Below are 99,653 nucleotides of genomic sequence, written 5' to 3'. Positions count from 1 at the left end.
AGACGCGGGATAAGGTTTGTTAGCCGTCTAATATTAGCCAAAGTCATTGGTGTTACAGCAAGGCAGCAAACGAGCAAATCCCGATGAGCTGACTCAGGTCAGTGATCCGGGTGCGCGAGTGCCGCTAACACAGTTGTAGCGCCAGAGACGCGGGATAAGGTTTGTTAGCCGTCTAATATTAGCCAAAGTCATTGGTGTTACAGCAAGGCAGCAAACGAGCAAGTCCCGATGAGCTGACTCAGGTCAGTGATTCGGGTGCGCGAGTGCCGCTAACACAGCTGTAGCGCCAAGGACGCAGGCTAATTAGTAATAAGAGTGCTCGCCGCGCTGATGCTCGGTCAAATCTCTCACACCTTTCAATTCTGGGAATTTCTGCAACAGCTCTTTCTCGATGCCTTCTTTCAAGGTCACATCGACCATAGAACAACCGTTACAACCGCCACCGAATTGCAGGATAGCTAACCCATCTGGCGTGATTTCCATTAAGGTAACACGACCACCGTGACCGGCTAATTGCGGGTTAATCTGCGATTGCAGAACATACTCAACCCGCTCCATCAGCGGAGCGTTATCATCCACTTTACGCATTTTAGCGTTAGGCGCTTTCAGCGTTAGCTGTGAACCTAACTGGTCAGTGACGAAATCGATTTCAGCATCTTCCAGATAAGGTTTGCTCAGCTCATCAATATAGGCTGATAGCTGCTCGAATTTCAGTTCGGTATCTGTTGCTTCAACGGCATCCGGTGGGCAATAAGACACGCCGCATTCAGCGGTTGGTGTTCCGGGGTTGATAACAAATACGCGGATTTGGGTGCCTTCTTCTTGATTTGCCAACAATTTGGCGAAATGAGATTGTGCTGCGTCTGTTATTGTGATCATGGCATCTGCTCAATAGTTGACTACTCTTGTCGGTTATAATACGCCCATTGTTAGGGTGACTACAAGGTTCGACAGATACACCAGACCTGCAATGAGGCGATCCCCTCAGCCCATAATAGTTTGGCAATCTCATTCACGGTACTGCCAGTTGTCACGACATCATCCAGCAAAGCAATATGTTGGCCGCGAACAGACTCCATACAGCGAAATATTCCCTGCATGTTTTTGCGCCGTGCTGCGGCTTTTAATTGTTGTTGCGGGGGCGTCACGCGAATACGCCGTAAGGTGGAATTGCTGTAATGGCAGCCGAGCCAGCGTGCCAATGGCCGCGCTAATAAATCTGTTTGATTATACCCGCGCCGCCAACAGCGCCAGCGGTGCAGCGGTACACTGATAATTCTGTCTGGTTTGATGACTTTTCCGCGCCGTTTGGCATCGAGCCAATGTAGTAATAATAATCGGGCCAATACTGGTGCCAGTGAGGTCATCCCGTTAAATTTTAGCTTTTTTATCAGCCCATCCAGTGGCGGGGCATAATCGCTGACAAAGATGATCCCCTGCCAGCACGGTGGCTGTTTCAGACAGCGGCCGCAGGGCAAAACAGTATTGCTACAAGGTAAGCCACAGTAAAGACAGCAAGGCGGTAATGGGGGAAAGTGGCGGCGGCAGTAGCCACAAATACCGTGCTTTGGATGATATAGCGGTTGCTGGCATAGCCAACACGGGCTGACGATTGTTAGCATAGTTATCTTCCTTAATAAATGATGCTATACAGGGTTAAGGCGACAGGATACTAACGTATGAAACAACTTTATTGGAACATCTGTGGTGAAGGCGATCGCGATCTTGTGTTGCTGCACGGATGGGGGCTGAATGCAGGGGTATGGCATTGCATAATTGATCGACTCGCGCCGCATTTTCGCCTGCACTTGGTCGACCTCCCAGGATATGGGCGTAGCACTGAATTTGGCGCAATGTCACTGTCAGAAATGGCTGAAATAGTCTTACAGCAAGCGCCGCCGCAAGCAATCTGGCTTGGCTGGTCAATGGGCGGATTGGTTGCCAGCCAGATAGCCTTGACCCACCCTGAGCGCGTTCGCGGCTTGATCACGGTTTCGTCTTCTCCCTGTTTTACGGCCCATGATGAGTGGCCGGGGATTCGCCCGGAAGTATTGGCCGGTTTCCAGCAACAACTTAGTGAGGATTTCCAGCGTACTGTGGAGCGCTTTCTGGCATTACAAACACTGGGAACGGAAAGCGCACGGCAGGACGCCCGTTTGCTGAAAGCGGTTGTATTGCAACACCAAATGCCGGAAGTGGATGTATTGACCGGCGGGCTGGATATTTTGCGCACGGCAGATTTACGCGAAGAATTGGCAGACTGCTCGCTCCCTTTCTTGCGTATTTATGGTTATCTGGATGGCTTGGTGCCACGCAAAGTGGCGGCATTGCTAGATAGCCAGTGGCCGCATACTCAATCGGTGGTGATACCAGGTTCTGCACATGCACCTTTTGTCTCTCATCCTGAGGCGTTTTCTCAACTTATCGTGGATTTCGCCCAACAGAGCAGTACATAGCTAACTAAAATTTAATCAGTGATTTAATGGCTAAATATTAAATTTAATTAATAATTGTTACTGTCTTGGTATGAGATGTGTAAGCAGTAATCCTTCATTTGCGAGGTATTTGGCATGAATTTATTGAAAAATCTGGCTGTAGCTCTGGTGGTGACAGGAGTTTCTTTTGGCGCGATGGCGGCTAAAGAAATAACCAAAGAAGAAGCGAAGAATTACGAGAAGATTGGCACAATCACTACCTCGGGCCAGGCAACCTCACCCATGGATGTGAAGCAAGAGTTGTCAAAATTAGCAGATGAGAAAGGCGGTAAGTATTATGTGATTATTGCCGAGCGCGAGAAGAAGAAGTTTGATGCGGATGCAGAAGTCTATAAATAATATCATCAGGGATGCCCAAGTGGGCATCTCATAGATTGCTGATAAAGTTCAATGAAGGGGAAGCGTGCCGTTGGGGTCGTAGTCGCGTAAGCGACCGGGGTGCCCCGAGGTGCGGTAACCCCTTCACTCGCTGAGTTATCAATAGCTTTGTCATTCCCAAGTGGGCATCTCATTTAACTTAACGATGATTTTTTAACTGATAAATCACCGTGCTACATTGATTTTTCCCCTCAGGGCAACTCTTGCAACTGCCGGTCAGGCACCCGCTATTATCTTGCTCAATGCGTTCAATCTTGCCCATCGCCGTCAACTTTTCCAGCATGGCCTCGACCAGAGGTAAAGGCATCGCCAATTGATGACTTAACTGGTTCGCATCAGCACTGCCGCTCAGGGCGATGGCATCGCGTAATTGCACCAGGCTTGCCATTCTCTTCCTCCTTGTTAATGACAGTCATTACCGGAGCTTTGGCAACAACTGGCTGGCGCGCTGTTTTGTAGCCTCACCGTGACCCGGCTACGTGCACGGCGTAAACCAAACAGGATCAAAGCATTAATAATCATAACCAAAGCAATAATACTGAGGCTCTGCTGTGGGTGATCACTGAAGGTAGCGGCTTGATAGAACAAGGTCGCCAGTGAGTACGCCACATTCAGCCCCCACAGTATTGAGAAGGTCATCCAGCCCCGGCTGGTTTCCCGCGCAATGGCCCCCATCACCGAGACACAAGGCACATACAACAAGACAAAAATCAGGTAGCTGTAGGCAGAGATACTGGAGCCGAACTTGCTGCTCATCATCCCCATCGAACCGGCCGCCATTTCGCCGTCACCTTTGCTGGCCTCAATGGGGTTAGCTAACACACTGAGACTGAAGGTATCTTTTAATCCCTGCCAGGTGGTATCAACGGCTCCGGACAATTCACTCAATAAATTAAAGTTTTCAGCATCAAAAGGTTCATTGTTAATTTGCTCAGCGGTGTAAAGGGTATTCAGTGTCCCCACCACCACTTCTTTCGCCATCGCGCCAGTCACCAACCCAACGGTTGCCTGCCAGTTATCCTCATGAATTCCCATCGGGGCCAGTAACGGAGTCAATACTTTACTGACAGAAGCCAGTGCTGAATCATTGATGCTATCCACCGCTTGACCACTGAAAGAAAAGCTATTCAGGCCACCAATAAAAATACTGGCGATAACAATCACTTTACCGGCGCGCAATACAAAGCCTTTTAGCCGCTGCCAGGTTTGTAATAACAGGCTTTTGAGGTGTGGCACGTGGTAAACCGGTAACTCCATCACAAAGGGTGATGCTTCGCCGCGCATGATGGTGTATTTCAATACCAGTCCAGTCAGGATGGCGACGGCAATACCTAATAAATAGAGAGAAAAGACGACACTGGCTCCGTCCTGGCCGAAAAAGGCGGCGGCAAATACAGCAAATATAGCCAGCCGTGCGCCACAGGACATAAACGGCGCCATCATGATCGTTATCAAACGCTCACGTTGAGCATCCAAAGTGCGTGCGCCCATAATTGAGGGCACATTGCAGCCGAAGCCGACAATCAGTGGCACAAAAGATTTACCCGGTAACCCCAGCGCCTGCATCAGCCGGTCCATAACAAAGGCGGCGCGGGCCATATAACCGGAGTCTTCCAAAAAGGAGAGGAACAGGTACATCATGCCAATTTGTGGCACCAGTGGTAGCACGGTGTTGATACCGCCGCCGACACCTTGAGCCAGGAAGATGGTTAGCCACTGTGGGAAATGTAGTGTATAGCCAACCCACTGTATCCCTTGAATAAAGATGGCAGCAGAGCCGATATCAAATATCGGTTGTAGCGCCCCGCCGATATTAATGGCGAGGACGAACATTAAATACATGACAAACAAGAAGATAGGGACACCTAACCAGCGATTCAGAATCACTTTATCAAGCGCTTGGGTCAGGCGATTTGGTTCAGCTTGCTGTGAGTTGCCGACGATATCGCAGATACGGGCAATGCTTTGATAGCGGGCATCGGCGATCACTAGTTCCGGGTCTTCGTGCTGGTTTTGTCGCAGATTTTCACGGGCCAGTTCCACGATAGAAGGCGAGATGCCAGCGCGAGCCAGGCTATAGATATCACCCTCTAATATTTGCAGTGCCAGCCAGCGACGCTGCTGCACCGGCCAGGACTCAGGCATCGCCTGTACCAACTTATCCACTTCACTGAGTAGCACCGGCGGGTAGTTAACCAGCGCCTTGAAGGGAACAGGTTGAAGCTCATCAATACTGTTTTTTAATTCATTGATACCCTGCCCCCGCGTAGAAACCAGCGGAATAACCGGGCAGCCCAACTGCTGAGAAAGTGCTTCGATATCAATATCAATGTGCTGACTTTTGGCGATATCCAGCATATTGAGAGCCACGACACAGGGGATACCTAACTCTATCAGTTGCAGTGTCAGATAGAGATTGCGCTCCAGATTGGCGGCATCTACCACGTTAATCAACAAGTCCGCTTCGCCGCTCAGGATATAGTGGCAGGCAATCTGCTCATCCAGCGAGGTTTGTTCAGAAATGGTGGTGAGCGAGTATGTTCCCGGCAGGTCAACCAATGTCACCTGATGTTGTGCGGTGCTGAAGTGGCCCTCTTTGCGCTCGACAGTGACCCCAGCCCAGTTGCCTACCCGCTGACGAGCACCAGTTAACTGGTTGAAAAGGGTAGTTTTACCCGCATTGGGGTTGCCAATTAGGCCAATTGTGAGTGCTTTCATGATCCAACGTGATATCAGTAAATTAAAGTCAGCCTATGCAAGGTGGTTTTGATACATCACCTCACAGCCAGAATAAGAAGTTAATTTGAAATATTAGGGTTGCAGGTCTAGCGTCAGTAGGTCTAAATCTTTTTTACGCACCACCAAGCTGACTCTGCGGGTTTCTATCTGAATGGGATCACCTAATGGTGCCAGGCGGACAACATTAAATGAAGAGCCGGGAAGCATACCCAGTGATAATAATTTTTGTCGGTAAGCCGGGCTAATTTCAGGTGAGAAACCAACAATTTTGTAGGAGCGCTGTGGGATCAGATGCATGTAAGCCTCTCGTTATAACGCATTAGCAAACCAGAGTTCAGAAAAATTCCACCACTAATAAATAATGATTAAAATAATAATAGTAAGAATCGTTTTCATATTCAACTCAGGTTAAAGACTCAAAAGTAAATATTCATTACGATTTCATTTTTAAAATTAATGAGTCTGATTTCTATTTGCACTTGTTTTACCACCAAATTGGCCCGATCGCAAATGCGAGCGATGAGTTAAATCAGTTAACTGAATGTTTCTATAAGCTGCTGTCCACAATAAGAAATACCGATAATTAACATAATCATTTCACTATGATTTGAATCAAATAACATTCATATTTTAATTAATACATGAAATGTTATCGTAATTATTTATAAACTAAGTGTAATAACGGACTAAATTAAACTTCATGTTAAATATGATGTTAAATCAGTTAAGTCTACGTCTGATTTAGTGTAATAGATCACCGAAAAAAGAATTGCATGCTAATTAATTTAAAAGATAACGCTGCAATCTTATAGAAGAAAAAAATATGAGAAGTGGTGCTCAATATGGCGTTAAGGATGAGTTTGAACTTACCAATTCGATGAAATAAGAACAATGAAAAAGGGCCACAGAATCTGGCCCTTAACTTGAGATATCAGCGTTTTTTAAATGCTGCCGCCAACGCGTCACTCATGGCGCTGTTGTTGTTGCTGGAATGGTTGCTGCCGGAGTTGCTGCCAGCGCGCCCTTTAGCGGATGGGCGGCTATTGGATTCATTGCTATTACGCGGCCGACTGGCACCACGATTGTCATTATTGGCATTAGCGCGGTTCTCACCACCACCATTACCACGACGTGAACCACTTTCACCCGGCTGTTCATCAAGCCGCATGCTCAGAGCAATACGTTTGCGCTGTAAATCCACTTCCATGACTTTAACTTTGACGATATCACCAGCTTTCACCACTTTATGCGGATCATCGACAAACTTGTCTGCCAGTGAGGAGATATGCACCAAACCATCCTGATGGACACCGATATCGACAAATGCGCCAAAGTTGGTCACGTTAGTCACTGAGCCTTCGAGGATCATCCCCGGAGTCAGGTCATTCAGTGTTTCCACACCTTCGGCAAAGGTCGCGGTTTTAAACTCAGGGCGTGGATCTCGACCCGGTTTTTCCAGCTCGCGCAGGATATCTGTGACGGTCGGCACGCCAAATTTCTCGGTGGTGAAATCGCGGGCGTTGAGGCTACGTAATGCTGTGGCATTGCCCATTAAGTCCTGCAATGCTTGCTCGGTAGCGGCCAAAATGCGTTCGACCACCGGATAGGCTTCCGGATGCACCGTTGAAGCATCCAGCGGGTTATCCCCGTGGTTAATACGCAAGAAACCGGCACACTGTTCGAAAGCTTTTGGCCCTAAGCGGCTGACTTTCAGCAATTGCTCGCGGTTATGGAAGCGCCCATTCTCATCACGCCAGTTCACAATATTCTGCGCCATCATGCGAGTCAGGCCAGCCACACGGGTCAGTAATGGTACTGACGCGGTGTTCAAGTCCACGCCCACGGCGTTTACGCAGTCTTCTACTACCGCATCCAGCTTTTTCGCCAGTTGGCTTTGGCTGACGTCATGCTGATACTGACCAACCCCGATAGATTTCGGATCGATTTTAACCAGTTCAGCCAACGGGTCTTGTAACCGGCGGGCAATAGAAACCGCGCCACGGATGGACACATCCAGATCAGGGAATTCCTGCGCGGCCAGCTCTGAGGCCGAATACACCGAAGCGCCAGCCTCACTGACAATCACTTTCTGCGCCGTCACCGCCGGATACTGCTGTTGCAGCTCGGTAAAGAAGCGCTCGGTTTCCCGTGATGCGGTGCCGTTACCAATCGCCACCAGTTCAACCTGATGTTTGATGCATAGGGCAGCCACCACGGCCGCGGCTTTAGCCGCCTGCCCGGTGTGAGGGTAGATGGTATCGTAGGCAACCAGCTTACCGGTAGCATCAACCACTGCCACTTTCACCCCAGTACGTAGACCTGGATCGAGGCCCATCGTGGCGCGCATCCCCGCCGGAGCGGCCATCAGCAAATCTTGCATGTTACGGGCGAATACATTGATAGCTTCGTCTTCCGCTCGTTCACGCAGGGTGCTCATCAGCTCAGTTTCAAGATGCATCAGCACTTTAATACGCCATGTCCAGTTGACCACGGCTTTGCGCCAGCTATCCGCCGGTGCATTATTCAGGCGCAAATCCAGATGGTTGATAATGATCTGCTCGCCCTGACTTTCACGAGGCGGTTCATCAAACTGTGGATCGGGGTTCAGCGCCAGTTGCAACACCCCTTCATTACGGCCACGGAACATTGCCAGTGCGCGGTGAGAAGGGACTTGGGCGATAGGCTCGTGGTGATCGAAGTAATCGCGGAATTTGGCACCTTCCAGTTCTTTGCCTTCCACCACTTTTGCTACCAAATGGGCGTTTTTCCACAAATATTGGCGCACTTTCGCCAGCAAAGTGGCATCTTCTGCAAAACGCTCCATCAGGATATAGCGCGCCCCATCCAGTGCCGCTTTGGTGTCTGCCACGCCTTTATCGGCGTCGACATAAGCGAGGGCGGCCTGTTCCGGATCTTGCTGTGGGTCATTCCATAGGCTGTCTGCCAAGGGTTCCAGACCAGCTTCAATCGCAATCTGCCCGCGGGTGCGGCGCTTTGGCTTATAAGGAAGATATAAATCTTCCAGCTCAGTCTTACTCATCGTGCCGTTAATGGCACTGGCTAGCTGCTCGGTGAGCTTGCCCTGATCTTCGATTGATTTAAGAATGGTTTGGCGTCTGTCTTCAAGTTCGCGCAGATAACCCAAACGGCTTTCCAACTGGCGCAGCTGGGTATCATCCAACCCGCCGGTAACTTCCTTACGATACCGTGAAATAAAGGGCACGGTATTACCTTCATCCAGCAGGCTTATCGCAGCAATAACTTGCTCCGGTCGCGCCTGTATTTCGCTTGCAATAATGCTGCTCAGTTGTTCATTCATAAGTCTGATATCAATTTTGATAGTGAGTAGGAAAAACGGCAGAGGATAGTTATACGGATTGCCCGGATAAATTGCCAGTAGAGTGGTCGCCGAGCTTGAGCTAACGTGAACTTATCGGTAAAAGGTTAAGGTATAGTAGTGGCATTTCTGCCAAAGGAATAAGTGGATAACGGTATGGCGAAAAGTAACTATATAACCCGTGAAGGCTGGGAAGCACTGGATCGTGAGCTGCATTATCTATGGCGAGAAGAGCGGCCAGTAGTCACTCAGGCGGTGTCTGAAGCGGCGGCAATGGGTGATCGCTCGGAAAATGCTGAATATATCTACGGTAAGAAGCGCCTGCGGGAAATTGATCGGCGGGTGCGCTTTCTGACTAAACGCCTTGAAGTGTTGAAAGTTGTCGATCCAGACCCACGTCAGGAAGGGAAAGTCTATTTTGGTGCCTGGGTACGGGTCGAAAATGAATCGGGAGAACAGCGCATCTTCCGTTTGGTGGGGCCGGATGAGTTCGAACCGGCGAAAAAATGGATTTCGATCGATTCGCCGGTGGCCCGAGCCTTGATAGGCAAACAGGTCGATGATGAGGTGACGGTTCAAACGCCAAATGGCGAAGCGACCTACTACGTCCTGGAGATTCGCTACCGCCCATTTGATGAAAGTGTTGATAATTAAGCCCGACAATAATCTTTGTAACAATTTCGACTAGAATATATACCATAAATAGCTGTCTGTTAGAGTGAGTTTTTCTAACAATGTGCAGATTCGGGCAATACGGCCTTTGGGAGTAATAAAATGCAAGAGAATCACAAGATTCTGGTCGTTGATGACGATATGCGCCTACGCGCGCTATTGGAACGTTACCTGACAGAGCAAGGTTTCCAGGTGCGCAGTGTTGCCAATGCTGAACAAATGGATCGTTTGTTGACCCGTGAATCTTTTCACCTGATGGTGCTCGACCTGATGTTACCGGGGGAAGATGGCCTGTCTATCTGCCGTCGCCTGCGCAGTCAAAGTAACCCAATGCCGATCATTATGGTGACGGCCAAGGGTGAAGAAGTTGACCGTATCGTCGGGCTGGAAATCGGTGCTGATGACTATATTCCAAAACCATTCAACCCACGTGAACTGCTGGCCCGTATCCGCGCGGTGCTACGCCGTCAGGCCAACGAACTCCCAGGTGCGCCTTCACAAGAAGAAGCCATCATTGCGTTTGGCAAGTTCAAACTGAACCTGGGTACCCGCGAGATGTTCCGTGAAGACGAACCTATGCCACTGACCAGCGGCGAGTTTGCGGTGCTGAAAGCTTTAGTCAGTCACCCGCGTGAACCATTGTCTCGCGATAAACTGATGAATCTGGCTCGTGGCCGTGAATACAGTGCAATGGAGCGTTCTATTGACGTACAGATTTCACGTCTGCGCCGCATGGTAGAAGAAGATCCAGCACATCCACGCTATATCCAAACCGTATGGGGCTTGGGCTACGTATTTGTGCCGGACGGCAGTAAAGCATGAGGCGATGGCGCTTTTCTCCACGTAGCTCATTTGCCCGAACCTTATTACTGATTGTGACCTTGCTGTTTGTCAGCCTGGTCACGACGTATCTGGTGGTACTGAATTTCGCCATTTTGCCCAGTTTGCAGCAGTTTAATAAAGTATTGGCATATGAAGTCCGTATGCTGATGACTGATCGATTGCAACTGGAAGATGGCACGCTACTTGAAGTCCCGCCGGCGTTTCGGCGTGAGATTTACCGTGAATTGGGGATTTCGCTTTATACCAATGCTGCGGCAGAGGAAAGTGGCCTGCGTTGGGCACAGCATTACAAGTTTCTTAGTGATCAAATGGCCCAGCAATTAGGTGGGCCAACCGATGTTCGGGTCGAAGTGAATAAAAACTCGCCCGTTGTCTGGCTGAAAACGTGGTTATCGCCAGATATTTGGGTGAGGGTGCCATTAACCGAGATCCATCAGGGCGATTTCTCGCCGCTGTTCCGTTATACCTTGGCCATCATGTTACTGGCGGTTGGCGGTGCCTGGCTGTTTATCCGTATTCAGAATCGACCCTTGGTTGAACTGGAACATGCGGCTTTGCAGGTCGGTAAGGGCATCATTCCGCCACCGCTGCGCGAATATGGTGCTTCTGAGGTCCGTTCTGTCACCCGGGCATTTAACCAAATGGCGGCTGGTGTGAAGTTGCTGGCTGATGACCGCACCTTATTAATGGCGGGGGTCAGTCATGACTTGCGTACGCCATTGACTCGTATCCGTTTGGCGACGGAAATGATGAGTGAAGCCGACGGCTATTTGTCTGAGTCAATCAATAAGGACATTGAAGAGTGTAATGCCATTATTGAGCAGTTTATTGATTATCTGCGCACTGGGCAGGAGATGCCGACCGAACCGAGCGATCTTAATGCGGTGTTGGGTGAAGTGATTGCTGCTGAAAGTGGCTATGAACGAGTGATTGAAACAGATTTGTGTGAAGGCGAGGTGATGGTGGATATTCATCCATTATCGATCAAGCGCGCCTTGGCAAATATGGTGGTGAATGCCGCTCGTTACGGTAATGGCTGGATAAAAGTGAGCAGTGGCACAGAGCTACAGCGGGCTTGGTTCCAGGTGGAAGATGATGGACCTGGTATTAAGCCGGAAGATTTGAAGCATTTGTTCCAGCCTTTTGTCCGTGGCGATAGCGCCCGTAGTACCAGTGGCACCGGGTTAGGGCTGGCCATTGTGCAGCGAATTATTGATGCGCACGCCGGTTCGTTGGATATCGGTACCAGCGAACGAGGCGGATTACGGATTCGGGCCTATATCCCGTTACCGTTAGATGTTAAGCCTAAGCCACCAAACCAGATTTAATCCATTCTTGATGTGCGAAAAACAAAAAGGGACACACATGTGCCCCTTTTGTCATCTTACAAAACCAAATCTAAATCAGATCTTTGGCCCTGCGCTAACCAACGCAGCCCCTGCTGGGGTATCGGTATACTTATCGAAGTTCGTGGTAAAACGCTTCGCCAGGTCTTCGGCCTTCTCTTGCCACTGCGCAACATCCGCGTAAGTGTCGCGCGGGTCGAGGATTGCGGGGTCTACGCCTGGTAATGCCATCGGCACGGCCAGATCGAAGATTGGCAGGGTAAAGGTTTCAGCTTTATCAATTTCACCATTCAGAATGGCGTCAATGATGGCTCGGGTATCTTTGATGGAAATACGTTTGCCGGTGCCATTCCAGCCAGTGTTGACCAGATAAGCTTGAGCACCCACCGCTTGCATACGTTTAACCAATACTTCTGCATATTGTGTTGGATGCAGTGACAAGAATGCGGCACCAAAACAAGCAGAGAAGGTCGGTGTTGGCTCAGTGACACCGCGCTCAGTACCCGCCAGTTTGGCTGTAAAACCAGACAGGAAGTGATACTGGGTTTGATTTGCCGTCAGGCGAGATACCGGCGGCAATACGCCAAAGGCATCGGCAGTCAGGAAAATAACCTTGGTGGCATGACCTGCTTTAGAGACTGGCTTAACGATATTTTCAATGTGGTAGATAGGGTAAGAAACACGGGTGTTTTCAGTTTTGGAACCGTCATTGAAATCAACAGTACCATCTGGCAGCACCACCACATTCTCTAGCAATGCATCACGCTTAATTGCATGATAAATATCGGGTTCTGCTTCTTCGGATAACTTGATGGTTTTGGCGTAGCAACCGCCTTCAAAGTTAAATACACCGTCATCATCCCAGCCATGTTCGTCATCGCCGATCAACTTGCGTTTCGGGTCAGTAGACAGGGTGGTTTTACCGGTACCGGACAAGCCGAAGAAGATAGCCACATCGCCTTTTTCACCGACGTTAGCCGAGCAGTGCATGGAAGCAATGCCTTTCAGTGGCAGCAGGTAGTTCATCATTGAGAACATACCTTTCTTCATTTCACCGCCATACCATGTGCCGCCAATTAGCTGCATACGTTCTGTCAGGTTAAAGGCCACAAAGTTCTCTGAATTCAGACCTTGCTCTTTCCAATTCGGGTTAGTGCATTTAGCGCCATTCATGACGATAAAATCAGGCTCGAAATGGGCCAGTTCTTCATCAGTTGGGCGAATAAACATGTTTTTAACGAAATGCGCTTGCCAGGCCACTTCAGTAACAAAGCGAACTTGCAGACGGGTATCGGCATTAGCACCGCAGAATGTGTCAACAACAAACAGGCGCTTCCCAGACAGTTGATTAGTGACCAACCCTTTCAGGTGAGTCCAAGTCTCTTGGCTTAGCGGTTTATTATCATTCTTGCCTTTGCCCTGATCGGCCCACCACACGGTATCCTGAGTGATAGCATCACGGACAATATATTTATCTTTTGGTGAGCGGCCGGTAAAGATACCGGTATCTACCGCAATTGCTCCTGTGTTGGTGAGGGTTCCGCGCTCGTATCCTTCGAGTGTGGGTTTAGTCTCTTCCTGGAACAGTAAATCATAGCTTGGGTTGTAAACAATCTCGCTGACGTTATGGATGCCATAGGCGGCGAGCTCCTGCGGGGTAATTCCTTTAACACTCATGTCATAACTCCTGGATCGTCAATTTTCTACCAGCGATTGTAATTACTCATCCCCGATTAACAGCGATAGCGTTCAAATATTTCAATATATGACCTACTTTTCGCTAGGTTATGAGAGATAGGACACGGATTGTCGCAAGTATGAAACGGCAGAAGAAATGGCTGGGCACGAGTCAGCACCCAACCAAGTATTACGATAATTAATGAATTTGTTCTGATGAAGGGCTGTTACCGCTTTTTAATGTGGCAATATCGACCGCATCAAACAGGTAGTGAGTACCGCAATACTCGCAATTCATATCAATATTGCCATCTTGTTCCAGCATTTCTTTGACGTCATCTTCGGATAGCGTCACTAATGCATCGGCGCAACGTTCGCGAGAACAGGTACAGCGAAAACTGACATTTTGTGGTTCGTAAAGTGTCACTTCTTCCTGATGATATAAACGATACAGCACCTCATTGGCCGGCAGGGTGAATAGCTCCTCAGCTTTGATGGTGGTAGTAAGCTGTGCGAGATGATCAAATTCATCTTCATTACGCTCCTGTGCGGGTAGAACTTGCAACAGCATACCGCCTGCGGCAGGTTTACCTTCCACATGACCGGTGCGGATAAACAGGCGAGTAGGTAGCTGTTCTGACTGCATAAAGTAATTTTCCAGGCAGGCGGCGATAGTCTCACCTTCCAATGCCACTACACCTTGATAGCGCTCACCCTGTGCCGGTGTGATGGTTATGACCAGATAGCCACTGTTGCCCATCATCTCTTGCAGCGTACTTTCATCACTGATTTCACCTTTAAAGCGGGCGACACCGCGCATTTCTTGTTGGTTATTGCCGTTAATCACTGCCAGTGAGAGTGGGCCTTCCCCACCTTGCAATTGCACAGTGATATCACCGTCAAATTTGAGGGTCGCGGTCAGCAGACTGGTCGCGACCAACATTTCACCTAACAGTTTTTGTACCGCAGGAGGGTAGTCATGATTAGCGAGCATCTGTTGGTAGGTTTCATTGACTGAAACCAGTTCACCGCGCACAGCATGGTTAGCGAACAGGTAGCGTTGCAGTTGATCATGATTAGAGTGATCGTGATTAGATTGATCGTGATTAGACATAGGTTTCTCTCTTTCTGGCTGCAAGCAGTTTACTCTGGCTCGCCTTGTTTAAATTTGATTAGATTGCGACGCTCTTTTTTATCCGGTCGCCGATCCGGATGTGGCATGGTCAGAGCATTGAGCTTACGTGCTTGTGCCACTTTCTCGCGGTTAGCAATGCTGGCCTCAGTTTCTTCATACAATGCCTGCGCTTCACTTGCGCCTCTGCGTTGGTGGTGTAGCGCCAAGACCCGTACTGTGCGCTCATCGTTACCTTGGCGCAGACGAATTTCGGCATTGATTTCAACCAGCTTACTCGGTTTACCACGCTGCCCGTTGTAATGGACTTTGCCGCCATCCACCATTTCTCGCGCTATTGCTCTGGTTTTGTAAAACCGGGCGGCCCAAAGCCATTTATCTAGCCGAACCGATTCGTCCGAGACTGCTTTCTCTTTCATGAATACTCCCAGCCGTCATGCTCATTTATTCCGACATTACTTGCGTAACTCTAATGCAGGCAATAGCTTACGGTAGTCATTGATTGCAGGGTGGCTGTGAAATGCTTTATCAGCACAGCTGGAGTCAGGGTTTTCTATTCCCAGACAGTAGCGGATACCAAAGGTGCGCGCAGCATCCAGAATCTTCTCACTGTCATCGACAAATAAGGTTCTGGCAGGATTCAGCCCGGTATGCTGCGTGACAGCTTGCCACAGTCGTTGATCTTCCTTTGGATAACCAAATGTATGGGTGGAAAGTAATAAATCAAGGTGCTGGTCGAGAGCGGTGTGCTCAATTTTTACCGCCAGACTGTGCGGATGGGCATTGGTGAGTAAAATGGTTTGTAAGCCGCGCTCACGTAAACGGGCTAAAAAGGGCTGGGTATCCTGGCGCAACCGCACGCGATAGCCCGCTTGCGTGGTCATCGCGTAGATATCCAAATCCAGCCGCTCACTCCAGTAATCGAAGCAATACCAATTTAATGTGTGCTGAACGGCCAGATATTCATCATGAATAATTTTATGCGCCTGCTCCAGAGATATCCCCCGGCGTTGGCTGAGTGTTTCCGGTACCTGCTTGAGCCAGAAATGGCTGTCGAACTCTAAATCGAGCAGAGTGCCATCCATATCCAACAGCACGGTATCAATTTCTTGCCAATTCAATTCAGGGGGCATCGCGACTCCACATCACATTAACTGTATTCAATAAGACTAATGATAAACGAAAAAGGGCTAACGTAGGAAAGGCGCTGGAGCGAGGGGTTGGTTGAAGCAATTATCATAATAGCGTTGAATATTATCCATACGACTGCGGTTTTTCAGGACGCGGCGAATAAATAAGGTGGTATTCACCACTAAACACACAATCAGCACCAGCAGCAGCAGGCTGGTGCCTAAATAACGGCCGAGTGTCACGATATCCGGCTCGCTGTGCAATGCAATGTGGCGAGTACCATTGGCATCGATAGTGATATTGGTAATGATACCTTCTGCCTTAAATGGGGTATTGAGCAGCAACCCAGAGAGCCGCTGCAATTCCCGCCACTGCTCCAACGCACTGTAATCGAACAGAGGAACCGAGGGAGCAGGGTGATTGACTAACTGTTTACCCTCATCGCTGGTAATCAGGAATCCACCCGGCGGAGGGCTGTTCAAGGCTTCTGTCGCCAGATGTGTTTCACGGTAAACAAATGATGAAGTTGCCGTTTTAACCAGATTTTCCAGTGTGTCGGCACTGACCGGGCGTAACAGCACATTCATGCCTTTTAAGGTACCTGACTGTGCTCGTTTCACCAGCCCTGACCAATTTTTGGCATTACCCAAATTCACCAAAGCATTTTTCAGGCGAATACAATCAGTATCACCACCACATAATGCCTGTGTTTTTAAAACGATATCCGCAAAGTTATCCAGCAAAATCATACCGGACTTTTCAATCGCGGTTGCCAGTTGTGGGTTAACGTTAGCATCTGAGCCTTGTGGGTGTAGCTGTTGATTGACGGTAGCTACTAGCGAGGCCGCCTTTTCAATGACCTCAGATTCAGGCTGCGGTAATGGCGTTGCGTTATTCCAATAAATACCGGAACAGTCAAAAGGTGTAAAAACAAAACTGCGCGAGTTTTGAGTATTCGGCGGGACATAACACATCCCCATTCCCTGTGCTTTCAACATATCGCCAATGCGGAGCGGCATTTTTTCTAATGCTTCCACGCTGGTCACCTGCTGGCTTTGTGCGCCTTGCAACCAGGCGACACTTAATTTTAGCGGCAACCCCAGTGGCACATAAATCAGTAATAACGCCATCACCAACAGTGATCCGGCCATTAATATCAGGTTTTTCCCCCAGCGTTGTAGGGGAAAGTGCTTCATTTCATCGTGTAGGGACAAAAATGGCCCCTGACGTACAACCTGACGATTGAGGTAGATATCAATGTTGGTTTTTTTGCCCAAATCATGAGCAAAATAAGGCCCCCAATGTGCCGGATAGATCAGATCGACAATCCCGAGCGAGATATTATTCATCTGCCCCTGATTTGACTCACCGAACAGGCCCCAGCGCTTTGGTGTGCCACTTAAGCAATGAACTTCCCGCAAATCTTTTTCAGATAATGGGCGGAACATATTCCAGCATGCCCAGCCAGTCAGTGTTGCCGCCACAATAATAAGCCAGGGCAGCGTTACCGTAGGGCCAGTCAGTGCAAAGAATAGCAACAGCAATGCCAAACAAATGGCCCCAGCTTCTTTCAAGCCATTAGTGCCATGCAATGCATACTCTTCCGGGGTTTCCTTGCGGATATTCAGTAGCTCAATATGCTCACTATCCGCTTTGCGGATTGATGCGTTTTGCGCCACGGAAGATAAAATAGGCTGGTAAGTGTTCTCAGACTGATGATTTTTCAGCGTATGCCCGTTGAGGGATATAACCAAAGGAATCGTTTGGGTTTGGATAAGTTCGACGTCATTATCCTGAGTAATATATTGTTCCCATGAGGCTGGCAGGTGAACTTCAATAGAATCAAGGTAATAGCGCCATTTATTTGGTTCATCAGTTGCCACGCCATAGCGGGTAATCGCGCGGGTTACCGCATAAACATTGTCACTTTGGGGGGTTAAAATCAGTTTAGCGGGCGAAGGCGTGCTGTTTGTCAGTGTGCGGGTGTCAAACGTTGACTGGGGTTTAAACCCAATTTTATCTTGTTGGTTTAGCAGGTAGTTTTCAATGTTGACCCGCTCTTCCGGTGTCAGTTTTCGATGCGTGGGTTTCGCGAACGGCAGTGTAGCAGTTACGGGGATAGGTCGGCGGAATCGGAACCACCACAACACACCCACTGTGATCAGACTGGTCAACAGTAAGGCCAATATTAATACTATTGTGCTCATCCCATCCCCATCCGAGCGCCCCAATAATGCATTATCTTACGCATAAACACAGTACAGAGGCATATAACAGCGTTATTCATTAAATAACCTAATACAAGTGCTCTTAAACTGCCCGTAGGCTGATAAGGATAGCAAGGCTAAAACATCGGTAATATCAGCATAATCCTATTTTCAAACACAAGTTTTAACTGATGTTGCGCAGATATAGGGTGAAAAATAACCGGTTGAATCTTGACTAAACTCGCCGCCATGTTAAAAACAGGTAAATTATATCTAACTGACATTGCGATAAAGGTTCTCATTAACGCACAATGTGATCAAGTTCTAATAAAATCCAGTATAAAGAGTCGGGTTAATCCGCATGGGTAAAAAGTGGCTTATTAAGTAACCATATTATGGGCCTGACTATACCCCGATGCGCGTCCGACAGGCGGCGAGTTTTAATTTGGGGCCATTATGAAACACCTGCAAAAACCTAAAATACATAAAATAGAAACGATAGCCCGCTCCCGCTTATTTACTGTTGAAGCCGTGAGTCTGGAGTTCAGCAATGGCGTGCAGCGTGTTTACGAGCGCATGCGCCCATCGAATCGCGAAGCCGTGATGATTGTGCCAATCATTGGCAATGACTTACTGCTGATCCGCGAATATGCCGTGGGTATCGAAGAGTATGAGTTGGGCTTTCCTAAAGGGTTGATCGATCCCGGAGAGGGCGTATTAGAAGCGGCTAATCGTGAGTTGATGGAGGAAGTTGGATTTGGCGCTGAGCGCTTCGATTTCCTTAGTAAGCTGACGATGGCTCCGTCTTACTTTTCAAGCAAAATGAACATTGTTGTCGCGCAAAGTCTTTATCCACAAAGCCTGGAAGGTGATGAGCCGGAACCGTTGCCACAAGTGCGCTGGCCGATTGCGAATATGATGGCGCTGCTTGACGAACCGGGTTTTTGCGAAGCGAGAAATGTCAGCGCTCTGTTTTTAGCCCAGGCATTTTTGGCTAAAGCGGGTATTGCTTAATATTGAGCGCTCTAATAAAAAAACCGGGACAATCTTGCGATTTCCCGGTTTTTATTTTGAGACAACGGTTGCATTGATTGCTACGCAGCCATCAGCACTCACTTAACACATAATCAGAATAATTCGTGAGTCTGGCCATTATCCATCAGCGTCGTACCTGCTTCATGTACAGAATATTCGGTGGGTTGCGTCCCCTCGATAAAGTACTCTGAGCGGCTACCTGGCCCACCTGTAGATAACTTACCTGTTTGCTTATCAATCACCACACTGACAATACCTGGCGGTGGCGCGACTTGTTTTTCCGGCAAGCCTTCAAGGGCTGCTTTCATAAAGTCATTCCATGCTGGCTGAGCACTCTTCGCCCCGCCTTCAGCACCTGAAATCTGGTCAGGAATTGCACCAGATGCAGTGCTGCGGCCCAAGTCACGGCGATGATCGTCAAAGCCAATCCAGACTGATGTCACGGTATCCGGGCCATAGCCGGAGAACCAGGCATCTTTCGAATTGTTGGTGGTACCGGTTTTACCACCGATATCTTTGCGTTTTAAGTCGCGCCCAGCACGCCAGCCGGTCCCCATCCAACCCGGTTCACCGAAGATGTTGGAGTTCAATGCGTCGCGAATCAGGAACGCCAGCGGGGTGCTTATTACATGCGGTGCATATTGCTCATCACTATTGAGCTTAGCTTGCGCTGGAGTGACTTGTTCCAGCTCCGGCATTGGCACATTGTTGGCATTATTGGTTTGTGACGTCGCTACGTTTTCGATGTTATCGTCGGACAGCACCACAGAGCGTTGCGTGTCGCCGTAAATGACTGGCAAGTTACACTCTTCACAAACAATCTTCGGTTTCGCTTCAAACAAAACATTGCCGGTATCATCGGTGATTTTGGTAATGAAATACGGATCGACCAAATAGCCGCCGTTTGCCAACACCGCATAACCTCGGACTAACTGCAATGGCGTGAATGAAGCAGAACCCAGCGCCAATGATTCTGAATGCACGATGTTTTGTGCCGGGAAACCAAAGCGTTGCAGATATTCAGCTGCATAATCCACCCCCATGGCGCGCATGGCTCGCACCATCACCACGTTTTTCGATTGACCCAGACCCTGACGCAGGCGAATCGGGCCGTCATAAGTGGGTGGCGAGTTTTTTGGCCGCCAGTCGGTGCCCGCACCCGCATCCCAACGCGTAATCGGCAAGTCGTTGAGAATACTTGCCAAGGTCAGGCCTTTGTCCATCGCCGCGGTGTACAGGAAAGGTTTGATATTCGAACCAACCTGACGCAATGCCTGTGTAACACGGTTGAATTTACTTTGGTTAAAGTCAAAACCGCCTACCAGCGCTTTAATCGCACCATTATTCGGATCAATAGAAACCAAGGCAGAGTTGACGTCTGGCACTTGAGCGAGCCACCAATTGTCATCCACTTTTCTGACCCAAATCTGCTGACCTGGTTGAACAACATCGGTGACCTTTTTAGGTGTCGGCCCCTGAGCATTGTCAGATTTATACGGGCGCGCCCAGCGCATACCGGCCATCGGTAATGTCACGCTGCTACCATCAGCCAACATGGCTGTTGCCTGTTCCGCATTTGCCTCAGTGATAACCGCAGGCAACAGTGGGCCATAGACTGGCAGTGTTTTCAGTGAGTCAATAATTTGCTCACGACTCCACGCGCTTTCGCCCACTTTCCATAACACATTGGATGGGCCACGATAGCCGTGGCGCATGTCATAAGCCAACACATTTGCGCGCAAGGAATCCACCGCCGCGAGCTGAAGCTTTTTGGTGATGGTGGTATAGACCTGATAGCCGTCGGTATAGGCGTTTTCGCCATAGCGCTTAATCATTTCCTGACGCACCATTTCGGACAGATAAGGTGCTGAGAAAGCAATTTGCGGCGCATGGTAGTTAGCAACCAACTCTTCACTGCGAGCCTGATCGTACTGCGCTTGGGTGATGTATTTTTCATCCAACATGCGCGACAGCACCACATTACGACGTGCAACAGCGCGGTCATGTGAGTAAAGCGGGTTGAAAGTTGATGGCGCTTTTGGCAAACCGGCAATCATCGCCATCTGGCTGAGAGTCAACTCATTGACTTCTTTGCCGAAATAAACCTGAGCCGCCGCTCCGACACCATAGGCGCGGTAACCCAGATAGATCTTGTTCAGATACAACTCAAGAATTTCATCTTTGGTCAGTAGCTGTTCAATGCGAATGGCCAGAAAAGCCTCCTTGATTTTACGCATCAAGGTTCGTTCCGGGCTTAAGAAAAAGTTTCGCGCCAACTGCTGGGTGATGGTACTGGCCCCTTGAGAGGCGCGCCCCGACACCATAGCAATAGAAGCCGCACGTAGGATACCCACTGGGTCCACACCGTGATGCTCATAGAATCGGCTATCTTCCGTCGCAATAAATGCATGCACCATTTCTGGTGGAATTTGTTTTAATGTCAACGGGATACGGCGCTTTTCACCGTATTGGGCGATCAATTCGCCTTCGGCGCTATACACCAACATAGGTGTTTGCAGCCGGACATCTTTCAGTGTGGCAACGTCGGGTAGCTGAGGCTCAATATATTTGTACAGGCCAAATATCGAGGCTGCTCCCAGTAAAATGCAACACACCGCAAGGATCAAAAAATACTTTACGAACTTCACCTGAGATTTCCCATTCAATGTCAATTGGGCAGTTTATAAACAACCGCGCCGTAGTATAAAGGCAAGCCCGTTACATGGATACGTACTTTTATTCTGTCTCGACACGGAGGTCGACAAAGATGTACACACAATATTGGCAGGTTGGGCTAGATATTCAAATGGAGGCGATACGCGCCTTGGCAGTTGTCAGACGGCGCTATGGTTGGCAACTGCGGTACTGGTGGCATCAAACCTTACCTTATGGGGCTGTGCGGGAGGGTATTTTACAACAGCCAGATGTGGTTAGCGACAAACTCAAATTATTACGCAAACAATTACCACGACATATTTCATTACGCATTGCATTACCCGCACAGCGGATCTTGCAACAGACCATTCCCACGCCGGATCGGCGGCTACGCGAACCCGAACGCGAGGGCTTCATTCATGCAGTGGCAAGCAAGCTTTTCCCGGTAAGCCGTCAGGAGTTGGCGCTGGATTATCGGGCGGTGTCTGGGCGTGAATTATTAATCACTGCCGCTCGCCAGTCAGAAGTTCGCCAATGGCAAGCATGCTTGCAACAGGCAGAGCTACCATCACACATCATTGATATCACCCCCTGCGCGCTACGTTATATGGCGATGGCAGCCGGTTTAGTGGGGCCTTATTGGTTAGTTCACCGGTTGGCACACGAGTGGCTGTGGGTTTCCTCCAGTGACATGCCGTTTATCTTCGGTGTGGTGGCCATTGAAACTGACGATGTACCGGAGGGTGGCGCGAATATGCTCAACCCGTTGTCTATATTATTGACGCAACTTCATACCCAATATTCTGAATTGAGTGATAAAGCAGTCAAAGTGTATTACAGCAGTATCATGGATGAACCCGCACCGGACAATACTGCACTCTGGTCACCTTTTGCGGCATTTACTCAGTATCACCCCCCCTTACCGCCATCACCGACAGCGTTCACCTTAGCCGGAGGGCTGGCATTACGCCCAGTAGATTACTGATGTATCAAGTTAATTTTTCATCATGGCGCGCAGCGTGTCAGTTATCTCGTTACCGATTTTGGCGCAACATAGGCCTGTGCCAGGGAATACTTTTTGCCATCACTCTGGTGGTTATCCAGATGCAGTTACACTCACGACAAATCAGCCAACAAGGCAGTCTGGCGGCACTTTTGCAACAGCAGGCAGTATTGAGCCAACTGCATCAACAGGTGCAACAGCTCATGGCGCAAAAACAGCGTGCGGAGCAGCGAGCACAGATATATCGGCAAATGCAGCAATCTGCCCATCGTTATTCGGTGTTATTGCAGCAGTTATCCCAACAAATTCCTGATAACTGCTGGTTGATCAGCCTGATACCGCAAGGCGATAAGCTGGTTTTTGAGGCGGTCAGCCAAGATTATGCCGTGATCCATGATTTTTTAGCGCGATTGGACCGACAGCCTCTACTGGCAAATGTGCGCTTACAAAGAATTGCTCAGCGGGATGATGGGCATTTTCGGTTTATGGCGCAGGCGGATTGGCCTCTGGAGGGGATGAGTGATGAATAAACAGCTGCAACGTTGGCTGGATCGGCCTGGTTGGCAGCTCTGCTTATATCAATGGGGGCTACTGGGGCTGATTGGGTTAGGTGTTTATAGCATGCTGCTACGCCCTCAATGGCAACAGCAGCAGCTCAGCACCCAGGAAATTATCCAACACCAACAACAGGTTGAGCGCCAACAGTCAGAGTTGGCACGGTTGCCATCGCTATTTTCTCTTCAGCAGGAACTGACCGCGTTAAGTGTGGCAGAAGCATCGCGACAGCAACCCGGCGGCTCAATAGCACATTTAGTCGGCAAATGGATTGGGCCTTTGGGTGGGCAGGTTATAAGTTGGCAGCGGCAATCTGAACCGCTTGTAGAAGGCGGCGGAGCGGGTTTTGTCGAGCAACAACAATGGGCTGCAACCTTACGGATCAACTTCTATGGATTATTCCATTTACTTCGTCAGTTAGCCTCCACTCCGTCAGCGGCCCATATCCAAATCATTGACATTACGCGTGATAGCCATGTGTTGACCGTAAAACTAAACCTACAAGAGTATCTCGCCGGAGGTGAAAGTGAGTGATCACCGTAAGAGTGTATGGGTGCTCGGAGGGCTACTGGTCGCAGTATCACAGGTTGTTGGTGCAGGATCCTTATTGGCAGAGGTTGGGCGCAATCCTTTTGAGCGAATATCAACAGCGTCTTGCGATGATGACCGGAAAACGCTTGCCGGATGGCGATTGCAGGGCATTGTCCGCAGTGCAGATTATCATATTGGCTGGGTACAACGTTCAGAGGGTCAGTGGCAAAAGGTGGCGACAGAAACGCGCTTATTGCCTTATTGGCAGGTAACTCATATTGGTGAGCGACAGGTTAGCCTCCAGCATGTCAACACGGAACGGCCATGCTCAGGCTCATCGGGTTCTGTGGTGCTTTTAATGCGCTAACCCATTAATAATCAGTATTAAAAGGAATGAATCTGATGAGAATCTCGCTATTTAAAATCACAATCATATTTAAAATCAAAAACTGGTTTTGGACCGCATATTGTATGGTGCGAGAGCTATTATCCACTCTTCTGCTGTGCGGTGTCTTATTCACCACTTCTTTTGCCATTGATGCCAAAAGTGACGAGCCAGTTTCACTGGAGTTTCAAGATGCTCCCGCCTCCGTGGTGTTGCAAGCACTGGCTGACTATCAGCAATTGAATTTAGTCATTGCATCAGATATTGGCGCGAATCTCAGCCTCCGGCTAGTGGATGTCCCTTGGGATCAAGCGCTTGCTATTGTTTTGCGTATGGCGCACCTGAAAGTCGAGCGAGAAGGGGCGGTTATGCTGATTTTCAGCGAACAGGATAGCGAGGAAAGGCGACTGCGGGCGGAACAAAAAACCGCGCCGGAATCGCTGAGTAATTTGAGTCTCGCCTTACAATATGCCGATGCCGCAGAAGTTGCAGACAGTTTGAGTCTGGCTGATGGTGGTCTGCTTTCTCCGCTGGGTAGCGTGGTGGTAGATAAACGTACAAATACATTATTAATTCGCGATACTCCCGCATCATTAGCATTATTAAAAAATTGGCTGGCAGAGATGGATTTGCCTTTGCAGCAAGTCCAGTTGGCCGCGCATATCTTGACCATCAGCCGCGAAAATTTGCAGGAACTGGGCGTACGTTGGGGGATGGGCGATACCAAACCCACCTCCTCGCTTCGAATGAGTGATTTTAATGTAAATTTGCCTCTGCCAAATAGTGCCGTCAGCGCCGGTTTTAATGTTGCCCGCATCGGAGGGCGGCTGCTGGAACTGGAGTTGAGCGCACTGGAACAGGAAAATCAGGTCGATATCATTGCCAGCCCTCGGTTGGTGACCTCTCATCAACAAACCGCCAGTATCAAGCAAGGTTCCGATATTCCGTATACTGTTTCGCAGGGTAAAAAAGGGGCGACCACGATTGAGTTTAAAGAAGCAGTGCTAGGGATGGAGGTCACGCCGAAAATACTGCGGAATGGCAAAATCACTTTAAACTTAAAAATCAGCCAAAATATGCCCGGAATGGCGATGAAACGCGGTGATAGTGAAACTTTATTAATAGATAAGCAGGAAATTCAAACTCAAATTACGGTAAATGATGGCGAAACGATTGTGTTAGGCGGGATTTTCCAGCAAAAAAGCAGTCACGGGCTTAATAAAGTCCCTATATTGGCCGATATTCCTTGGTTGGGTGGGCTGTTTAAACAGGATACCCGGCAACAAAATCGTCGGGAGTTAGTTATTTTCATCACCCCAAGGTTAATCAGTGCTTGAGTATTAGGAGGTGCTGATTGATGAAAATAGGTCAATCTTGGTGACTTTCTGCAACTTTTTGTGTGATTGGGGGCTTCTAAATTTGACGCTGCCTCGGATTTAGCTTACAAGGGTTACCGAATTGAGCTCCGAGGTTTTTTAATAACGTTGATACGCCGATAAAAACGTATGGTTTCCCTCCCACGACGTGTACAACGATTTATTCGGTTGCCAAACTACCAGAAGTGCTGAGATAATTTTCCGTCTGATCTCGCACTATCGCTCATGAGGTTTCAGTTTAGGTCCCGTTGCTAATTTGATTGGCGGGGCGGGTTATCATTAACGAATAGTCTTAGTAATACCAAAAACATGGCAGAGAAACGCAATATCTTTCTGGTTGGGCCTATGGGTGCCGGCAAAAGCACTATTGGTCGTCAGTTAGCTCAGCAACTCAATATGGAGTTTTTCGACTCTGATCAAGAAATTGAGCGACGTACCGGAGCTGACGTGGGCTGGGTATTCGACGTGGAAGGCGAAGAAGGTTTCCGCGATCGTGAAGAAAAAGTTATTAATGAACTGACGGAAAAACAAGGCATTGTGCTGGCAACCGGTGGCGGCTCTGTTAAATCCAGAGAAACCCGTAACCGTTTGTCAGCCCGTGGCGTTGTGGTGTACTTGGAAACCACTATCGAAAAGCAGTTGGCTCGTACGCAGCGCGACAAAAAACGTCCGTTGTTGCAGGTTGATTCGCCTCCGCGTGAAGTGTTAGAAGCACTGGCAAAAGAACGTAATCCGTTGTACGAAGAAATTGCAGATGTCACCATCCGCACTGACGATCAAAGCGCGAAAGTTGTTGCTAACCAGATTATCAACATGCTGGAAAGTAACTAATTTTAGCATTTTACTAATGCCCGCGGGCGTAAGTTAAGAAGGTTACTGGGCGCGACATGGAGAAGATTACTGTCACGTTAGGGGAGCGTAGCTACCCGATTACGATCGCTGCTGGATTATTCAATGATCCAGCCTCTTTTAAGCCGCTGAAGGCGGGTGACCAGGTTATGCTGGTAACCAACCAAACGCTAGCGCCACTCTATCTGGATTCGCTCCGGGCAGTGCTGGAGCAAGGCGGCATTAAAGTCGATCAGGTGATTTTACCTGATGGCGAGCAGTACAAATCTCTGAGCGTTCTGGAGCAGGTATTTTCTGCCCTTCTGGAAAAACCGCACGGTCGTGATACTACACTTGTTGCCCTGGGTGGTGGTGTAGTAGGCGACCTGACCGGTTTTGCCGCCGCTTGCTATCAGCGCGGTGTTCGCTTTATTCAAGTTCCTACTACTTTACTTTCTCAAGTGGATTCTTCTGTCGGTGGTAAAACCGCAGTGAATCATCCATTGGGTAAGAACATGATTGGTGCTTTCTACCAGCCCGCATCGGTGGTGGTTGACCTTAATTGTCTTAAAACCCTTCCTTCACGTGAGCTTGCTTCCGGGCTGGCTGAAGTTATCAAATACGGCATCATTCTTGACGCAGCTTTCTTTGCGTGGCTGGAAACCAATATCGACTCACTTCTTGCACTGGATATGTCGGCATTAGCCTACTGCATCCGTCGTTGCTGTGAATTGAAAGCCGATGTTGTTGCAGCCGATGAACGGGAAGAGAGCGGGATGCGCGCTTTACTCAATTTGGGTCATACTTATGGTCATGCCATTGAGGCCGAAATGGGTTATGGCGTCTGGCTGCACGGGGAAGCTGTTGCCGCCGGTATGATGATGGCCGCGCACACCTCCCGTCGATTGGGCCAGTTCTCCGTTGAAGATGTTGAGCGTATCAAGCAACTCCTGTTACGTGCCGGTCTGCCAGTCAGCGGGCCGCAGGAAATGACGCCAGAGTCCTATCTACCACACATGATGCGAGATAAAAAAGTGCTGGCCGGAGAGCTTCGTCTGGTTCTGCCAACTGCGATAGGTCAGTCAGAAATTCGTAGCGGCATTGCGCATGACATGGTGCTGGCGTCTATCGTTGATTGCCAGTTATAGAAAATGGCATAAGTACGATATTATACGGTTATCATATTCCTTTGCTGCGGGCGGTTTGGCCTGTTAGCAGTCAGTAAAATCAATCAGCCGGGCTGCAATGATAAATGCGGTAGGCTTTTGCCTCTAGTTGGAGGGTTTAGATGGATGATTTAAAGCCGGAAGACGATCTGAAACCAGATAGTAGTGACCGTCGCCCTACACGCGCCCGTAAGTCCTCGACTGGGCCTAAGCTGGCTGTTTCACGCCAACATATGATGATTGGTATCGGCATTTTAGTGCTGTTATTGATTATTATTGCCATCGGTTCAGCCCTGAAAGCGCCGACAGAGCACGAAGCATCACAACAAAATCCAAATGTGGATGCGGTGCGAAACATCAATCTGTCTGATTCATCCTCACTGACCAGCGGCAATAATACCCAACCAGGTGTGGCAAATAACACCACCGATGGTCATGATGCCAACGGCGTGAAGAACAACGCTCAGCCACAAGATATCAATGTTCCGCCGATTTCTCCGACACCAACCGAGGCCGCGCCGCAGTCTTCTGCCAATGCCCCTACTCAACGTGTTGAATTGCCGGGTAACATGTCTGATGCACTCTCTCAGACTCAGGGGCAGGTTGATACTTTGTCTCAGAACATGAACGATGGCCAGACATCCACATTGCCGACAGCGCCAGCAACAGTTTCGGGCTCGAAAGGGGTCAAAGCGCCAGCAGCACGGGAAACCATTACCCATCCGACGCAGAAACAGGCCACTGCCGCGACTAAGCAACCTGCTGTTAGTCATAAAAATCCGACTACGGCGGTGTCTCCAGCCGCTTCCGCAGGGGTGAAATCAGGCTCAACTGGTAGCAGCAGCGCATTGAAAAATGCTCCTGGCAGCCACTTTACGTTGCAATTGAGCAGTGCATCGCGTTCAGATACCTTGAATGCTTATGCCAAGCAGCAAAAATTATCTGACTATCATGTGTATGAAACTAAACGTGATGGTAAGCCTTGGTACATCCTGGTGAGTGGTAATTACGCCTCTTCTGCTGATGCAAAAAGGGCAATAGCCACATTACCCGCTGATGTTCAGGCGAAAAAACCGTGGGTTAAACCTGTACAACAAGTACAGCAAGACCTTAGAAAATAAATCATTCTTATTTGTGCGCTGATGTGCTGTCTGAAACAGAGTACAATCTGCGGCTCTGAATTATTAAGTAGCTAACTGACGGCATGAAGAAAAACCGCGCTTTTTTAAAATGGGCTGGTGGGAAATATCCGCTGGTTGATGACATTCGACGCCATCTGCCAGCGGGAGACTGCTTGATAGAGCCATTCGTCGGTGCGGGTTCGGTGTTCCTTAACACCGAGTATGAATCTTACATACTGGCCGATATCAACAGTGATCTGATCAACCTCTACAATATCGTGAAGGACCGCACTGATGACTTCGTGCGGGATGCTCGTGTTTTATTCACTGGCGATTTCAATAATTCCGAACAGTTTTACCAACTGCGTCAAGAGTTTAACGCCAGCACCGATGCCTATCGCCGTGCATTATTGTTTCTCTACTTGAATCGCCATTGTTATAACGGTCTGTGCCGTTATAATTTGAGCGGTGAATTCAATGTACCTTTTGGTCGTTACAAAAGACCTTATTTCCCGGAAAATGAGCTGTATTGGTTTGCTGAAAAATCGCAAAATGCCATTTTTGTTTGTGAGCACTATCAGGAAACTTTGCTAAAAGCTGTGCACGGGGCGGTGGTTTACTGCGACCCTCCGTATGCGCCATTATCAGCGACGGCTAATTTTACGGCATATCACACCAGTAACTTTGGTCTGGCGGATCAACAGAATCTGGCGCGTCTGGCTTACCAGTTGTCAGCAGAAAACAAGATCCCGGTTCTGATTTCTAATCACGACACAGAACTGACGCGCGATTGGTATCATCAGGCGTCACTGCATGTGGTCAAAGCGCGCCGCACTATCAGCCGGAATATCCTTGGCCGTAGTAAAGTGAATGAGCTTTTGGCGCTGTATAGCTGAGCGGGCTACCGCTCGGTAAAGATTCAAACCCCATGGTTTGTGAGAGAGAAAGCTTGCCACGCTGACGCCTCATAACACAAAGAGACACGTTTGGAGAAGCGGATGAAAAAGTTTTTAATTGCCCCGTCTATTCTGTCAGCAGATTTTGCCCGCCTGGGTGAGGATACCGCCAAGGTGCTCGCCGCCGGTGCTGATGTTGTGCATTTTGATGTGATGGACAATCATTACGTTCCTAATCTGACTATCGGGCCGATGGTGTGCCAGGCTCTGCGTGATTACGGTATTACTGCCCCTATTGATGTTCATCTGATGGTAAAACCGGTCGACCGTATTGTCCCGGATTTTGCCAAAGCAGGCGCCACCTATATTTCATTCCATCCTGAAGCCTCAGAACATGTTGACCGCACCCTGCAGCTCATCAAAGAGAATGGCTGTAAGGCGGGCTTGGTATTCAACCCAGCCACTCCGCTGAGCTATCTTGACTATGTGATGGATAAGCTGGATGTCATTTTGTTGATGTCGGTGAACCCCGGCTTCGGCGGTCAGTCCTTTATTCCTGAAACGCTGAACAAATTACGCCAGGTGCGTAAGTTGATTGATGACAGCGGTTATGACATTCGTTTGGAAGTGGATGGTGGCGTTAAAGTGGATAATATCCGCGATATCGCGGCAGCAGGTGCAGATATGTTTGTTGCCGGTTCGGCTATTTTCAATCAGCCAGATTATGCCGCAGTCATTGATGCCATGCGCAGTGAACTGGCGATGTCTGCCAATGATTAAGTTCGACTCTATCCGCGGTGTGGCTTTCGATCTCGATGGCACATTGGTTGATAGCGCTCCGGGGCTTGCCAGCGCGATTGATATGGCGCTGTCACATCAAAACTTGCCGGTTGCCGGTAAAGATTTGGTATCAACCTGGATTGGCAATGGCGCTGATGTGTTAGTCGAGCGTGCATTGCGCTGGGCTGGCCGCGAGCCAGATGCACAATCTGTGGCGCATACCCGTGAATTGTTTGATCACTATTACGCCCAGACGGTCGAGCAGGGAAGTCAGCTATTCCCGCAAGTGAAAGCGACATTGGAACAACTGGCGGCCAGTGGCCTGCCGATGGGCCTGATTACCAATAAGCCCACGCCATTTGTCGCGCCGCTGCTGAGGTCCTTGGGTATTGCCGATTATTTCTCCGTCATTATTGGCGGTGATGATGTAGTGGTGAAGAAACCGCATCCAGCTCCATTGTATTTATTGTTGGCCAAACTTGGCTTGCATGCCCATGAGATGCTGTTTGTAGGTGATTCACGTAATGACATTATGGCCGCACAGGCGGCGGGTTGTCCCTGTGTCGGGCTGACCTATGGATATAACTACGGTGAAGCTATTGCTACCAGTCATCCTGACTGTGTGCTGGAGCACTTTGCCTGTCTGTTGCCCGCCATCGGGCTACCATCTTTAAAAGATCAGGAAGTATAAAATGAGTAAACCCACTGAAATAAGTAAACCTATTGTATTTAGCGGCGCGCAGCCGTCCGGCGAATTGACTATTGGCAATTACATGGGTGCGCTGCGTCAGTGGGTACAGATGCAGGATGACTATGATTGCATCTATTGCATTGTTGACCTGCATGCAATCACTGCTCGTCAGGACCCAACGTTGCTACGTAAGAGAACGCTCGATACCCTGGCGCTGTATCTGGCTTGCGGTATTGATCCGCAGAAAAGCACCATTTTTGTTCAATCCCATGTGCCAGAACACTCTCAACTGGGCTGGGCGTTGAACTGCTACACCTATTTCGGCGAACTGAGCCGTATGACCCAGTTCAAAGATAAATCAGCCCGTTATGCTGAAAACATTAACGCCGGTTTGTTCGATTATCCGGTATTGATGGCGGCGGATATTTTGCTGTATCAGACTAACCAGGTACCGGTCGGTGAAGACCAGAAGCAACACCTGGAACTGAGCCGTGATATCGCCAGCCGATTCAATAATCTGTATGGCGATATTTTCAAAATCCCAGAGCCGTTTATTCCAAAAGCCGGTGCGCGGGTGATGTCGTTGCAGGATCCGACCAAAAAAATGTCCAAATCTGATGATAACCGCAATAACGTCATCGAATTATTGGAAGATCCTAAATCTGTGGTGAAAAAGATTAAACGCGCCATGACCGATTCTGATGAGCCAGCGGTCATCCGTTATGACACCGAGAAGAAAGCCGGTGTTTCTAACCTGCTGGATATCTTGTCAGGAGTGACAGGTCAGTCTATTGCTGAGTTGGAAGCGCAGTTTGCAGGCCAAATGTATGGTCATTTGAAAGGTGCAGTTGCCGATGCAGTTTCTGGCATGCTGAGCGAGCTTCAGGCGCGTTATCATCAATATCGCGGAGACGAGGCTTTCTTGCAGGAAGTGATGCGAGACGGTGCGGCTAAAGCGCGTGCTCGTGCGCAAGATACGCTGGCGAAAGTGTATGAAGCGATTGGTTTTGTTGCACATCCGTAAGTGAATCAATAAATCACCCGAAGGGGGAGCCTTCCCCCTTCTGACTCAAATTCAGCTTAACCCACTCTTTCAACTTGTTCCTTTATCCCAGCTTTGCCATGCTCCGCGCTGGAAAACCAATTCAGTTTTTCACGTAAGCTGACAACACTGCCGACAATAATCAGACTTGGGCTGCTGACTTGCTGAGAAAGCAGTGCCAACTGACTCAATTCGCCGCTTACCACCCGTTGATGCCGCGAGGTGCCATTCTCGACCAGAGCAACAGGGGTTGCCGCTGGCATGCCGTGTCGAATCAACTGCTGCTGAATCTCACCGGCCTGTGATAGGCCCATATAGAACACTAAAGTTTGCTTTTCTGCCGCCAGATTGGCCCAATCCAACTGACTGTCTTTCTTGGCGTGACCGGTAATCAGCCGCACACTTTGCGCGTGATCGCGGTGAGTCAGCGGAATGCCGCTGTAGGCTGAACAGCCAGATGCTGCGGTAATTCCCGGCACCACAGAGAATGGAATATTGTAGTCTGCCAGCGTTTCCAACTCTTCGCCGCCACGGCCAAAAATAAACGGATCGCCGCCTTTCAAACGCACCACGCGTTTCCCTTGCTGCGCCTGTTGCAGCAAAATCTGATTGATTTGATCCTGCGGTACGCTGTGGCGACCGGACTCTTTACCAACAAAAATTCGCTCGGCGTCGCGGCGCACTAAATTCATCACTTCATCGGACACCAGCCGGTCATATACCACCACGTCAGCTTGCTGAATCTGCTGTAAACCTTTCAATGTCAGCAAACCGGCATCCCCCGGCCCGGCTCCCACTAATACCACTTCGCCGCGATCAGACAGTGGCGCGTTGAACAGTTGTTCAACGTGTTGCTCGACTTGTACCTGATCCTCATTAGCCAGTGATTGCGCCAGACGGTCGTGGGTGAGCAGTTTTTCCCAGAAACGGCGACGGTCAGTCATCGCGGCAAAATGCTGTTTCACCCGCTGACGTAAGTGACCAGCCAACTGTGCCAATTGGCCCAAATGCTGTGGCAGCATAGCTTCCAGTTTTTCTCGCAGCAATCGTGCTAATACCGGTGCTTTTCCGCCAGAAGAGATAGCTATCATGATAGGAGAGCGGTCAATGATTGATGGCATAATAAAACTGGTGCGTTTCGGGTCATCAACCACATTGCAGAACACCCGCTGTTGGTTGGCGCTTTGATAGACCAACGCATTGACGGCCACCTGGTCAGTTGCTGCGATCACCAGCCACTTTTCTGCCAACAGTTCCGGTGCGAATTCGCCGCTGACTAATGAAAGCAGCCCCTGCTCCGCCCAATCGTGAAACTGCTCGGTAAATTCACAGGCATTGACGGTGACGGCGGCACCCGCATCAAGCAATAAGCGGGCTTTACGTTCGGCCACTTCACCACCACCGACCAGCAGGCAGGCTTTGTTTTGCAGTTGGCAGAAAATCGGGAAGTAGTCCATGGGCAATCCTTCAGGTTGAGGCCGCTAGGGGGTAAAACCAGCCCCTAAGAGCTGGTGAATTCGGGTATCTGACTGTTGGCTAAGTCAATTGAAGGGGAATCGTGCCGTTGGGGTCGTAGCGACGTAAGTCGCCGGAGCGCCCCTAGGTGCGGTAAACCCTTCACTCACTGGTTTGCCATTAACCTCGTATAACTCACTCTTTTACTGCTTGTGGTGCATTGACTACCGCAGGCTGTGGACGTTGCTCCCGTGGGGTGGCATACCAATAACCCAGACCCATAAATACCGCGCCTGACAGGGTATTCCCCAGTGTCACCCACAGCAGGTTATGACCGATGCCGCTCAGGGTGTAAGCTTCGCTGTGATGACCGAACCAGGACAAGGCGAACAGCGTCATATTGGCTATGGAGTGTTCGTAACCGGAGGCAATAAAGGCCAACAAGCACCACCAAATAGCGATAAATTTAGCTGCACCTTCTACCCGAATTGCCATCCAGATCGCCAGACAAACCAGCCAGTTACATAGTACACCCTTAAAGAATAAGGTCATAGCGGGCGCAGAGGTTTTTGCCAGCGCCGCGGTGTGCACCAAACTGGTATCCACTGACAGCAGGTTGCCGCCGCCGTAGTAATAAAGCAGGGCAACAAAAACAGAACCCAGCAAATTCCCCAGCCAGGTTTGTGGCAGTACAGCCCACATTTGACTGGATTTGATAGTGCCCGCCTTGACCCCAAAGGTCAGGAACATGGTGTGGCCGGTAAACAGCTCAGAGCCGGCGATAATCACCAAAGTCAGTGCCAGACCAAAGGTGGCTCCCATGACTAATGGGCGGTAAGCGGGGTCAATCAGATTGCCCAGGGTAAAAATCAGAATAATGCCAAGGCCGACATAAGCACCGGCCATCGCTGAACCAATCCAAAAGCCCAGCGGGCTTTCTTTCGCCAGTTTGACGATGCGGGCTGCGTTGGCCGCGCATTTGTTAATGGTGTCTGTATACATACTCTATCCCAGTCCCCTTGCTCTTGACGCTGCAGCGGTGTTCGCTGCACTCACCAACCCGAATCACTGACTGCCGTTGATCTCAAAATAAATAAGCTCATCGGGATTAGCTCGTTGGCTGCCTTGCTGCAACGCCAATATCTTTGGGGATGATTGATGTTATTTTTGTTAAGGATCCAGATTGACCGGATCCCACAGTTATCTATCACGCTTTGACTTGCACTATGCCGTCGCGAACCCGCGCATCAAAATGGGCAACCGAGCGCGTTTCATCTTCCAGACAGAAGCCATCATGTAGGCGAAAATGTTGTTTTTTCAGTGGGCTGGCCACCCACAACTCACCTTGATGTTCTGCAATTAATCCGCGTGAGAGCACGCTGGCCTGAGCGAAGGGGTCGATGTTGCTAATGGCAAACACCTGTTCATCCGCATAAGGCCGGAATACCGCGACTTGATGCTCACCAATCAGGCCACATACGCCGCTACCGGGCAAAATATCGGTTAATGGGCAAAGTGGAATCCACTGGCTCATAAGTTATCCTCCAGTTCCAGCACCCGAACAGGGATGCGTTCATCCGGACGGGCCGGGCGATGTTGTTCACGTTCAGGCACTACTTGTACATTCGGGTCACGTAGCGGGCTGTTGATAAAGTGGGCGAAACGGACTTGCGCCGCTGGGTTTTCGACGGTGACTTTCCATTCGCAGGTGACTTTATCGCGCAGGCGGGCAATATCCGCTTCTAGCTGGTCGTTAATGCCCAGTTTGTCATCGAGAATGACGGCGCGTAGATAGTTAATGCCACCTTCCAGACTTTCCAGCCACACCGAGGTGCGTTGCAATTTATCGGCGGTGCGGATGTAGAACATCATAAAGCGGTCGAGATAGCGCATCAGGGTTTCTTCATCCAGATCCGCTGCCAGTAAGTCCGCATGACGTGGTTTCATCCCGCCGTTACCGCAGACATACAGGTTCCAGCCGTTTTCGGTGGCGATAATCCCGACATCTTTACCCTGTGCTTCTGAACACTCGCGGGTACAGCCGGAAACACCAAATTTCATTTTGTGTGGGGTACGGATGCCCTTGTAGCGGTGTTCCAGTGCGACACCGAAGCCGACGCTATCGCCAACCCCAAAGCGGCACCAGGTGCTACCGACACAGGTTTTTGCCATACGCAGTGCTTTGGCATAGGCGTGCCCGGTTTCAAAACCCGCTTCAATCAACTGCGCCCAGATAGCCGGGAGATCGTCTTTTTGTGCGCCAAACATCCCGACACGCTGTGAGCCGGTCAGTTTGGTGTAGAGATTATATTGTTTGGCAATGCGGCCAATGGCCAGCAGACCATCAGGCGTGATTTCCCCACCCGGTGAGCGCGGGATAACCGAGTAAGTGCCGTCTTTTTGGATATTGCCGAGGAAATTGTCGTTGGTATCCTGCAACGGGGTGTGTTGCGGCTCCAATATATATTCATTCCAGCAGGATGCCAGCAGTGAACCCACCGTCGGTTTACACACTTCACAGCCATAACCTTTGCCATATTTTTCCAGCAAGGCGTCAAAGCTTTTAATTCCTTCGACCCGGATCAGGTGATATAGCTCTTGACGTGAATAGGCGAAGTGCTCACACAAATGGTGATTAACTTCAATGCCTTGCTTGCTTAGCTCGGCATTCAACACTTGGGTTACCAGGGGAATACAGCCGCCGCAACCGGTGCCGGCTTTCGTCGCCGATTTAAGTGCTGCTACGGTATGGCAACCTTGGCCGATGGCTTGAATAATGTCGCCTTTGGTGACATCAAAACAAGAGCAGATTTGTGCGGTATCCGGCAGAGAATCAACCCCCATCGCTGGTTTACTGCCCGCATGGGCTGGCAAAATCAGGCTGTCGGGGTTTTCCGGTAGCTCAATATTATTCAGTGCCAATTGCAGCAGATTGCCGTAATCGCTGGTATCACCCACCAGCACCGCCCCGAGCAGTTTTTTGTTGTCGGCGCTGACCACCAGACGCTTGTAAATCTCTTTACTTTCATCGAGATAAACATAGCTGCGTGCGCCTTCAGTGCGGCCATGGGCATCACCAATCCCGCCGACATCGACACCGAGGAGCTTGAGCTTGGCGCTCATGTCCGCGCCCTGGAAGGCATTTTCGCGCCCCAGTAGATGGTCAGCGGTCACCTGAGCCATTTTGTAACCCGGTGCGACCAGCCCGAAAGTCCGCTCTTGCCATGATGCACACTCGCCAATGGCGTACACATCCGGGTCGGAAGTTTGGCAATAATCATTGATAGCAATACCACCACGGCGCGCTGTGGCTAAACCGCATTGGTGAGCCAGTTTGTCTTGTGGGCGGATGCCGGTGGAGAAGACGATAAAATCGACTTCCAACTGGGTGCCATCGGCAAACAGCATGGTTTTGCGGCTGTTTTGCCCAGTATGGACGATTTCTTGCGTATTTTTGCCGGTGTGAACTCTGACGCCCATGCGCTCAATCTTCTGGCGCAGTTGGTCACCGCCCATAGGGTCAAGCTGTTCTGCCATTAATACCGGAGCAAACTCAATGACATGGGTTTCCACGCCGAGGCTTTTCAGTGCGCCTGCGGCTTCCAACCCTAACAATCCGCCACCAATGACTGCCCCGCGTTTACTGCGACGGGTACATGCTTCGATGGCATTTAAATCTTCAATGGTGCGGTAAACAAAGCAGTCTTGCCCTTCGCTACCTTTAATCGGCGGGATCCACGGATAGGAGCCGGTCGCCATAATCAGCTTGTCGTAATATAGGGTACGACCGCTGTTGGAGTGGATGACTTTTTCTTTGCGGTTAATGGTAATGGCGCGTTCGCCAACCAGCACTTTGACACCGTGCTTTTCATAAAAACCTTCGCGAACTAACGACAGTTCTTCCGCAGTGTGGTGGGAGAAGTAAGAAGAAAGATGAACCCGGTCATAAGCGATGCGTGGTTCTTCGCAAAAGACGGTTATCTCAAATTGGTCTTTATCTGCTTTATCTAATAAGTCTTCAATAAAGCGGTGGCCGACCATACCGTTGCCGATGATGGCAAGTTTGACTTTGCTCATTTTTGCCTCAATTTTTAATTTTCTACCCTCACCTTAATCTTCCGTACAGCGCACTTATTGATGTAAATCAATTTGCCATTCATATACCTCTAAGGTGGTAGATGGCTGATTTTTAACGTTTTTTATAAGTTGCGGATTTTACTCATCTTTAGCTGAATGGTTTCAGTTTTGCTTTTTTTATTCTTTAAATTGAAACGGTGTTTTATTAAAAGAAAATCGAGCGAGTGGCTGTGGGTCGGGTAAGCTAAAGCGTAATAACGAAAGCAATAATGGAGTCATCTATGGCGGGCCAATCTTTAACGAATCATTTATTAGGCACAATTAATAATGTCCGCCTTAGCGGACAAACGGGGCTGTGGCAGATAGCTATTGCCGAGGGCAAAATCACCGCGATTGTGCCGCAGCCGGAGCAGCCAGTAACCGGTGAGGGGGTATTGGATGCCCAAGGTGGGCTGGCATTGCCGCCGTTTGTTGAGCCGCATATTCATCTGGATACCACGCAAACTGCCGGGCAGCCAAGTTGGAATCAATCCGGCACCTTGTTTGAGGGCATTGAGCGCTGGGCTGAGCGTAAGGCCTTACTGACCCGAGACGATGTTAAGCAGCGCGCCTGGCAAACCCTGAAATGGCAAATAGCCAACGGCATCCAGCATGTTCGCACTCATGTTGATGTTTCGGACCCCAGCCTGACGGTTTTAAGTGCCATGTTGGAAGTCAAAGAGGAGGTCAGCCCGTGGGTGGATATGCAGATTGTGGCCTTCCCGCAAGAAGGCATTCTTTCCTATCCTGATGGTGCCGCACTTTTGGAAGAGGCGCTGCGACTGGGTGCTGATGTGGTTGGCGCTATTCCTCATTTTGAATTTACCCGCGAATATGGCGTTGAATCGCTACATATTGCCTTTGCATTAGCGCAAAAATATCAGCGGCTGGTGGATGTTCATTGTGATGAGATTGATGATGAGCAGTCGCGCTTTGTCGAAACAGTGGCGGCATTGGCGCACCGGGAGAACATGGGCGCGCGGGTTACCGCCAGCCATACCACGGCGATGCACTCTTATAATGGTGCTTATGCCTCTCGGTTATTCCGCTTGCTGAAAATGTCCGGTATTAACTTTGTTGCCAATCCGCTGGTGAATATTCATCTGCAAGGGCGCTTTGACACTTATCCTAAGCGGCGGGGCATTACGCGGGTGAAAGAGATGCTGGCGGCACAAATTAATGTCTGTTTTGGTCATGATGATGTGTTCGACCCGTGGTATCCGCTAGGCACCGCCAATATGTTGCAGGTATTGCATATGGGGTTACATATCTGCCAGTTGATGGGATACAGCCAAATCAATGATGGATTGAATTTGATAACCACCCACAGTGCCAGAACCCTGAATTTATCAGATTATGGTGTGCAGCCGGGTAACAGTGCCAACCTGATTATTCTGCCAGCAGAAAACGGTTTTGATGCGGTGCGGCGGCAAGTGCCGGTGCATTATTCCATTCGCCACGGCGTGGTGATAGCGAAGACGCAACCAGCAGAGAGCTGGATTTATCTCGGTCAGAAAGAGCGGGTAGATTTTAAATAAATGGAATTGCCCTGCACCGACGTGGTGGCAGGGCAATCAAACAGCTAAATCAATGAGTCACGTGGCCGTGGCTGCGGTGCTTGGTGAAGAAGCCCAGAATCAGACACATCACAAACACAGTCAGGTACAAGCCGTTGGCGGTTGCCAGCGCGGCATGAACACCACTGTTCGCCACAATCGGGCCAGTGACCACGAAGGTCAACATGGTGCCGACAGTGCCGCAGGTCAGAATGAAGTTCACCAGTTTTGGTGAAGACACTTTGGTTTGCAGCGAACCCAATGTAATCAATGTGGTGTAAATGGCACTAGAGACAAAGCCCAACGCCAGAATGTAGTAGCTCAGGTGTTCTGGATTATCGGTGCTGACAAACATGTACATCGCCAATGTTGCCAGCGCCGCTAACACGGTGACGATGCGTTGCAGGTCAAAGAAGCGCAGGATAAAGCTGAATACCCACATCCCAATCATATAGGAAATCCAGAAGTTACTGACCAATTGACCAGCCTGACTGATATCCATGTTGAAGGTTTTGGTGGCGTATTCCGGCACCCACTGAATGAATCCGAGTTGGCCCAGGATATAACACAGTGCGGCAATTGCCAGGAACAGCACGCCGACACCCCATTTCTCTTTCACCACAGGTTTGCTTTGATCGGTGGCTTTATGGCCCAGAACCGGGAATTCAGAGCACAGTGTCAGCACGAAAATACCGACATACAACAAGCCGATGCAGGCATAGACCCAGTACCATTCAATATGGCGGGCCAGCAGCATCGCTGCGGCGACCGGGAAAATCATCCCCGCCATGCTGAAGAATGAGTCGGTGAACAGCAGGCGTGACCCGCGCTGACGTCCTTCATACATGTGGGTGATCAGGAAAGTACCTATCGACATGGTTATCCCGCTGACGACGCCGAGAATAAACATGCTGATGGAGAACACCATCAAGTTATGACCAACCATTAATCCGGCAATAGCGATTAACATCAGAATGAAACCAAACACTAACTGACGTTTTAATGGAATGATTTCCATCAACCAGGCATTCAGGAAGATAGAGATCAAGATACCGGCATTAAGGAAAGTGAATGTGTTACTCATACTGGCAATAGGCAGATTGAAATACTCTGCGATATTTCCCATCACCATCCCGGTGACAATAACTAATGCACCGGTCAGCGCGTATGAAAAGTAACTGATCCAAGTGAGTCGAAGGCGATTGCTGTTATTCATAGATGGGGCCTGTGTCAGCATAATGTTAAGTCAATAATAGTAAGAGCATGTATAAAAAGCGCTCAAACCATTTCAGCACTGAGGCGGCGGATCCTAGCACAGGCATAGTGCGTTTTTGTGATTTACATTCAATTTTTAATGCAATGAGTGGGGCGCGATTGCGAAAAACAGTGAGGTGTCACAATTTGTAGCAGCGAGTCATTGATAAATATTCTGAATATGACAGGAGATGAGGATATTTTTGAGTCTGTTTTCACACCAGGAAAGAGTGGCAGGCAGATACATGTTAATCAACGCAGAGTTTACATAAATGCTATTTTTTAGGCGGCATAACTGACTCGCGCATAATAATCGCAGGTGGGAAACTGGCACTGGGAATCAATGGGTTAATAAGCAGTTGAGTGGCATATCGCGCCATTTCTACAATGGGGAAATGCAAGCTGGTTAAGGCTGGGCTGACAAACGGGGCACGTTCGCCACTGTCATAGCAAAGTAATGAAATATCCTGCGGGACTTGCAAATGATGCTTATTGATAGCGAGCAGGGCACCAATAGCCATTTCTTCGTTACAACAATATATGGCGGTGGGGTGCTGTGGTCGTTTGAGGATCTCATCTGCACGTTGATAACCGCTTTCCAGGTCATAAACCCCTTCCACACAAGCCACCGGCTCTAAACCGGCCAATTGCATCGCATCAATAAAGCCCTGACGCCGCAATTCACTGGAATGGCGTTGCGCGGAACCACTGATACAAGCAATGTGGCGATGGCCGGCATCAATAAGTACCTGTGTTGCCATTTGGCTGGCGCGACGGTGATCAAAGGTGACACAGCGGGCTTCCAGGCCGGGAACCAGTCTATCCAATAAGACAAATGAACGACCTGCTGCCGCTAACTGATGCAGCCTTTCATCACTGAGAAAGCGCACATGCAGGATTAATCCATCGCAACGTAAGTTATACAGGCGCTGAATAGCTTGCCATTCCTTATCTGCGTTATCCCGCCCCTGAGTGACTAATAGCTGTTTACCCTGAGATTCGGCTTCAGTTTGGACGAAATCCATCAACGCCCCAAAAAAGCCACCACGATACGATGTGGTCACTAACCCCAGCGTATTACTTTGGCTGGAGGCCAGTGCCCGTGCGGCAGGGTTCGGGGTGTAGCCCAAAACTGCGACCGCTTGTTCGACTTTTTCACGCGTTTGCGCTTTAACATTAGTATCACCGTTGACCACGCGGGATACCGTAGCGCGGGAAACCCCGGCTAATACCGCGACGTCTTCCAGTGTGACCATTGCTGACTCCAATCCCCTTCATACTTGAAGTTGCAGGGGGCGCTGCAACTTCAATGACGTAGAGTATAAAATGAATGAATGTTACAAATCTGCGAACTGCGGCAAGTAAAGTTTATTGACCTGTAGAACATCGTCCAATAGTGGCTGAGCAATGCTGGCGTTGCCAATCAGTGGGTTGGTCACTAATGCCAACAAAGCACTACGGCGATCGCCGTGCACTGCTGCTTCAATTGTCAGACGTTCATAGGCTTTGACTTGCTGGGTTAGCCCATGCATGGAAACTGGCAAAGGTCCAAATGTGAGTGGGTGTGCACCTTGCGCATCAACTATACAGTTGGTTTCTACCACCGAACCATCAGACAAACCACGAATCGCACCACGGTTTGTCGTATTCACAACTAGTTGCGTGCCTAAATTATTATAAATTGCACGAATAAGTTCCAGTGCTACTTCTGAATAAAATGATCCGCCGCGGAAACTCAGTTGCTCAGGTTTGCTGTCCAGATGTGGGTCAGCGTACAGATCAAACAACTCTTTTTCTACCTGCATCACCTGCTCTGCACGGGTGCCGCGTTCAGCCGCTGCGGCCATTTCCTCTGCCAACATATCTTGTGTCTGGTAGAAATAGCGATGATAAGGGCAAGGAATTGCGCCCATTGCTCGCAGGAACTCCGGTGGCCATGGTGCTTCTTTGATGTTGTTCATGGTCAGTGACGCGCCATTGCACAACATCTCCAGCACCTCTTTAGTGATATTTTTACCCTGTTGGAGTACCTCATGCACCCATACCATATGATTTAGCCCGGCAAAACGCAGTTGGATATCTTCATAAGGCGCATTCAGTAACTTTGCAATCATATGGTGCATGCTGATTGGGACATTACACAGACCGATAATTTTCGCTTTGCTATAGCGGGTTACCGCTTCGGTGACGATACCGGCTGGATTGGTAAAGTTGATTATCCAGGCATCCGGTGCCAGTTTTTCAACTTTCGCGGCAATATCTAGCATAACCGGAATGGTACGCAGCGCTTTGGCAAAACCGCCGACCCCCGTGGTCTCCTGCCCGAGTAAGTTATATTTCAAACCTAAGCGCTCATCTGCCGCCCGTGCCGGGAGTTGGCCAACACGAAATTGTGTCAGAACAAAACTGGCACCTTCGATGGCGGTATCCAGTGAGAAGTGAACACTAACTTTCACTTGTTCCAACCCATGGCGATCCAGCATCCTGCGGGTCAGAGCGGCAATAATCTCTACTTTTTGACGGCCTGGCTCGACATCAGCCAGTGCCAGCTCAGTGACTGGCAGTTGGTCAATGCGCTGAATTAATCCATCAACCAGCTCAGGGGTATAACTACTGCCGCCGCCAACAATGGCAATTTTAAAGGTTTTCATATTTGGCTTCCAAGTGAGTAAATTATAAATGAGAGCGCTCTCATTTGAGGAAAGACTAACGATTAACCAAAAACAAAATGGGATGCTGCTCTCAAAAATGGCAGCCTAAGAGTAAGAAAATAAGCAAGACGTGATCCCGGTTGCAGAATTTCGGCATTGCCTGAGATTGGGTAGATGGTTTAGTTTGGCTAATTAATCTCTATTGCGTGGTTCAGCGGCCTAAGTGATTGGCTTTCTGCGAAAATGCGTATTCTGTTACGTAAATAACCGTAAATGGGTGGCATTGCGCGGGGTAGCTCTCTAGAATCAAAGCGCTTTTCCGTTGTTCGCATCCCACAGAAAGGAACCGTCAATGTTCAAACGTACTTTAGTGACCTTCATCGCACTTTGCTCCCTAAGCGCAGTCGCACCCGCGGCTTTAGCTGCCGGTGAACCTCATGTGTTGTTAACAACCTCGGTTGGGAATATTGAGTTGGAACTCAATAGCCAGAAGGCACCGGTTTCAACACAGAATTTCGTTGATTACGTCAACAACGGCTATTACAACAACACGATTTTCCACCGCGTTATCCCCGGTTTTATGATTCAGGGCGGGGGCTTTACTGCCGATTTCAAACAAAAGACGGCTAAAACACCGATCAAAAATGAAGCCGATAATGGCTTGCGTAACCTGCGAGGCACCATTTCTATGGCCCGCACCGCAGATAAAGACAGCGCCACCAGCCAATTTTTCCTCAACGTAGCAGACAATGCTTTCCTCGATCATGGTCAGCGTGACTTTGGCTATGCCGTGTTCGGTAAAGTGGTCAAGGGCATGGATGTGGTCGAGAAAATCTCACAGGTTCAGACAGAAAACGTCGGGCCATACCAGAATGTGCCGGTGAAACCGATCACTATTTTGTCCGCGAAAGTTTTACCTTAATGATTTAGCTGTCAGCCTTCTTCCCTGAAGGCTGATAAACCCTGCTAACATCCCATCCTCGCCAGAAATTAATCCTTTTGCCTGACCAGGTTGCATATAATCAATTATCTGTCTCAGTTGAGGGTAACGGTTTATGAGTGAAGCATTGCTTATTGCGAAGGCGCAGCCAGCGCAGGATTTAGTGATTTTATCGGCATTGGCAAACCGCCATGGCTTGATTACCGGCGCGACTGGCACTGGTAAAACTGTCACCTTACAAAAAATGGCTGAGCAATTTTCTCGTATCGGTGTGCCGGTATTTCTGGCTGATGTGAAAGGCGATTTATCCGGTATTGGTGCTGAAGGTGTTGCGTCGGAAAAGCTGCAAGCACGACTGGCAGCTATTGGGGTGACTGACTGGCAACCCCAAGCATGCCCGATTGTGCCCTGGGACATTTTCGCTGAAAAAGGTCACCCAATCCGGGCAACTATTTCCGATCTTGGCCCGTTGCTGCTGGGGCGTTTGCTTGATCTCAATGAAGTGCAAAGTGGTGTGTTGCAATTGGTATTTAAAATTGCGGATGACAACAACCTACTACTGCTGGACATGAAAGACTTACGCGCCATCGTGCAATTCGTTGGCGATAATGCAAAACAGTTCCGCACTCAATACGGCAATATTACACCCGCCTCGATTGGCGCTATCCAGCGCGGTTTACTGACTTTAGAAGAGCAGGGCGCTAATCAATTTTTTGGCGAGCCGATGTTGGACATTCACGACTTGATGCGAACTGACAGCAATGGGCAAGGGGTTATCAATCTGCTGGCCGCTGATCGACTGATTAATCAACCAAAACTGTATGCCATTTTTCTGCTGTGGTTGCTAGCTGAACTTTTTGAGCAATTACCTGAAGTTGGCGATGTCGATAAACCTAAATTGGTCTTTTTCTTTGATGAGGCCCATTTACTGTTTACTGATGCCCCAACTGCGCTGGTGGATAAAGTTGAACAAGTGGTGCGGCTGATTCGCTCAAAAGGGGTTGGCATCTATTTCGTGACGCAAAATCCATTGGATATTCCTGATAAAATTCTCGGCCAATTGGGCAACCGCGTGCAGCATGCTCTACGTGCTTTTACTCCACGGGATCAAAAGGCGGTTAAATCTGCGGCGCAAACCATGCGCGCCAACCCGGCATTCAGCGCCGAACAGGTGATTACCGAGCTGGGTGTTGGCGAAGCACTTATTTCCTTTCTTGATGAGAAAGGGCGGCCCAATATCGTTGAGCGCGCTATGGTGATTGCCCCTCAATCAAAAATGGGCGCACTGGACACCGCAACACGTAATCACGCTATCAATCATTCACCACTGTATGGCCGTTATGAAGAGATGGTGGATCGCGAGTCGGCTTATGAGAAATTATCCGCCGGCGGTTCTTCCACCTTGGGAGATGCGGCTCCAGGTGGCGCGACAGCACCACAGCAGCAGAGTAGTCAGGGCGGCGGTTTGATGGATGGGCTGAATGATTTGCTATTTGGTTCTACTGGCCCGCGCGGCGGCAAGCGTGATGGTATTGTTCAAACCGCGGCTAAAAGTATGGCACGCGATCTGGGGCGACAAATTTTGCGTGGTGTTCTGGGGTCAATTACTGGTGGGCGCAAGCGCTAACCTGATTTTTTGGATATGAAATGCTGTTATTGATCGATAATTACGATTCGTTTACCTACAACCTGTACCAGTATTTTTGCGAGCTGGGTGCAGAGGTGGTGGTTAAACGTAATGATGAAGTACAACTAGCTGATATTGAAAAACTATCACCTGCTCATTTGGTGATTTCCCCCGGTCCTTGTACCCCCAATGAGGCCGGGATCTCCCTGGATGCTATTCGTCATTTTGCCGGTAAATTACCCATACTGGGCGTATGTCTGGGTCATCAGGCACTAGGGCAGGCTTTTGGCGCGCGTATCGTGCGGGCGCGACAAGTGATGCACGGTAAAACGACAGCAATTCACCACCGTGGACAGGGTGTTTTCCGTGGGCTTAATCAGCCGCTAACGGTTACTCGTTATCACTCTTTAGTGATTGCCGCCGATTCACTGCCTGATTGTTTTGAACTAACCGCATGGACAGAACAAGACGGAGTGATGGATGAGATTATGGGTATCCGCCATCGCACCTTGCCACTGGAAGGTGTGCAGTTTCATCCGGAGAGTATTCTTAGCGAGCAAGGCCATCAGTTATTAGATAATTTCCTTAAAAATTAATCTGTTGAGATCTACTTTGCCAATTGGTTGATTTTTCGTTTGCCTGATTGTGGTTTTTTATGCATATTTTGTGATTATATTTTCACATGTCAGAAATTGGCAGCTCAATGGTTTATTAGGGTGGACAGCGTAATGGCAGATAAATTAGCAGTAACTCGCAGTACATTCGATCAGGTTATTTTGCCTGTTTATGCACCAGCGCAGTTTATCCCGGTAAAAGGGAAAGGAAGCCGCGTGTGGGATCAACAAGGTACGGAATACATTGATTTTGCAGGTGGAATTGCGGTTACTGCATTGGGTCATTGCCATCCGGCGCTGGTGGCGGCATTGCATCAGCAAGGTGAAATGCTATGGCATACCAGTAATGTATTCACCAATGAGCCAGCGTTGCGTTTGGCTCAGAAACTGATTGCGGCGACGTTCGCCGATCGGGTATTTTTTGCCAACTCCGGCGGTGAGGCGAATGAGGCGGCGTTTAAGTTAGCTCGCCATTACGCCATTGAGCGCCATAGCCCTTATAAAACTAAAATCATTGCATTCCATAATGCATTCCATGGCCGCACCCTGTTTACTGTATCCGTTGGCGGGCAGCCAAAGTATTCCGATGGGTTTGGCCCGAAACCGGCGGATATTATCCATGTGCCATTTAATGACTTGGCGGCAGTAAAAGCCGTCATGGACGACCACACTTGTGCAGTGGTGCTGGAGCCTATTCAGGGTGAAGGTGGGATTACTGCTGCCACGCCGGAGTTTCTACAAGGGGTGCGTGCGCTTTGTGACCAACATAAAGCGCTGTTGGTATTTGATGAAGTGCAAAGCGGTATGGGGCGCAGCGGTAAGCTGTTTACCTATATGCATTATGGTGTGAAGCCAGATATCCTCACGACAGCTAAAGCTCTGGGGGGCGGGTTCCCTGTCAGCGCGATGTTGACCACAGAAGAAATTGCATCGGTGATGGCGGTAGGTACGCATGGCACCACCTATGGTGGTAATCCACTGGCCTGTGCGGTGGCTGAAGCCGCGTTGGATGTCATTAATACCCCTGAGGTACTTAATGGTATTGAACAGCGCCACGGCCTATTTGTGCAAGCTCTGCAAGAGATCAATAACAAGTATCATGTGTTCAGTGATATCCGCGGCATGGGGTTATTGATTGGCGCTGAATTAGCACCGCAATATCATGGTCGTGCGCGAGAGTTCCTGATCGCCGCGGCAGCTAATGGCTTGATGATCCTCAATGCCGGGCCTGATGTCTTGCGCTTAGCGCCTTCACTGGTGATTGAGCAAGAAGATATTCAGCAAGGTATGGCGCGTTTGGAACATGCCATTGCCAGCCTGGTAAAAGGTTAACTCTGCATTATGAAGAGGCTTTTTGGCCTCTCAGACTGCTGACAACCCCCAACGACTCGATCTTGCAAGGTGAGGACAGGTAGAAGAGTAAAGCGTCCGCGCCAGGGACGGCGCGGCTCGAGCCCCCAGGGATGGGTTTACGGCGTCTTTACGATCTGCTTGTTTTCACCGCTACGGGCACTTTGTCATTAACCTCAGAGGCTTTTTGGCCTCTTCATTTTTACGCCTTGCTGTGCAATTTTTGCCTGCGCCAAATACCGTGGTGCGGCTGTTGTTGCCATGCCAGAGATGAAACGGTGTGCATTACGCTGAGATGTGACAAGATGCGCCGTAAATTGCGTTCCGATTCAGATATTTGTGTATCAGGATCGATATCTGGCATTTGCACAAAATCGTTATTTCCCTCACTGTTATCGGCTTCCAGCCGTTGCTGACATTGCTGAATAGCCATCTCACAGAGCTGTAAATAATCTTCCGCCAACTTAACAGTTAGCTGAATGTGGCGTTTATCTGATTCTGGCGGTGATTCTTCCAATGGATAAGCGCGAGTCAGGATAGTCATCTCATTGATATGCCCAACAATAAGTTCGCTATGGGTGGCCCATAGGCGCATGTCTGCCAAATATTTTGAGTTAAATCCGGGTTCCTGCATGGCCTGATTCAGTGAGCTCAGGACAGCATTGCTGGCTTTGTTCACCTGAATGCGTTCATAGGAGAGTTGTGTGATATCAGGTTTAGGTTTCAGTAGGATGCGCAGGATTTTCTGATAATTCTCCAGTGCTTGATGCGCATTTTTACGCAACAAACCACTTTGCCACTGTGGCCATAACCACAATGCGCTGGCGAAGGCCAATGCACAGCCGATTAAGGTATCCAGCAATCGTGGAACCAAAAAGTCGGCACCTTCTCCGGTTAATAATTGCAAGATATACACTGTAGTGATGGTTCTAAAAATGACTGACAAGCCATAGTTTTTGCGCTGAACCAGATAGGCTATCAATGTGATGAGCAACATGATGCTCAGCGTCGTCCCTTCCGACATTTGAAAATGCAGCAGGGCCGCTGCGAGTAACAGCCCAATCAGAGTGCCGAGGGCGCGGTGGTGAATCCGAATTTTAGTGGCGTTATAGCCGTTTTGCGTCACCAACATGATGGTGAGTAAAATCCAATAAGGCTTAGGCAGATGGATCAGGCTACCAATATAACTGCCCGCAGCCAGCGTTACGCCCATGCGCCCGGCATCACGTAATGCGCTGGATTTAAATGATAAATAGCCGACAAGCGCTGGCCAGAATGGTTGAGATAGTTGGCTGGACATCAAATCGCGCTCATATTGCGGGCGCTGGTCGCTCAGGATCTGGGTAATGTGGCTGATATGGTAATAGCAGAATTGTGCCACCGGATTATCTGGATGTTGCCGGGCAACCTCTTCCAGTTCGACCAGTGCATCACCGGCACTGAAATGAGTCTTCGCGCGGTGGTGATAGAGAATATTATCGGCGATAGTGCGCATTTGTGTTGAGATAATCTGCACATTGCGCTCAAGAATGGCTTCTATAGAACTTTGCTCTATCAGCTCTTGCGCCTTTTCTGACTGATTCATCGCCGCAGTGATATGTTCCTGCAAATCAAGCGCCATCTGAAAGAGTATCAGTAGCCGCTTTTGCTCTTTTTTGGTGGCATTGGGTAGTAAATTAAACTGTTGATAAAGCTGATTAATTTTATCCATAATGCCTTGCTGCCTATCAAGCAGGGCTGGCATCATCTTTTCCGCTTTCTGGCGCTGACCAAGCAAAGAGTAGGCGGCATCGCAATAATCGGCTAACAGATGATAAAGCTGGCTCAGTGGCTCACGGATGGGCTGGTCTTTACATAACCGAAACCATAGCCAGGTAAATACCCCGTACCAGAGCGTCCCCACGGCACACATCAATGGCGCTTGCCAAATCGGCGCACGGTCTACCATGCTGAGACTGAAAATCGCGGCGATTAACGCAGCCGGAAGCAACCGGCCATTGAGCTGGCTGATGGCACCACTTACCCCCAATGTTAATGCGAGACCAAGCATCACCACCGGCAATGGGATATCCCACAGCAGCAGTTGTTGAGTCAGAAAGCTACTGAAGGTAAAGAGCGTCCCGCCGACAATCAGCCGTCGGAAGAAATGTTGGTGGGGAGTATCGAGCGAAGCAATATTACAACAGGCTGGTATCAGGGAGAACATCAACCCCAGCCGCAATTCACCAAGGGCAAACCCCAATGCCGCCGGTAAGCAGAGAACCAGTGTTTGGCGGAGCGCATAATTAACTTCAGGATGATAAATAAGCCGTTGCCATTTCATGTAGGCCCCAGAAATTTATTAATTGCACAACATAATACCCAAAATAATTCGAGTTGCAGGAAGGCGGCAATTGAGTTAACCCCCAAGAGCTTACATAAGTAAGTGACTGGGGTGACAAATCTGCCCGGAGCAGATTTGAACGCTGTTTGCAGCGACCTCGCAGAGGCGAGGCCCATGGACGGGCCGAGTAACGAAAGCAGCCAACACACATGCAGCTTGAAGTATAACGGGTATAGATGAAGAAAACCGGTGCCGAGGTAGCAGCACCGGTTTATAGGGAATTAACGGGTGCCGTAAACGACAATCGTTTTACCGTGTGCGGAGATCAGATTTTGATCTTCCAGCATTTTTAGTATCCGCCCCACAGTTTCGCGGGAGCAACCAACTATTTGACCAATTTCCTGGCGGGTAATCTTTATCTGCATCCCATCTGGGTGGGTCATGGCATCAGGTTGTTTTGCCAGATTAAGCAGCGTTTGTGCAATGCGCCCAGTTACATCAAGGAAAGCAAGGTTACCCACTTTCTCCGATGTTATCTGTAAGCGACTCGCCATTTGTGAAGACAGGCGCATCAAGATATCTGGATTGACCTGAATTAACTGGCGGAATTTTTTGTAAGAAATTTCAGCCACTTCACAGGCAGTTTTTGCTCTGACCCAGGCACTACGTTCTTGGCCTTCTTCAAATAATCCAAGCTCGCCGATGAAATCTCCCTGGTTTAGATAGGAGAGAATCATCTCTTTACCTTCTTCATCTTTGATAAGCACCGCAACGGAGCCTTTCACGATGTAGTAAAGCGTTTCGGCCTTTTCACCTTGGTGAATTAGCGTACTCTTCGATGGATATTTGTGGATATGGCAATGAGACAGGAACCATTCGAGAGTCGGGTCTGTTTGTGGCTTGCCGAGAACCATTCGCTGTTATCCTCTGTTGTTATCGCTGCCTAACTTAACAGGGCTCAGAGTTCCCTGTACGGCGTGCTTATAAAATACACTTTCTCTTAGCATATTAATTTGCTCAACTGCCGAAAGGTATAGCCAAGATACGTACCGGATAGAAACCCTTCACTGAGTATTGAGAAGCTACCCTATTTAATTCTTAAAACAATACTTTCGGTTCTGTTTGTAGCACAGGATGAGGCTAGTGTCTTGTGTTGTATCGCTTCAGCATGATGAACATCGGGTTACATTGCCAGTTTGTAAATGAAAGGGTAGTCTGAATCGGAAAATTTAACCGGGAGCAAGAGTTATGCAGGCACGTGTAAAGTGGGTTGAAGGGCTAACATTTTTGGGTGAGTCCGCTTCAGGTCATCAAGTTTTAATGGATGGGAATGCGGGAGACAAAGCCCCAAGTCCGATGGAAATGTTGTTAATGTCGGCCGGTGGCTGTAGTGCAATTGATGTCGTTTCTATCTTACAGAAAGGGCGTAACGATGTGCGCGATTGCGAAGTGACGTTAACCTCGCAGCGTCGGGAAGAAGCACCGCGCCTGTTTACGCAAATTAACCTGCATTTTATTGTCACTGGCAAAGGCCTGACGGATAAAATCGTTGAGCGTGCGGTTGAGCTTTCGGCTGAGAAGTATTGCTCGGTTTCCCTGATGCTGGGGAAAGCCGCGACGATTACCCACAGTTTTGAAATCCGCGAAATTGCCTAATTAAACCCTTCGTATTTGAAGCTGCAGGGTTGTTAGCTGCACTCGCTCACCCGAATCACTTACTTATGTAAGCTCATCGGGATGAGTTCGCTTGCCGCCTACCTGCAGCCCCAACTACTTTGGGTTGGAATAGCGTCAAATTATTTTTTCTTTCCAGCAATTGCTTTACTGCGGCTTCAAGGACGAAGGATATTAACCTATTTTTTTACCTTCCAGTAGTTGCTGCACCAATGGTGCCATAATCAGCTCCATTGCCAGCCCCATCTTCCCGCCGGGTACGACTAATGTATTGATATTGGAAATAAATGACCCTTGCAACATTGCGAGCAAATAAGGGAAATCGATTTGATCCAAACCTCTGAAGTGAATGACAACAAAACTTTCATCCAGTGACGGAATGGCTTTGGCAGCAAATGGATTAGAGGTATCAACCGTCGGTACGCGTTGGAAGTTAATATGGGTGCGTGAGAACTGTGGCGTAATGTAGTTAATGTAGTCGTCCATGGATCGCACCACGGAATCCATTACCGCTTCACGGGAATGACCGCGCTCACCGGTATCACGGACTAATTTCTGAATCCACTCCAGGTTGACTATCGGTACCACGCCGACCAGCAAGTCGACATGTTTTGCCACATCATGATGCTCGGTCACGACACCGCCGTGCAGCCCTTCATAAAACAGCACATCGGTGGGTTCTGGTAGCGCCTCCCAAGGGGTGAATGTACCGGGGATCTGGTTATAGGGCACGGCTTCATCATAGGTATGAAGATACTTGCGTGAGCGGCCGGTTCCGTGCTCGCCGTATTGCGACACACTTTCTTCCAACTGACCAAAATCATTGGCCTCTGGGCCAAAATAGCTGATATGTCGGCCTTGATCCCGCGCTTTACGGATGACGGTATCCATTTCAGGGCGGGTATAGCGATGGAAGCTGTCACCTTCAATTTGCGCTGCGCGAATATTCAATTGCTGAAAAATTTTGCGAAACGCCAGACTGGTGGTGGTTGTCCCTGCGCCACTTGAGCCGGTGACGGCTATAACCGGATGTTTAATTGACATATTAGCTGTAACTCCATGGGGTTAGATCCTCAGTGGGTGGGCTTAAACGGTCTATTTTTTCTTGTTAATGGTTATTTTTAGGGCAAAATTCCCGGCTTGTCACCCTGATTTTATTTAGAGGATAGGGTGACAACGCATGGGTTATGGTAGCTCTTCCGCTCCGGCACGAAAGGCGCCGCGTGGCATGATATTGATGGTTTCGTGTAACTCTGACCAAACTAATACGGCCTCACCACTGACTAATTGACGGCGCACGTCTTCGACTTTCTGTGCCAATGACCGCTCATGTTCGCCGTAATCTGTGCCTTCACGTAGCACAAAGGCTTCCAGCAGATTATCCAGCGTTTCGCTGTCGATTTGCTGCCAGGGGATCATCATAACTGTTGCTCCAAATAGGGGGAAAGCCAGGCTGGAATACGTTGTTCCAACCACATTTGTGGATGTTTTAACGAGCCGCTGACAAAACCGACGTGGCCGCCATGCTCAGTGAGCTGATAAGCAATATTGTCTGGTAACTCGTGTAGATTCGGGATGACCTCGGCCGTCATAAATGGGTCATCTTTGGCATGAATGATAAGTAGTGGAGTCGTGATTTGCGGCAATAACGGTAACGCGCTGCAACGTCGATAATAATCCAGCGCATCATTGAATCCATGTATTTTAGCTGTTATGACATCATCGAATTCTTTGATTCGCCGCAGTCCTTTCAATTGAAGCAGATCCAACGGCAGGCTTCCGGGGTAATGCAGCAATTTGCGGGTGGCATTTAACTTCAACTGGTTCAGTAAATAGCGCTGATAAACGCGCGAGAAGCCTTGTTCCATACGATTGGCGCAGGGTTCAAGCATCAGTGGCGCAGAAACCACCACGGCTGCCTCTAACAGGCTATCTTGCCCTTGCTCAGCTAAATAAAACGCCAGCATATTGCCCCCCAAAGAGACGCCAACAGCAGCGGTAGGAACCTGACCATAGCTTTCCCGCAACCAACGCAGAAAGAAGCGTGCATCTTCTGTTTCACCGGAGTGATAAATGCGTGACTTACGATTGGGTTCGCCACTGCATCCACGAAAATGCATCACTACCCCCAGCCACCCTTTGTCCTGCCAGGCGCGCAGTAAACCATGGGCATAAGGGCTGTAAAAATTCCCTTCCAGCCCGTGGAATAGCACTATTCTGGGTTTATCCCGTGCCAGCTCGGGGTTTTCACTCCAGGCCAGATCGACAAAATCCCCATCGGGTAACTCCAGCCGTTGCCAAAAAGGTTGCAACTGAACGCGCCGCCTGACCAGTCGTGGCAGCAACGTTTGCAGATGTGGGTTGCTGGCACCGGCCAGCGGACGAAATATTTCATGCATATGATGAATGGAAATCATGTTGTTGCTCTTGTGTGATCAATAGCACACTGTTAGCTTCATGGGTATATCGCGCATCATTTTGGGTGAGAGGCACCCGTTTCATGGAACTGAGTTTATTTCTTTCAATGTTAGGTTTTCTCTGGGTTGCCGCTATCACCCCCGGTCCAAACAATATGTTATTAACCACAGCCGGAGCCAATTTCGGCTTTATACGGTCTATCTGGTTGATGTTAGGCATTATGTTAGGCATGCAAAGCATGCTGTTATTGGTGGCTTTTGGTGTCGGTGGCCTGATTCTGATCTACCCCTCCCTGCACTTAATTCTGAAAATTCTGGGTAGTCTTTATCTGCTATGGCTGGCATGGAAAATTGCCACTTCGGCCTATGAAAAATTAGAAACCAATGTTGCTCCACCAAAGCCGCTACGTTTGTATCAGGGATGGTTATTGCAGTTCCTTAACCCAAAAGCCTGGCTTATGGGATTAGGGTCAGTTGCCAGCTTCAGCATGGCGGGTGCGGCCTATAATCATTCCATCTTAATGATCAGTTTTGGCATGTTTATGGTGAATCTGGCGTCCGGCATTATTTGGCTTGGTTTTGGAACGTTGATCGGCCGTTTGTTACGCAGTCGCCGCGCATGGTTCACCTTTAATATCTCGATGGGCTTGCTGACGGCGGCCTGTGTGCTGCTTATTTGGCATTGATCATACTCGTCATACTTTAAGCTGCATGTGCGTTGGCTGCTTCCGTTACTCGGCCCGTCCATGGGCCTCGCCTCTGCGAGGCCGCTGCAAGTAGCGTTCAAATCTGCTCCGGGCAGATTTGTCACCCGGATCACTTACTGATTTTGACCTTAAAATAAGTAAGCTCATCGGGGTTTGCTCAATTGCCGCCTTCCTACAACTCGAATTATTTAGAGTATAAACGGCGGGGTTAATTAATGGCTTATAACTATTTTCATGTGGATGCGTTTATCGGCACTGGGTTATCCGGTAATCCTGCCGGAGTGTATTTGCTGAAAAAACCGCTGTCGGCAGCGCAGATGCAGAGTATTGCCGCGGAAATCAATTTACCGGAAACCAGTTTTGTCTGGGATGAAGGGGATAAATCGGCAATTCGTTGGTTTACGCCAGAACGCGAAGTGGATTTATGCGGTCACGGCACCCTGGCGGCGGCACATGTGATGTTCAACGTGGTTAACCCCGGTTTGCACGATATCTGTTTTCGTAGCGCCAGCGGTGACTTACATGTTAAGCGCGATGTGGATAACTTTAGCCGACTATCACTGGATTTCCCTGCATTGCCCCCAGAGAGAATTGCGATTGCGGCTGAATTGAAAGCCCTGCTTGGCATCGATATTCAGCAGGTATGGCAGGCCAAATCCCTGTTGGTGGTGCTGGAAAATGAGCAACAGGTTTGTCAGTTACAGCCGGATCTGGTGGCGCTGATTGCTTATACCGGCCGAGGGGTGATTGTGACCGCACCGGGTGATGAGGTCGATTTTGTTTCGCGCTACTTTACCCTGAGCAGCAATGAAGATCCGGTGACTGGCTCGGCCCATTGCACATTAATGCCATATTGGGTAGCGCGATTAGGTAAAGCATCGTTGCATGCCCGCCAGATATCCGCGCGCGGTGGCGAGTTATTCTGCACGTTAGCGGGTGATCGCACTTTTATTTCGGGCGCATCCCGCATTTTCCTCAAAGGCGAAATTACATTTTAGTTAACTGTTTGTTACAGATAAGAATTCTACTGTGAGTTAATTTGTTATCGCTTAAAGGAATAAAAGATAATTTTTTATTCCTTTAGTGGCGTTACTCCTTCAGGTATCACTGTTATTTCACGCAACAAAAGCGAATGACACAGTTAACCGAGCGGAGTATACCCATGGCGATAACCTTTTCTTCTGTGAGTGGCATCTGGCGATCTGGTGGGGCGCTGTTGGCTCTGTCATTGGTGGCGACCAGCGCACAGGCTGTTGATGTCACTGTAGCCTACCAAACCTCTGCGGAGCCGGCCAAGGTTGCCCAGGCGGATAACAGCTTTGCCAGGCTTTCCGGTGCCAAGGTGGATTGGCGCAAATTTGACAGCGGCTCCAGTGTCGTCAGGGCGCTTGCTTCGGGTGATGTGCAGATTGGCAATATCGGCTCCAGCCCACTGGCTGTTGCAGCCAGCCAGAATGTCCCGATTGAGGTTTTCTTGTTGGCCTCGCAACTGGGCAGCTCTGAAGCATTAGTGGTCAAAAAAGAGATCAAAACTCCGCAAGATTTAATTGGTAAACGTATTGCCGTGCCGTTTATCTCCACCACCCATTACAGCCTTCTAGCCGCTCTGAAGCATTGGGGTATCAAGCCGGATCAGGTCACTATTCTGAACTTACAACCACCCGCTATCGCTGCCGCCTGGCAGCGCGGTGATATTGATGGCGCATATGTTTGGGCTCCTGCCGTCAACGAATTAGCCAAAACCGGTACTGTCCTGACTGACTCCGCGCAAGTGGGGCAATGGGGCGCACCAACCCTGGATGTTTGGGTGGTACGCAAAGATTTCGCTCAGGCCCATCCTGAAGTGGTGACCGCCTTTGCCCGCAGTGCATTGGCTGCTCAGGGGGCTTATTTAGCGCAACCGGATCAATGGCTTAAAAACCCAGAACATCTGAGTCAGCTTTCGCGCTTAAGCGGTGTTCCGCCAGAGCAAGTGCCAGAGCTGGTGAAAGGCAATACCTATCTGCCGGTGGCTGAGCAGATAACTCAATTGGGTCAACCGGTTGATCTGGCTATTCGTGATACCGCTGCATTCCTCAAACAGCAAGGTAAAATCCCGCAGGTTGCCAGTGACTACCGTGATTTCGTCACTGACCGTTTTGTCAAAGAGATTCAGGCTACGCCGTAGCTCCAGGAGCCATCATGTTAAATGTCAGTGGCCTGTGGGCTGAGTATCAGGGCAAACCTGCCTTACAAGATGTGTCATTACAAATCGCATCTGGACAGTTGGTCGTGGTATTGGGGCCATCAGGCTGCGGCAAAACCACATTGTTAAATTTGATTGCCGGGTTTATGGAGCCTTCAGCTGGCAGCATCACTCTGGATGATATTCCGGTTCATGGCCCCAGTGCCGAACGAGGAGTGGTGTTCCAGCATGAGGGTTTATTGCCGTGGCGCGATGTGGTCAGCAATGTTGAGTTTGGCTTGCAACTGGCTGGATTGAGCAAGCAACAGCGGCGAACAATCGCACTGAAAATGCTTAATCGGGTCGGGTTAGGCGGTTTTGAACATCACTACATTTGGCAGCTTTCCGGCGGGATGCGCCAGCGAGTGGGGATTGCCCGAGCGCTGGCGGTGGATCCGCGCTTATTACTGCTTGATGAGCCGTTCGGTGCGCTCGATGCTTTTACCCGTGAACAGATGCAAGAGCTGTTGCTGACTATCTGGCACGATACCGGCAAACAAATTCTATTGATTACCCACGATATCGAAGAAGCGGTATTTCTGGCCAGCGAACTGCTATTGCTGTCGCCGGGGCCGGGGCAGGTGGTCGAGCGATTAGCGCTAAACTTTGGTCAGCGCTATGCCGATGGCGAAGCTTGCCGCAGCATTAAGTCTGATCCTGAATTTATCGCCCGCCGCGAATACGTGCTGGGTAAAGTCTTCCAACAGCGGGAGGTTCTGATATGAGCCTGCACAGTACATTGCGCGACGCCAGTTTACCCCCGCAAAGCACCTCGTTACCTGCGCCTGATGCCGCTCGCCCTGCGGTCAAAAAGATAAGCCGCCGCTTACCGGCCAGCAACGGCTTGTGGCTCAGCATCGCTACATTGGTGAGTGTGGTGGCGTTGTGGTGGATAGTGACTGCGCTTGGGCTTATCAGCCCGTTATTTTTACCCGCGCCGCAACAGGTTCTGCATCAGTTATTGGTGATTGCCAGCCCACAGGGCTTTATGGATGCCACGTTATGGCAACATTTGGCCGCCAGTTTGGGGCGTATTTTAATTGCACTGTTAGCCGCTGTAGCGCTCGGTGTTCCCACCGGTATTGCTATGGGGCTGAGCAGCACAGTACGTGGCGTGCTGGATCCGCTTATTGAGATATATCGCCCGGTGCCACCGCTGGCCTATCTGCCGCTGATGGTGATTTGGTTTGGTATTGGCGAGACGTCAAAAATCTTGCTGATTTATCTGGCGATATTCGCGCCGATCACCCTGGCCGCCGTGGCTGGCGTGCGCAGTGTGGCACAGGTACGAGTGAGAGCGGCACGCGCATTGGGTGCCAGCCGCTGGCAGGTTTTATGGTTTGTTGTTTTGCCCAGCGCATTACCGGAGATTTTAACCGGTATTCGCATTGGGCTGGGTGTTGGTTGGTCAACATTAGTGGCGGCTGAGTTAATCGCCGCGACGCGTGGATTGGGCTTTATGGTGCAATCGGCTGGAGAGTTTCTCGCCACCGACGTGGTGATTGCGGGCATCAGCGTGATTGCCATTATTGCTTTTGGTATGGAATTAAGTTTGCGGGCGCTTCAGCGCCGGTTAACGCCTTGGTATGGAGCACAGCAATGAATGAACGTTTGGTAGTGACGCCGTTGGGGCCGCACATTGGCGCTCTGATTGAGAATGTTAATATCGCCCGCCCATTGGGAGACAGCCAGTTTGAGCAGCTTTATCATGCTTTGCTCAAGCATCAGGTTCTGTTTTTCCGTAATCAGCCGATTACCCCGTTACAGCAACGCGATTTAGCCGGGCGCTTTGGCGATTTACATATTCATCCGGTTTATCCTCACGCGAAAGAGTGTGAAGAGATTATTGTTTTAGATACGCACGATAATAATCCGCCAGATAATGATAATTGGCACACTGACGTCACTTTTATCGAGAATCCCCCTTTGGGCGCGATTCTGGCGGCCAAGCAATTACCAACAACTGGCGGTGATACGTTATGGAGCAGCGGGATTGCCGCTTATGAAGCTCTTTCAGCACCTTTTAAACAGCTATTGGCAGGGTTACGGGCGGAGCACGATTTCACCCATTCTTTCCCCGAGCACAAGCACCGTGCAACACCAGAAGACCATCAGCGCTGGTTGCTGGCAAAAGAGAAGAATCCGCCATTGCTCCATCCGGTGGTGCGTACTCATCCGGTGAGTGGGCGTCAGGCATTATTTGTTAATGAAGGATTCACCACGAGAATTGTGGATCTGAGTGAGAAAGAGAGTGATGCGCTACTGCGTTTTCTGTTTGCACATGCTACCAAGCCGGAGTTTCAGGTACGCTGGCGCTGGCAGCAGGATGACGTGGCTATCTGGGATAACCGCGTCACCCAACACTATGCCAATGCGGACTACCTACCGCAGCGGCGGATTATGCACAGAGCGACGATTCTTGGGGATAAACCGGTGTTTCGGCCTTAGCCGGTTTGAGTGCTGAATTTGGCGGTTGATGCGACAGCAACGAGCGGGCTGCGGTTTCGACGGCATCAACAGTGATGTCTTCAACTTGTGGCCCCGCATGCAATAAAACATGCCGCACCAATGGATACCAGCGCAAGCACTTTTCGGGCCGTGATTCAAATAGCGCGACCACCGGTATCTGCAATGCCGAGCTGATATGAACCGGCGAACTATCGGCTGAAATAACCACATCCAGCAGACTTATGGTGGCCACAAACTCATCAACACCTGGTGTGAATAAGCAACGGCCCTGAAACGCGGCCAACTGCTCTTCACTCGGTGGGTCTGTTGGATCATACAAAACGATAATATCGGCCTGATCACTCAGCTTTTGCGCCAATTGTTGCCACTTATCCACACTCCAGCGGCGTTGTGGCGCTTTGTTGGAAATGAACAAGCCAACTCGTGGCCGCTTCTTCTCACCCAATTCTGCTTGCCATTTCGCCTGCAATTGTGGATCTGGATAGATGTGCAGCTTCAATGTTTCAGTATCAACTGGCCCTAATTCTGGCACCAGCGCGAAACCTGAGAGAGCCTCGTGACGTATTGGCCGGTTGGCAACATGGTCAGGATTGCGATCGTCGAACTCGCTTTCAGCAGTATGCCAACGGCAATCCGTAACACCGAGTAGTCTGGCGAATTGAATGCTGTTTTTGTTCATACCGCCGTTAGGAATAATCAGTAAATCAAAGCCTAAGCGCCTTAAGCGTCGGATCAGCGCCAGACGATGTAAAAGTGCAGCCAGCTTGCCAGAACGTTGGTTCCTTTCGCATTGTTTGCTGTAAACATAGGTGTGAACCGCAGTGATATCAGGGTTGCGAGCCAATACCGCCTGATTGTATTTATTCGCTAATACATGAATTTCTGCGGCTGGCCAACGTTGCTTTAGTGCATGCAATAACGCCGTGGTACAAACCATATCGCCAAGGAAATCTATTCGGATCACCAAAATGCGCTGCATTTACACTTATTCCTACAGAAAATTTTATTGTCTATTAGACAGTAAAATCCTATAAGCATTCGCTGAAGTAAATGTAAATTTACTATCTGTTTAAGCAATTTAGACTTTTGTTGCGCGAAACGTGCTATTCGCGCTAAATAATTTTATGACAAGCGGGTTACCCCGCTTCAAATAGCTTGGTGAGATTCTCCAACTGCTCTTGTGCATCCAGCCACTGCATTTCAGTCTCTTCCAGCTTGGATTTTACTTGTGTTTGCTGTTGCAGGCACTGAGTTAAGTCCGCCTTGCGGGAAATATCGTAGAGAGCTGAATCTGCCAGTTGTTCTTCGATGGTCGCGAGTTCTGTGCCCAGTTTATCCATTTGCTTTTCCAGCGTCATAATTTGCTTACGCAACGGCTGGGTTTGGTTGCGGAACTCCGCATCACGGCGCTTTTGGTCTTTGCGTTGCTGTGCACTGTTGCCGGATAACTCTTTGGCTGGATTATCCTGCTGGCTTTGCTGGCGCTGAAAATCCACCAAAAACTGCTGATAATCTTCCAAATCACCGTCGAACTGCTCTACCTTGCCATCATGCACCAGATAAAGATCATCGGTGGTGGAGCGCAGTAAATGACGATCATGGGAAACCACTACCAGTGCGCCTTCGAAATCAATCAATGCTTCGGTCAGAGCCTGACGCATATCAAGATCCAGATGGTTGGTCGGTTCATCCAGCAGCAAGAGGTTAGGGCGCTGCCAGATGATCAGAGCCAACACCAGACGCGCTTTTTCACCACCGGAAAAACGGGCGGTTGGGTCGGTAACCTGATCGCCCTGAAAACCGTAACCACCCAGATAATCACGTAGCTGTTGCTCCGGCTCTTTGGGGGCCAGTCGGCTCATATGTTGTAGTGGAGATTCATCTGCTCGTAAGAATTCAAGCTGATGCTGGGCGAAGTAACCCAGTTTAATTCCTTTGGACAGACCGATTTCACCACTTTGTGGTTCCAATGTTCCGGCCAGCAGCTTGATCAGAGTGGATTTACCCGCTCCGTTGCGGCCTAACAAACCAATGCGTGAGCCAGGCACCAGATTGAGCTTAATAGACTCTAAAATCGTGCGATCACCATAACCAGCACTGACTTTATCCATGCGTAACAGTGGGTCAGGCAAGCTCTCTGGCGTGCGGAAACTGAAATGAAACGGGTTATCCACATGGGCCGGAGCAATCAGTTCCATCCGTTCCAGCATTTTTATGCGGCTTTGGGCCTGTTTGGCTTTGGTTGCCTGGGCACGGAAGCGGTCAATGTAACTTTGCAGATGCGCAACTTTCTCTTGTTGATGCTGATACATTGATTGTTGCTGTGACAGTTTGGTGGCGCGCTGACGTTCAAAGGATGAATAGTTACCTGTATATTCATTCAGCGTCAGCTGTTCAATATGTAGAATTTTATCAATAATAGGATCAAGGAAATCGCGGTCATGGGAAATCAGCACCAGTGTGCCGGAGTAGCTTTTCAGCCATTTTTCCAGCCAGATCACCGCGTCCAAATCCAGGTGGTTGGTCGGTTCATCAAGCAGCAGTAAATCAGAGCGGCATACCAGCGCCTGAGCCAGATTAAGGCGCATCCGCCAGCCGCCGGAAAATGAACGCACTGGCTGCTGCAATTGTTCTTGAGAAAATCCTAACCCGTGTAGCAAACTGGCAGCACGGGATTGAATAGTCCAGGCATGGATGGCATCGAGCTTGCCGTGCACGGTGGCGATGGCATGACCATCATTTTTTTCATTGGCGGCCTGAAGTTCGGCCTCCAATTGGCGATATTCGCGGTCACCGTCGATAACATACTCTATCGCCGGCACATCCAGTGCAGGGGTTTCCTGGTTGACCCAAGCCAGCGCCCAGTTACTGGGAAAAGTAGCATTGCCGCCATCGGCGCTCAGTTCGCCTTTGAGCAACGCCAGCAGCGTGGATTTACCACAACCGTTTTTACCGACCAGCCCGACCTTTTGCCCAGGGTTAATCGTTGCTGTTGCATTATCCAGCAAGACGCGAGTACCACGTCGAATTTGTAGCGAGGAAAAAACAATCATAGAGTGCCGTATGTTTAGAGTATGTTAAATTATTATCCCCATGGTTCTTGCCGTTACCTATTGGCAACACCAATGACTGTGGGGACAAATCTTAGTCTTTTTTGGTCTTTGCGAAGCATGGTAACGGAAAAACCGGACCCTGACGACGCTTTGGAGGGGAATGATGTCGCAGCTACCAAAGGTTTTGCTGTTGTATGCCCATCCGGAATCACAAGACTCGGTGGCGAATCGGGTTTTACTGCAACCGGTGCAGCAATTAGAACATGTCACTGTGCACGACCTGTATGCACATTATCCGGATTTCTTTATTGATATTCACCATGAGCAGCAGTTGCTACGTGAACATCAAATTATCGTCTTTCAGCACCCTCTCTATACCTACAGTTGCCCGGCTTTACTAAAAGAATGGTTGGATCGCGTGCTGGCGCGTGGCTTTGCCAATGGGGTGGGAGGTCATGCCCTGACCGGTAAATACTGGCGTTCGGTGATTACCACGGGTGAACCTGAAGGCGCTTATCGGGCGGGAGGGTATAACCGCTATCCGATGGAAGATATTCTGCGACCTTTTGAATTGACGGCAGCTATGTGTCATATGCATTGGATGAACCCAATGATCATCTATTGGGCGCGGCGACAAAAGCCGGAAGTTCTGGCCAGCCATGCACAAGCTTATGCGCAGTGGTTGCAGTCACCGCTAGCGACAGGAGGGCACTGAATATGGAAGGCTCGGCGCTACTGACCGCGATTTTATTATTTCTATTTGCCGCTGTGGTGGCGGTTCCTATTGCGCAGCGCCTGGGGATCGGTGCGGTATTGGGTTACCTGATAGCCGGTATCGCCATTGGCCCATGGGGGTTGGGGTTTATTCGTGATGTTGACGAAATCCTTCACTTCTCCGAGTTAGGTGTTGTTTTCCTGATGTTTATCATTGGCTTGGAATTGAATCCAGCCAAGCTTTGGCAGTTGCGGCGCTCTATTTTTGGTGTCGGTGCAGGTCAGGTGGTAATAACCGCTACAGCTTTGGGGGCATTGCTCTATGTCACCCAATTTTCCTGGCAAGCCGCAGTGATTGGTGGTGTCGGTTTGGCCATGTCGTCAACGGCAATGGCATTACAGCTGATGCGCGAAAAAGGGATGAACCGCAATGAAGGCGGTCAGCTCGGTTTTTCGGTTTTACTGTTCCAGGATATGGCGGTTATCCCGGCTTTGGCACTGATTCCCATTTTGGCTGGCGGCGGTGGCGCGGCTAATGATTGGGTCAAGATTGGCATTAAAGTTGCGGCTTTTGCCGGTATGTTGATTGGTGGCCGATATCTGCTGCGTCCGTTGTTTCGCTACATTGTGGCCTCAGGCGTGCGCGAGGTTTTCACCGCTGCAGCCTTACTAGTGGTGTTAGGTTCGGCACTGTTTATGGATGCCTTGGGCTTGTCTATGGCGTTAGGGACATTTATCGCGGGTATCTTATTGGCGGAAAGTGAATTCCAGCATGAACTGGAAATCGCTATCGAACCCTTTAAGGGCTTGCTGCTCGGGCTATTTTTCATCTCAGTCGGGATGGCCTTGAACCTTGGTGTTCTGTTTACTCATCTGCTCGATGTTCTGTTAGGGGTTCTGGCGCTGGTCTTTATCAAAGGCACGGTGCTGTATGGCCTGGCGCGGACATTTGGTTTGCGCCGTTCGGTACGCCTGCAATTTGCCGGGGTGCTGAGTCAGGGCGGTGAATTCGCTTTCGTCTTATTCTCTGCGGCATTCTCTCAACACGTTTTAAATGCCGAACAACTGGCGTTGCTGCTGGTGGTGGTCACACTGTCGATGATGACCACGCCGCTTCTGATGCAGGGGATCGACCGTATTTTGGTGCGTCGTTACAACGCACAAGAAGAGAGTGACGAGAAACCCTTTGTTGAAGACAATGATCCACAGGTGATTATTGTGGGCTTTGGGCGCTTTGGTCAGGTGATTGGCCGCTTGCTGATGGCGAACAAAATGCGCATTACCGTGTTGGAACGCGATGTCAGTGCGGTCAGTGTGATGCGCAAATACGGCTATAAAGTTTACTATGGTGATGCCACTGAGCTGGAACTGTTGCGCGCAGCCGGTGCTGAAAAAGCCAAAGCTATCGTAATCACCTGTAATGAGCCGGAAGACACTATGACGCTAGTGCATTTGTGCCAGCAGCATTTCCCGAATCTGCACATTCTGGCCCGTGCCAGAGGGCGTGTTGAAGCCCATGAATTGCTGCAAAATGGTGTCAAAGACTTTACGCGCGAAACCTTCTCCAGTGCGCTGGAACTGGGGCGTAAAACATTGCTGGGATTAGGCATGCATCCCCATCAGGCCTATCGGGCGCAGCAACATTTTCGGCGGCTCGATATGCGCATGTTGCGTGAACTGGTGCCGCAGCATCATGGCGATGTGGCGCAAATTTCCAGAGTTAAAGAAGCCCGCCGTGAACTGGAAGATATTTTCCAACGAGAAATGCTGCATGAAAGTCGGCAGTTAGATGGCTGGGATGAATACGAATAATGCCGGAGAAAACGATGACAAACGCTCTTAATAAAACAAAAACTCGTAAAAGATTCATTGCTGGTGCTGTTTGTCCGCAGTGTAAGGCATTGGATACACTGGCTTTGTGGCGTGAAGATCAGGTTGAAGTGGTGGAGTGTGTTAAGTGCGGTCACCATCAGCGCCAAACGGATGAACAGGTTAAGAAACACGTCCGGCCGCATGAACAAGTGATCGGTATTTTCCATCCGGAGTAGCGTTATCCTTCGCGATTTTTTATGCTGATGAGTACAGCGGTGCAGATTTCCGCTACAATCTGTGCCAATTTTTGTTCCAAGGGTAGGAGATATCATGAAAGTAGCAAAAGACTTGGTGGTCAGCCTGGCTTACCAGGTACGTACAGAAGACGGTGTTTTAGTTGATGAGTCTCCGGTGAGCGCGCCGTTGGACTACCTGCACGGACACGGTTCCCTGATCGCTGGTTTGGAAAAAGCGCTCGAAGGCCACGAAGCTGGCGACAGCTTTGATGTGCGTGTGAATGCTGACGAAGGTTACGGCAGCTATGATGAAAATCTGGTGCAGCGCGTACCCAAAGACGTCTTTATGGGCGTTGATGAGTTGGAAGTTGGCATGCGTTTCCTGGCTGATACTGATCAAGGCCCAGTGCCGGTCGAAATCACTGCTGTTGAAGACGAGCACGTTGTGGTTGATGGTAACCACATGCTGGCGGGTCAGGATTTGAACTTCCACGTTGAAGTGGTTGCTATCCGTGAAGCAACAGAAGAAGAGCTGCAACATGGTCACGTACATGGTGAGCATGATCATCACCATGAACACGGTGACGGTTGCTGCGGCGGCCACGGCCATGATGAAAGTGACCACGGTCATGAACATGGCAAAGGTGGTTGTGGTAAAGGCGGCTGTGGCTGCCACTAAAATCTGACCTGTTACTAAAATATGGTCAGTCAAAAGCCAGCCTTACGGCTGGCTTTTTGCTTAATAGTGTGGTGGTGGCGGCTCTTCTGCTGGCGAGGCCATCATGGAAGACTGAGATTCTCGTAGTTTATCGGTCAATAAACGTAGATGCTCCCGCAGTTTGGTCATTTCCATCTGATGCTCCGTCACGATCAAATTGAGTTCCTCAATTGTCACTTCCTGAAATGCCAGACGGCTTTCCAGCATTTCCAGCCGTTGTTCAAACAGGGATTGTTCCATCTTAATTTCCTCTCATGACTGCAAACCATACCCTTTGGCTACTTCCCATCCGGTGATAATATGGAAAAAGGTAGGGAGGGTTGATTCTACCTGTAAAACTCCATGATTGCCCGCAAGGGTCAAGATATCGATAAAACGAAACTTCTTGTAGTAAAAAAAGTCTTAATATCACTTAATAGCATCAGCATAGAGATTGTTTTGTGTTCGCACAGACAGTTATAGTACAAGTTACTCTTATAATCGTTGCTTGGGGTAAGTGTCCTTAAGCCAATGGAGAAATGGATGAAATCACTGTTTAAAGTAACGCTACTGGCTACCACCATGGCGCTGACCCTGAATACCTCTGCGGCTTTCGCGGCTGAAACAACGAAAGCCGCAGAAACAGCTAAAGCTGCTGATGCGGCTGCAACGACAAATAGCGCTTTTAAGAATGATAACCAGCAATCTGCTTATGCATTGGGTGCATCATTAGGGCGTTATATGGATAACTCCCTGAAAGAGCAAGAAAAACTCGGTATTGACCTGGATAAAGACCAGTTGATCGCCGGTGTGCAGGACGCTTTTGCCAGCAAAAGCAAACTGACCGACAAAGAAATCGAAGAAACCTTACAACGTTTTGAAACGCGCGTAAAAGCCTCTGCTCAAGCCAAAATGGAGCAGGATGCTAAAGAAAACGCCGATAAAGGTGCTAAATATCGCGAAGATTTCGCTAAAGGAAAAGATGTAAAGAAAACGGCATCTGGCCTGCTGTACAAAGTAGAGAAAGCCGGTACTGGTGATGCGCCAAAAGACAGTGATACCGTGGTAGTTAACTACAAAGGGACACTGACCGATGGTACTGAGTTTGATAACTCCTACACCCGCGGTGAGCCACTGTCTTTCCGTCTTGATGGCGTTATCCCAGGCTGGACCGAAGGCCTGAAGCAAATCAAGAAAGGCGGCAAGATCACTCTGGTTATCCCACCAGAGCTGGCTTACGGCAAAACTGGCGTCCCAGGCATCCCTGCTAACTCTACTCTGGTATTTGAGGTAGAGCTGTTGGATGTGAAAGCGGCACCTAAAGCTGATGCCCCAGAAGAACAGCCAGCTGCTGCGGATGCAAAAGCTAAGAAGTAATTTAGCTCATTCGTGTCGTAGCTGAGTACTGGTTATACTGATGACCGCCGCGATAATTGTCGCGGCGGTTTTTTTTTGTGGTGTATCAATTCGCACTTTTGCTCGTTGATAACTTGACGATTTATGGCTTGTGGGCTTAACGTCAATAGCACGCGCGAACGCAAGGATTTTATCTCAGCATATTTGCTAGACTTAAAATTCAGGATATTGAGTTATGAGTCTGCCAACGGTATTGAGACAGGCTTTACGTAGAGGATGGTGTCTTCGATGTCTAATTCGCTTCTCAGTAGCGAAACCAGTGAACTGGATTTACTGGATGAACGTCCGTTCAGTCAGACGGACCATGAAATACTCAAATCATACGAAGCTATCGTTGATGGCTTGGCGATGCTTATTGGCAGCCACTGTGAAATTGTCCTGCATTCACTGGAAGACCTGAAAAGCTCTGCGGTAAGAATTGCGAATGGTGAACACACAGGCCGGCAGATTGGTTCTCCTATAACAGACCTTGCGCTGCGGATGCTGCATGATATGGCCGGTGCCGACAGCAGTGTTTCAAGAGCTTATTTCACGCGCGCCAAAAGTGGTGTGTTGATGAAATCAGTTACTATTGCAATCCGCAACCGCGATCAGCGTGTTATTGGGCTGTTATGTATAAACATGAATCTGGATGTGCCGTTCTCGCAAATCATTCAGACGTTTATGCCGCCGGAAACACAAGAAGTCCCTTCCTCCGTCAACTTTGCCTCATCGGTTGATGACCTGGTGGCACAGACACTGGAGTTCACCATTGAGGAAGTGAATGCTGATCGCAATGTGTCAAACAATGCGAAAAACCGCCAGGTTGTGCTCAATCTTTACGAAAAAGGGATTTTTGATATCAAAGATGCCATCAATCAGGTTGCTGAACGACTAAATATCTCTAAACACACGGTTTATCTCTACATTCGCCAGTTCAAAAGCGGTGATCTTGTGGGGCACGAGCGTTAATGTCGGGTTTGAAATACTGCCTGATGGTCACGGGGCCAGCCTATGGCACCCAGCAGGCTAGCAGTGCCTATCAGTTTGCGTTGGCTCTGATAAGTTCAGGACATAAATTGGATAGTGTTTTCTTCTATCGCGAAGGCGTTTTGAATGCTAACCAATTAACCGCTCCTGCCAGTGATGAATTTGATCTGGTACGTGCATGGCAAAAATTGGCGAGCGAGCATGCTGTCATATTGAATGTGTGTGTGGCGGCGGCATTGCGCCGTGGCGTTGCTGACCAAAATGAAGCCGAGCAACTCAATTTGGCGGCAGCAAATCTGCAACCCGGTTTTACCTTGAGTGGGCTAGGAGCATTGGCAGAAGCGGCATTAACCTGTGACCGTATGGTGCAATTTTAATGGCAATGAAACGTGTTGCTTTTGTTTTCACTCAAGGCCCGCATGGCCATTCAGCAGGGCGCGAGGGGTTGGATGCTGTGCTGGCGACTTCTGCGTTGAGTGAGAATATCGGTATGTTCTTCATCTCAGACGGTGTTTTGCAACTATTACCTCAGCAACAACCAGAAAGAATTCTCGCCAGAAACTATATTGCTACTTTCGGTGTCCTACCGCTGTACGATGTTGAGAATTTTTATATTTGTGAAGCCTCATTGCGGCAACGCGGGTTGAGTGAAGTGACCGATTGGATACTTGATGTCGAGGTATTATCTCCGGTAAATTTACGCAGCCAATTGGCAAATTATGATGTTGTGCTGACTTTTTAATGAGATTTGGGTAACCATAATGCTGTTTACCGTCTGTCGTTCCCCTTATCACTGCGATTTATCTGCATTGCTGAGATTGGTCACATCTGAAGATGCGATTCTATTTCTGCAAGATGGTGTGATAGCGGTTTTGAAAAACAGTGAAAGTCTTAACTTATTGTTAAATAACCCAGCTTCGCTATTTGTATTGGAAGATGATGTTATTGCTCGCGGTTTATGTGGTCAAATTTCAGACAGCGCGATGCTAATCGGCTATACTCACTTCGTGGATTTGACCCTAAAACATCAGCAACAACTGGCATGGTAATGCAGTCAATGCTGTATATTTCTTGACACCTTAGATAGTCAGCCATAAAATTCTGCGTCCTCGTTCTCTGCCAGTAGTGCAAACGAGGGGGATTTATCACGTGTTTACGAAGCAAAAAACCAGGAGCTTTTTTAATAATGGCAACGATTAACCAGCTGGTTCGCAAGCCACGCAGCATGAAGGTTGCTAAAAGCAACGTTCCTGCGCTGGAAGCATGCCCGCAGAAACGTGGTGTATGTACCCGCGTATATACAACCACCCCGAAAAAACCTAACTCCGCACTGCGTAAAGTTTGCCGTGTGCGTTTAACTAACGGTTTTGAAGTCACCTCCTACATCGGTGGTGAAGGTCATAACCTTCAGGAACACTCCGTGATCCTGATCCGTGGCGGTCGTGTTAAAGACTTGCCAGGTGTGCGTTACCACACCGTTCGCGGCGCGCTTGACTGCTCAGGTGTTAAAGACCGTAAGCAATCACGTTCTAAGTACGGCGTGAAGAAGCCAAAGGCTTAATGGTTCTCCGTTAAGTAAGGCCAAACATTTTCACATTAATGTCAAAATAAACTCTTAGAGTTTTGGACAACCCTGAATTAACAACGGAGTATTTCCATGCCACGTCGTCGTGTAATTGGCCAGCGTAAAATTTTACCAGATCCTAAGTTCGGATCTGAATTGCTGGCTAAATTTGTAAATATCCTGATGGTAGATGGTAAAAAATCTACTGCAGAAGCAATCGTCTATACCGCGCTGGAGACCCTGGCTCAGCGTTCAGGTAAAGATTTTCTGGAAGCTTTCGAAGTAGCTCTGGACAACGTGCGCCCGACTGTCGAAGTTAAGTCTCGCCGCGTTGGTGGTTCTACTTATCAGGTACCAGTTGAAGTTCGTCCGGTTCGTCGTAATGCCTTGGCAATGCGTTGGATCGTTGATGCTGCTCGTAAACGCGGTGATAAATCCATGGCTTTGCGCTTGGCGAATGAACTGTCTGACGCAGCAGAGAACAAAGGTTCTGCTGTTAAGAAACGTGAAGACGTTCACCGTATGGCCGAAGCTAACAAGGCGTTCGCGCACTACCGCTGGTAATTACCACGCAGTAGTTATGCTAACCATGCGGGCGCTTTAATAGTCAGCCCGCATGTGTTAACCGAATGAACGTCCTAGGAATAGAGGAATCAAATGGCTCGTAAAACACCCATTGAGCGCTATCGTAATATCGGTATCAGCGCTCACATCGACGCCGGTAAGACAACCACTACCGAACGTATCCTGTTTTACACCGGTGTAAACCATAAAATCGGTGAAGTTCATGACGGCGCAGCCACCATGGACTGGATGGAACAGGAGCAGGAGCGTGGTATTACCATTACTTCTGCGGCTACTACCTGCTTCTGGTCTGGTATGGCTAAACAGTTCGAACCACATCACGTCAATATCATTGACACCCCTGGGCACGTTGACTTCACCATCGAAGTAGAACGTTCCATGCGTGTTCTTGACGGCGCGGTAATGGTTTACTGTGCAGTTGGTGGTGTTCAGCCACAGTCTGAGACCGTATGGCGTCAGGCTAACAAATATAAAGTTCCACGCATTGCGTTCGTTAACAAAATGGACCGCATGGGTGCTAACTTCCTGAAAGTTGTTGGTCAGATTAAATCTCGTCTGGGCGCGAATCCAGTTCCATTGCAACTGGCAATCGGCGCGGAAGAGAAATTTACCGGTATTATCGACCTGGTAAAAATGAAAGCGATCAACTGGAACGAAGCTGATCAGGGCGTGACCTTCGAATACGAAGAGATCCCGGCTGATATGGCTGAACTGGCTGCTGAATGGCACCAGAATCTGGTTGAATCTGCTGCAGAAGCGTCAGAAGAGCTGATGGACAAATATTTGGGCGGCGAAGAGCTGACTGAAGAAGAAATCAAGAAAGCTCTGCGTCAACGCGTTCTGCGCAACGAAATTATCCTGGTTACCTGTGGTTCTGCGTTTAAAAACAAAGGCGTACAGGCAATGCTGGATGCGGTTATCGAATACCTGCCAGCACCAACTGATGTTGAAGCTATCAACGGTATTCTGGACGACGGTAAAGATACTCCGGCAGTTCGTCACTCAGACGACAAAGAGCCGTTCTCTGCACTGGCGTTCAAAATTGCAACCGACCCGTTTGTGGGTAACTTGACGTTCTTCCGTGTGTACTCTGGCGTTGTTAACTCCGGTGACACCGTGTTGAACTCAGTGCGTTCACAGCGTGAGCGTCTGGGCCGTATCGTACAGATGCATGCCAACAAACGTGAAGAGATCAAAGAAGTTCGTGCTGGCGACATCGCAGCAGCGATTGGTCTGAAAGACGTGACGACTGGTGACACCTTGTGTGACCCAGCTAATCCGATCATCTTGGAACGTATGGAGTTCCCAGAGCCAGTAATCTCTGTTGCCGTTGAACCAAAAACCAAAGCCGACCAAGAAAAAATGGGTATGGCTCTGGGTCGTCTGGCAAAAGAAGATCCATCATTCCGCGTTTGGACTGACGAAGAATCTGGTCAGACTATCATCGCTGGTATGGGTGAGCTGCACTTGGATATCCTGGTTGACCGTATGCGCCGCGAATTTAACGTGGAAGCAAACGTCGGTAAACCTCAGGTTGCATACCGTGAAACTATCCGCGAGACCGTTAAGGACGTGGAAGGTAAGCACGCTAAGCAATCAGGCGGTCGTGGTCAGTACGGTCATGTTGTTATCGACATGTCTCCGTTACCACCGGGTGGCGCTGGGTATGAATTCGTCAACGAAATCGTTGGTGGTTCTATTCCTAAAGAGTTCATCCCTGCTGTTGATAAAGGTATCCAGGAACAACTGAAAGCCGGTCCTCTGGCTGGTTACCCGGTTGTTGACGTTAAAATCCGTCTGCACTACGGTTCTTACCATGACGTTGACTCCTCAGAATTGGCGTTTAAATTAGCCGGTTCTATCGCCTTTAAAGAAGGGTTCAAACGAGCTAAACCAGTTCTGCTTGAGCCAATCATGAAGGTTGAAGTCGAAACCCCTGAAGATTACATGGGTGACGTAATGGGCGACCTTAACCGTCGTCGTGGTATCATCGAAGGTATGGAAGATACTGCTACCGGTAAAACCGTTCGCGTCAAGGTTCCGTTGTCTGAAATGTTCGGTTATGCTACTGACCTGCGTTCTCAGACTCAGGGCCGTGCTTCTTACTCCATGGAATTCCTGGAGTATGCTGAAGCACCTAGTAACGTCGCTAAAGCCGTTATCGAAGCCCGTGGCAAATAAGCTTTCGGGTTTAAAACAATGATCCAGTGCTCTCTCATAAGTGGGAGAGCACAAGAGTAAGGAATATAGTCGTGTCTAAAGAAAAATTTGAACGTACCAAACCCCATGTAAACGTCGGTACTATCGGCCACGTTGACCATGGTAAAACTACCCTGACAGCAGCAATCACCACCGTTTTGGCTAAAACCTACGGCGGTAGCGCTCGTGCTTTCGATCAGATCGATAACGCACCAGAAGAAAAAGCACGTGGTATCACCATCAACACTTCTCACGTTGAATATGACACCCCGTCACGTCACTATGCGCACGTTGACTGCCCAGGGCACGCCGACTACGTTAAAAACATGATCACCGGTGCTGCTCAGATGGATGGCGCTATCCTGGTTGTTGCTGCAACTGATGGCCCTATGCCACAGACTCGTGAGCACATCCTGTTGGGTCGCCAGGTTGGTGTTCCTTACATCATCGTATTCATGAACAAATGTGACATGGTTGACGATGAAGAGCTGCTGGAACTGGTAGAAATGGAAGTTCGTGAACTTCTTTCTGCTTACGATTTCCCAGGCGACGATCTGCCAGTAGTACGTGGTTCTGCTCTGAAAGCGCTGGAAGGCGAAGCAGAGTGGGAAGCTAAGATCATCGAACTGGCTGGCTACCTGGATTCTTACATCCCAGAACCAGAACGTGCTATCGACAAGCCGTTCCTGTTGCCAATCGAAGACGTATTCTCTATCTCTGGCCGTGGTACTGTTGTAACTGGTCGTGTAGAGCGCGGTATCGTTAAAGTTGGTGAAGAAGTAGAAATCGTTGGTATCAAAGATACTGCTAAATCTACTTGTACTGGCGTTGAAATGTTCCGCAAATTGCTGGACGAAGGCCGTGCTGGTGAGAACGTTGGTGTTCTGCTGCGTGGTATCAAACGTGAAGATATCGAACGTGGTCAAGTTCTGGCTAAACCAGGCTCTATCAAGCCACACACTACCTTTGAATCAGAAGTTTATATTCTGAGCAAAGATGAAGGCGGTCGTCATACTCCGTTCTTCAAAGGCTACCGTCCTCAGTTCTACTTCCGTACAACTGACGTAACCGGTACCATCGAACTGCCAGAAGGCGTCGAAATGGTGATGCCAGGTGACAACATCAACATGGTTGTTACTCTGATTCACCCAATCGCAATGGACGACGGTCTGCGTTTCGCAATCCGTGAAGGCGGCCGTACTGTAGGCGCTGGTGTTGTTGCTAAAGTTATCGCTTAATTGTTTTATTGATTAAGTAGAGGGCGCTTCGGCGCCCTTTTTATTGCCCAAAGTCAATAATCTTAATTGAAATAACTCGCATTCTTATTTACACTTGAAATACTGGTTAAGAAGTGAGTCATTTTATGTATGTCTGCCTGTGTAATGCGATATCTGACAAAGTTATCCGTAAAGTGGTACGTCAGCACCATCCACATACCATTCAACAATTGCGTCAACTAGTACCGATTGGTACCGACTGTGGAAAGTGTATTCGGCAGGCGAGAGAAATATTGATCGAGGAACGTGCCAACATTCCAGAAATGAACGATGTTGCCTAATAGTTAACCGGGAGAAGTTTTCCCCACACTTTGCCATCTGGTACTACACTTTTAGTACTGGAAGCGGAGGGTATTTCTATGAAAGGCGATAAAAAGATAATTGCACATCTCAACAAACTGCTCGGAAACGAGTTAGTTGCTATCAACCAATATTTTCTCCACGCCCGAATGTTTAAAAACTGGGGATTGATGCGCCTTAATGATAAGGAGTATCACGAATCCATCGACGAAATGAAACATGCTGACAAATATATTGAGCGTATCCTTTTCCTCGAAGGCATTCCTAATTTGCAGGACTTGGGGAAGCTGAATATAGGTGAAGACGTTGAGGAAATACTGAAGTCAGATCTAGCCCTTGAACTGGCGGGAGCGAAGGATCTTCGTGAAGGTATTGCCTATGCAGATTCGATACATGATTACGTCAGCCGTGATTTGTTGAAAGAAATTCTCGCTGATGAAGAAGGTCACATCGATTGGCTGGAAACAGAACTTAGCCTTATCGAACGTCTGGGAATACAGAATTACTCACAGGCTCAATTGGCAAAAGATTAACTCCTTCACCTAGCGTGCAGTCGCTCGCTTACCCGCCACAATATATTGAGTTAAAAGAGTGGGAGCCGGATCGGCCTCACTCTTTCTTATCTGCAAACCTTCAAACATAGCCATATTTTCCCCTAATTAAATTATCTGGTAAGTTTTCGCATAGATTTTCAACACTGGCTTGCTTCCTGCTGGTATTTACGTATAATGCGCGGGCCTACCTAATCTTGATAGGTCAGATTGAAACTAATCTGTCGGTTGCAGCCTAGTGCTAGAACCGAACAATACTCCCGATATGGGGGTTATATGTTGAACGATTACACTCCCCCATCAATCGAAATGGGTGTGAGGAGTAATCATTTACGTTTATAAATAATTGGAGCTCTGGTCTCATGCAGAACCAAAGAATCCGTATCCGCCTGAAAGCGTTTGATCATCGTTTGATCGATCAATCAACTGCGGAAATCGTCGAGACTGCCAAGCGCACTGGTGCGCAGGTTCGTGGTCCGATCCCGCTGCCAACTCGCAAAGAGCGCTTTACCGTTCTGATCTCCCCGCACGTCAATAAAGATGCGCGCGATCAGTACGAGATTCGCACTCACAAGCGTCTGGTTGACATCGTTGAGCCAACCGAGAAAACCGTTGATGCTCTGATGCGTCTGGATCTGGCTGCCGGTGTAGACGTGCAGATCAGCCTGGGTTAATCAGGTCATTGAGCGATTGAGAGGTTGAAACAATGATTGGTTTAGTCGGTAAGAAAGTGGGTATGACTCGTATCTTCACAGAAGATGGCGTTTCAATCCCAGTAACTGTTATCGAAATTGAAGCGAACCGCGTAACTCAGGTCAAAAGCCTGGAGAACGACGGATACCGTGCTGTACAAGTAACTACCGGTGCTAAAAAAGCTAACCGCGTTACTAAACCAGAAGCGGGTCATTTCGCTAAAGCTGGCGTAGAAGCTGGCCGTGGTCTGTGGGAATTCCGCCTTCCAGAAGGTCAAGAATTCACTGCTGGCCAAGAAATTAGCGTCGAGATTTTCGCTGACGTTAAGAAAGTTGACGTTACAGGTACGTCTAAAGGTAAAGGTTTTGCCGGTACTGTTAAGCGCTGGAACTTCCGTACCCAAGATGCTACCCATGGTAACTCCTTGTCTCACCGTGTTCCGGGTTCTATCGGTCAAAACCAGACTCCGGGCAAAGTGTTCAAAGGCAAGAAAATGGCTGGCCACCTGGGTGACGAGCGTGTAACCGTTCAAAGCCTGGACGTAGTACGTGTTGACGCTGAGCGCAACCTGCTGCTGGTTAAGGGTGCTGTACCGGGCGCAACCGGTGGCAACCTGATCGTTAAACCAGCTGTGAAGGCGTAAGGGGATAGCAATGGAATTAGTATTGAAAGACGCGCAAGGCGCGCTGACTGTTTCCGAAACTACCTTCGGTCGTGATTTCAACGAAGCGCTGGTACATCAGGTTGTTGTTGCTTATGCAGCAGGTGCCCGTCAAGGTACTCGTGCTCAGAAGACCCGCGCTGAAGTGACTGGTTCCGGTAAAAAACCGTGGCGCCAGAAAGGTACCGGCCGCGCACGTTCAGGTTCTGTAAAGAGCCCGATCTGGCGTTCAGGTGGCGTGACCTTTGCTGCGAAGCCTCAGGACCACAGTCAGAAAGTAAACAAAAAGATGTACCGCGGCGCGCTGAAAAGCATTTTGTCCGAATTGGTACGTCAAGATCGTCTGATCATTGTCGAAAAGTTCTCTGTTGAAGCACCTAAAACTAAGTTGCTGGCGCAGAAACTGAAAGATATGGCTCTGGAAGATGTGCTGATCATCACTGGTGAACTGGACGAGAACTTGTTCTTGGCAGCTCGCAACCTGTATAAGGTTGATGTCCGTGATGTAGCCGGTATTGACCCAGTTAGCCTGATCGCCTTCGACAAAGTGGTTATGACTGCTGATGCTGTGAAGCAAGTTGAGGAGATGCTGGCATGATTCGTGAAGAACGTCTGCTGAAAGTACTGCGCGCGCCGCATGTATCTGAAAAAGCGTCCGCTGCGATGGAAAAGAATAACACCATCGTTCTCAAAGTTGCCAAAGACGCGACCAAAGCAGAAATTAAAGCTGCAGTGCAGAAACTGTTTGAAGTCGAAGTCGAAGACGTTAACACCTTGCTGGTTAAAGGCAAGAGTAAGCGTCACGGTCAGCGTGTTGGTCGTCGTAGCGACTGGAAAAAAGCTTACGTCACCCTGAAAGAAGGCCAGAATCTGGACTTCATCGGCGGCGCAGAGTAAGTCGGAGGAGTAAACAATGGCAATTGTTAAATGTAAACCTACGTCTCCGGGTCGTCGCCACGTTGTTAAAGTGGTTAACCCTGAGCTGCACAAGGGTAAACCTTATGCCCCGTTGCTTGAGAAATTAAGCAAAAGCGGTGGCCGTAACAACAATGGCCGTATCACTACCCGTCATATCGGTGGTGGCCACAAGCAACATTATCGTCTGGTTGACTTCAAACGCAACAAAGATGGTATCCCTGCTGTGGTAGAGCGTCTGGAGTACGATCCGAACCGTTCCGCGAATATCGCGCTGGTTCTGTACAAAGACGGCGAACGCCGTTACATCCTGGCGCCGAAGGGCCTGAAAGCTGGTGACCAGATTCAATCTGGCGTTGATGCTGCAATTAAAGCAGGTAACACCCTGCCTATGCGTAACATCCCAGTTGGTTCAACGGTTCATAACGTAGAAATGAAACCAGGTAAAGGCGGCCAATTGGCTCGTTCTGCTGGTGCATACGTTCAGATCGTTGCTCGTGACGGTTCCTACGTTACTCTGCGTCTGCGCTCCGGCGAAATGCGCAAAGTTCTAGCTGATTGCCGCGCCACCTTAGGTGAAGTCGGTAACGCTGAACACATGCTGCGTGTCCTGGGTAAAGCAGGTGCTAGTCGTTGGCGTGGTATTCGTCCTACCGTTCGCGGTACGGCGATGAACCCGGTAGATCACCCACACGGTGGTGGTGAAGGTCGTAACTTTGGTAAGCACCCGGTAACCCCGTGGGGCGTTCAAACCAAAGGTAAGAAGACCCGTAGCAACAAGCGTACTGATAAGTTCATCGTACGTCGCCGTAGTAAAAAATAATTAGAGGATAAGCCATGCCACGTTCTCTCAAGAAAGGTCCCTTCATTGACCTGCACTTGCTGAAGAAGGTAGAGAAAGCGGTGGAAAGCGGAGACAAGAAGCCAATTCGGACTTGGTCCCGTCGTTCAACGGTCTTTCCAAATATGATCGGTTTGACCATCGCTGTCCATAATGGTCGTCAGCACGTTCCCGTTTTTGTTTCCGATGAAATGGTCGGTCACAAACTGGGCGAATTCGCGCCGACCCGTACTTATCGCGGCCATGCGGCCGATAAAAAGGCTAAAAAGCGCTAAGGTAGGAGGAAGAGATGGAAACTATCGCTAAACATCGCCACGCTCGTTCTTCTGCTCAGAAGGTTCGCTTGGTAGCGGACCTGATTCGCGGTAAGAAAGTGTCGCAAGCTCTGGAAACTCTGGCCTATACCAACAAGAAAGCTGCTGGTTTGGTTAAGAAGGTACTAGAGTCTGCCATTGCTAACGCAGAACACAACGATGGCGCTGACATCGATGATCTGAAAGTCGCGAAGATTTTCGTAGACGAAGGCCCTAGCATGAAGCGCATTATGCCGCGTGCAAAAGGTCGTGCAGATCGCATCCTGAAGCGCACCAGCCACATTACTGTGGTTGTGTCCGATCGCTGAGACTCTGGAGACTAGCAATGGGTCAGAAAGTACATCCTAATGGTATTCGACTAGGTATTGTCAAAGCTTGGAACTCTACCTGGTACGCAAATACCAAAGAATTCGCTGACAACCTGGACAGCGACTTTAAAGTTCGCCAATTCCTGACTAAGGAATTAGCGAAAGCTTCCGTTTCTCGCATCGTTATCGAGCGTCCAGCGAAGAGCATCCGTGTGACTATTCACACCGCTCGTCCTGGCATCGTTATCGGCAAGAAAGGTGAAGATGTCGAAAAACTGCGTAAGGTCGTAGCGGATATCGCTGGCGTTCCTGCACAGATTAACATCGCCGAAGTCCGTAAACCGGAACTGGACGCAAAATTGGTTGCTGATAGCATCACTTCACAGCTGGAACGTCGTGTTATGTTCCGTCGTGCTATGAAGCGTGCTGTACAGAACGCAATGCGTCTTGGCGCTAAAGGTATCAAAGTTGAAGTAAGCGGCCGTCTTGGCGGTGCTGAAATCGCGCGTACCGAATGGTACCGTGAAGGTCGTGTTCCGTTGCATACACTGCGTGCGGATATCGATTACAACACATCTGAAGCGCACACCACTTATGGTGTAATCGGCGTTAAGGTATGGATCTTCAAAGGTGAGATCTTGGGTGGTATGGCTGCTGTCGAACAACCGGAACCGGCTGCTCAACCTAAAAAGCAGCAGCGTAAAGGCCGCAAGTAAGGAGAATCGCTGATGTTACAACCAAAGCGTACAAAATTCCGTAAGATGCACAAAGGCCGCAACCGTGGCCTTGCGCAAGGTACGGATGTTAGCTTCGGTGAGTTCGGCCTGAAAGCTAGTGGCCGTTGCCGCCTGACGGCTCGTCAAATCGAAGCAGCCCGTCGTGCGATGACACGTGCAATTAAGCGTCAAGGTAAGGTCTGGATCCGTGTATTCCCGGACAAACCGATCACCGAGAAGCCGCTCGAAGTACGTATGGGTAAAGGTAAGGGTAACGTAGAATATTGGGTTGCCCTGATCCAGCCAGGAAAAGTTTTATTTGAAATGGCTGGTGTGCCGGAAGAAACTGCTCGCGAAGCATTTAAGCTCGCAGCAGCGAAACTGCCTGTAGGAACCACCTTTGTAACTAAGACGGTGATGTAATGAAAGCACAAGAGCTGCGTGAAAAAAGCGTTGAAGAGCTGAACACTGAGCTGCTCAACCTGCTGCGTGAGCAATTTAATTTGCGCATGCAGGCGGCTAGTGGCCAGCTGCAACAAACTCACCTGTCGAAGCAAGTGCGTCGTAATATCGCACGTGTTAAGACTTTACTGACTGAAAAGGCGGGTGCGTAATGACTGACCAAATCCGTACTCTGCAAGGTCGCGTAGTTAGTGACAAAATGGAGAAATCCATGGTTGTTGCTATCGAACGTGTGGTGAAGCACCCAATTTATGGGAAATTCATCCGTCGTACGACGAAATTGCATGTACATGACGAGAACAATGAATGTGGAATCGGTGACGTGGTAGAAATCCGCGAATGCCGTCCATTGTCAAAGACTAAGTCTTGGACACTTGTTCGCGTTGTAGAGAAAGCGATTCTGTAATAGAGTAGCCAACTCGAACATAATAAACGGCTCAGAAAGTGGGCCGTTTATTTTTTCTACCCATAATTTGGAAGCGGTGTTATAATGCTGCGCCCTCATTCATGGGGCTTTTAAACGACCTATTCTGGGTCCTAAAGTAGTAGTTGACATTAGCGGAGCACTAACATGATCCAAGAACAGACTATGCTGAACGTGGCCGACAACTCCGGTGCACGTCGCGTAATGTGTATCAAGGTTCTAGGTGGCTCGCACCGTCGCTACGCAGGCATCGGCGACATCATCAAGATCACCATCAAGGAAGCAATTCCTCGTGGCAAGGTTAAGAAAGGCGATGTTCTGAAGGCGGTAGTGGTGCGCACCAAGAAGGGTGTACGTCGCCCGGACGGTTCTGTCATTCGCTTCGATGGCAACGCTTGCGTTATTTTAAATAATAACAGCGAGCAGCCAATCGGCACGCGTATTTTTGGGCCGGTAACTCGTGAACTGCGTAATGAGAAGTTCATGAAAATTATCTCTCTGGCACCAGAAGTACTCTAAGGAGCGAACCATGGCAGCGAAAATCCGTCGTGATGACGAAGTTATCGTGCTAACCGGGAAAGACAAAGGTAAGCGCGGTAAAGTAAAGAATGTCCTGTCTGCTAGTAAGGTCATTGTTGAAGGTATCAACCTGGTTAAAAAACATCAGAAGCCGGTTCCGGCCCTGAACCAACCAGGTGGCATTGTTGAAAAAGAAGCTGCAATTCAAGTTTCCAACATTGCGCTGTTCAACGCGGCAACTGGTAAGGCTGACCGTGTAGGCTTTAGATTCGAAGACGGCAAAAAAGTCCGTTTCTTTAAATCTAATGGCGAAACTATCAAGTAATTTGGAGTAATACGATGGCGAAACTGCATGATTACTACAAAGACGAGGTAGTCAAACAACTGATGTCTCAGTTTGGCTACAACTCTGTCATGCAAGTCCCTCGGGTCGAGAAGATCACCCTGAACATGGGTGTTGGTGAAGCGATCGCTGACAAGAAACTGCTGGATAACGCAGCAGCTGACTTGGCAGCAATCTCCGGCCAAAAGCCGTTTATCACCAAAGCACGCAAATCTGTTGCAGGCTTCAAAATCCGTCAGGGCTATCCGATCGGCTGTAAAGTAACCCTGCGTGGCGAACGCATGTGGGAATTCTTTGAGCGTCTGATTACCATTGCTGTACCTCGTATCCGTGACTTCCGTGGCTTGTCCGCTAAGTCATTCGATGGTCGTGGTAACTACAGCATGGGTGTGCGCGAGCAGATCATCTTCCCGGAAATCGACTACGATAAAGTCGATCGTGTACGTGGTTTGGATATTACCATTACCACTACTGCGAAATCCGATGATGAAGGCCGTGCATTATTGGCTGCTTTTAAATTCCCATTCCGCAAGTAAGGTAGGGTTACTGATGGCTAAGCAATCAATGAAAGCACGCGAAGTCGTTCGCGTGAAACTAGCTAACAAATACCGCGCTCAACGCGAGGAATTAAAAGCTATTATCTCTGGTGTGAACTCATCCGACGAAGAACGTTGGAATGCTGTTCTGAAGCTGCAGTCTCTGCCGCGTGATTCCAGCCCGTCCCGTCAGCGTAACCGCTGCAACCAAACTGGTCGTCCGCATGGTTTCTTGCGGAAGTTCGGGTTGAGCCGTATTAAAGTCCGTGAAACCGCAATGCGCGGTGAAATCCCGGGCCTTAAAAAGGCTAGCTGGTAATTGTCACCAATTGAATCACGGGAGTAAAGACAGATGAGCATGCAAGATCCGATCGCGGATATGCTGACCCGTATCCGTAACGGTCAATCCGCAAACAAAGTCGCGGTCACCATGCCTTCCTCCAAGCTGAAAGTGGCAATTGCCAACGTTCTGAAGGAAGAAGGTTTTATTGAAGATTTTAAAGTCGAAGGCGACACCAAGCCTGTTCTGGAATTAGCTCTTAAGTATTTCCAGGGTAAGGCAGTGGTAGAAAGCATTCAACGTATCAGCCGTCCAGGTCTGCGCATCTATAAGAAAAAAGATGAGCTGCCAAAAGTTATGGCCGGTTTGGGTATCGCTGTTATTTCTACCTCTAAAGGTGTTATGACCGATCGTGCAGCTCGCCAAGCTGGTCTTGGTGGCGAGATTATCTGCTACGTAGCTTAATTCGGGAGGAAAGAATGTCTCGTGTTGCAAAAGCACCCGTCGTCATTCCTGCCGGCGTAGAGGTAAAACTCAACGGTCAGGTTATTTCGATTAAGGGTAAGAACGGCGAGCTGACTCGTACCGTCCATAGTGCTGTTGAAGTTAAGCAAGAAGAAAATACACTGACTTTCGCTCCACGCGAAGGCGCTGTAGACGGTTGGGCCCAAGCGGGTACCACTCGTGCACTGCTTAATGCAATGGTCATTGGTGTTACCGAAGGCTTCACTAAGAAGCTTCAATTGGTAGGTGTAGGTTACCGTGCCGCAGTTAAAGGCAACGTGGTGAATTTAGCTTTAGGCTTCTCTCATCCAGTTGACCATGAATTGCCGGCTGGCATCACTGCTGAATGTCCGACCCAAACTGAAATCGTGCTGAAAGGTGCTGATAAGCAGGTAATTGGTCAGGTTGCAGCAGATTTACGTGCCTACCGTCGTCCTGAGCCTTATAAAGGCAAGGGTGTCCGTTACGCCGACGAAGTCGTGCGTACCAAAGAGGCTAAGAAGAAGTAAGGTAACACTATGGATAAGAAAGCAGCTCGTATCCGTCGTGCGACCCGCGCACGCCGCAAGCTCAAAGAACTGGGTGCGACTCGCCTGGTGGTACATCGTACCCCACGCCATATTTACGCGCAGGTTATCGCACCAAACGGTTCTGAAATTTTGGTAGCAGCTTCTACTGTAGAAAAAGCTATCAATGAGCAATTGAAGTACGCCGGCAACAAAGATGCCGCCGCAGCTGTAGGTAAAGCTGTTGCAGAGCGCGCATTGGAAAAAGGGATCACGAAAGTATCCTTTGACCGTTCCGGTTTCCAATATCATGGTCGAGTCCAGGCACTGGCAGATGCTGCCCGTGAAGCTGGCCTTCAGTTCTAAGGTAGAGGTGTAAGATGTCTCACATCGAAAAACAAGCTGGCGAACTGCAGGAAAAGCTGATCGCGGTAAACCGCGTATCTAAAACCGTAAAAGGTGGCCGTATTTTCAGCTTTACCGCACTGACAGTAGTTGGTGATGGTAACGGTCGCGTTGGTTTTGGCTACGGCAAAGCACGCGAAGTTCCGGCAGCGATCCAGAAAGCGATGGAAAAAGCCCGTCGCGCTATGATTAATGTTGCTTTGGATAACGGTACTCTGCAGCACCCTGTTAAAGGTGCTCACACAGGTTCCCGTGTATTCATGCAACCAGCTTCTGAAGGTACCGGTATCATCGCCGGTGGTGCAATGCGCGCCGTCTTAGAAGTTGCAGGGGTTCATAACGTTTTAGCTAAAGCATATGGTTCTACTAACCCGATCAACGTGGTTCGTGCAACTATCGCTGCTTTAGAAGATATGAAATCCCCAGAAATGGTCGCTGCTAAGCGTGGTAAGTCCGTCGAAGAAATTCTAGGGAAATAACCATGGCAAAGACTATTAAAGTAACTCAAACAAAAAGCAGTATCGGTCGTTTGCCAAAACATAAGGCAACTCTGATCGGTTTAGGTCTGCGTCGTATTGGTCATACTGTAGAGCGTGAGGATACTCCTGCTGTACGTGGTATGGTCAACTTGGTTTCCTACATGGTTAAAGTTGAGGAGTAACAGATGCGTTTAAATACTCTGTCTCCGGCTGAAGGTGCCAAGCATGCGCCGAAGCGTGTAGGTCGTGGTATCGGTTCTGGCCTGGGTAAAACTGCTGGTCGTGGTCACAAAGGTCAGAACTCACGTTCTGGTGGTGGCGTACGTCGTGGTTTTGAAGGTGGTCAGATGCCTTTATATCGTCGTTTGCCGAAATTCGGCTTCACCTCTCGCAAAGCTATGATCACGGCAGAAGTTCGTCTGTCTGAACTGGCTTTAGTGGAAGGCGACGTAATCGACCTGAACACGCTGAAAGCCGCTAACGTTGTTGGTACCCAGATTGAGTTCGCGAAAGTTATGCTTTCTGGCGAAATCGGTCGTGCGGTAACTCTTCGTGGTCTGCGTGTCACCAAAGGCGCTCGTGCTGCTATCGAAGCTGCTGGCGGTAAAATTGAGGAATAAGTAGCAGATGGCTAAGCAACCAGGATTAGATTTTCAAAGTGCTAAAGGCGGATTAGGCGAACTGAAGCGCAGACTTTTGTTTGTTATCGGTGCGCTTATTGTTTTCCGTATCGGCTCTTTTATTCCGATTCCTGGTATCGATGCCACTGTGCTTGCTAAATTGCTCGAGCAGCAGAGAGGGACCATCATTGAAATGTTTAACATGTTCTCTGGTGGTGCTCTCAGTCGTGCTTCTATCTTTGCCTTGGGTATCATGCCGTATATTTCGGCGTCGATTATTATCCAACTGCTGACGGTGGTTCATCCAGCGTTAGCAGAAATAAAGAAAGAAGGGGAGGCTGGCCGTCGTAAGATTAGTCAGTATACCCGCTATGGCACGTTGGTATTGGCTATATTCCAATCGATCGGTATTGCTACCGGTCTACCGAATATGCCTGGGATGCAAGGTCTGGTAATCAATCCAGGCTTTGCCTTCTATTTTACCGCTGTTGTTAGCTTGGTCACAGGGACTATGTTCTTGATGTGGCTTGGCGAACAGATTACTGAGCGTGGTATCGGTAACGGTATTTCAATCATAATCTTTGCTGGTATTGTTGCCGGTCTTCCACCTGCAATAGCCCATACCATCGAGCAAGCTCGGCAAGGCGACCTGCACTTCCTCCTGTTGCTGTTGGTTGCAGTATTAGTGTTTGCAGTAACCTTCTTCGTTGTTTTCATTGAACGTGGTCAGCGTCGTATTGTCGTTAACTATGCTAAACGTCAACAAGGTCGTCGTGTTTATGCAGCACAGAGCACACACTTACCGTTGAAAGTGAATATGGCGGGGGTTATCCCTGCAATCTTTGCTTCCAGCATAATTCTGTTCCCTGCCACGATTGCATCATGGTTTGGGGGTGGGACAGGCTGGAACTGGCTGACGACTATTTCGATGTATTTGCAGCCGGGACAGCCGCTTTATGTGTTACTCTATGCGTCTGCAATCATCTTCTTCTGTTTCTTCTACACGGCGTTGGTGTTTAACCCGCGTGAAACAGCAGATAACCTGAAGAAGTCCGGTGCATTCGTGCCAGGAATTCGTCCGGGAGAGCAAACGGCGAAGTACATCGATAAAGTAATGACGCGTCTAACCTTAATTGGTGCGATGTATATTACTTTCATCTGCCTGATCCCGGAGTTCATGCGTGACGCGATGAAAGTACCATTTTACTTTGGTGGTACCTCCCTACTTATCGTAGTGGTGGTCATCATGGACTTTATGGCTCAAGTGCAAACTCTGATGATGTCTAGTCAATATGAGTCTGCATTGAAGAAAGCAAACCTGAAAGGCTATAACCGCTAATTCAGGGATGTTTGAGAAGTTACGGAGAGTAAAAATGAAAGTTCGTGCTTCCGTCAAGAAATTATGTCGTAACTGCAAAATTGTTAAGCGTAACGGTGTCGTTCGCGTAATCTGCAGTGCCGAACCAAAGCATAAACAGCGTCAAGGCTGATTTATCTTGCATATTTTTCTTGCAAAGTTGGGTTGAGCTGGCTAGATTAGCCAGCCAATCTTTTGTATGTGACTGCAATGCTATTTGAGTATCCTGAAAACGGGCTTTTCAGAATGGTATTGCTGTATAAAATAGTAGGAGTGCATAGTGGCCCGTATAGCAGGCATTAACATTCCTGATCAGAAACATACCGTTATCGCTTTAACTGCGATCTACGGCATCGGTAAGACCCGTTCACAGGCTATCTGTGTCGCTGCGGGTATTGCTGAACATGTTAAGATCAGTGAGCTGTCTGAAGAGCAAATCGAGAAGCTGCGTGACGAAGTTGCCAAGTACGTTGTAGAAGGTGATCTGCGTCGTGAGGTGACCCTGAGCATCAAGCGTCTGATGGACCTTGGGACTTATCGTGGTTTGCGTCATCGTCGTGGTCTACCAGTTCGCGGTCAGCGTACTAAGACCAACGCACGTACCCGTAAGGGTCCGCGTAAACCGATCAAGAAATAATCGGGGTGATTGAATAATGGCAAAGGCACCTATTCGTGCACGCAAGCGTGTAAGAAAGACAGTCTCTGACGGTGTGGCTCATATCCATGCTTCTTTCAACAACACCATCGTTACCATTACAGATCGTCAAGGTAACGCATTGGGTTGGGCAACAGCAGGTGGTTCCGGTTTCCGTGGATCTCGTAAGTCTACTCCGTTTGCAGCGCAAGTTGCAGCAGAGCGCTGCGCTGACGCAGTGAAAGAATACGGTATCAAGAATCTGGAAGTTATGGTTAAAGGACCTGGTCCGGGCCGTGAGTCTACTATCCGTGCGTTAAACGCGGCTGGTTTCCGCATCACTAATATTACTGATGTGACTCCGATCCCTCATAACGGTTGTCGTCCGCCGAAAAAGCGCCGCGTATAACGCTGCTTTTAGGTTTGTTGGAGAGAGAAAATGGCAAGATATTTGGGTCCTAAGCTCAAGCTGAGCCGTCGTGAGGGCACAGACCTGTTCCTTAAGTCTGGCGTTCGCGCGATTGACACCAAGTGTAAGATTGAACAACCACCTGGCCAGCACGGTGCGCGTAAACCGCGTCTGTCTGACTACGGTGTGCAGTTACGTGAGAAACAAAAAGTTCGCCGTATCTATGGTGTTCTAGAACGTCAATTCCGTAACTACTATAAAGAAGCAGCACGTCTTAAAGGCAACACAGGTGCAAACCTGTTGCAATTGCTGGAAGGCCGTCTGGATAACGTAGTTTACCGTATGGGCTTTGGCGCAACTCGTGCTGAATCACGTCAGCTGGTTAGTCATAAAGCTATCATGGTAAATGGTCGCGTTGTTAACATCGCTTCTTATCAGGTATCTCCGAATGACGTAGTCAGCATCCGTGAGAAAGCTAAAAAGCAGTCTCGTGTTAAGGCAGCTTTGGAGCTGGCTGAGCAGCGTGAAAAGCCGACTTGGCTGGAAGTTGATGCTGTTAAGATGGAAGGTGTGTTCAAACGTATTCCTGAACGTACTGATCTGTCTGCGGACATTAACGAACACCTGATCGTCGAGCTTTACTCCAAGTAAAGCTTAGTACCAAAGAGAGGACACAATGCAGGGTTCTGTGACAGAGTTTCTAAAACCGCGCCTGGTAGATATCGAGCAAGTCAGTTCGACGCACGCCAAGGTGACCCTTGAGCCGTTAGAGCGTGGCTTTGGCCATACTCTCGGCAACGCACTGCGCCGTATTCTGCTTTCATCTATGCCGGGTTGCGCGGTGACCGAGGTTGAGATTGATGGTGTACTGCATGAGTACAGCACCAAAGAAGGCGTACAGGAAGATATCCTGGAGATCCTGCTCAACCTGAAAGGGCTGGCGGTGAGAGTTCAGGGTAAAGATGAAGTTATTCTTACCCTGAATAAGTCTGGCATTGGCCCTGTGACTGCAGCCGATATCACCCATGATGGTGATGTCGAAATCGTCAAGCCGCAGCACGTTATCTGCCACCTGACCGATGAGAACGCATCTATTAGTATGCGTATCAAAGTTCAACGTGGTCGGGGTTATGTGCCGGCTTCTGCCCGAATTCATTCGGAAGAAGATGAGCGCCCGATTGGTCGTCTGTTAGTAGACGCATGCTATAGCCCTGTAGAGCGTATTGCCTACAATGTTGAAGCAGCGCGTGTAGAACAGCGTACCGACCTGGACAAGTTGGTTATCGAGATGGAAACCAATGGTACGATCGATCCTGAAGAGGCGATCCGCCGTGCGGCAACTATCTTGGCTGAACAGCTTGAAGCTTTCGTTGACCTACGTGATGTACGTCAGCCGGAAGTTAAAGAAGAGAAGCCAGAGTTTGATCCGATCCTGCTGCGCCCTGTTGACGATCTGGAATTGACTGTCCGCTCTGCTAACTGCCTCAAGGCAGAAGCTATCCACTACATCGGTGATCTGGTACAGCGTACCGAGGTTGAGTTGCTGAAAACGCCTAACCTGGGTAAAAAATCTCTTACTGAGATTAAAGACGTGCTCGCATCACGTGGTCTTTCTTTAGGCATGCGCCTAGAAAATTGGCCACCGGCTAGCATTGCTGATAACGAGTAACCGGATCACAGGTTAAGGTTTTACTGAGAAGGATAAGGTCATGCGCCATCGTAAGAGTGGTCGTCAACTGAACCGTAACAGCAGCCATCGCCAGGCTATGTTCCGTAACATGGCCGGCTCTTTGGTTCGTCATGAGATAATCAAGACGACCCTGCCGAAAGCGAAAGAGCTGCGTCGCGTTGTTGAGCCGCTGATTACTCTTGCCAAGACCGACAGCGTAGCTAATCGTCGTCTGGCATTCGCCCGCACTCGTGATAACGAGATCGTGGCAAAACTGTTTAACGAGCTAGGCCCGCGTTTCGCGAGCCGCGCCGGTGGTTACACTCGCATTCTGAAGTGTGGCTTCCGTGCAGGCGACAACGCACCGATGGCTTACATCGAGTTAGTTGATCGTGCTGCATCGCAAGCAGAAGTAGTTGCTGCAGAGTAATCTGTAAACGCGTAAAAAAACCGGGCTTGCCCGGTTTTTTTACGTCCAGAATTCAGCAAGATAGATATCTACCCCTCGTATCTTTCCTCTTTCCTCTTATTATTTATCTGCCAATCCATTAATCTTAACTACCACTCCACTTTGTGTACTCTGATCTTTAGGAGGGGATATGGGATTGATTGACGAATGGGCTGAAAGACACATTATCAGTGCTCAAGAAAAAGGCGAACTCGATAATTTACCTGGGTATGGTCAACCATTAATACTCGATGATGATACCTTCGTTCCCGCTGAGCTAAGAGCCGGATACAGATTACTGAAGAATGCGGGATACCTTCCCCCAGAATTGCAGGATAGGCAGGAAGCACTCACTATCACTGATTTATTATCACATCTCGACAAGCAGCATAATGACTATGGGGAGTTACATAAACGATTGGTTTTATTAGAGCTAAGGTTGAAGCAGGCAGGTCTTAGCACGGATTTTCTGCATAAAGAATATCAGCATAAAGTGACATATAAACTGTCTAAAGAGGAATGACGAATGTTAAAGATTGGGCAGATCGCTAAACTTGCTGACGTAACGCCAGATACTATTCGCTATTATGAAAAACAGGGAATGATGGATCATGGTGAACGGACTGAAGGTGGCTACAGGCTTTACACCGAACAAGATTTACAGCGTTTGCGGTTTATCCGTTATGCAAAGCAACTTGGTTTTACATTAGAAACGATTGCCGAATTATTGTCGATCCGCGTCGATCCTGAACATCATACCTGCCAGGAATCGAAGGCTATTGTAGATTCCCGCTTACTCGATGTAGAAAGTAAAATTACAGAGCTAAAAAGAATGCGGGACTCACTACAACGGCTTAGTGATGCATGCTGTGGTAGCACGCATGCCACGACTTATTGCTCAATTTTAGAGGCGTTGGAACAGGGAGCTGCTGACGAGTTAGATAGGAATTAAATCTTTTAAATGGATAGTTTTAATCAGTTCACGCAAGCGGTATTATTCGTGGGATTTTTAATCAATATTTTCATTAGTGAGGCACTTCTATGACGACATATCGGCATAACAAAGGAAAAATTAAGGACAACGCGCTGGAAGCTCTACTCCATGATCCTCTTTTCAGACAACGTATTGAAAAGAATGTTAAAGGTAAAGGAAGCTATCAGCGTAAAGAAAAACACGCAAAAGGTGGTAACTGGGAGGCCAGTGGTAAGCAATCAATCGATTTATTACCACTGGCCTTCTCGATTTGAAACTAATAAAAAAGCCATCACTTGATGGCTTTTGACGTTAAATAAGGCTGTAGTTATTTTGGCTGTTGTGCTTTCAGTAAATCACGAATCTCTGCGAGCAGTTTTTCTTCTGTTGTTGGTGCTGGCGATGCTGCAGGTTCTTCCGCTTTTTCACGGCGTAATTTATTCATCAGTTTAACGGCAGAGAAAATAGCTAGCGCAACGATGACAAAATCAAAAACACTTTGAATAAAGCTACCGTAATTCATTACAACGGCAGGGATATTTCCTTCGGCGGCACGTAATACGAAATGGAATTGTTTGAAATCGACCCCACCGAGTAATAAACCTAATGGTGGCATTATGATATCGGCAACAAGTGAAGAAACAATTCTGCCAAATGCAGCACCAATAATTACCCCGACAGCCAGGTCGACCACATTGCCACGCATGGCAAATTCACGAAATTCCTTCATAAAACTCATAACCAACACCCCCTTTAAAATGAACGACTTAATTTTAGCTAAATAAAACGGAATACAGCCATAATTATAGGAAACTTTTTTATTCTCTATCGGAATAGTTTTAATTTAATCGTCTTTGATTACAAGAAGAATGGACTAGGTTGGAACAACCGCTCCACATCAGGGACAAATTTTTTGTGGGTAATAAACATCACAACATGATCCCCCTGTTTAATAACCGAGTTCCCATTAGCAATGATAACTTCGTCACCACGAACAATTGCCCCAATAGTTGTCCCCGGTGGCAGTTTTATATCTTCGACCATGCGGCCTACTACTTTTGATGTGGTTTCATCACCATGCGCAATGGCTTCTATCGCTTCTGCAACACCGCGTCTTAATGATGACACGCTAACGATATCGGCTTTACGTACGTGACCTAATAGTGCGGAAATAGTGGCTTGTTGTGGTGATATAACAATATCAATAACACTTCCCTGAACCAGATCGACATATGCACTACGCTGGATTAATACCATTGCCTTTTTAGCACCCATGCGTTTTGCGAGCATGGCGGACATAATATTAGCTTCATCATCATTAGTAATGGCAATAAAAACATCAACCTGTTCAATATGCTCTTCTGCCAATAATTCCTGATCTGATGCATCGCCATAAAATACGATTGTATCGTGCAGCATTTCTGCTAATTCGGCAGCGCGTTGCTGATCCCGCTCGATTAATTTTACGCTATAGTCTTTTTCTAATCGTAGCGCCAGGCCTGCCCCAACGTTCCCACCGCCGACAATCATGATGCGCTTATAGGGTTTTTCCAGCCGTTGCAGTTCACTCATTACGGCCCGGATATGCTGCGAGGCGGCAACAAAGAAAACTTCATCACCAGCTTCAATAATTGTAGAACCTTGTGGGCGGATTGGCCGGTCTTGACGAAATATAGCCGCGACTCGGGTATCAATATGCGGCATATGTTCACGTAAAGATGATAATGCATTGCCGACTAATGGCCCGCCGTAATAGGCCTTGACCGCAGCAATACTGACTTTACCTTCAGCAAAATTGACTACCTGCAACGCGCCTGGATATTCGATTAGTTTATAGATGTAATCTATAACTAGTTGTTCGGGTGATATTAAATGGTCAATAGGAACCGCTTCCGGTAGAAACAGTTTATCTGCTTCACGAATATATTCAGCTGAACGAATGCGAGCTATGCGATTTGGCGTGTTAAATAGCGAGTAAGCTATTTGGCAGGCAACCATATTGGTTTCATCTGAATTCGTTACGGCAACCAACATATCGGCATCTTCGGCCCCGGCTTCTCGTAAAATTCGCGGGTGCGAACCATGGCCTTGCACGACTCGCAGATCAAATTTATCTTGCAACTGGCGTAACCGGCCGGAATCGACATCCACTACGGTAATATCGTTGTTCTCACCCACCAGATTTTCTGCCAGGGTACCGCCAACTTGCCCCGCCCCAAGAATAATTATTTTCATAGCGTTCTCTGTTTCACACTGAAATTAGGTTTGAGGCAGCAAAGGCCACGGCTATCTCTTGATCAACTTTGCATAATAAAAACCATCACCATCCTCAGGATGTGGCAAGTTTTGCCTGCCAGGTGCTGAAGCTGTACCGGTTTCGACCAATTCTGCTTCACCGTGGCGTTGCAGGAAAGTGGCGATCTGCTGCTGATTCTCTTCGGGCAATATTGAGCAGGTAGCATAAACCATTACGCCACCTTTTTTCAGTTTAGGCCAGATAGCTTCAATTATCTCAGATTGGAGCTGGGCCAACTCGGCGATATCACTGTCTCGGCGCAACCATTTGATGTCTGGGTGTCGGCGAATAACGCCGGTTGCGGAGCAAGGGGCATCTAACAGGATTCGGTCGAATTGTTGATTACCACACCATTCATCTGGCGTTCGGCCATCGCCGACTCGCACGTCGGCATGCAATTTAAGGCGTTGTAAGTTTTCTTTAACCCGGCTGAGGCGCTGCTCATCTATATCGACAGCTAATACATGGGCCTTTGGCGCAGCTTCCAGAATATGAGTTGTTTTCCCCCCCGGAGCGGCACACAAATCGAGGATCTGCTCACCATTTTGTGGATCAAGCAGATCAACACAGCCTTGTGCCGATGCATCTTGCACCGTTACCCAGCCAAGTTCAAAGCCAGGGAGATCACTGACAGCGCAAGGTGTGATAAGGCGAACAGCGTCAGGGTAAAAGTCATGAGGCAGGGCATCAATATTGGCTTGCTTCAATAGCTCAAGATATTCACTGCGTGAATGGTGTAGTCGGCTTACGCGTAGCCACATGGGTGGTTTCTGGTTATTTGCATCCAGGATCTGTTGCCAGTTATCAGGATAGGCCCGCTTAATTCGTGCCAATAACCAGCTTGGATGGAGATAGTGACTATCGTTATTTGCAGCCCGTTCCAGTAATTCCACTTGTTGGCGCTGGAATTGACGCAGCACGCCATTGATTAGCCCTTTTAACTGCGGGCGTTTGAGTGCAGTTGCACCTTCGACAGTCTCCGCCAGCGCCGCATGAGGTGGAATTCGTGTGTATATCAGCTGATAAAGCCCAACCATAATCAGATAATGAAAAACACGCTGTTTGCCAGTCATTGGGCGTGCCATTAACTGTTGGATACACCACTCTAGCTGTGGGAGGACACGCAAAGTGCCAAAACACAACTCCTGCAACAATGCGCGATCTTTATCGGAAATGTTTTTATGTAGCCCAGGCAAAACGGTACTGAGCGATTGCCCCTGATCCAATACCTGGCTAATTGCTTTAGCAGCGATGCTGCGGAGATTATATGTGTTTTTCATAACCAAAAAAGCCGACAAACGTCAGCAAATAAAAGGAAAGTGGCCCGATGATGAAGTATCGGGCGATGTATATAGCTGTAGCTACTGGGCTATTATGCTAGCCGACTACCGGGTGTAAACCATTCGCGCCGTGAATTTAACAAGTCAGCAGCAGACATGGCTTTCTTCCCGGCTGGTTGCAGTTGCGTGATATTCAAAACACCATCAGCGGTTGCAACTTGAATGCCATGCTTATCGGCATGAATGATTGTCCCAGGTGCTGCATGATCAACAGTTGCGAGCACTTGTGCTTGCCAAACTTTGACAGGTTGTTCATCAACAACGAAATAGCTGACTGGCCAAGGATTGAAAGCACGAATACAACGCTCTAACTGGACAGCAGAAAGTGACCAATCTAATTTGGCTTCCTCTTTGCTAAGTTTTTCTGCGTAGGTAACTTGCGCTTCATCTTGAACTTCGGGCTGTGCAGTGCCTTCGGCCAGCTGTTGTAATGTTACCAACAAACCCTGAGGGCCGAGCTGCGCCAACTTATCGTAGAGCGTTGCACTGGTATCTTCTGGCTGAATATCACACTCAATTTTATGCAACATATCACCGGTATCTAGCCCGACATCCATTTGCATGATTGTCACACCGGTTTTTACATCACCTGCCCATAATGAACGTTGGATTGGTGCAGCACCGCGCCAGCGCGGCAGCAGAGAACCATGGACATTAATACAACCTAATCGTGGCATGGTCAAAACAGATGCTGGGAGAATTAAGCCGTAGGCGACCACCACCATAATATCCGCGTTAAGATCGGCAACCAGGTGCTGATTCTCTTCTGGCCGTAAAGATTTTGGCTGAAAAATGGGAATATTATGTTGTTCGGCTAAGACTTTAACCGGACTTGGAGTGAGTTTATTCCCTCGGCCAGCCGGGCGGTCTGGTTGAGTGAAAACCCCCACAATCTGATGTTGAGATGATAACAGCGCGCTTAAATGGCGCGCTGCAAAGTCAGGAGTTCCGGCAAAAATAATCCGCAAAGAATCAGACACATTGGTTTCCTGAATTAAAAGGGGTTAGTTGGCACGAGCATTCAGCTTGGCCATTTTCTCCAGCTTTTGGCGGATGCGCTGACGTTTCAGTGGTGATAAATAGTCCACAAACAGTTTACCAACCAAGTGGTCCATTTCATGCTGAATGCAAATTGCCAACAAATCATCAGCTTCTAGCTCGAACGGTTTGCCGTCACGATCTAATGCTCTGATTTTGACTTTTTCAGCTCGAGGAACCAATGCACGTTGCTCAGGAATGGATAAGCAACCTTCTTCAATGCCGGTTTCACCGCTTTTTTCCAACAGTTCAGGGTTAATCAACACTAAACGCTGGTCACGATTTTCCGAAACATCAATGACAATAATTTGCAGGTGAACATCCACTTGTGTTGCAGCAAGGCCAATACCTTCCTCTGCGTACATCGTTTCGAACATGTCGTCCACGATACGCTGGATTTCACCATTGACTTCTTTTACCGGCGCTGCAATTTTGCGCAGCCGCTCGTCTGGGTAATGTAATACTTGTAATACTGACATAAATATCTAGATCTGCGTCCGAGTAGTGAATGATATTCAATCCTTATTCTAGACATTTCCGGCTCTGATTGACAGCATCGTCTACCAATTGAACAAATCGGCGCAATCTTAGGCAGTAAGCCATGGAGATGATATGTTAGCGGCAGAATTATGGCTCAGGATGGGCCAGGTCAAAGGGCTTGGAACAATAAAAAGCAGTGCCTTGGTCAGGAGATTACTCGCCAGTGGTGATGTTCACCTCGGGAGATTAGCTGCCTACGGGTTAGAACCGCAGCAATGTCAGCAATTTACTCAGGTGGAGCCTCACTATATTGATGCTACCCTAACCTGGCTGGATCACCCCTCTCATCACTTACTGGCTTATGGCGAGCCAGGTTATCCGCCGCGTTTGACTCATATTTCCTCCCCTCCATTGGTCATTTTTGCCGCTGGCGAACTTGATGTTCTTTATCGACCACAAGTTGCCATGGTGGGGAGTCGTCATTTTAGTCATTATGGCGAACATTGGGGGCGACATTTTGCTTCAGAACTGGCTCTTACGGGGTTAGTTATCACCAGTGGCCTGGCTATGGGGATTGACGGGATATGCCATAAGGCGGCTTTAAATTCTAAAGGAAAAACTATTGCGGTATTAGGTAGCGGTCTGGAAAACATATACCCACGTCGTCACAGCCAATTAGCGCGCGAAATTGAACTCCAAGGTGGTGTTTTGGTATCAGAGTTTCTGACAACAGCATTACCTGTTGCCACTCATTTTCCCAGAAGAAATCGTATTATCAGTGGGTTAAGCTCTGCTGTATTGGTGGTTGAAGCTACACTGAAAAGTGGCTCTTTAATTACTGCCCGCTATGCTATGGAACAGGGGCGAGATGTGTTCGCCATACCGGGGCCATTGGGCAGTGCAACCAGTGAAGGCGTTCATTGGTTGATTCAGCAGGGAGCTTACCTGGCCAGGTCTGCCCGTGAGGTCGCCGAACAGGTCGGTGGCTCGCTGCAATGGATATCATTACCCGAGAAAGTAATTATTTCTTCATCCGAAGAGCAAGTTGAATTGCCATTTGCCGAGGTGTTGGCTAACGTAGGAGATGAGGTGACACCCGTTGATGTCGTCGCCGAACGCGCCGGCCAACCTGTGCCAGATATCGTCAGCAAATTGCTCGAGCTGGAGTTAGCAGGGTGGATCGCAGCTGTACCCGGCGGCTATGTCCGATTAAGGATGGCAGGCCATGTTCGACGTTCTAATTTACTTATTTGAAACTTATATGCATAACGAGTCGGAAATGCTTGTTGATCAAGACAAGATTACTGACGATCTTGCACAAGCGGGTTTCTATCGTGAGGATATCAACAACGCCCTGAACTGGTTAGAGGCTCTGGCTGACCTACAAGAAGGGCAGAAAACACCTTACCTCTATGCTGCTGATCCGCAAGCACTGCGTATTTATACGGCAGAAGAGTCCCAACGCCTGGATGCCACTTGCCGTGGTTTTATCCTGTTTCTTGAACAAATTCAGGTATTACACCTTGATACCCGTGAGATGGTTATTGACCGTATTATGGCATTGGACTCGAATGAGATTGATCTGGAGGATCTCAAGTGGGTTGTGCTGATGGTGCTATTTAACATTCCGGGTTATGAAAGCGCTTATCAACAGATGGAAGAGTTACTTTTTGAAGTCAATGAAGGTTATTTGCACTAAGTGGTAATATCACGGGTAAATAACTTTATAGATAGAAGGCGTTATGACAAAAATAGTTCCTGCCAAGGATAATGGGTCGTGTCCGGAGTGCGGATCGGCGTTAGTCATTCGCAGCGGCGGTCATGGCCCATTCCTTGGTTGCTCACATTATCCAGGTTGCCAGTACATGCGCCCATTGAAAGCGCAATCTGATGGTCATATCGTGAAAGTTCTGGAAGGGCAGCATTGCCCTGAATGCGGTTCGGATATGGTATTACGGCAAGGGCGTTTTGGTATGTTTATTGGTTGTAGCCAATATCCACAATGTGATCATACCGAAGTCATTGATAAACCTGACGAAACATCGATCGACTGCCCACAGTGTGGGCAAGGAAAATTGCTACAGCGCAAATCTCGGTTTGGAAAAGTCTTCCATGCCTGCAATCGTTACCCCGATTGCCAGTTTACTATTAATCAGCAACCCATTGCGGGAGAGTGTGTTTATTGCCACTATCCATTGTTAATGGAAAAGAGAACAGCACAAGGCGTAAAACGTTTTTGCGCCAGTAAGTTATGTGGGAAGGCAGTCGTCAGTGAGTAATAACAACGTGAGTAGAAATGAGAATAGATCCGCTTTGTCGGATGTGTTGCGGGCATTGCAACAAGAAGAAGTTATTGCCTATCCGACAGAAGCCGTTTTTGGTTTAGGCTGTGATCCTGATAGTGAAAAAGCAGTAAATGCTTTATTAGCATTAAAACAACGGCCATGGCAGAAGGGACTTATCCTCATTGCTGCCAATTATGAGCAGTTAAAGCCGTATGTGGATGACACGGCACTCACTGATACCCAGCGAGAGGCTATTTTTTCCTTTTGGCCTGGGCCGGTAACTTGGGTCATCCCCGCGCGCCCTGAGACACCGCGCTGGCTAACGGGCAGTTTTGATTCATTGGCAGTGAGAGTGAGCGATCACCCACTTGTACAGCAACTCTGTTCCCAATATGGCAAACCTTTGGTTTCAACCAGCGCTAATTTAAGTGGTCAAGAACCATGTCGCACAACGGAAGAAGTCAGAGTGCAATTTGGCTCTTCTCTGCCAGTGCTGGATGGTTTGGTTGGCGGGCGTTTGAATCCATCTGAAATCAGAGATGCACTAACCGGCAAACAATTTCGTCAAGGATAGGAAATAGCATGGATCAGAAGTTCGCAGTGTTTGGTAACCCTATTGGGCACAGTAAATCGCCAAGGATCCATGCGCTCTTTGCCGAGCAAACCGGTATCGAACATTGCTACGGTATGGTTTTGGCCCCGAATGAAACCTTTGAAGAGACATTAACGTCTTTTTTTGCTGGTGGGGCGATAGGTGCAAATATAACGACACCGTTTAAAGAACGTGCTCACGCGAAGTGTGACGAATTGACTGATCGTGCGTCGCTAGCGGGAGCCGTTAATACGATTAAGCAATTAAAAGACGGGCGTTTGTTGGGTGACAATACTGATGGTATTGGTTTACTCAGTGATCTTGAACGACAGCATCTGGTCCAGACGACAGATCGTATTTTATTGGTGGGTGCTGGAGGGGCGGCTAGAGGTGTGATCCTTCCTTTACTTTCATATGGCTGCAAGGTCGTTATCACTAACCGGACTTATGCTCGCGCGCAGCAACTTGCAGAAGTATTCCACCATTTAGGGGATATAGATGCTATTGAGATGCAAGATCTGAGTGGGCAGTCGTTTGATTTAATCATCAATGCGACAGCTTCGGGTATTCATGGAGAAGTGCCAAACTTGCCGATGGATATTATTAGCCCACAAACTCGCTGTTACGATATGTTCTATCAAGCTGATACTACGCCATTTTTAGCGTGGAGCACGGGGTTGGGGGCGACGAGCTATGCCGATGGTTTAGGTATGTTGGTGGGGCAAGCGGCGCATGCTTTTCAGTTATGGCATGGCGTCATGCCTGAAATTACCCCTGTATTAAATCAGTTGCGCGATGAGCTAGCTAAATAGAAAGATATGGAACAATGCAGGGGAGACATGGCTCATTCCCTGCATCAGAAATTAACCTCTATTTAGTTTCTGCTAAATAGTCATCTTTCCAGCGCACATAGTTACCCGCAGAATAAAGCAGGCCTTCTAATTCAGCAGGTGTTAAAGGGCGGACTTGCTTGGCAGGGCTACCCATATAAAGGTGACCACTAACCAATCGCTTGCCAGGGGAAACCAAACTACCCGCTCCAATCATTACATCATCTTCTATAACCGCGCCATCTAGTATGATAGAACCCATCCCTACTAATACCCGATTGCCAATAGTACAACCGTGAAGCATGGCTTTATGCCCGACGGTCACATCTTCACCAATAATCAGCGGGTTTCCCTCGGGATTATGTTCCGAGTGATGAGTAACATGTAACACGCTGCCATCTTGAATATTAGAACGTGCGCCAATACTCACCTGATTGACATCACCCCGAATGGCGACTAGCGGCCAGACACTGACATCATCACCCAAAACAACATTACCAATGATCACACTGGATCTATCGATCATGACGCGTGCACCTAGCGTAGGTAAGTAATGAAGATAGGGGCGAATAGCATCGGACATAATAATAGCCTCTTTATAAGAAAGTACTTTACCGGCAATACTAGCCTTTGCTGATGGAATTACAACCAATTGAGCACGGGGATCGCCGTGAAAATACAGCGGATCGGCCAAGATCTGCACGTAAGGAGTGAAAAGTATTCAAACAGGAAAAAAACACGAAAAAAGAGTTGTGCAAAAAATTCGACTCCCTATAATGCGCATCCATCGAGACGGCACACAACGAATCAAGTAGTTAAGTGACCGGCAAAGAGAACAGAGAAATTCAACGAAATTAAATGTTGACTCTGAATGAGGAAAGCGTAATATGCGCACCTCGCGTTACCAACCAAGTGTTGCTAACGCACTGCTCTTTAACAATTTATCAGACAATCTGTGTGGGCACTCGCAAGACGATATCGAAGCCTGTTTCGACAGGCAGAAGA

Annotated in this window: 114 protein-coding genes; 81 read left to right on the top strand and 33 right to left on the bottom strand. The window is 48.9% G+C overall.

Features of this window, described 5'->3' with window-relative positions; translation table 11 throughout:
- Window positions 1-303 precede the first annotated feature (303 nt).
- Both nfuA and gntX read right to left on the bottom strand, forming a co-directional pair.
- Window positions 304-879: a Fe-S biogenesis protein NfuA gene (gene nfuA, locus HU019_RS04930; protein WP_050076728.1), complete on the bottom strand. Its 576-nt coding sequence runs from the start codon at window positions 877-879 to the stop codon at window positions 304-306.
- Window positions 880-938: 59 nt separating this feature from the next.
- Window positions 939-1,622: a DNA utilization protein GntX gene (gene gntX, locus HU019_RS04925; protein ID WP_174847964.1), complete on the bottom strand. Its 684-nt coding sequence runs from the start codon at window positions 1,620-1,622 to the stop codon at window positions 939-941.
- Between the two features lie 57 nt (window positions 1,623-1,679).
- Between gntX and bioH the strand changes: the two genes are divergently transcribed.
- Both bioH and HU019_RS04915 read left to right on the top strand, forming a co-directional pair.
- Window positions 1,680-2,456 (top strand): pimeloyl-ACP methyl ester esterase BioH, encoded by a 777-nt coding sequence (bioH, locus tag HU019_RS04920; protein WP_174847963.1) that lies wholly within the window; start codon window positions 1,680-1,682, stop codon window positions 2,454-2,456.
- A 114-nt stretch (window positions 2,457-2,570) separates the two neighbouring features.
- Entirely contained in the window at window positions 2,571-2,834 is a 264-nt protein-coding gene (locus HU019_RS04915) for a YdgH/BhsA/McbA-like domain containing protein (protein WP_019081549.1), read from the top strand.
- 178 nt (window positions 2,835-3,012) lie between these two features.
- On the opposite strand, the gene HU019_RS04910 is transcribed toward HU019_RS04915, so the two are convergent.
- The 4 genes from HU019_RS04910 to HU019_RS04895 all read right to left on the bottom strand — a co-directional run bounded on the left by HU019_RS04910 (window position 3,013) and on the right by HU019_RS04895 (window position 8,931).
- Entirely contained in the window at window positions 3,013-3,261 is a 249-nt protein-coding gene (locus HU019_RS04910; protein WP_005174747.1) for a FeoC-like transcriptional regulator, read from the bottom strand.
- A 14-nt stretch (window positions 3,262-3,275) separates the two neighbouring features.
- Window positions 3,276-5,591 carry a Fe(2+) transporter permease subunit FeoB gene (gene feoB / locus HU019_RS04905; RefSeq protein ID WP_174847962.1) on the bottom strand — a complete coding sequence of 772 codons (2,316 nt, stop codon included), beginning with the start codon at window positions 5,589-5,591 and terminating at the stop codon, window positions 3,276-3,278.
- Between the two features lie 93 nt (window positions 5,592-5,684).
- The gene (feoA, locus tag HU019_RS04900; protein ID WP_004702177.1) at window positions 5,685-5,909 is read right to left on the bottom strand and encodes a ferrous iron transporter A; all 225 of its coding nucleotides are present in this window, start codon (window positions 5,907-5,909) and stop codon (window positions 5,685-5,687) included.
- A 634-nt stretch (window positions 5,910-6,543) separates the two neighbouring features.
- Window positions 6,544-8,931 (bottom strand): Tex family protein, encoded by a 2,388-nt coding sequence (locus HU019_RS04895; RefSeq protein ID WP_174847961.1) that lies wholly within the window; start codon window positions 8,929-8,931, stop codon window positions 6,544-6,546.
- 174 nt (window positions 8,932-9,105) lie between these two features.
- Between HU019_RS04895 and greB the strand changes: the two genes are divergently transcribed.
- From greB to envZ, 3 genes are all read left to right on the top strand, one after another.
- Window positions 9,106-9,603: a transcription elongation factor GreB gene (greB, locus tag HU019_RS04890; protein ID WP_174847960.1), complete on the top strand. Its 498-nt coding sequence runs from the start codon at window positions 9,106-9,108 to the stop codon at window positions 9,601-9,603.
- Between the two features lie 120 nt (window positions 9,604-9,723).
- Window positions 9,724-10,443 carry an osmolarity response regulator transcription factor OmpR gene (gene ompR, locus HU019_RS04885; protein WP_004393220.1) on the top strand — a complete coding sequence of 240 codons (720 nt, stop codon included), beginning with the start codon at window positions 9,724-9,726 and terminating at the stop codon, window positions 10,441-10,443.
- Window positions 10,440-11,792: a two-component system sensor histidine kinase EnvZ gene (gene envZ / locus HU019_RS04880; RefSeq protein ID WP_174847959.1), complete on the top strand. Its 1,353-nt coding sequence runs from the start codon at window positions 10,440-10,442 to the stop codon at window positions 11,790-11,792. The genes ompR and envZ overlap by 4 nt, the downstream gene beginning before the upstream one ends.
- Window positions 11,793-11,867: 75 nt before the next feature.
- Here envZ and pckA read toward each other — a convergent pair whose 3' ends face one another.
- The 5 genes from pckA to HU019_RS04855 all read right to left on the bottom strand — a co-directional run bounded on the left by pckA (window position 11,868) and on the right by HU019_RS04855 (window position 17,957).
- The gene (gene pckA / locus HU019_RS04875; RefSeq protein ID WP_005159660.1) at window positions 11,868-13,487 is read right to left on the bottom strand and encodes a phosphoenolpyruvate carboxykinase (ATP); all 1,620 of its coding nucleotides are present in this window, start codon (window positions 13,485-13,487) and stop codon (window positions 11,868-11,870) included.
- A gap of 199 nt (window positions 13,488-13,686) precedes the next feature.
- Window positions 13,687-14,601 (bottom strand): Hsp33 family molecular chaperone HslO, encoded by a 915-nt coding sequence (hslO, locus tag HU019_RS04870; protein ID WP_019084089.1) that lies wholly within the window; start codon window positions 14,599-14,601, stop codon window positions 13,687-13,689.
- Between the two features lie 29 nt (window positions 14,602-14,630).
- Window positions 14,631-15,038 (bottom strand): ribosome-associated heat shock protein Hsp15, encoded by a 408-nt coding sequence (gene hslR / locus HU019_RS04865; protein WP_005159667.1) that lies wholly within the window; start codon window positions 15,036-15,038, stop codon window positions 14,631-14,633.
- Between the two features lie 36 nt (window positions 15,039-15,074).
- Window positions 15,075-15,752, bottom strand: a complete 678-nt coding sequence (gene yrfG / locus HU019_RS04860; RefSeq protein WP_174847958.1) for a GMP/IMP nucleotidase — start codon at window positions 15,750-15,752, stop codon at window positions 15,075-15,077.
- A gap of 57 nt (window positions 15,753-15,809) precedes the next feature.
- Entirely contained in the window at window positions 15,810-17,957 is a 2,148-nt protein-coding gene (locus HU019_RS04855; RefSeq protein WP_174847957.1) for an intracellular growth attenuator family protein, read from the bottom strand.
- A gap of 456 nt (window positions 17,958-18,413) precedes the next feature.
- Here HU019_RS04855 and nudE point away from each other — a divergent pair, with 456 nt between their 5' ends.
- Entirely contained in the window at window positions 18,414-18,971 is a 558-nt protein-coding gene (gene nudE, locus HU019_RS04850; RefSeq protein ID WP_174847956.1) for an ADP compounds hydrolase NudE, read from the top strand.
- 113 nt (window positions 18,972-19,084) lie between these two features.
- Here nudE and mrcA read toward each other — a convergent pair whose 3' ends face one another.
- On the bottom strand, window positions 19,085-21,640 hold the full coding sequence (gene mrcA / locus HU019_RS04845; RefSeq protein ID WP_174847955.1) for a peptidoglycan glycosyltransferase/peptidoglycan DD-transpeptidase MrcA: 2,556 nt from the start codon (window positions 21,638-21,640) through the stop codon (window positions 19,085-19,087).
- A 119-nt stretch (window positions 21,641-21,759) separates the two neighbouring features.
- Between mrcA and pilM the strand changes: the two genes are divergently transcribed.
- The 12 genes from pilM to trpS all read left to right on the top strand — a co-directional run bounded on the left by pilM (window position 21,760) and on the right by trpS (window position 32,003).
- Window positions 21,760-22,632, top strand: a complete 873-nt coding sequence (gene pilM / locus HU019_RS04840) for a type IV pilus biogenesis protein PilM (protein WP_174847954.1) — start codon at window positions 21,760-21,762, stop codon at window positions 22,630-22,632.
- On the top strand, window positions 22,632-23,180 hold the full coding sequence (locus HU019_RS04835) for a PilN domain-containing protein (protein WP_174847953.1): 549 nt from the start codon (window positions 22,632-22,634) through the stop codon (window positions 23,178-23,180). The genes pilM and HU019_RS04835 overlap by 1 nt, the downstream gene beginning before the upstream one ends.
- Window positions 23,173-23,739: a pilus assembly protein PilO gene (locus HU019_RS04830; protein ID WP_174847952.1), complete on the top strand. Its 567-nt coding sequence runs from the start codon at window positions 23,173-23,175 to the stop codon at window positions 23,737-23,739. The genes HU019_RS04835 and HU019_RS04830 overlap by 8 nt, the downstream gene beginning before the upstream one ends.
- Before the next feature lie 19 nt (window positions 23,740-23,758).
- On the top strand, window positions 23,759-24,103 hold the full coding sequence (locus tag HU019_RS04825; RefSeq protein WP_174847968.1) for a DNA utilization family protein: 345 nt from the start codon (window positions 23,759-23,761) through the stop codon (window positions 24,101-24,103).
- Between the two features lie 35 nt (window positions 24,104-24,138).
- Window positions 24,139-25,458, top strand: coding sequence for a DNA uptake porin HofQ (gene hofQ, locus HU019_RS04820; RefSeq protein WP_174847951.1), 1,320 nt, complete (start codon window positions 24,139-24,141; stop codon window positions 25,456-25,458).
- 348 nt (window positions 25,459-25,806) lie between these two features.
- Window positions 25,807-26,328, top strand: coding sequence for a shikimate kinase AroK (gene aroK / locus HU019_RS04815; RefSeq protein ID WP_004391482.1), 522 nt, complete (start codon window positions 25,807-25,809; stop codon window positions 26,326-26,328).
- Window positions 26,329-26,384: 56 nt separating this feature from the next.
- Complete coding sequence (gene aroB / locus HU019_RS04810) at window positions 26,385-27,473, top strand: 3-dehydroquinate synthase (RefSeq protein ID WP_174847950.1); 1,089 nt, start codon at window positions 26,385-26,387, stop codon at window positions 27,471-27,473.
- Window positions 27,474-27,613: 140 nt separating this feature from the next.
- Window positions 27,614-28,612 carry an SPOR domain-containing protein gene (locus HU019_RS04805; protein ID WP_174847949.1) on the top strand — a complete coding sequence of 333 codons (999 nt, stop codon included), beginning with the start codon at window positions 27,614-27,616 and terminating at the stop codon, window positions 28,610-28,612.
- 83 nt (window positions 28,613-28,695) lie between these two features.
- Window positions 28,696-29,508 carry an adenine-specific DNA-methyltransferase gene (gene dam, locus HU019_RS04800; RefSeq protein ID WP_005174698.1) on the top strand — a complete coding sequence of 271 codons (813 nt, stop codon included), beginning with the start codon at window positions 28,696-28,698 and terminating at the stop codon, window positions 29,506-29,508.
- Between the two features lie 102 nt (window positions 29,509-29,610).
- Window positions 29,611-30,288, top strand: a complete 678-nt coding sequence (gene rpe / locus HU019_RS04795; RefSeq protein WP_174847948.1) for a ribulose-phosphate 3-epimerase — start codon at window positions 29,611-29,613, stop codon at window positions 30,286-30,288.
- On the top strand, window positions 30,281-30,979 hold the full coding sequence (locus HU019_RS04790) for a phosphoglycolate phosphatase (protein WP_174847947.1): 699 nt from the start codon (window positions 30,281-30,283) through the stop codon (window positions 30,977-30,979). Before rpe ends, HU019_RS04790 begins: the two co-directional genes overlap by 8 nt.
- A 1-nt stretch (window position 30,980) precedes the next feature.
- On the top strand, window positions 30,981-32,003 hold the full coding sequence (gene trpS / locus HU019_RS04785) for a tryptophan--tRNA ligase (protein WP_174847946.1): 1,023 nt from the start codon (window positions 30,981-30,983) through the stop codon (window positions 32,001-32,003).
- A 56-nt stretch (window positions 32,004-32,059) separates the two neighbouring features.
- Here trpS and cysG read toward each other — a convergent pair whose 3' ends face one another.
- From cysG to nirB, 4 genes are all read right to left on the bottom strand, one after another.
- The gene (cysG, locus tag HU019_RS04780; RefSeq protein WP_174847945.1) at window positions 32,060-33,478 is read right to left on the bottom strand and encodes a siroheme synthase CysG; all 1,419 of its coding nucleotides are present in this window, start codon (window positions 33,476-33,478) and stop codon (window positions 32,060-32,062) included.
- A 193-nt stretch (window positions 33,479-33,671) separates the two neighbouring features.
- Window positions 33,672-34,478: a nitrite transporter NirC gene (gene nirC / locus HU019_RS04775; protein ID WP_174847944.1), complete on the bottom strand. Its 807-nt coding sequence runs from the start codon at window positions 34,476-34,478 to the stop codon at window positions 33,672-33,674.
- 205 nt (window positions 34,479-34,683) lie between these two features.
- Window positions 34,684-35,010: a nitrite reductase small subunit NirD gene (gene nirD / locus HU019_RS04770; protein ID WP_174847943.1), complete on the bottom strand. Its 327-nt coding sequence runs from the start codon at window positions 35,008-35,010 to the stop codon at window positions 34,684-34,686.
- Window positions 35,007-37,553 carry a nitrite reductase large subunit NirB gene (gene nirB, locus HU019_RS04765; protein WP_174847942.1) on the bottom strand — a complete coding sequence of 849 codons (2,547 nt, stop codon included), beginning with the start codon at window positions 37,551-37,553 and terminating at the stop codon, window positions 35,007-35,009. The genes nirD and nirB overlap by 4 nt, the downstream gene beginning before the upstream one ends.
- 281 nt (window positions 37,554-37,834) lie before the next feature.
- Between nirB and HU019_RS04760 the strand changes: the two genes are divergently transcribed.
- Window positions 37,835-39,130, top strand: a complete 1,296-nt coding sequence (locus tag HU019_RS04760) for a cytosine deaminase (protein WP_174847941.1) — start codon at window positions 37,835-37,837, stop codon at window positions 39,128-39,130.
- Window positions 39,131-39,179: 49 nt separating this feature from the next.
- Here the strand turns inward: HU019_RS04760 and tsgA are convergent, their stop codons facing one another.
- The 3 genes from tsgA to HU019_RS04745 form a co-directional block, all read right to left on the bottom strand.
- Window positions 39,180-40,364: an MFS transporter TsgA gene (gene tsgA / locus HU019_RS04755; RefSeq protein WP_174847940.1), complete on the bottom strand. Its 1,185-nt coding sequence runs from the start codon at window positions 40,362-40,364 to the stop codon at window positions 39,180-39,182.
- Between the two features lie 313 nt (window positions 40,365-40,677).
- Window positions 40,678-41,658: a LacI family DNA-binding transcriptional regulator gene (locus HU019_RS04750; RefSeq protein WP_050160232.1), complete on the bottom strand. Its 981-nt coding sequence runs from the start codon at window positions 41,656-41,658 to the stop codon at window positions 40,678-40,680.
- Window positions 41,659-41,739: 81 nt separating this feature from the next.
- Window positions 41,740-43,053: a 6-phospho-beta-glucosidase gene (locus tag HU019_RS04745; RefSeq protein WP_174847939.1), complete on the bottom strand. Its 1,314-nt coding sequence runs from the start codon at window positions 43,051-43,053 to the stop codon at window positions 41,740-41,742.
- Window positions 43,054-43,405: 352 nt separating this feature from the next.
- On the opposite strand from HU019_RS04745, the gene ppiA reads away from it, so the two are divergent.
- From ppiA to argD, 4 genes are all read left to right on the top strand, one after another.
- Window positions 43,406-43,975 (top strand): peptidylprolyl isomerase A, encoded by a 570-nt coding sequence (gene ppiA / locus HU019_RS04740; protein ID WP_025376626.1) that lies wholly within the window; start codon window positions 43,406-43,408, stop codon window positions 43,973-43,975.
- Window positions 43,976-44,108: 133 nt separating this feature from the next.
- On the top strand, window positions 44,109-45,620 hold the full coding sequence (locus HU019_RS04735; RefSeq protein ID WP_174847938.1) for a helicase HerA-like domain-containing protein: 1,512 nt from the start codon (window positions 44,109-44,111) through the stop codon (window positions 45,618-45,620).
- A gap of 20 nt (window positions 45,621-45,640) precedes the next feature.
- Complete coding sequence (locus HU019_RS04730) at window positions 45,641-46,216, top strand: aminodeoxychorismate synthase component II (RefSeq protein WP_174847937.1); 576 nt, start codon at window positions 45,641-45,643, stop codon at window positions 46,214-46,216.
- Between the two features lie 132 nt (window positions 46,217-46,348).
- Entirely contained in the window at window positions 46,349-47,566 is a 1,218-nt protein-coding gene (gene argD, locus HU019_RS04725) for a bifunctional acetylornithine/succinyldiaminopimelate transaminase (RefSeq protein ID WP_174847936.1), read from the top strand.
- 220 nt (window positions 47,567-47,786) lie between these two features.
- On the opposite strand, the gene HU019_RS04720 is transcribed toward argD, so the two are convergent.
- Both HU019_RS04720 and crp read right to left on the bottom strand, forming a co-directional pair.
- Window positions 47,787-49,907: a YccS/YhfK family putative transporter gene (locus HU019_RS04720; protein ID WP_174847935.1), complete on the bottom strand. Its 2,121-nt coding sequence runs from the start codon at window positions 49,905-49,907 to the stop codon at window positions 47,787-47,789.
- A gap of 281 nt (window positions 49,908-50,188) precedes the next feature.
- Window positions 50,189-50,821, bottom strand: a complete 633-nt coding sequence (gene crp, locus HU019_RS04715; RefSeq protein ID WP_005186183.1) for a cAMP-activated global transcriptional regulator CRP — start codon at window positions 50,819-50,821, stop codon at window positions 50,189-50,191.
- 334 nt (window positions 50,822-51,155) lie between these two features.
- Here crp and HU019_RS04710 point away from each other — a divergent pair, with 334 nt between their 5' ends.
- Complete coding sequence (locus tag HU019_RS04710) at window positions 51,156-51,563, top strand: OsmC family protein (RefSeq protein ID WP_077295721.1); 408 nt, start codon at window positions 51,156-51,158, stop codon at window positions 51,561-51,563.
- Between the two features lie 192 nt (window positions 51,564-51,755).
- Here HU019_RS04710 and HU019_RS04705 read toward each other — a convergent pair whose 3' ends face one another.
- The 3 genes from HU019_RS04705 to HU019_RS04695 all read right to left on the bottom strand — a co-directional run bounded on the left by HU019_RS04705 (window position 51,756) and on the right by HU019_RS04695 (window position 53,980).
- Complete coding sequence (locus HU019_RS04705) at window positions 51,756-52,625, bottom strand: phosphoribulokinase (protein WP_005159760.1); 870 nt, start codon at window positions 52,623-52,625, stop codon at window positions 51,756-51,758.
- A 141-nt stretch (window positions 52,626-52,766) separates the two neighbouring features.
- Window positions 52,767-53,003 carry a YheU family protein gene (locus tag HU019_RS04700; RefSeq protein ID WP_174847934.1) on the bottom strand — a complete coding sequence of 79 codons (237 nt, stop codon included), beginning with the start codon at window positions 53,001-53,003 and terminating at the stop codon, window positions 52,767-52,769.
- Entirely contained in the window at window positions 53,000-53,980 is a 981-nt protein-coding gene (locus HU019_RS04695; protein WP_174847967.1) for a hydrolase, read from the bottom strand. Before HU019_RS04695 ends, HU019_RS04700 begins: the two co-directional genes overlap by 4 nt.
- A 101-nt stretch (window positions 53,981-54,081) precedes the next feature.
- Between HU019_RS04695 and HU019_RS04690 the strand changes: the two genes are divergently transcribed.
- From HU019_RS04690 to tauD, 6 genes are all read left to right on the top strand, one after another.
- Window positions 54,082-54,684: a LysE family translocator gene (locus HU019_RS04690; RefSeq protein WP_174847933.1), complete on the top strand. Its 603-nt coding sequence runs from the start codon at window positions 54,082-54,084 to the stop codon at window positions 54,682-54,684.
- A 236-nt stretch (window positions 54,685-54,920) separates the two neighbouring features.
- Window positions 54,921-55,703, top strand: a complete 783-nt coding sequence (locus HU019_RS04685; protein WP_174847932.1) for a PhzF family phenazine biosynthesis protein — start codon at window positions 54,921-54,923, stop codon at window positions 55,701-55,703.
- Window positions 55,704-55,867: 164 nt separating this feature from the next.
- A complete protein-coding gene (gene tauA / locus HU019_RS04680; protein ID WP_174847931.1) occupies window positions 55,868-56,872 on the top strand; it encodes a taurine ABC transporter substrate-binding protein in 1,005 nt (334 codons plus the stop codon).
- Between the two features lie 14 nt (window positions 56,873-56,886).
- Window positions 56,887-57,654: a taurine ABC transporter ATP-binding subunit gene (tauB, locus tag HU019_RS04675; protein WP_174847930.1), complete on the top strand. Its 768-nt coding sequence runs from the start codon at window positions 56,887-56,889 to the stop codon at window positions 57,652-57,654.
- Window positions 57,651-58,532: a taurine ABC transporter permease TauC gene (tauC, locus tag HU019_RS04670; protein WP_174847929.1), complete on the top strand. Its 882-nt coding sequence runs from the start codon at window positions 57,651-57,653 to the stop codon at window positions 58,530-58,532. Before tauB ends, tauC begins: the two co-directional genes overlap by 4 nt.
- Entirely contained in the window at window positions 58,529-59,377 is an 849-nt protein-coding gene (gene tauD / locus HU019_RS04665; protein ID WP_077174973.1) for a taurine dioxygenase, read from the top strand. Before tauC ends, tauD begins: the two co-directional genes overlap by 4 nt.
- Here tauD and HU019_RS04660 read toward each other — a convergent pair.
- Both HU019_RS04660 and HU019_RS04655 read right to left on the bottom strand, forming a co-directional pair.
- Window positions 59,328-60,377 (bottom strand): glycosyltransferase family 9 protein, encoded by a 1,050-nt coding sequence (locus HU019_RS04660; RefSeq protein ID WP_174847928.1) that lies wholly within the window; start codon window positions 60,375-60,377, stop codon window positions 59,328-59,330. The two genes, tauD and HU019_RS04660, sit on opposite strands and share 50 nt — an antisense overlap.
- A gap of 157 nt (window positions 60,378-60,534) precedes the next feature.
- Window positions 60,535-62,451, bottom strand: a complete 1,917-nt coding sequence (locus tag HU019_RS04655) for an ABC transporter ATP-binding protein (RefSeq protein WP_174847927.1) — start codon at window positions 62,449-62,451, stop codon at window positions 60,535-60,537.
- A gap of 163 nt (window positions 62,452-62,614) precedes the next feature.
- Here HU019_RS04655 and kefG point away from each other — a divergent pair, with 163 nt between their 5' ends.
- The 4 genes from kefG to slyD all read left to right on the top strand — a co-directional run bounded on the left by kefG (window position 62,615) and on the right by slyD (window position 65,892).
- Window positions 62,615-63,166, top strand: a complete 552-nt coding sequence (gene kefG, locus HU019_RS04650; protein ID WP_174847966.1) for a glutathione-regulated potassium-efflux system ancillary protein KefG — start codon at window positions 62,615-62,617, stop codon at window positions 63,164-63,166.
- 2 nt (window positions 63,167-63,168) lie between these two features.
- Window positions 63,169-64,977, top strand: a complete 1,809-nt coding sequence (gene kefB / locus HU019_RS04645; protein WP_174847926.1) for a glutathione-regulated potassium-efflux system protein KefB — start codon at window positions 63,169-63,171, stop codon at window positions 64,975-64,977.
- A 14-nt stretch (window positions 64,978-64,991) separates the two neighbouring features.
- Complete coding sequence (locus tag HU019_RS04640; RefSeq protein WP_050076803.1) at window positions 64,992-65,213, top strand: YheV family putative zinc ribbon protein; 222 nt, start codon at window positions 64,992-64,994, stop codon at window positions 65,211-65,213.
- Window positions 65,214-65,307: 94 nt separating this feature from the next.
- Complete coding sequence (gene slyD / locus HU019_RS04635; protein WP_004391442.1) at window positions 65,308-65,892, top strand: peptidylprolyl isomerase; 585 nt, start codon at window positions 65,308-65,310, stop codon at window positions 65,890-65,892.
- 60 nt (window positions 65,893-65,952) lie between these two features.
- Here the strand turns inward: slyD and HU019_RS04630 are convergent, their stop codons facing one another.
- Window positions 65,953-66,171: a SlyX family protein gene (locus tag HU019_RS04630; protein ID WP_005159809.1), complete on the bottom strand. Its 219-nt coding sequence runs from the start codon at window positions 66,169-66,171 to the stop codon at window positions 65,953-65,955.
- Window positions 66,172-66,453: 282 nt separating this feature from the next.
- Between HU019_RS04630 and fkpA the strand changes: the two genes are divergently transcribed.
- From fkpA to HU019_RS04420, 42 genes are all read left to right on the top strand, one after another.
- Window positions 66,454-67,287, top strand: a complete 834-nt coding sequence (fkpA, locus tag HU019_RS04625; protein ID WP_174847925.1) for an FKBP-type peptidyl-prolyl cis-trans isomerase — start codon at window positions 66,454-66,456, stop codon at window positions 67,285-67,287.
- Window positions 67,288-67,554: 267 nt separating this feature from the next.
- On the top strand, window positions 67,555-68,277 hold the full coding sequence (locus tag HU019_RS04620) for a helix-turn-helix transcriptional regulator (protein WP_019084070.1): 723 nt from the start codon (window positions 67,555-67,557) through the stop codon (window positions 68,275-68,277).
- The gene (gene tusD / locus HU019_RS04615) at window positions 68,277-68,672 is read left to right on the top strand and encodes a sulfurtransferase complex subunit TusD (protein WP_174847924.1); all 396 of its coding nucleotides are present in this window, start codon (window positions 68,277-68,279) and stop codon (window positions 68,670-68,672) included. The genes HU019_RS04620 and tusD overlap by 1 nt, the downstream gene beginning before the upstream one ends.
- Window positions 68,672-69,037, top strand: a complete 366-nt coding sequence (tusC, locus tag HU019_RS04610) for a sulfurtransferase complex subunit TusC (protein WP_174847923.1) — start codon at window positions 68,672-68,674, stop codon at window positions 69,035-69,037. The genes tusD and tusC overlap by 1 nt, the downstream gene beginning before the upstream one ends.
- 19 nt (window positions 69,038-69,056) lie before the next feature.
- Window positions 69,057-69,344: a sulfurtransferase complex subunit TusB gene (gene tusB / locus HU019_RS04605; RefSeq protein WP_174847922.1), complete on the top strand. Its 288-nt coding sequence runs from the start codon at window positions 69,057-69,059 to the stop codon at window positions 69,342-69,344.
- Between the two features lie 137 nt (window positions 69,345-69,481).
- Window positions 69,482-69,856: a 30S ribosomal protein S12 gene (rpsL, locus tag HU019_RS04600; RefSeq protein ID WP_002212323.1), complete on the top strand. Its 375-nt coding sequence runs from the start codon at window positions 69,482-69,484 to the stop codon at window positions 69,854-69,856.
- 96 nt (window positions 69,857-69,952) lie between these two features.
- Entirely contained in the window at window positions 69,953-70,423 is a 471-nt protein-coding gene (rpsG, locus tag HU019_RS04595; protein WP_002212324.1) for a 30S ribosomal protein S7, read from the top strand.
- A 93-nt stretch (window positions 70,424-70,516) separates the two neighbouring features.
- On the top strand, window positions 70,517-72,625 hold the full coding sequence (gene fusA / locus HU019_RS04590; RefSeq protein ID WP_050076772.1) for an elongation factor G: 2,109 nt from the start codon (window positions 70,517-70,519) through the stop codon (window positions 72,623-72,625).
- 71 nt (window positions 72,626-72,696) lie between these two features.
- A complete protein-coding gene (gene tuf, locus HU019_RS04585; RefSeq protein WP_050076773.1) occupies window positions 72,697-73,881 on the top strand; it encodes an elongation factor Tu in 1,185 nt (394 codons plus the stop codon).
- A gap of 125 nt (window positions 73,882-74,006) precedes the next feature.
- Window positions 74,007-74,201: a bacterioferritin-associated ferredoxin gene (gene bfd, locus HU019_RS04580; protein ID WP_032911071.1), complete on the top strand. Its 195-nt coding sequence runs from the start codon at window positions 74,007-74,009 to the stop codon at window positions 74,199-74,201.
- A gap of 78 nt (window positions 74,202-74,279) precedes the next feature.
- Entirely contained in the window at window positions 74,280-74,753 is a 474-nt protein-coding gene (bfr, locus tag HU019_RS04575) for a bacterioferritin (protein WP_005174628.1), read from the top strand.
- Between the two features lie 380 nt (window positions 74,754-75,133).
- Complete coding sequence (gene rpsJ, locus HU019_RS04570) at window positions 75,134-75,445, top strand: 30S ribosomal protein S10 (RefSeq protein ID WP_001181005.1); 312 nt, start codon at window positions 75,134-75,136, stop codon at window positions 75,443-75,445.
- A 32-nt stretch (window positions 75,446-75,477) separates the two neighbouring features.
- Window positions 75,478-76,107 carry a 50S ribosomal protein L3 gene (gene rplC / locus HU019_RS04565; RefSeq protein ID WP_004709250.1) on the top strand — a complete coding sequence of 210 codons (630 nt, stop codon included), beginning with the start codon at window positions 75,478-75,480 and terminating at the stop codon, window positions 76,105-76,107.
- A 10-nt stretch (window positions 76,108-76,117) separates the two neighbouring features.
- Window positions 76,118-76,723 (top strand): 50S ribosomal protein L4, encoded by a 606-nt coding sequence (gene rplD, locus HU019_RS04560; RefSeq protein WP_005159836.1) that lies wholly within the window; start codon window positions 76,118-76,120, stop codon window positions 76,721-76,723.
- Window positions 76,720-77,022 carry a 50S ribosomal protein L23 gene (gene rplW, locus HU019_RS04555; protein ID WP_005159841.1) on the top strand — a complete coding sequence of 101 codons (303 nt, stop codon included), beginning with the start codon at window positions 76,720-76,722 and terminating at the stop codon, window positions 77,020-77,022. Before rplD ends, rplW begins: the two co-directional genes overlap by 4 nt.
- A 16-nt stretch (window positions 77,023-77,038) precedes the next feature.
- The gene (rplB, locus tag HU019_RS04550) at window positions 77,039-77,863 is read left to right on the top strand and encodes a 50S ribosomal protein L2 (RefSeq protein ID WP_004709246.1); all 825 of its coding nucleotides are present in this window, start codon (window positions 77,039-77,041) and stop codon (window positions 77,861-77,863) included.
- A gap of 14 nt (window positions 77,864-77,877) precedes the next feature.
- Complete coding sequence (gene rpsS, locus HU019_RS04545; protein ID WP_002213430.1) at window positions 77,878-78,156, top strand: 30S ribosomal protein S19; 279 nt, start codon at window positions 77,878-77,880, stop codon at window positions 78,154-78,156.
- A gap of 14 nt (window positions 78,157-78,170) precedes the next feature.
- Window positions 78,171-78,503, top strand: coding sequence for a 50S ribosomal protein L22 (rplV, locus tag HU019_RS04540; protein WP_045049849.1), 333 nt, complete (start codon window positions 78,171-78,173; stop codon window positions 78,501-78,503).
- A gap of 17 nt (window positions 78,504-78,520) precedes the next feature.
- Window positions 78,521-79,219 carry a 30S ribosomal protein S3 gene (gene rpsC, locus HU019_RS04535; protein WP_002221644.1) on the top strand — a complete coding sequence of 233 codons (699 nt, stop codon included), beginning with the start codon at window positions 78,521-78,523 and terminating at the stop codon, window positions 79,217-79,219.
- 12 nt (window positions 79,220-79,231) lie between these two features.
- Window positions 79,232-79,642: a 50S ribosomal protein L16 gene (gene rplP / locus HU019_RS04530; protein ID WP_174847921.1), complete on the top strand. Its 411-nt coding sequence runs from the start codon at window positions 79,232-79,234 to the stop codon at window positions 79,640-79,642.
- Complete coding sequence (rpmC, locus tag HU019_RS04525) at window positions 79,642-79,833, top strand: 50S ribosomal protein L29 (protein WP_005159843.1); 192 nt, start codon at window positions 79,642-79,644, stop codon at window positions 79,831-79,833. The genes rplP and rpmC overlap by 1 nt, the downstream gene beginning before the upstream one ends.
- Complete coding sequence (gene rpsQ / locus HU019_RS04520; protein ID WP_002228135.1) at window positions 79,833-80,087, top strand: 30S ribosomal protein S17; 255 nt, start codon at window positions 79,833-79,835, stop codon at window positions 80,085-80,087. Before rpmC ends, rpsQ begins: the two co-directional genes overlap by 1 nt.
- A gap of 165 nt (window positions 80,088-80,252) precedes the next feature.
- On the top strand, window positions 80,253-80,624 hold the full coding sequence (rplN, locus tag HU019_RS04515; RefSeq protein ID WP_002213325.1) for a 50S ribosomal protein L14: 372 nt from the start codon (window positions 80,253-80,255) through the stop codon (window positions 80,622-80,624).
- A 10-nt stretch (window positions 80,625-80,634) separates the two neighbouring features.
- Window positions 80,635-80,949 (top strand): 50S ribosomal protein L24, encoded by a 315-nt coding sequence (gene rplX / locus HU019_RS04510; RefSeq protein WP_050076774.1) that lies wholly within the window; start codon window positions 80,635-80,637, stop codon window positions 80,947-80,949.
- A gap of 14 nt (window positions 80,950-80,963) precedes the next feature.
- Window positions 80,964-81,503 (top strand): 50S ribosomal protein L5, encoded by a 540-nt coding sequence (gene rplE / locus HU019_RS04505; protein ID WP_004391419.1) that lies wholly within the window; start codon window positions 80,964-80,966, stop codon window positions 81,501-81,503.
- A gap of 13 nt (window positions 81,504-81,516) precedes the next feature.
- Window positions 81,517-81,822 carry a 30S ribosomal protein S14 gene (gene rpsN, locus HU019_RS04500; RefSeq protein WP_050076775.1) on the top strand — a complete coding sequence of 102 codons (306 nt, stop codon included), beginning with the start codon at window positions 81,517-81,519 and terminating at the stop codon, window positions 81,820-81,822.
- A 33-nt stretch (window positions 81,823-81,855) separates the two neighbouring features.
- Window positions 81,856-82,248, top strand: a complete 393-nt coding sequence (gene rpsH, locus HU019_RS04495; RefSeq protein ID WP_005159858.1) for a 30S ribosomal protein S8 — start codon at window positions 81,856-81,858, stop codon at window positions 82,246-82,248.
- 14 nt (window positions 82,249-82,262) lie between these two features.
- Window positions 82,263-82,796, top strand: a complete 534-nt coding sequence (rplF, locus tag HU019_RS04490) for a 50S ribosomal protein L6 (protein ID WP_005159860.1) — start codon at window positions 82,263-82,265, stop codon at window positions 82,794-82,796.
- Window positions 82,797-82,805: 9 nt separating this feature from the next.
- Complete coding sequence (rplR, locus tag HU019_RS04485) at window positions 82,806-83,159, top strand: 50S ribosomal protein L18 (RefSeq protein WP_004391413.1); 354 nt, start codon at window positions 82,806-82,808, stop codon at window positions 83,157-83,159.
- A gap of 14 nt (window positions 83,160-83,173) precedes the next feature.
- Window positions 83,174-83,677, top strand: a complete 504-nt coding sequence (gene rpsE, locus HU019_RS04480; RefSeq protein ID WP_004391412.1) for a 30S ribosomal protein S5 — start codon at window positions 83,174-83,176, stop codon at window positions 83,675-83,677.
- Window positions 83,678-83,679: 2 nt separating this feature from the next.
- On the top strand, window positions 83,680-83,859 hold the full coding sequence (gene rpmD / locus HU019_RS04475; RefSeq protein WP_002213339.1) for a 50S ribosomal protein L30: 180 nt from the start codon (window positions 83,680-83,682) through the stop codon (window positions 83,857-83,859).
- Between the two features lie 3 nt (window positions 83,860-83,862).
- On the top strand, window positions 83,863-84,297 hold the full coding sequence (gene rplO, locus HU019_RS04470) for a 50S ribosomal protein L15 (protein WP_174847920.1): 435 nt from the start codon (window positions 83,863-83,865) through the stop codon (window positions 84,295-84,297).
- Window positions 84,298-84,304: 7 nt separating this feature from the next.
- Complete coding sequence (gene secY / locus HU019_RS04465; protein WP_002213344.1) at window positions 84,305-85,636, top strand: preprotein translocase subunit SecY; 1,332 nt, start codon at window positions 84,305-84,307, stop codon at window positions 85,634-85,636.
- A gap of 34 nt (window positions 85,637-85,670) precedes the next feature.
- Entirely contained in the window at window positions 85,671-85,787 is a 117-nt protein-coding gene (rpmJ, locus tag HU019_RS04460) for a 50S ribosomal protein L36 (RefSeq protein ID WP_002227352.1), read from the top strand.
- Between the two features lie 147 nt (window positions 85,788-85,934).
- Entirely contained in the window at window positions 85,935-86,291 is a 357-nt protein-coding gene (gene rpsM / locus HU019_RS04455; protein WP_050076776.1) for a 30S ribosomal protein S13, read from the top strand.
- A 16-nt stretch (window positions 86,292-86,307) separates the two neighbouring features.
- On the top strand, window positions 86,308-86,697 hold the full coding sequence (gene rpsK / locus HU019_RS04450) for a 30S ribosomal protein S11 (RefSeq protein ID WP_004709234.1): 390 nt from the start codon (window positions 86,308-86,310) through the stop codon (window positions 86,695-86,697).
- Window positions 86,698-86,727: 30 nt separating this feature from the next.
- Window positions 86,728-87,348 (top strand): 30S ribosomal protein S4, encoded by a 621-nt coding sequence (gene rpsD / locus HU019_RS04445; protein WP_002218949.1) that lies wholly within the window; start codon window positions 86,728-86,730, stop codon window positions 87,346-87,348.
- Between the two features lie 25 nt (window positions 87,349-87,373).
- On the top strand, window positions 87,374-88,366 hold the full coding sequence (locus HU019_RS04440) for a DNA-directed RNA polymerase subunit alpha (RefSeq protein WP_004709232.1): 993 nt from the start codon (window positions 87,374-87,376) through the stop codon (window positions 88,364-88,366).
- Window positions 88,367-88,406: 40 nt separating this feature from the next.
- On the top strand, window positions 88,407-88,796 hold the full coding sequence (gene rplQ / locus HU019_RS04435; RefSeq protein WP_004391407.1) for a 50S ribosomal protein L17: 390 nt from the start codon (window positions 88,407-88,409) through the stop codon (window positions 88,794-88,796).
- Window positions 88,797-88,965: 169 nt separating this feature from the next.
- The gene (locus tag HU019_RS04430) at window positions 88,966-89,337 is read left to right on the top strand and encodes a DnaJ family domain-containing protein (RefSeq protein ID WP_174847919.1); all 372 of its coding nucleotides are present in this window, start codon (window positions 88,966-88,968) and stop codon (window positions 89,335-89,337) included.
- Window positions 89,338-89,340: 3 nt separating this feature from the next.
- Window positions 89,341-89,766 carry a Zn(2+)-responsive transcriptional regulator gene (gene zntR, locus HU019_RS04425; protein WP_174847918.1) on the top strand — a complete coding sequence of 142 codons (426 nt, stop codon included), beginning with the start codon at window positions 89,341-89,343 and terminating at the stop codon, window positions 89,764-89,766.
- Between the two features lie 89 nt (window positions 89,767-89,855).
- Window positions 89,856-90,062 (top strand): alternative ribosome-rescue factor A, encoded by a 207-nt coding sequence (locus tag HU019_RS04420; protein ID WP_174847917.1) that lies wholly within the window; start codon window positions 89,856-89,858, stop codon window positions 90,060-90,062.
- A gap of 53 nt (window positions 90,063-90,115) precedes the next feature.
- Here HU019_RS04420 and mscL read toward each other — a convergent pair whose 3' ends face one another.
- The 5 genes from mscL to def all read right to left on the bottom strand — a co-directional run bounded on the left by mscL (window position 90,116) and on the right by def (window position 94,940).
- Window positions 90,116-90,526 (bottom strand): large-conductance mechanosensitive channel protein MscL, encoded by a 411-nt coding sequence (gene mscL / locus HU019_RS04415; protein ID WP_174847916.1) that lies wholly within the window; start codon window positions 90,524-90,526, stop codon window positions 90,116-90,118.
- A gap of 119 nt (window positions 90,527-90,645) precedes the next feature.
- Entirely contained in the window at window positions 90,646-92,022 is a 1,377-nt protein-coding gene (gene trkA / locus HU019_RS04410; RefSeq protein ID WP_005166392.1) for a Trk system potassium transporter TrkA, read from the bottom strand.
- A gap of 51 nt (window positions 92,023-92,073) precedes the next feature.
- Entirely contained in the window at window positions 92,074-93,363 is a 1,290-nt protein-coding gene (gene rsmB / locus HU019_RS04405; protein ID WP_174847915.1) for a 16S rRNA (cytosine(967)-C(5))-methyltransferase RsmB, read from the bottom strand.
- 92 nt (window positions 93,364-93,455) lie between these two features.
- Window positions 93,456-94,403, bottom strand: a complete 948-nt coding sequence (fmt, locus tag HU019_RS04400) for a methionyl-tRNA formyltransferase (protein ID WP_174847914.1) — start codon at window positions 94,401-94,403, stop codon at window positions 93,456-93,458.
- 24 nt (window positions 94,404-94,427) lie between these two features.
- Window positions 94,428-94,940, bottom strand: a complete 513-nt coding sequence (gene def / locus HU019_RS04395; protein ID WP_004709217.1) for a peptide deformylase — start codon at window positions 94,938-94,940, stop codon at window positions 94,428-94,430.
- 133 nt (window positions 94,941-95,073) lie between these two features.
- Here def and dprA point away from each other — a divergent pair, with 133 nt between their 5' ends.
- From dprA to aroE, 5 genes are read left to right on the top strand one after another with little or no spacing between them, the layout of a single operon-like run.
- Window positions 95,074-96,195: a DNA-protecting protein DprA gene (gene dprA, locus HU019_RS04390; RefSeq protein WP_174847913.1), complete on the top strand. Its 1,122-nt coding sequence runs from the start codon at window positions 95,074-95,076 to the stop codon at window positions 96,193-96,195.
- Window positions 96,167-96,640: a DUF494 family protein gene (locus HU019_RS04385; RefSeq protein WP_174847912.1), complete on the top strand. Its 474-nt coding sequence runs from the start codon at window positions 96,167-96,169 to the stop codon at window positions 96,638-96,640. The genes dprA and HU019_RS04385 overlap by 29 nt, the downstream gene beginning before the upstream one ends.
- A gap of 43 nt (window positions 96,641-96,683) precedes the next feature.
- Entirely contained in the window at window positions 96,684-97,220 is a 537-nt protein-coding gene (locus HU019_RS04380) for a DNA topoisomerase family protein (protein WP_174847911.1), read from the top strand.
- Window positions 97,221-97,227: 7 nt separating this feature from the next.
- Entirely contained in the window at window positions 97,228-97,800 is a 573-nt protein-coding gene (tsaC, locus tag HU019_RS04375) for an L-threonylcarbamoyladenylate synthase type 1 TsaC (protein ID WP_174847965.1), read from the top strand.
- A gap of 8 nt (window positions 97,801-97,808) precedes the next feature.
- A complete protein-coding gene (gene aroE, locus HU019_RS04370) occupies window positions 97,809-98,630 on the top strand; it encodes a shikimate dehydrogenase (protein ID WP_174847910.1) in 822 nt (273 codons plus the stop codon).
- A gap of 58 nt (window positions 98,631-98,688) precedes the next feature.
- Here aroE and HU019_RS04365 read toward each other — a convergent pair whose 3' ends face one another.
- The gene (locus tag HU019_RS04365) at window positions 98,689-99,231 is read right to left on the bottom strand and encodes a gamma carbonic anhydrase family protein (protein WP_174847909.1); all 543 of its coding nucleotides are present in this window, start codon (window positions 99,229-99,231) and stop codon (window positions 98,689-98,691) included.
- Between the last annotated feature and the right edge of the window lie 422 nt (window positions 99,232-99,653).

The sequence above is a fragment of the Yersinia artesiana genome, from assembly GCF_902726545.1.
GTDB lineage: Bacteria > Pseudomonadota > Gammaproteobacteria > Enterobacterales > Enterobacteriaceae > Yersinia > Yersinia artesiana.
Note: the sequence above shows the minus strand (reverse complement) of the source record. Positions and strands in the feature narration are given on the sequence as shown.

Excerpts from the sequence above, each read along its gene's own strand:
- rplV (WP_045049849.1), top strand. The coding sequence starts at position 78,171 with ATGGAAACTATCGCTAAACATCGCCACGCTCGTTCTTCTGCTCAGAAG.
- bfr (WP_005174628.1), top strand. The coding sequence starts at position 74,280 with ATGAAAGGCGATAAAAAGATAATTGCACATCTCAACAAACTGCTCGGA.
- nudE (WP_174847956.1), top strand. The coding sequence starts at position 18,414 with ATGAAACACCTGCAAAAACCTAAAATACATAAAATAGAAACGATAGCC.
- tauC (WP_174847929.1), top strand. The coding sequence starts at position 57,651 with ATGAGCCTGCACAGTACATTGCGCGACGCCAGTTTACCCCCGCAAAGC.
- HU019_RS04685 (WP_174847932.1), top strand. The coding sequence starts at position 54,921 with ATGGCTTATAACTATTTTCATGTGGATGCGTTTATCGGCACTGGGTTA.
- hofQ (WP_174847951.1), top strand. The coding sequence starts at position 24,139 with ATGAGAATCTCGCTATTTAAAATCACAATCATATTTAAAATCAAAAAC.
- rplB (WP_004709246.1), top strand. The coding sequence starts at position 77,039 with ATGGCAATTGTTAAATGTAAACCTACGTCTCCGGGTCGTCGCCACGTT.
- rplD (WP_005159836.1), top strand. The coding sequence starts at position 76,118 with ATGGAATTAGTATTGAAAGACGCGCAAGGCGCGCTGACTGTTTCCGAA.
- HU019_RS04915 (WP_019081549.1), top strand. The coding sequence starts at position 2,571 with ATGAATTTATTGAAAAATCTGGCTGTAGCTCTGGTGGTGACAGGAGTT.
- envZ (WP_174847959.1), top strand. The coding sequence starts at position 10,440 with ATGAGGCGATGGCGCTTTTCTCCACGTAGCTCATTTGCCCGAACCTTA.
- HU019_RS04805 (WP_174847949.1), top strand. The coding sequence starts at position 27,614 with ATGGATGATTTAAAGCCGGAAGACGATCTGAAACCAGATAGTAGTGAC.
- rplE (WP_004391419.1), top strand. The coding sequence starts at position 80,964 with ATGGCGAAACTGCATGATTACTACAAAGACGAGGTAGTCAAACAACTG.
- HU019_RS04695 (WP_174847967.1), bottom strand. The coding sequence starts at position 53,980 with ATGCATGAAATATTTCGTCCGCTGGCCGGTGCCAGCAACCCACATCTG.
- rpmJ (WP_002227352.1), top strand. The coding sequence starts at position 85,671 with ATGAAAGTTCGTGCTTCCGTCAAGAAATTATGTCGTAACTGCAAAATT.
- HU019_RS04710 (WP_077295721.1), top strand. The coding sequence starts at position 51,156 with ATGCAGGCACGTGTAAAGTGGGTTGAAGGGCTAACATTTTTGGGTGAG.
- rplC (WP_004709250.1), top strand. The coding sequence starts at position 75,478 with ATGATTGGTTTAGTCGGTAAGAAAGTGGGTATGACTCGTATCTTCACA.
- tusD (WP_174847924.1), top strand. The coding sequence starts at position 68,277 with ATGTCGGGTTTGAAATACTGCCTGATGGTCACGGGGCCAGCCTATGGC.
- rplQ (WP_004391407.1), top strand. The coding sequence starts at position 88,407 with ATGCGCCATCGTAAGAGTGGTCGTCAACTGAACCGTAACAGCAGCCAT.
- nirD (WP_174847943.1), bottom strand. The coding sequence starts at position 35,010 with ATGAGCCAGTGGATTCCACTTTGCCCATTAACCGATATTTTGCCCGGT.
- rpsH (WP_005159858.1), top strand. The coding sequence starts at position 81,856 with ATGAGCATGCAAGATCCGATCGCGGATATGCTGACCCGTATCCGTAAC.
- bioH (WP_174847963.1), top strand. The coding sequence starts at position 1,680 with ATGAAACAACTTTATTGGAACATCTGTGGTGAAGGCGATCGCGATCTT.
- tauA (WP_174847931.1), top strand. The coding sequence starts at position 55,868 with ATGGCGATAACCTTTTCTTCTGTGAGTGGCATCTGGCGATCTGGTGGG.
- trpS (WP_174847946.1), top strand. The coding sequence starts at position 30,981 with ATGAGTAAACCCACTGAAATAAGTAAACCTATTGTATTTAGCGGCGCG.
- kefB (WP_174847926.1), top strand. The coding sequence starts at position 63,169 with ATGGAAGGCTCGGCGCTACTGACCGCGATTTTATTATTTCTATTTGCC.
- nfuA (WP_050076728.1), bottom strand. The coding sequence starts at position 879 with ATGATCACAATAACAGACGCAGCACAATCTCATTTCGCCAAATTGTTG.
- tusC (WP_174847923.1), top strand. The coding sequence starts at position 68,672 with ATGGCAATGAAACGTGTTGCTTTTGTTTTCACTCAAGGCCCGCATGGC.
- HU019_RS04855 (WP_174847957.1), bottom strand. The coding sequence starts at position 17,957 with ATGAGCACAATAGTATTAATATTGGCCTTACTGTTGACCAGTCTGATC.
- kefG (WP_174847966.1), top strand. The coding sequence starts at position 62,615 with ATGTCGCAGCTACCAAAGGTTTTGCTGTTGTATGCCCATCCGGAATCA.
- ppiA (WP_025376626.1), top strand. The coding sequence starts at position 43,406 with ATGTTCAAACGTACTTTAGTGACCTTCATCGCACTTTGCTCCCTAAGC.
- HU019_RS04835 (WP_174847953.1), top strand. The coding sequence starts at position 22,632 with ATGTATCAAGTTAATTTTTCATCATGGCGCGCAGCGTGTCAGTTATCT.
- feoA (WP_004702177.1), bottom strand. The coding sequence starts at position 5,909 with ATGCATCTGATCCCACAGCGCTCCTACAAAATTGTTGGTTTCTCACCT.
- fkpA (WP_174847925.1), top strand. The coding sequence starts at position 66,454 with ATGAAATCACTGTTTAAAGTAACGCTACTGGCTACCACCATGGCGCTG.
- crp (WP_005186183.1), bottom strand. The coding sequence starts at position 50,821 with ATGGTTCTCGGCAAGCCACAAACAGACCCGACTCTCGAATGGTTCCTG.
- HU019_RS04385 (WP_174847912.1), top strand. The coding sequence starts at position 96,167 with ATGTTCGACGTTCTAATTTACTTATTTGAAACTTATATGCATAACGAG.
- tauD (WP_077174973.1), top strand. The coding sequence starts at position 58,529 with ATGAATGAACGTTTGGTAGTGACGCCGTTGGGGCCGCACATTGGCGCT.
- ompR (WP_004393220.1), top strand. The coding sequence starts at position 9,724 with ATGCAAGAGAATCACAAGATTCTGGTCGTTGATGACGATATGCGCCTA.
- dam (WP_005174698.1), top strand. The coding sequence starts at position 28,696 with ATGAAGAAAAACCGCGCTTTTTTAAAATGGGCTGGTGGGAAATATCCG.
- HU019_RS04730 (WP_174847937.1), top strand. The coding sequence starts at position 45,641 with ATGCTGTTATTGATCGATAATTACGATTCGTTTACCTACAACCTGTAC.
- HU019_RS04700 (WP_174847934.1), bottom strand. The coding sequence starts at position 53,003 with ATGATGATCCCCTGGCAGCAAATCGACAGCGAAACGCTGGATAATCTG.
- feoB (WP_174847962.1), bottom strand. The coding sequence starts at position 5,591 with ATGAAAGCACTCACAATTGGCCTAATTGGCAACCCCAATGCGGGTAAA.
- rpsE (WP_004391412.1), top strand. The coding sequence starts at position 83,174 with ATGTCTCACATCGAAAAACAAGCTGGCGAACTGCAGGAAAAGCTGATC.
- nirB (WP_174847942.1), bottom strand. The coding sequence starts at position 37,553 with ATGAGCAAAGTCAAACTTGCCATCATCGGCAACGGTATGGTCGGCCAC.
- rpsK (WP_004709234.1), top strand. The coding sequence starts at position 86,308 with ATGGCAAAGGCACCTATTCGTGCACGCAAGCGTGTAAGAAAGACAGTC.
- bfd (WP_032911071.1), top strand. The coding sequence starts at position 74,007 with ATGTATGTCTGCCTGTGTAATGCGATATCTGACAAAGTTATCCGTAAA.
- HU019_RS04745 (WP_174847939.1), bottom strand. The coding sequence starts at position 43,053 with ATGAAAACCTTTAAAATTGCCATTGTTGGCGGCGGCAGTAGTTATACC.
- rpsQ (WP_002228135.1), top strand. The coding sequence starts at position 79,833 with ATGACTGACCAAATCCGTACTCTGCAAGGTCGCGTAGTTAGTGACAAA.
- rpsJ (WP_001181005.1), top strand. The coding sequence starts at position 75,134 with ATGCAGAACCAAAGAATCCGTATCCGCCTGAAAGCGTTTGATCATCGT.
- cysG (WP_174847945.1), bottom strand. The coding sequence starts at position 33,478 with ATGGACTACTTCCCGATTTTCTGCCAACTGCAAAACAAAGCCTGCCTG.
- mscL (WP_174847916.1), bottom strand. The coding sequence starts at position 90,526 with ATGAGTTTTATGAAGGAATTTCGTGAATTTGCCATGCGTGGCAATGTG.
- rplX (WP_050076774.1), top strand. The coding sequence starts at position 80,635 with ATGGCAGCGAAAATCCGTCGTGATGACGAAGTTATCGTGCTAACCGGG.
- HU019_RS04760 (WP_174847941.1), top strand. The coding sequence starts at position 37,835 with ATGGCGGGCCAATCTTTAACGAATCATTTATTAGGCACAATTAATAAT.
- rpsN (WP_050076775.1), top strand. The coding sequence starts at position 81,517 with ATGGCTAAGCAATCAATGAAAGCACGCGAAGTCGTTCGCGTGAAACTA.
- argD (WP_174847936.1), top strand. The coding sequence starts at position 46,349 with ATGGCAGATAAATTAGCAGTAACTCGCAGTACATTCGATCAGGTTATT.
- hslO (WP_019084089.1), bottom strand. The coding sequence starts at position 14,601 with ATGTCTAATCACGATCAATCTAATCACGATCACTCTAATCATGATCAA.
- aroK (WP_004391482.1), top strand. The coding sequence starts at position 25,807 with ATGGCAGAGAAACGCAATATCTTTCTGGTTGGGCCTATGGGTGCCGGC.
- HU019_RS04660 (WP_174847928.1), bottom strand. The coding sequence starts at position 60,377 with ATGCAGCGCATTTTGGTGATCCGAATAGATTTCCTTGGCGATATGGTT.
- nirC (WP_174847944.1), bottom strand. The coding sequence starts at position 34,478 with ATGTATACAGACACCATTAACAAATGCGCGGCCAACGCAGCCCGCATC.
- gntX (WP_174847964.1), bottom strand. The coding sequence starts at position 1,622 with ATGCTAACAATCGTCAGCCCGTGTTGGCTATGCCAGCAACCGCTATAT.
- rpsS (WP_002213430.1), top strand. The coding sequence starts at position 77,878 with ATGCCACGTTCTCTCAAGAAAGGTCCCTTCATTGACCTGCACTTGCTG.
- HU019_RS04430 (WP_174847919.1), top strand. The coding sequence starts at position 88,966 with ATGGGATTGATTGACGAATGGGCTGAAAGACACATTATCAGTGCTCAA.
- HU019_RS04365 (WP_174847909.1), bottom strand. The coding sequence starts at position 99,231 with ATGTCCGATGCTATTCGCCCCTATCTTCATTACTTACCTACGCTAGGT.
- tsgA (WP_174847940.1), bottom strand. The coding sequence starts at position 40,364 with ATGAATAACAGCAATCGCCTTCGACTCACTTGGATCAGTTACTTTTCA.
- rplW (WP_005159841.1), top strand. The coding sequence starts at position 76,720 with ATGATTCGTGAAGAACGTCTGCTGAAAGTACTGCGCGCGCCGCATGTA.
- rsmB (WP_174847915.1), bottom strand. The coding sequence starts at position 93,363 with ATGAAAAACACATATAATCTCCGCAGCATCGCTGCTAAAGCAATTAGC.
- HU019_RS04620 (WP_019084070.1), top strand. The coding sequence starts at position 67,555 with ATGTCTAATTCGCTTCTCAGTAGCGAAACCAGTGAACTGGATTTACTG.
- rpsL (WP_002212323.1), top strand. The coding sequence starts at position 69,482 with ATGGCAACGATTAACCAGCTGGTTCGCAAGCCACGCAGCATGAAGGTT.
- hslR (WP_005159667.1), bottom strand. The coding sequence starts at position 15,038 with ATGAAAGAGAAAGCAGTCTCGGACGAATCGGTTCGGCTAGATAAATGG.
- HU019_RS04830 (WP_174847952.1), top strand. The coding sequence starts at position 23,173 with ATGAATAAACAGCTGCAACGTTGGCTGGATCGGCCTGGTTGGCAGCTC.
- HU019_RS04895 (WP_174847961.1), bottom strand. The coding sequence starts at position 8,931 with ATGAATGAACAACTGAGCAGCATTATTGCAAGCGAAATACAGGCGCGA.
- yrfG (WP_174847958.1), bottom strand. The coding sequence starts at position 15,752 with ATGCCCCCTGAATTGAATTGGCAAGAAATTGATACCGTGCTGTTGGAT.
- trkA (WP_005166392.1), bottom strand. The coding sequence starts at position 92,022 with ATGAAAATAATTATTCTTGGGGCGGGGCAAGTTGGCGGTACCCTGGCA.
- HU019_RS04705 (WP_005159760.1), bottom strand. The coding sequence starts at position 52,625 with ATGTCAATTAAACATCCGGTTATAGCCGTCACCGGCTCAAGTGGCGCA.
- HU019_RS04420 (WP_174847917.1), top strand. The coding sequence starts at position 89,856 with ATGACGACATATCGGCATAACAAAGGAAAAATTAAGGACAACGCGCTG.
- slyD (WP_004391442.1), top strand. The coding sequence starts at position 65,308 with ATGAAAGTAGCAAAAGACTTGGTGGTCAGCCTGGCTTACCAGGTACGT.
- HU019_RS04630 (WP_005159809.1), bottom strand. The coding sequence starts at position 66,171 with ATGGAACAATCCCTGTTTGAACAACGGCTGGAAATGCTGGAAAGCCGT.
- HU019_RS04720 (WP_174847935.1), bottom strand. The coding sequence starts at position 49,907 with ATGAAATGGCAACGGCTTATTTATCATCCTGAAGTTAATTATGCGCTC.
- HU019_RS04790 (WP_174847947.1), top strand. The coding sequence starts at position 30,281 with ATGATTAAGTTCGACTCTATCCGCGGTGTGGCTTTCGATCTCGATGGC.
- HU019_RS04655 (WP_174847927.1), bottom strand. The coding sequence starts at position 62,451 with ATGATTGTTTTTTCCTCGCTACAAATTCGACGTGGTACTCGCGTCTTG.
- rpmC (WP_005159843.1), top strand. The coding sequence starts at position 79,642 with ATGAAAGCACAAGAGCTGCGTGAAAAAAGCGTTGAAGAGCTGAACACT.
- dprA (WP_174847913.1), top strand. The coding sequence starts at position 95,074 with ATGTTAGCGGCAGAATTATGGCTCAGGATGGGCCAGGTCAAAGGGCTT.
- HU019_RS04735 (WP_174847938.1), top strand. The coding sequence starts at position 44,109 with ATGAGTGAAGCATTGCTTATTGCGAAGGCGCAGCCAGCGCAGGATTTA.
- pilM (WP_174847954.1), top strand. The coding sequence starts at position 21,760 with ATGTACACACAATATTGGCAGGTTGGGCTAGATATTCAAATGGAGGCG.
- rpmD (WP_002213339.1), top strand. The coding sequence starts at position 83,680 with ATGGCAAAGACTATTAAAGTAACTCAAACAAAAAGCAGTATCGGTCGT.
- rplO (WP_174847920.1), top strand. The coding sequence starts at position 83,863 with ATGCGTTTAAATACTCTGTCTCCGGCTGAAGGTGCCAAGCATGCGCCG.
- HU019_RS04750 (WP_050160232.1), bottom strand. The coding sequence starts at position 41,658 with ATGGTCACACTGGAAGACGTCGCGGTATTAGCCGGGGTTTCCCGCGCT.
- HU019_RS04440 (WP_004709232.1), top strand. The coding sequence starts at position 87,374 with ATGCAGGGTTCTGTGACAGAGTTTCTAAAACCGCGCCTGGTAGATATC.
- HU019_RS04640 (WP_050076803.1), top strand. The coding sequence starts at position 64,992 with ATGACAAACGCTCTTAATAAAACAAAAACTCGTAAAAGATTCATTGCT.
- pckA (WP_005159660.1), bottom strand. The coding sequence starts at position 13,487 with ATGAGTGTTAAAGGAATTACCCCGCAGGAGCTCGCCGCCTATGGCATC.
- rplP (WP_174847921.1), top strand. The coding sequence starts at position 79,232 with ATGTTACAACCAAAGCGTACAAAATTCCGTAAGATGCACAAAGGCCGC.
- rpsD (WP_002218949.1), top strand. The coding sequence starts at position 86,728 with ATGGCAAGATATTTGGGTCCTAAGCTCAAGCTGAGCCGTCGTGAGGGC.
- rpe (WP_174847948.1), top strand. The coding sequence starts at position 29,611 with ATGAAAAAGTTTTTAATTGCCCCGTCTATTCTGTCAGCAGATTTTGCC.
- aroB (WP_174847950.1), top strand. The coding sequence starts at position 26,385 with ATGGAGAAGATTACTGTCACGTTAGGGGAGCGTAGCTACCCGATTACG.
- HU019_RS04690 (WP_174847933.1), top strand. The coding sequence starts at position 54,082 with ATGGAACTGAGTTTATTTCTTTCAATGTTAGGTTTTCTCTGGGTTGCC.
- tauB (WP_174847930.1), top strand. The coding sequence starts at position 56,887 with ATGTTAAATGTCAGTGGCCTGTGGGCTGAGTATCAGGGCAAACCTGCC.
- rplR (WP_004391413.1), top strand. The coding sequence starts at position 82,806 with ATGGATAAGAAAGCAGCTCGTATCCGTCGTGCGACCCGCGCACGCCGC.
- zntR (WP_174847918.1), top strand. The coding sequence starts at position 89,341 with ATGTTAAAGATTGGGCAGATCGCTAAACTTGCTGACGTAACGCCAGAT.
- tusB (WP_174847922.1), top strand. The coding sequence starts at position 69,057 with ATGCTGTTTACCGTCTGTCGTTCCCCTTATCACTGCGATTTATCTGCA.
- fusA (WP_050076772.1), top strand. The coding sequence starts at position 70,517 with ATGGCTCGTAAAACACCCATTGAGCGCTATCGTAATATCGGTATCAGC.
- HU019_RS04380 (WP_174847911.1), top strand. The coding sequence starts at position 96,684 with ATGACAAAAATAGTTCCTGCCAAGGATAATGGGTCGTGTCCGGAGTGC.
- secY (WP_002213344.1), top strand. The coding sequence starts at position 84,305 with ATGGCTAAGCAACCAGGATTAGATTTTCAAAGTGCTAAAGGCGGATTA.
- rpsC (WP_002221644.1), top strand. The coding sequence starts at position 78,521 with ATGGGTCAGAAAGTACATCCTAATGGTATTCGACTAGGTATTGTCAAA.
- def (WP_004709217.1), bottom strand. The coding sequence starts at position 94,940 with ATGTCAGTATTACAAGTATTACATTACCCAGACGAGCGGCTGCGCAAA.
- rplN (WP_002213325.1), top strand. The coding sequence starts at position 80,253 with ATGATCCAAGAACAGACTATGCTGAACGTGGCCGACAACTCCGGTGCA.
- rpsG (WP_002212324.1), top strand. The coding sequence starts at position 69,953 with ATGCCACGTCGTCGTGTAATTGGCCAGCGTAAAATTTTACCAGATCCT.
- rplF (WP_005159860.1), top strand. The coding sequence starts at position 82,263 with ATGTCTCGTGTTGCAAAAGCACCCGTCGTCATTCCTGCCGGCGTAGAG.
- HU019_RS04910 (WP_005174747.1), bottom strand. The coding sequence starts at position 3,261 with ATGGCAAGCCTGGTGCAATTACGCGATGCCATCGCCCTGAGCGGCAGT.
- greB (WP_174847960.1), top strand. The coding sequence starts at position 9,106 with ATGGCGAAAAGTAACTATATAACCCGTGAAGGCTGGGAAGCACTGGAT.
- aroE (WP_174847910.1), top strand. The coding sequence starts at position 97,809 with ATGGATCAGAAGTTCGCAGTGTTTGGTAACCCTATTGGGCACAGTAAA.